Raw genomic sequence first — 115,343 nt, forward strand, 5'->3', positions numbered from 1 at the left:
TCGGCGCCTACGCCGACCTGCGCGACCTGCTCGCGGAGCTGTCCCGGGAGCGGTCCGTACGGGCCCTGGTCCTGGCCGGCGAGGGCCGCGGCTTCTGCTCCGGCGGCGACGTCGACGAGATCATCGGCGCCACCCTGGGCATGGACACCGCCCAGCTCCTGGACTTCAACCGCATGACCGGCCAGGTGGTCCGCGCCGTCCGGGAGTGCCCGTTCCCGGTGATCGCGGCACTGCACGGCGTGGCGGCGGGCGCCGGCGCGGTACTCGCCCTGGCCGCCGACTTCCGCGTGGCGGACCCCACGGCCCGCTTCGCCTTCCTCTTCACCCGTGTGGGCCTCTCCGGCGGCGACATGGGCGCGGCCTACCTCCTGCCCCGCGTCGTGGGCCTGGGCCACGCGACCCGCCTGCTGATGCTGGGCGACCCGGTCCGCGCGACCGAGGCGGAGCGCATCGGCCTGATCAGCGAACTGACGGAGGAGGGCCGGGCCCACCAGGCCTCCCAGCACCTGGCCCGCCGCCTGGCGGACGGCCCCGCCTTGGCCTACGCCCAGACGAAGGCCCTCCTCACGTCGGAACTGGACATGCCCCTGGCGGCCTCGATCGAACTGGACGCCTCCACCCAGGCCCTCCTCATGACAGGGGAGGACTACGCCGAGTTCCACGCGGCATTCACGGAAAAGCGCCCTCCCAAATGGAGCGGACGCTGATGGCAGCCCCGTCAGGGGCGCGGGGAACTGCGCGACCAGCCACAACGAACCCGCACTCACCCACGAAGCCTGGCCGCCCCCTACGCGTCGCAATCATCGGCGGCGGCCCCGGCGGCCTCTACGCCGCCACCCTCCTCAAACGCCTCGACCCCACCCGCGACATCACCGTCTGGGAACGCAACGCCCCCGACGACACCTTCGGCTTCGGAGTCGTCCTCTCCGACGAGACCCTCGGCGGCATCGAACACGCCGACCCCCGGGTCCACGAAGCCCTCCAGAGGGACTTCGTCCGCTGGGACGACATCGACATCGTCCACCGCGACACCCTGCACACCTCCGGAGGCCACGGCTTCGCCGCACTCGGCAGGAAGCGCCTGCTGGAGATCCTCCACACCCGCTGCCGGGAACTCGGCGTCGACCTCCGCTTCCGCACCGAGGCCCCGAAGGACCTCCCGCGCACCCACGACCTGGTCATCGCCGCCGACGGAGTCCACAGCACCACCCGCGAGACCTACGCCGACGCCTTCCGCCCCCACCTCACCCCCCACCGCTGCCGGTACATCTGGCTCGCCGCCGACTTCCCCTTCGACGCCTTCCGCTTCGAGATCGCCGAGACCGAGCACGGCGTGATGCAACTGCACGCCTACCCCTTCGCGTCCGACGCCTCCACCGTGATCATCGAGATGCGTGAGGAGGTCTGGCACGCGGCCGGCTTCGACGAGCTCGACGAGGCCGAGTCGATCGAACGCTGCGCCAAGATCTTCGCCCAGGCGCTCCGCGGCCGCCCCCTGAAGTCCAACAACTCCACGTGGACGACCTTCCGCACGGTCGTCAACGAGCGCTGGTCGCACGGCAACGTCGTCCTGCTCGGCGACGCGGCCCACACCGCCCACTTCTCCATCGGCTCCGGCACCAAGCTCGCCGTCGAGGACGCCCTGGCCCTGGCCGCCTGCCTGGAGGAGCGGGACACCCTGGAGGAGGCCCTGGCCGCCTACGAGGCGGAGCGGCGGCCGGTCGTCGCCTCCACGCAGCGCGCGGCCCGGGCCAGCCTGGAGTGGTTCGAGAACCTCGCCCTGTATCTCGACCAGCCGCCCCGCCAGTTCGCCTTCAATCTGCTCACCCGCAGCCGCCGCGTCACGCACGACAACCTCCGGCTGCGCGACCCGCGCTTCACCGAGGCCGTGGAGCACGAGTTCGGCTGCCCGCCCGGCACGCCGCCGATGTTCACCCCGTTCCGGCTGCGCGGCCTGACCCTGCGCAACCGGGTCGTCGTCTCGCCCATGGACATGTACTCGGCGGTCGACGGCGTCCCCGGTGACTTCCACCTCGTCCATCTGGGCGCGCGGGCGCTGGGCGGGGCCGGGCTGGTGATGACGGAGATGGTGTGCGTCAGCGAGGAGGGCCGGATCACGCCCGGCTGCGCCGGCCTCTACACTGGCCGGCAGGCCGAGGCCTGGCGGCGCGTCACCGACTTCGTGCACGCCCAGGCGCCCGGGACCGCGATCGGCGTGCAGCTCGGCCACAGCGGCCGCAAGGGCTCCACGAAGCGGATGTGGGAGGGCATGGACCAGTCGCTCCCGGAGGGCAACTGGCCGCTCGTGGCCGCGTCCGCGCTGCCCTACAAGCCGTACGGCCAGACCCCGCGCGAGCTGTCCCGCGCGGGGCTCACCGACATCCGCGAGCAGTTCGCGGCCGCCGCCCAGCGCGCCGCCCGGGCCGGCTTCGACCTGCTCGAACTGCACTGCGCCCACGGCTACCTGCTCTCCGGCTTCCTCTCCCCGCTGACCAACCGCCGCACCGACGCCTACGGCGGCTCGCTGGAGAAGCGGCTCCGCTTCCCGCTGGAGGTCTTCGACGCCGTGCGGAACGTGTGGCCGGGGGAGCGGCCCATGACCGTCCGGATCTCCGCGACCGACTGGGCGGAGGGCGGGACGAGCGCCGAGGACGCCGTCGAGATCGCCCGGGCCTTCGCCGCGCACGGGGCCGACGCGATCGACGTGTCGACGGGACAGGTCGTGGCGGACGAGCGGCCGGAGTTCGGGCGGTCGTACCAGACGCCGTTCGCCGACCGGATCCGGCACACCACCGGCGCCCCGGTGATCGCGGTCGGCGCGATCTCCTCCTGGGACGACGTCAACTCCCTGATCCTGGCGGGCCGTGCGGACCTGTGCGCCCTGGCCCGCCCGCACCTCTACGACCCGCACTGGACGCTGCACGCGGCGGCCGAACAGGGCTACACGGGCCCGGGCGCCGACTGGCCGGCCCCGTACCGCGCGGGCAGCCGCCGCCCTCAGACGGGCCGCACGGACGCGCCCAAGCCGCGCCTCACGCTGGGGGGTTGAGCCCGCTGGCCGAGCCGTTCACCCGGGGGAGCCGAGCAGCCCCACGAACTCGGCGCCCGCGTCCCGCAGCCGCTCGTGCAGCCCCCGGAACACCGCCGCCGAGCGGGCGCCCGGCCAGTCGCCGGGGAGCAGCTCGGAGGGCAGGCCGGGGTCGGCGTAGGGGAGGTGGCGCCAGGAGTCCAGGGCGAGGAGGTAGTCGCGGTAGGCCTCCTCGGGCGGGGTGTCCGCTCGCTTCTCCCAGTCGTGCAGCACGCGCTCGTGAGCGTCGAGGAACGCCTCGTGCTGCTTGGCGATGGCGGCCAGGTCCCACCAGCGGGCGACGGCGTCCGCGGTCGGCGCGAAGCCGAGGTGGTCACCGCGGAAGAGATCGACGTACGTGTCGAGCCGCAGCCGCCGCAGGGTGTGCCGGGTCTCCTCGTACAGCCGCGCCGGCGCGATCCACACGCCCGGCGCCGCCGTGCCGAAGCCGAGCCCGGCCAGCCGCGAGCGCAGCACGTGCCGCTTCTGCCGCTCGGACTCCGGCACGGAGAACACGGCGAGCACCCAGCCCTCGTCCCCGGGCGGGGCCGTGGCGTAGATGCGCCGGTCCCCGTCGTCGAGCAACTGCCGGGCGTCCGGTGAGAGTTCGTACCCGGCCGCGCCCTGTGCGGTGCGGGCGGGCACGAGCAGTCCGCGTCTCTTCAGCCGCGACACCGAGGAGCGCACGGACGGGGCGTCCACGCCGACCGCGGCGAGCAGCCGGATCAGTTCGGCGACGGGCACGGGGCCCGGGACGTATCGGCCGTACGCGCCGTAGAGCGTGACGATGAGAGACCGTGGTGCATGCTGGTCGGACACGTTGATCATCTTAGGTCGTACGGATCACTCCCGGTCGGTTGCGGTGCCGTCGTCCGGGTCCCCTCCGGCGCGCAGCCTGAACCGCTGGAGTTTGCCGGTGGCGGTGCGCGGCAGCGCGTCCAGGAAGACGATCTCGCGCGGGCACTTGTACGGGGCCAGCTCCGCCTTCACGAAGGAGCGCAGCGCCTCGGCGTCCCGCGCGGCGCCCTCCTTGAGGACGGTGAAGGCCACCACGACCTGCCCGCGTGCCGCGTCGGGTCGTCCCACGACCGCCGTCTCCACCACGTCCGGGTGCCGCAGCAGCGCGTCCTCGACCTCGGGCCCGGCGATGTTGTACCCGGCCGAGATGATCATGTCGTCGGCGCGGGCGACGTACCGGAAGTAGCCGTCGGGTTCGCGGACGTAGGTGTCGCCGGTGATGTTCCAGCCGCCGCGTACGTACTCCCGTTGCCGCGGGTCAGCGAGGTAGCGGCAGCCGACCGGGCCGCGTACCGCGAGCAGCCCCGGCTCCCCGTCGGGCAGCGGCTCGCCGTGCTCGTCCTGCACCCGCGCCTGCCAGCCCGGCACGGGAACGCCCGTGGTCCCGGGGCGGATCCGCTCGTCGGCCGCGGAGACGAAGATGTGCAGCAGCTCGGTGGCGCCGATGCCGTTGATGACGCGTACGCCCGTGCGCTCGTGCCAGGCCCGCCAGGTGGCCGCCGGCAGGTTCTCCCCGGCCGAGACGCAGCGGCGCAGCGACGACACGTCGTGCCCGTCGAGCTCGTCGAGCATCGCGCGGTACGCCGTCGGCGCCGTGAAGAGGACGGAGACCCGGTGCCGGGCGATGGCGGGCAGCAGCTGCTTCGGGCCGGCCTGTTCGAGCAGCAGGGCGCTCGCCCCGGCCCGCAGCGGGAAGACCACCAGGCCGCCCAGGCCGAAGGTGAAGCCCAGCGGGGGACTGCCCGTGAACACGTCGTCCGCGCACGGCCGCAGCACGTGCCGGGAGAAGGTGTCGGCGATCGCCAGCACGTCCCGGTGGAAGTGCATACAGCCCTTGGGGCGGCCGGTGGTGCCGGAGGTGAAGGCGATCAGTGCCACGTCGTCGGCCGCCGTGTCGACGGCCTCGTACGGCGTCGCGGGCGCCATGCGGTGGAACAGGTCGTCCGGGGCGTCACCGCCGTAGGTCGTGATCCGCAGGTCCGGCACCTCGGCCTTGGCGAGGTCGTCGACGGCCCGGACGTCGCACAGCGCGTGCCGGACCCGGGCGATCTCGCACATCGTGCTCAGCTCGTGCGGGCGCTGCTGGGCCAGCACCGTGACCGCGACGGCCCCCGCCTTCAGCACCGCGAGCCAGCAGGCCGCGAGCCACGGTGTGGTGGGGCCGCGCAGCAGCACGCGGTTGCCGGGGACGACGCCGAGTTCGCCGGTGAGCAGGTGCGCGACGCGGTCGACGCGGGCGCGCAGATCGGCGTACGTCCATGGCTCGCCGGTCTCGGTGAGGAACGCCGGGCGGTCGTCGGGCGGGCCGTCCAGCAGTTCGGCGGCGCAGTTGAGCCGTTCGGGGTAGCGCAGCTCCGGCAGGTCGAAGCGGAGTTCGGGCCATTGGTCCGGGGGTGGCAGATGATCGCGGGCGAAGCTGTCGACGTGGGCCGTGCTCCGTGGATGCATACGGTTCGCCCCCTCGGCGTGGTGGGCTCGCTCCTGGAGCGTATCGTGTTGGTGACGACAGTCAACGGTCCGCGATAGCCTCGGAGTGGTCCGGCCCGGGAGGCGGGGTGGCGGAGAAGGGACCGGCGATGACCGCATTCTCGCTCGAACCGGCACAACTCGCCTGGTGTGCCGAGCTGCGCACCCTGGCCGTCGAGCGGCTCCGCCCGCTGGCCGACAAGGGCGAACCGGGCCGGGTGAACCGCGCCCTGGTCGCCGAACTGGGCGGCCTCGGACTGCTCGGCCGACTGTTCACCTCCGGCGCCCTCGACCTGTGCCTGATGCGCGAGTCCCTCGCCTACGGCTGCACGGAGGCCGAGACGGCCCTCGCCCTCCAGGGCCTCGGCGCGCACCCCGTCCACGCCCACGGCACCGCGTCCCAACGCGCCCGCTGGCTGCCCCGGGTGGCCGACGGTACGGCGGTCGCGGCCTTCGCGCTGAGCGAGCCGGGCGCGGGATCGGACGCGGCGGCGCTGGCGTTGCGGGCGGACGGGGACGGCGCCACCGGCTGGCGGCTCACCGGCCAGAAGTGCTGGATCTCCAACGCCCCCGAGGCCGACTTCTACACCGTCTTCGCCCGGACCGCTCCCGGTGCGGGGGCACGCGGCGTCACCGCCTTCCTCGTGCCCGCCGACCGCCCGGGCCTGACCGGCACCGGCCTCGACATGCTCTCCCCGCACCCGATCGGCGCACTCGACTTCGACGCCGTTCCGGTGACGGCCGACGACGTGCTCGGCGAGGTGGACCGCGGCTTCCGCGTCGCCATGGGCACCCTCAACCTGTTCCGCCCGAGCGTCGGCGCCTTCGCGGTCGGCATGGCCCGGGCGGCCCTCGACGCGACCCTCGACCACACCGTCGGCCGGGACGCCTTCGGGGGCAAGCTGAAGGACCTTCAGGTCGTCTCCCACCAGGTCGCCGAGATGGCCCTGCGCACGGAGGCGGCCCGCCTGATGGTCTACGCGGCGGCGACGGCGTACGACGACGACGCCCCGGACGTGCCCCAGCGTGCCGCCATGGCGAAACTGCTCGCCACCGAGACCGCCCAGCACGTCGTCGACACGGCCGTCCAGCTGCACGGCGCCCGCGCGCTGCAACGCGGCCACCTGCTCGAACACCTCTACCGCGAGGTCCGCGCCCCGCGCGTCTACGAGGGGGCCAGCGAGGTGCAGCGCGGCATCATCGCCAAGGAGTTGTACGCAGCCCACGAGGAGGCCCGGTGACCACCGAGCGCGTCAATCCGCCCGAGCTGTCCCCGCCGACGGGCTTCTCCCACGCCGTCGTGGCCACCGGCTCCCGCGTGGTGTTCCTGGCGGGGCAGACCGCCCTCGACACCGACGGCAAGGTGGTCGGACGGACCCTGCCCGAGCAGTTCGAGAGGGCGCTGACGAACCTGCTGACCGCCCTCGCGGCGGCCGGCGGCGCACCCGCCGACCTCGCCCGCGTCACCGTCCACGCCACGGACGTCGGGGCGTACCGCGCGCACGCCCCGGAACTGGGCCGCCTGTGGCGGAGACTGGCGGGCCGGGACTACCCCGCCATGGCGGTCGTCGAGGTCGTCCGCCTGTGGGACGAGGAGGCGATGGTGGAACTGGACGGCTTCGCGGTGCTGCCGTGAGGCGACCCTCCGGTCAGGCCGCGACGGCCAGCTGCTCCGCCGTCACGCGGTGCGGCTCCACCACGCGTCCGTCCGGCAGCAGCTCACCGGTGTCGTCGAAGACGATCGCCCCGTCGCACAGCAGGCTCCAGCCCTGCTCGGGGTGGGCGGCGACGACGTGCGCGGCGCGGGAGTCGGTCGCGGGGCACAGGGTTTGGTGGGCACACATGGCGCACCTCCACGTCGGTAGGGCCATCCGTAGGTTCGTATGACTCTTACGGACAGACGATGCTCCCGACTCGAAGCTGATCGGAACGGCTCGGAGCAAAGCGTGACAGGCCCCGGACATTCCCAGGACGGTTCCACGACGGTCGGAGCGGATTCACCGCCGAAGGGGTGAGACCGGTTGCGTCGGCCCGGGAGCCCGGTTCGAGTGGAGGAGACATCTCACTCCTATCGGGAGGTTCCCCTGTGCGCCTTTGTCCCCTCCTCGGCGCCGCGACCGGCGCGGTGCTGCTCCTGCTGACCGGAGCCACCGCCGCACCCGCCACCGCCGCACCCGCCACCGCCGCGCCCGCTACCGCTGCGTCCGAGGACGTGACGGTCGAAGCGGTGGGCCGGATCGCCGCCGACGGCACCATCACCCTCTCCGGCACCTATACCTGTGTGGACGCCACCGGCCCCGTCTACATCGGCTCCTCCGTGAGACAGGGCGCCTCGACGACCAGTTACGGCATCGGTGGCACCCGGGCCGTGTGCGACGGCGCGCAGCACCGCTGGCAGAACACGGGCCGCGCCACGCCCGGCGCGATCGTGCCCGGCCCGGTCCATGTCCAGGCCACGGTCCTGGAGCTGCGCCTCGTCGGCATCCTGCCGCTGCCGCGCCTGCACGCCGTGAAGGACCAGGACATCACCCTGACCCGGAGCTGAGCGCGCGTCAGCGGACCGCGACGACCACGCAGCTGTCGCCGTACTGCCAGACCGGCCCGGCCGTGTCGAACCCCGCCTGCCGCAGCAGGCTCAGGTGGGTGGAGAGGGGGAGTGCCGCGGGGCGGCCGGTGCCGCCGGGCGCCGTGCGGCGACGGCGCTCGGCGAGGAGGTCGGCCAGCTCCGGGTCGCCGGCGACGGCCGTCCACCACGACCCCCAGTCCTCCTGCGCGAACACCCGCTGCCGGTCGGCCCGGCACCGTCCGACGTGGGTGGCGATGCCGGCCGGACCCGTGTCGTCCTGGGGGAGGTGGTCACCGTTGACGAGGACGCCGCCGGGCCGCAGCAGCGTGGCGAGCTGCCGGTAGACACGCAGGAGGGTGTCGCGGTCGAGGTAGTGCAGGGCCGTCGTGGAGACGGCCGCGTCCAGGGGCCGGTCCAGGTCCAGGGCCCAGGTCCAGCCGGGCGCCCCGATCTCCGCGTCGACATAGCGGGCCGCGTCCGGGTGATGCGTCCGGCCCAGCTCCAGCAGCAGCGGGTCCCGGTCCACGGCCACGACCTCCGCGCCCGGCAACCGCCGGACCAGCCGGGCCGCCAGGGAGCCGGGCCCGCAGCCCAGGTCGACGACCAGCGGCCGGGGTGTGCGCCCGGCCGTGACGTGCTCGACGACATCCGCGATCACCGTGAACCGCTCCTCGCGGTCGACGGCGTACCGCTGCTGCTGGAGCTCCCAGCGCTCCACCCACCGCTCCGCCGTCGCCAGACTCAGCCCCATCCGGTCGCGCCACCTCGCCGTACTCGAACCTGACTCTTCGGGCCCGAGCCTACAGGTGGAAACGGTTCCCATTACGCATAGTCGGCGCGGTCACGAGAGTGAGGCGAGAACCGACAGCAGCCGGTCGATCTCCTCAACGGTGTTGTACACATGCAGACTCACCCGCACCGAACCGGTCTTCTCGCCCGCGTCGCCCTGGCAGTGGTTGTCCGAGCGGACCATGAAGCCGTGGCTGAAGAGCACGAAGCCCAGATCGCCCGACTCCACGGCGCGGTGCCGCAGGGTCACGATGCCCTGGCGCCGCTGCACCGTCGAGTCCGCTGCCAGGCTGAGCGGGCAGCCGAGCACCTCGTAGGCCTCCAGGCGGCGCAGCCCGTCGGTGAGCCGGGCCGCCAGACCCGCCGTCCAGCGCTCGATCCGCTCGACACCTGCGGCCTCCAGCCAGTCCAGAGCCGCTTCCAGGGAGGCGATGCCCACGGTGTTCGGAGTGCCGCTCCACCCACCGGGCGCGAAGGCCGGTCCCCGTTCCTGCCGGGCCCACACCGCCCCGGAGCCGGGCAGGGCCAGCGCCTTGTGCCCGGAGAAGACGACGAAGTCGACGTCCAACTCGGCCACGGACACGGGCAGATGGCCGACACTCTGCGCCGCGTCCAGGCAGATGACCGCGTCCGGTCCGACGGCCCCGCGGATGCGGTGCACGTTCATGTCGCCGCCGTAGACGTGATGCACATGGGTCGCGGCGACGAACCGGGTACGCGGCCCAACCCGTTCGGCCAGCGCCCGGTGGTCGTAGTCCCCCGAACTCCGCTGGTACGGCATCGGCACCACCCGGACCCGCACGCCCGCACCGGCGAGCAGCCGCTGGGCTTCCAGCCAGGGCTCGATGTTGGCCCGGTGGTCGGCGTCCGGTACGACGATCTCGTCGCCGTCACGCAGGAACCCCGGCAGCCAGTCGCGGGCGATCGTACGCAGCCCCTCGGTCGCGCCGCTGGTGAAGTGCACGGCGGAGCGCCCGGGCCGGTCGTCCCCGAGGAACCGGGCGACCCGCTCACGGGTCCGCTCGACCAGCTCCGTGGTCCGGTTGGCCCAGGTGTAGGTGCCGCGCGCGGAGTTGGCGTTGCCGGTGGTGAGATACGTCTGCACGGCGTCCAGGACGGCCCGCGGCTTCTGCGCCGTCGCCGCGCTGTCCAGATATGCCAGCTCCGGGTGCCCGGTGATGATGGGGAACTGGGCGCGCAGCGCCTGCTGCCACTGATGGAGGCCGTCGCGGACGGCCGGTGCGGGCACGGCGGTCAGTCCCGCACCAGGGGCGCGCCCGCGTCCCGCCAGGCGATGACGCCGCCGGCCAGACTGCGCACGTCAGGGTGGCCCATCCGGGTCAGCAGCGCCGCGTACCGGGCGGACTGCTCGCCCACCGGGCAGGCCAGCAGCACGGGCCTGCGCCGGCTGAAGGGCAGCCCGCCCCGCAGGAGTTCGGCGAACACCTCGTCGACGATGTTGACCGACCCGTCGATGTGCAGCGCCGCGTACGCGAAGGGGCTGCGCAGGTCGACCACGAGCGGCCGGCCGGTGTCGATCCACCGCCGGGCTTCGGCCACGGTGACCGACGGCGCCCCGGCGACCTCGGCGTCCGTCAGGTCGGCCGGCGAGTTCCTCCGGGGCGGCCTGCCCAGCAGATCGGGCCGCCGCTGCCGGACGTAGCTCAGATAGCTCTCCACACGGTCGCAGACGATGAACACCGCGGTCCGGCGCTCGGCCGACTCCTCGTCCAGCGCCCGAAGATGGCGGACGGCCCCGAAGTAGGCGGCGCCACCGGTGGGCCCGCCCAGGATGCCGCAGCGGCGGTTCAGGGTCAGCATCCCCTCGATCGCCTCGTCGGAGGTCACCGACTCCATCGTGTCGTACGTCTCCGGGTCGAACAGGCCGACCTCCTGCACCTCGTCGAGGGTGCGGATCCCGGGGATGAAGTCGGACTTGGCCGCGACCAGACCGACCACCCGCACCGAGGGGTCCTCCTCGCGCAGCGCGCGGGCCACGCCCGTGGAGGAACCGGCCGTCCCCACACACGCCACGAACCAGTCCGGCACCCGGCCGTCCAGGTCCTTGACGATCTCCGGCCCGGTGCCGGTGAGGTGCGCCTCGGTGTTGCGCGGGTTGAAGTACTGGTCGGTGTGCAGATAGGTGCGGCCGGAGGCGGACAGGGTGCGGTGGAAGAGGGTCAGCGGATCGTCGGTCGCACTCGGGTCCAGGCACTCGCTCTGCCCCGGCAGCTCCTCGATCTCCGCGCCGAGCAGCAGCAGGAGGTCCTTGATCTCCGGGACCCGCATCCGGTTGGTGACGCTTCTGAAGCCCAGTCCGTGCATGCCGGCGACGACCGCCAGCGCCTTCGCCGTGTTGCCACTGGACAACTCCACGACCTGACTGCCGTGTTCCACCGCGTCGGCCAGCAGCGGGCCCGCCATGCTCCAGGCCGCACGGTCCTTGACCGAGCCCCACGGGTTGAGCATCTCCAGCTTGGCGAACAGGTCGATGTTCCGCAGCCCGTGCACGGCCGGGTCGATCCGCACCAGCGGCGTGTTGCCGATCGCCTCCGTGATGCTGTCGTACCTCACTGGGCTCCCCCCGAGGGCGTGGTCGGCCAGAACTGTTCGTCGAGGCACCAGCGCCACCCGTCGCCGTCCTGCCAGGCGGCGGCCTTGCGGGCGGCGGGCTGAAGCTGGGCACCGGTGGCGTGGAAGTCCATGGCGTACCCGGCGGTGTTGGCGAAGGCCAGCAGGTCGCCGGGGACCGGGCGGCGCGGCAGGAACACCGTACGGCGGGTGATCAGGTCCGTCTCCAGGCAGAGGCTGCCGAAGAGATGCACGGCGACGGGCCCCGGGCCGCCGGGTGGCGGGGCTTCGCCTCTGGGGACGACGACCGGGTCCATGAGCACTCCGTGGTCCTCCAGGGCGATGTCGTCCGCCTTCGCCGCCAGCCGTACGAGGAGTTCCCCGCCGGGCTCCTGGGCGCGGACCTCCAGCACCCGGGCCAGCGTCAGCCCGCACTGGTCCAGCAGCGCCCGGCCGGGCTCGGTGTGCAGGTCGTACAGGTGCTCCAGCAGCAGTGCGGCCAGCGGACGGCCGCCCAGGGATGCGGCGGGCTGGGCCAGCAGCTCGTCCAGGTAGGCCGCGCCGGCGACGGGTCGGTGGGCGGGGTAGAGGCCGAGCGTGCCGCGCAGGGTGCCGGCCTCGTCGCGCAGCCCGTAGCCGTGACCGCCCCACGCCAGGGGCGGGCGCCGGCCCAGCACGGCGGAGGTGAGCGCGCTCGTGTACGCCTCCCACTGCTCCCGTTCGGCGAGGTAGTTGACGCCGAACCCGCCGCCGACGTCCACGGCCCGGGGCCGTAACCCCCGGCTCCGGCACGCCTCCAGGGCGGCCAGGGACCCTTCGAGGGCGATCGCCTTCTCCGCGATCCCGGTGGTGTCCAGGTGGTAGCCCACGCCGGTCAGCTCGACCGCGTCACCGTGCCGCTCGACCGACTCCAGCAGGCTGTCCAACTCCCTCACGGGCGTACCGAACCGGCTGCGGCGGCTCAGCACCTTGACCCCCGACGCCTCGAACCCCGACAGCCGCGGCAGCACCCGCACCGGGGCGAGCCCGAACTTGCGGACCAGGGAGGCCAGTCGGTCCAGCTCGTCGGTCCCGTCCACGCTGACGGTCACGCCCGAACGGGCCGCGAGCCACAGGAACTCGGGGTTCTTCGGCCCCGTGGCCGTGATCCGGTCGGCGGTGAAACCGGCCCCGAGGGCGTGCTGCAACTCGCCCAGCGACGCGACGTCCACGCCCGCGTCCGTGGCGGCGAGGCGGCGCAGCAGCGCGCTGGACCGGTTGGCCTTGTGGGCGTAGAAGACCTGGCCCGACAGGTGGTGCGCGCGGTACACCGACCGGAACCGCTCCAGGTTCTCGGCGATCTGGTCCGGCACCACGACGTGCAGGGGTGAGCCGAGCGCGTCGGTGAGCGAGTGCAGCGTCCCGGCCGCCGCCAGGAGCGACCTGAGCCGTGGCTCCAGCCGGGGTTCCAGATACAAGGGCCGGCCGTCCATGCGTGCTCCCTCCCCTGAAGCCGCTGCGCCCGGCATCCGGGCACGTCCGACACTCCCCGCGTTTCGCCGTATAGCCCCTATCCATTCTTCGGTCGCTTTACGCCCTGTATCGCCCAGGGAAGGCCGCCCGGCGTTCAGTCCGTCCGGAAGCCGTCCCTGACCTGGTCGAAGACCGGACGGCACCGGCCGCCCCCGGGGCTGCCCGGGCCGGGAGCGAGCGGGAGCACGGGGCTCGCAGTGGCCGTACCCGCCCGCCCGGAGCCCGCGCCGGCTTCGCGCATGCGCCTCTCCCGCCCGGGGTACCCCGCACATCCATCCGGCCGTGTGCGTGCGGCCGGCTACGAGGAGGGACGGGACGTGGACTGGCACCCGCTACGGCTCACCACCCCCGTCAAACAGCACGTCTTCGGCGGGCGGGCCATCGCCGAGCGGCTGGGCCGCACCGGCCTGCCCGACGGCCCGGTGGCCGAGACGTGGGAGGTGAGCGACGTCGACGGCGACACCTCGACCGTCCTGGACGGCCCACTGGCCGGACGCACCCTGCGGCAGATCATGGTGGAGCACCCCGAGGAACTGCTGGGGCCACGCCTGAGCCCCGGCCCCCGCTTCCCGCTCCTCACCAAGTTCATCGACGGCAGCCACCCCCTCCCGGTGCACCTGCACGCCGACGACACCACCGCCCGGCGCCTGGAGGGCGAACCCCACGGCAAGACCGAGGCCTGGCACATCCTGGACGCGGACCCCGGAGCCACCGCCCTGGTCGGCACCCGGCCCGGCGTCGACCGCGAGACCCTGCACCGGGCGCTGCTCGCCCAGGACTTCGACGCGGTCATGCGCCGCCTGCCGGTCCGTGCCGGGCAGACGGTCTACGTCCCCGGCGGCACCCTGCACAGCTTCGGCCCCGGCACGCTCGTCCACGAGATCGAGCAGACCTCCGACATCCAGCGGCACGCCATGCGCACCCGCATGGAGGACGGCTCGCCGGTCCCCGACGAGGAGTGGCACAGCAACCTCGCCGCCCTGCTGGACCAATGGCACCCGGACCCCCGCCCCGAGTTCCACCCGGGCCTGGACATCCGCACGGACGACGGGGCGGTACGCACCGTGCTCTGCGCGGGCCCGTACTTCGCCCTGGAACGCTGGACCAGCGGCGCCACCCTGCGCCACTCCTTCTCCACCGTGCGGATCCTCACCAACGCCGGGGCCCCGGTGACCGTCACCTCCGGCGACCGGACCGTCCGGCTCGACCGCGCCCGCACCCTGCTCCTGCCCGCCGCGCTGGGCGAGATCCACGTCCAGGGCCCCGCGGACGTCCTGATCGGCTACGTCCCCGACCTGGACCGGGACATCCGCGCCCCGCTCCTCGCCGCCGGCCACGGCCCGGCCGCGATCGCCGCTCTCGGCGAGGGCCTCGGCCCTCGGTAGCGGTCAGCCGCCGGCCGGCTCCGCGCCCCCGTCGTAACCGTCGTACACGAGCAGCCCGTCCTCACGCAGCCGTACGCCGGGCGTCGGCGCATGGGCGTTGACGCGTCCGTCGTGCATGAGGTGGTCGGCCGGGACGCCGCGGGCGGCCACCGCGAAGTCGGCGATCAGCCGGCGGTGGCAGCGCCACCAGACCGCCTCGCTGCACATCACGGCCGTACGGGTCTCCGAGGCCTCGTGCAGCAGGCGGTCCATCGCGGTGACGAACTCGGGGGAGCGGGTGTGGGCGGCGTACCCACGGAAGGAGAGGTTGCGCCAGACGATGTCCGGGCTGTCCTCGGGCAGGGGCCGGAACCCGCCGAGGGCGGGTTCCCACCGGTAGGCGACACCGGCGGCGGGCAGCCAGTCGGCGAGCCGCTCCCGCAGCAGGTCGGGACTGCGGCGGCTGCCGGGAGCGGTCCGCACGTCCACGACGGCCACGACACCGGCCCGCCGCAGCAGCCCGGTGATCCGCTCCCGGTCGGCGGTGCTGTGCCCGAAGGTCAGCAGTCGTGCGTCCACGGGGTGCCGGTTCTCCCGTTCCGGTGGACGCACACGTGACGGGCGCCGGTCAGATGTCCCGGAAGATCTCGATCTGCGCGCCGATCGAGTTCAGCCGCTCGGCCAGGTCCTCGTACCCCCGGTTGATGACGTACACGTTGCGCAGCACCGACGTGCCCTCGGCCGCCATCATCGCCAGGAGGACGACGACCGCGGGGCGCAGGGCCGGCGGGCACATCATCTCGGCGGCGCGCCAGCGGGTGGGGCCCTCGACCAGGACGCGGTGGGGGTCCAGCAGCTGGAGCCGGCCGCCGAGACGGTTCAGGTCGGTCAGGTAGATGGCGCGGTTGTCGTAGACCCAGTCGTGGATGAGGGTCTTGCCCTGGGCCGCCGCCGCGATGGCCGCGAAGAACGGGACGTTGTCGATGTTCAGGCCCGGGAACGGCATGGGGTGGATCTTGTCGATGGGCGCCTGGAGCTTGGAGGGCCGGACGGTGAGGTCGACGAGCCGGGTGCGGCCGTTGTCGGCGAAGTACTCGGGCGTGCGGTCGTGGTCGAGGCCCATCTCCTCCAGGACCGCCAGCTCGATCTCCAGGAACTCGATCGGCACCCGGCGCACCGTCAGCTCCGACTCGGTCATGACGGCCGCCGCGACGAGGCTCATCGCCTCGACCGGGTCCTCGGAGGGGGAGTAGTCCACGTCCACGTCGATGGTCGGGACGCCGTGCACGGTGAGGGTGGTCGTGCCGATGCCGTCGACCTTGACGCCGAGGGCCTCCAGGAAGAAGCACAGGTCCTGGACCATGTAGTTGGAGGAGGCGTTGCGGATGACCGTGGTGCCGTCGTGCCGGGCGGCGGCGAGCAGCGCGTTCTCGGTCACCGTGTCGCCGCGCTCGGTCAGCACGATCGGACGGTCGGGCCGGACCGAGCGGTCCACCACGGCGTGGTACTGGCCCTCGGTCGCCGCGAGGTCGAGACCGAACCGGCGCAGCGCGATCATGTGCGGCTCGACCGTGCGGGTGCCGAGGTCGCAGCCGCCGGCGTACGGCAGCTTGAACTGGTCCATGCGGTGCAGCAGGGGACCGAGGAACATGATGATCGAGCGGGTGCGGCGGGCCGCGTCCGCGTCGATCGCCGCCAGGTCCAGCTCGGCCGGCGGCACGATCTCCAGGTCGACTCCGTCGTTGATCCACCGGGTGCGGACGCCGACGGAGCCGAGCACCTCCAGGAGGCGGTACACCTCCTCGATGCGAGCGACGCGGCGCAGCACCGTGCGCCCCTGGTTGAGCAGTGCGGCGCACAGCAGCGCCACGCACGCGTTCTTGCTCGTCTTCACGTCGATGGCACCGGACAGCCGGCGCCCGCCGACCACCCTCAGATGCATCGGACCGGCGTAGCCGAGGGACACGATCTCGCTGTCGAGGGCTTCCCCGATGCGCGCGATCATCTCAAGGCTGATGTTCTGGTTGCCGCGCTCGATCCGGTTCACCGCGCTCTGGCTGGTTCCGAGCGCCTCCGCCAGTTGCGACTGAGTCCAGCCCCGGTGCTGCCGAGCGTCACGGATGAGCCTGCCGATGCGTACGAGGTAGTCGTCTGCCATGTGGTTGATGTTATCTCAGATATGAGATGAGGCCCGACCGGGGGATCCGTTCGGGTGGCGGGACGTCGATCCGCTCCGGCGGCCTCAGTGCCGCTTGGCGGTGTGTGTGCGCCGCCAGCCGAAGGGTCCGGGCAGGTCCATCGAGGTCGTGCGGCGTCCCGTGCTGCTGCGGGTGTGTCGGGGGCCGTTCTTTCCGCCGCCGGTGGTGATGGACCAGGAGCGCTTGTTGATGTTCAGCCGCACCCCCGGAAGGATCCGGAAACTCTTGCGGAACGTGAGCGGCATGCCTGTCTCCTCTCCGTTGTCCGTCTCATGTGGACACCGGATTCGGATACCCGGGAAAAGGGCGCACATGACCCACGGCGGACTCCGGGGCATGACCAACCGGCCCGGGTGTATTAGAGTTATCTCGACATCGAGATATCTGCCGAGGAGCACCGCAGCCGCCACGCCCCGGTAAGGGTTACCTAACTTAGCCTTACCTTAGCGGATCGGTCGAGATGCCGTGGCGGCAGGATCGTGGTGGTACGCGCACATCAATGAAGGAGACTGTCGTGTCGGCGAACAGCTTCGACGCCCGCAGCACGCTGCAGGTGGGCGACGAGTCGTACGAGATCTTCCGGCTGGACAAGGTGGAGGGCTCGGCTCGCCTTCCGTACAGCCTCAAGGTCCTGCTGGAGAACCTGCTCCGCACCGAGGACGGCGCGAACATCACCGCCGACCACATCCGCGCCCTCGGCGGCTGGGACTCGCAGGCCCAGCCGTCCCAGGAGATCCAGTTCACGCCGGCCCGCGTGATCATGCAGGACTTCACCGGCGTTCCCTGCGTCGTGGACCTCGCGACCATGCGTGAGGCCGTGAAGGAGCTGGGCGGCGACCCGGCCAAGATCAACCCGCTGGCGCCGGCCGAGCTGGTCATCGACCACTCCGTCATCGCCGACAAGTTCGGCACGAACGACGCCTTCAAGCAGAACGTCGAGCTGGAGTACGGCCGCAACAAGGAGCGCTACCAGTTCCTGCGCTGGGGCCAGACCGCCTTCGACGAGTTCAAGGTCGTCCCGCCGGGCACCGGCATCGTCCACCAGGTGAACATCGAGCACCTGGCGCGCACGGTCATGGTCCGTAACGGCCAGGCCTACCCCGACACCCTCGTCGGCACCGACTCGCACACCACCATGGTCAACGGCCTCGGCGTCCTCGGCTGGGGCGTCGGCGGCATCGAGGCCGAGGCCGCCATGCTCGGCCAGCCGGTCTCCATGCTCATCCCGCGCGTCGTCGGCTTCAAGCTGACCGGTGAGCTGAAGCCGGGCACCACCGCCACCGACCTGGTCCTCACGATCACCGAGATGCTCCGCAAGCACGGTGTCGTCGGCAAGTTCGTCGAGTTCTACGGCGAGGGTGTGGCGGCCACGAGCCTCGCCAACCGCGCCACCATCGGCAACATGTCGCCCGAGTTCGGCTCCACCGCCGCGATCTTCCCGATCGACGACGAGACCCTGAACTACCTGCGTCTGACCGGCCGTTCCGAGCAGCAGGTCGCCCTCGTCGAGGCGTACGCCAAGGAGCAGGGCCTCTGGCTGGACCCGGCCGCCGAGCCCGACTTCTCCGAGAAGCTCGAGCTCGACCTGTCGACGGTCGTGCCCTCCATCGCCGGCCCGAAGCGCCCGCAGGACCGCATCGTTCTCGCCGAGGCCGCCCAGCAGTTCGCCAAGGACGTCCTCAACTACGTCGAGGCCCCCGCCGCGCAGCCCGCCGCCGCGGCCTCCCCGGTCGACGAGGCCAGTGCCGAGTCGTTCCCGGCCTCCGACGCCCCGGCTTACGGCAGCCAGGAGAACGGCGCCGGCGCGCCGCAGCACGCCGACGGCACCGGTGCCGCCGTCCCGTCCAACCCGGTCACCGTGACCGCCCCCGACGGCACGTCGTACGAGCTCGACCACGGTGCGGTGACGGTCGCGGCCATCACCTCCTGCACCAACACCTCCAACCCGTACGTCATGGTCGCCGCCGCCCTGGTGGCCAAGAAGGCGGTCGAGAAGGGCCTGACCCGCAAGCCGTGGGTCAAGACCACCCTCGCCCCGGGCTCCAAGGTCGTCACCGACTACTTCGAGAAGTCGGGCCTGACCCCGTACCTCGACAAGGTCGGCTTCAACCTCGTCGGCTACGGCTGCACCACCTGCATCGGCAACTCCGGCCCGCTGCCGGACGAGGTCTCCAAGGCCGTCAACGACCACGACCTCGCGGTCACCTCGGTCCTCTCCGGCAACCGGAACTTCGAGGGCCGGATCAACCCCGACGTCAAGATGAACTACCTGGCGTCCCCGCCGCTGGTCGTCGCGTACGCGATCGCCGGCTCCATGAAGGTGGACATCACCAAGGACGCCCTCGGTGTCGACCAGGACGGCAACCCGGTCTACCTGAAGGACATCTGGCCCTCCGAGGCCGAGGTGAACGACGTCGTCGCCAACGCCATCGGCGAGGACATGTTCTCCAAGTCCTACAGCGACGTCTTCGCCGGTGACGCCCAGTGGCAGGCGCTGCCGATCCCGACCGGCAACACCTTCGAGTGGGACGCCGAGTCGACCTACGTCCGCAAGCCCCCGTACTTCGACGGCATGGAGATGGAGCCGGCCCCGGTCGAGGACATCGCCGGCGCCCGTGTGCTCGCCAAGCTCGGCGACTCGGTCACCACCGACCACATCTCCCCGGCCGGTGCGATCAAGGCCGACACCCCGGCCGGCAAGTACCTCACGGAGCACGGCGTCGAGCGCCGCGACTTCAACAGCTACGGCTCGCGCCGCGGCAACCACGAGGTCATGATCCGCGGTACGTTCGCCAACATCCGCCTGCGCAACCAGATCGCGCCGGGCACCGAGGGCGGCTACACGCGTGACTTCACGCAGGACGGCGGCCCGGTCTCCTTCATCTACGACGCCTCGCAGAACTACCAGGCCGCCGGCATCCCGCTGGTCGTCCTGGCCGGCAAGGAGTACGGCTCCGGCTCGTCCCGCGACTGGGCCGCCAAGGGCACCGCGCTCCTCGGCGTCAAGGCCGTCATCGCCGAGTCCTACGAGCGCATCCACCGCTCGAACCTCATCGGCATGGGCGTCCTGCCGCTCCAGTTCCCGGAGGGCCAGTCGGCCGCGACGCTCGGCCTGACCGGCGAGGAGACCTTCTCCTTCTCGGGCGTCACCGAGCTCAACAACGGCACCACCCCGCGCACGGTGAAGGTCACCACCGACACCGGCGTCGAGTTCGACGCGGTCGTCCGCATCGACACCCCCGGCGAGGCGGACTACTACCGCAACGGCGGCATCATGCAGTACGTCCTGCGCAGCCTGATCCGCAAGTAAGCGGACCGCACGGCAGCACACGGCAGTTCGAGGGCCGCGTCCCCGGGAGACCGGGGGCGCGGCCCGCGCCGTGACAGGCGGCGGACCGCCGCCCCCGCCCGGGACCGGGCCGCCCTTCATCGCCAACGGCCGTGCCGCCACATCGGGGCCCTGGCGAGGGTGAGCCTCGGCGGGCACCGGCTGCCCGGCCCCTCGTCCTCCACGGGCGGCGCGGCGGGCGCGTGGGGCCGTCGCACCGTTTCCGCCGGGTCCGCCGGGTCCGCCGCGGCGGCCTCGGCAGTGTGCCGCCGCCGCTCGCCCCGGTTCACTGATGCATCACCCGGCCCCGCGTCGCCGAGTCTCTGCCGGCGCGGCCGCCGAGGTCAGGGGAGCCGCTCGGTTCCGGCCCCGCCCCGGTCGAGCCGGACACGGTCGAGCCGGTCGTGGCCGCGTGCGGCGGGCGCGCCGGTCGTCGGGGCCGCTGCCTCCCGGGCGGGAGGGGGAAGCGTCGTGACGGGCCGGGCGCTGGAAGTCTCTGCCTCGTGATGCACGCTCGGCCGGCGGAGGTCAGCCGCCGCGGTACTTCGCCGCTGCTGCCTGAGCGAGGTCCTGGGACTTGTCCAGGGCCTTGTCCACCGACTGCTGCCCCGCGATGGCCGCGGAGATCTGCTCCGAGACCGCCGTACCGAGCACGGCGAACTCGGGAATGCCCAGGAAGCCGATGCCGGTGTAGGGGCGCCTGGTGACGCCGGGGTTCTTCGGGTCGGCGGAGTCCGTGGCCGCCGTGTACTCCTGCCGGTACCAGGCCCCGGCCGCCTGCTGGTACTCGGGGTTGGCGTAGAGCGACTTGCGGTTCCCGGCGGGTGCCGAGGTCCAGCCCAGCTCCTGGCCTACCTGCTCCTGGTACTCCTTGGAGGAGGCCCAGGAGATGAACTTCCAGGCGGCGTCCTTGTTGTCGGAGGCCTGCTGGACGCCCCACGCCCAGGTCCACAGCCAGCCCGCCCGCTGGGTCCGGTCGTGCGGGGCCGGGACGTAGCCCACCTTGCCCTTGACGGTGGACCCGTCGGCCTCGATCGACGAGGCCAGCGACGTGGCGTCGTACATCATCGCGCACTTGCCCTCGACGAAGCTGTCCAGGATCTCCAGCACGCCCATCCGGTCGGCGCCGGGCTGGCCGTGGGAGCGGAGCAGGCCGACGTAGAAGCCGACGGCCTTCTTGAACTCGGGTGAGGTCAGGCGCGCGTTCCAGTTCATGTCGTACCAGGCGCCGCCGAAGGTGTTGACGACCGTGTTGATCGGGGCGAGGTTCTGGCCCCAGCCGGGCAGGCCGCGCAGGCAGATGCCGCTGGCGCCGTCCGCGCCGTCGACCCGGGCGGCGAGGTCGGCGACCTGCTCCCAGGTCGGGTTCGGCGGCATGGTCAGCCCGGCCCTGCGGAAGAGGTCCTTGCGGTACATCAGGAACGAGCCCTCGCCGTAGAACGGCTCGGCGTAGATCTTGCCGTCCTCCCCGGTCAGCGAGGACACCAGGTTGGGGAAGACGTCCTTCTGGTCGAAGGCCTTGTCCGCCTTCACATAGGGGTTCAGCGGGGCGAGCCAGCCGTTGTCCGAGTAGATGGGCACCTCGTAGGCGCTGACGCTGGCCACGTCGTAGGTGCCTGCCTGGGTGGCGAACTCGCGGTTCATGCGCTCCCGCGCCTCGTTCTCCGGGAGCAGGGTGTAGTCGACCTTGATGCCGGTCTCGTCGGTGAAGTGCTCCTTGGTGAGCTTCTTGAGCGTCTGCATCTGGGGCGCGTCCATGGCGAGCACGCTGAGATCGGCCTGATCGCCCCGGGACTCGTCCGAGCCGCCGCATCCCGCGAGTACCAGGCCTGCGGCCACTGTGGCGGCCACGGCCAGCCGGGCGGGACGGCTCCGTTTCATGGCACTCCGAGGGACGCGACATCGGTCCGTGGCCACACGCGTGGCCAGTACCCAGCTTTGCCATTCAGTTGGCATTTCACAAGCTAAAGGGCATATCACCCATATTGGGCCTGGTGGGCGCACCGTCCCTCAGGGACGGCCGCGCCGGGTCTCCGCGCGTCTGGTGAGCGCGTCGGCCGCGACGGCGGCCAGCAGCACCCCACCAGTGATCATGAACTGCACGGCGTCCTCCACCCCCAGCAGCCCCATGCCCGAGGCGATCGACTGGATGACCAGCACCCCGAGCAGCACGGACCAGGGCGAGCCACGTCCGCCGAACAGGCTCGTCCCGCCGATGACGGCCGCGGCGATCGCGTTGATCAGCAGCATCCCGGAGCCCGCGGCCCGGGCCGTCGTGGGGCTCGCCGAGGTGAGGCTGGAGGCCACGAAAAGGCCGCCGAACGCGGCCAGCGTCCCCGACACCATGAACATCTCGACCCGCACCCGCTCCACCCCGATGCCGGCCCGCCGCGCCGCCTCGACCCCGCCGCCGAGCGCGTACACACGCCGGCCGTAGCGGGTGCGGCGCAGCGCGTAGTCCGAGACGACGAGGACCGCCAGGAAGATCAGCAGTGCGAGCGGCAGCCCCTGGAAGCGGTTCAGGGTGTAGGCGGCGGCGAAGGCGACCAGTGCGAGGAGACCGGTGCGCGTCCAGATCTCGGCCGTCTGCCGGTACGGCATCCCGGCGGCCCGGTGGCGGCTGCGCTTGCGGTGGGCGGCCAGGAAGTACCCGGCGGTGCCGAGCGCCGCCACCGCGTACGCCGCCGCGGCGTCCTCGAAGTGCCGGCTGGTCAGGGAGGCGACCAGGCCCTCCTCGTCGATGTTGATCGTGCCGCTCGCGCCCAGCAGGTAGAGCGTCAGGCCGTTCCAGATCAGCAGCCCCGCGAGCGTCACGACGAACGCGGGCACGCCGAGCCAGGCGAAGAAGAACCCGTGGAAGGCACCCACGGCCGTGCCGACGGCCACCGCGACGAGCACCGCGATCCACTCCGGCCACCCCTGGTTCACGTTCAGCACGGCGAACGCGGCCCCGGCCAGCCCGCTGACGGAGCCGACCGACAGATCGATCTCCCGGATCAGGAGCACGAACACGATGCCGACGGCCACCAGGCCGGTCCCGACGATCTCCACGCTGAGGTTGGACAGGTTGCGCGGGGAGAGGAACTTGTCGTCCAGCGCCTGGAAGACGATCCAGATCACGATCAGTCCGGCGATCACCACGAGCGGCCCGCGCTCGCCGCCCTGGACACTGCCGCGGACCTCCAGGGCGTAGGCGCGCAGACCGGCGGACCAGCCGCGGGTGCTCGGCCGACCGTCGGCCGTGACCGGCACGGCGCCGCGGTCCGTCCCGGCCGGTTCGCCGTCCCGCTGCGACCCGCCCCGGCTCACGGCCAGGCCTCCTCGTCGCCCTTCGAGCGATGCGCCACGGCGTTGTCCGCCGCCCCGGTGACGGCGGAGATGATCTGCTCCTGTGTCACCGTGCTCACGTCGAACAAGCCGTTGTTGCGGCCCAGCCGCAGCACGGCGACCCGGTCCGCCACGGCCTTGATGTCGCCCATGTTGTGACTGATGAGGATGATCGCCATACCGTGGTCGCGCACCTCCTCGATGAGGTCGAGCAGATGGCTCGTCTGCTCGACCCCCAGAGCGGCGGTGGGCTCGTCGAGCAGCAGGACCTTGGGCGCGCCCATGAGCGAGCGGGAGATCGCGACGGCCTGCCGCTGCCCGGCGGACAGCGCCGCGACCGGCATCCGCACGTCGGGGATACGGATCGACAGCGCGCGCATCAGGTCGCGGGCGCGGCGCTCCATCTCCACCTCGTCGAGGACCCCCACCCGGTCGATCTCACGGCCGAGGAAGAGATTGCCGACGACGTCCAGGTTGTCGCACATGGCGAGGTCCTGGTAGACGGTCGCGATGCCCAGGGCGTGCGCGTCGTGCGGGCGTTTGATCTGCACGAGCCGTCCCTCCCACTCGATGGCGCCCCGGTCGGCGGGGCTGACACCGGAGATCGCCTTCACGAGCGTGGACTTGCCGGCGCCGTTGTCGCCCGCCAGGGCCACCACCTCACCGGCCCGGATCTGGAGGTCGACGTCCACGAGCGCCTGCACACCGCCGAACCGCTTGGAGATGCCGCGCAACGCCAGTACGGGTGGATGGGCCACGGGGGACCACCTCCCTCATCGGGTCAGCCCGATCCGGTCACAGGCGGGCCGGAGCTTCGGGGTGCAGATCTGGTCGATGGTGTAGACGCCGTCCCGGACGAGCGTCCGGCCGATGTCGTCCCGCGTGACGGGGAGCGGGTTCAGCAGCACCGCGGGGACGTCCTTGGTGGTGGGACTGTCCACGGTCGTCGTGACGAGGGCGCCCAGGTCGTTGCCGCGGGCCAGGGCGACCGCCATCGCGGCGGCCGCGTCGGTCTCCTTCCGGAAGGGCTTGTAGACGGTCATGTGCTGCTCGCCCTCGACGATGCGCCGCACGGCGTCGAGATCCGCGTCCTGGCCGGTGACCGGGGGGAGTGGCGTGATGCGCGCGCTCTCGAGCGCCGAGATCACGCCCGAGGCGATCGAGTCGTTGGCCGCCAGCACCCCGTCGATCCGGTTCGGGCCGAGGTCGCTGATCGCGGAGGACATGTGGTCGTGCGCGTTCTCCGCGCGCCACCCCAGCGTGGTGTACGACTTGAGAATCCGCACCTTGTCCTGGAGGACGGACCGGGACCCGCCCTCGTACCAGGCGGCGTTGGGGCTGGACGGGTCGCCGTTCATCATCACGACGCCCCCGCCGTCGGCCCTGGCCCCCATGCCCTCGAGCAGCGCCTCGCCCTGAAGCCGGCCGACCTGAGCGCCGTCGAAACTGACGAAACCCGAGATCGGGCCCTCGGCGAGCCGGTCGTAGGCGACGACCGGGATGCCCGCGCGGTCCGCCGCCCGGACCGAGGAGCGCAGGGCCTTGGGGTCGACGACGTCCAGGAGCAGTACCGAGACGCCCCTGGTGATCATGGAGTTCATCTGCTGCCGCTGGCTTCCCGCGTCGTTCTCGGCGTTGGCGTACATCACCGTGCACTCGGGGCACAGCTCCTTCACCCGCTTCTCGATCAGGGGCTTGTCCGACTGCTCCCAGCGCGGCACCGCACGGCTGGGCAGCAGCAGCCCGACGGTCACACCGTTCTCGCTCCCGCCGCCGTCCTCGGTGCACCCCGCCAGGGTCAGGGCGAGGACGCCCGCGAGCAGCCCGGCGGCCACACGCCACCCGTGCTTTTTCATCCCGCCCCTCCCTGCTCCGCCCGGCCCCTGCCCCGGTCCTGGTCCCGGCCTCGGTCCTGGTCCCGGCCTCGGCTCCGGTCCGGGTCCCGGCTCCTGCCGCGGCTGCGGCCCATGCCCCAGCCGCGGTCCCGGTTCCAGCCGATGCCCCAGCTCCGCTCCTTGCCCGGCGGCCGTTCCCCGCCCGCCTCGATCCACGGCCCGGCTCCCGGCTCCTCCGACTCCGACGGAGGCCGCCGGTTCCCTTCCGGACGGGACACGACGATCTCGCTCCAGACCTGCTTGCCGCCGCCGACCGGGACCGAGCCCCAGGCCGTCGACATCGCCTCGACGAGGAAGAGCCCCCGGCCGCCCGTCGACTCCCAGTCCACGACCACCGGTTTGGCCGGGGCACGCGGCGAGGAGTCGGTCACGGTCACCCGCACCCGGTCCGCCGCCAGGGTCAGTTCCACGCGGACCGCGCCCTGCGTGTGCACGAGTGCGTTGGTGACCAGCTCCGACACCACGAGCAGGATGGTGTCGGCCTCGGCCACGACGTCCCAGGAACGCAGCGTCCGCGCGCTGAACCGGCGGGCGTGCATGACCGCGTCCGGCAGCCGCCACACCACCCAGCCCGCCCGCACCGGCCGGACCCGCATCCCGTCGTAGCGCAGCAGCAGCAACGCCACGTCGTCCTCCCGGCGCCCGGCATCGCCGAGCAGGGCGTCGGCCATCCGCCCCGGGTCGGAGGGGTCGGCCGCGGCCAGTGCCTCACGCACGAGCCGCATCCCCTCGTCCACCTGAAGATCCGCCGACTCGACCAGGCCGTCCGTCACCAGCGCGAGCACCGTGCCCGGGGCCAGCGCCAGCGCCGTCAGCGGGAACTCCGCGTCCGCGAGGACACCCAGGGGAAGACCGCCCTCGACCGCGACCTCCTCCGTCCCGCCGTCGGGATGACGCACCAGCGGGGACAGATGCCCGGCCCGCACGAACAGCGCGTTGCCCTCCTCCATGTCCAGCTCCACGTAGCAGCACGTGGCGAACAGGTCGGTCTCCATGCCGACGAGCAGCCGGTTGGCGTGCGCGACGACCACGTCCGGCGGGTGGCCCTCGACGGCGTAGGCCCGGACGGCGGTGCGCATCTGGCCCATGATCGTCGCGGCCCCGGCGCTGTGCCCCTGCACGTCCCCGATGACCAGGGCCACCCTGCCCTCCGACAGCGCGATCACGTCGTACCAGTCGCCGCCCACCTGGAGCCCGCGCCGGGCGGGCAGATAGCGGGCCACGGCGGTGCCCCCGGGCAGCCGGGGCAGACGGCGCGGCAGCAGGCTGCGCTGGAGCATCGTCGCGAGCTCCTGCTCGGCGTCGTAGGCGTGCGCCCGTTTCAGGGCCTGCCCCACGAGCCCGGCGGTCGCGGTCAGCAGCGCGCGCTCCTCGGGAGCGAACTCGTGCGGCGCGTCCCAGCCGACCAGGCACACCCCGGCCATCCTGCTCTTCGCGGGCAGCGGCAGGACCGCGAGACCGCCGGGGCCGATCCCGGCGAGCCCGGGCTCCAGCTCGCTACCCGCCGGCCACAGGCTCATCCGCCCGTCCCGCAGCGCCGCCTGGAGCGTGGGCAGCGCGGAGACCGGCGCGTCGGGCCACTCCGAACGCCACTCGGAGCGCCACAGGTCCGGCCAGGCCCCGGCACCCGGCGGATCGAGCACGGTGACCGCCAGCCGGTCCTCCAGCAGTTCGGCCAGTGCCACCCGGTCGGCGGCCAGTGGTTCGCGCAGCGCGGCCACCACCACGCGGCTGACGTCCCGGACCGTCACGGCGTCGTCGAGCGCGGCCGTCAGCCACTGGATCCGGGCCACGTCGCTGGCGCTCCGGCGCAGCACCGGAGCGGCGGTCACCGCGCCCAGCACCCGCTGCGGAGCGCCCTCGGGACCTTTCAGCACGCGGCAGCTCAGCCGCAACCAGCACAGTTCGCCGGTGGGCCGGCGGATGCGGAACTCCAGCTCCCGGCGCCCCGGGGCCTGTGCGGACGGTTCGATGACCGACATCAGGGCGGGGACGTCCTCCGGCACGCTGCAGGAGAGCAGGGTGTCGGTCTTGCCGTCGAAGCCGCCCTCGGGGATGCCGACCAGTTCGAGCAGGGCCGCGTCGGTCTCGACCAGCCCGGTGCCGGGCGTCAGGGCGAAGGAGCCGACCCCCAGGGCACGCAGGGCGGAATCCAGCAGGGGCGCGGGGGCCGACCGGTCGGCCTCGCCCCGCAGTCGCTCGGCCACGGCGTCGGCGTACCGCTCCAGGAACTCCCGCTGCTCGGCCCCGAACCCCTCCCCGGCCTCTCCGACCACGACCAGACACCCCAGCCACCCACCCGCCGCCCCCAGCGGCAGGGCCCCGAGCGGGGAGCCGGAGGCACCGGCACCGGGCAGGCCGCCGAGCACGGCACCCCCCAGCCACAGGGCCCGCCCGCTGCGGAAGGCGTCGGCCACGGCCCACCCGCACCCCCCTGCCCCGGGCTCGGCGCCGGGGGAGGGCGCGACCGAGGCGCCCGGCTCCGGCGCCGCCACCGGGGAGTCCAGGGCCGCCCCCGGGACCACACCAGGCAGCGCGTAGACGCCGGGCTCGGCCACCCCGGCCGATTCCACCAACCGAAGCTCCGCACCGTCCTCGCTCCGCACGTACACCGCCGCCAGCGTCACCCCGGCGAACGCCAGCACCCGCTCCCTCGCGGCGGCCTCCGGCGCGGGAGGACGAGACGGACCGGGGACGGTCGCCCGGGTATCGCCGTACTGGGGCATCTCCGCATCCACCTCCCGTCCATGCCGCGGCCACCGGCAGGTGGGAGTCCCCGGAACTCGAACGACGACGCGGCGGTCCCACGCCGCACCTGAGCGGCAGGGCACCCTCACAACAGAATCGCACACCTGGATAACACCGACATATGAGACGTACCGGTCTGCCGGGCTCAGCGCATCCGGCCGTTCCCGGCGGACGCCCGACGGCACGTGCCCCGCCCCGGCCGACGTGGCGTCGCATGGCCCACACGGAGATCGAGATCACGGCGGAGCGGATCCGGGACCGGCTGCGCGACCAGCACCCCGACCTGGCCGATCGCCCAGGAGACGACCCGGCCGTCCGCCTCCCCCCTGTGCGCCGCCCGACGCGGACGTACTGCTCCGCAAGGAACACACCTGGGGCCCGCCGCCCCGGGAGGCCCGGCGCCGCCTCGTGGCGACGGCCGGCGAGGGCTTCGCCCACGGGGCGCCCGCGCCCGCATGAGAGTCCAGCGTGCCGGCGTGCCGACGGGCCCGGTGACCCGACCTCCCGGTCACCGGGCCCGCCTCGTCCACCGGGTCAGCCCACCCGGCAGGGCAGGCTCGTCGTACTGTCACCCCCGGAACCGGAGACGACGTAGCCGAACGTCGTGCTTCTGCCCGGTTCGAGGGAGCCGTTCCAGCCGGCGTTGTGGACCATCACCGCCTGGCCGGTGTACGTCGCGTTGCCGCTCCACAGGCTCTCGACCTTCTGACCGGCCGGGAGCGTCCAGTCGACCATCCAGCCGAGCATCGGCACGTTGCCGGTGTTGGTGACGGTCACCTCGGACTGGTAGCCGCCGTTCCAGGTGCCGGTCGTCTTCCTCGTGGCCGTGCAGGTGCCGGGCACCGGCTCGGACGGGTTGCCCGGCTCCTTGATGCCGGTCACCTCGCCGTTGCCGCCGTCGAAGACGACGTCGGAGCAGGAGTAGAAGGTCTCCTGGCTGTCGGAGCGCTGCCAGACCATGTAGACGATGTGGCGGCCCGACTTGCCGGCGGGGAGCTTGCCGGTCCAGGAGTAGTTGGCCTCGACCGTGCCCGGCGAGCCGTTCAGCGGCGGGTGGTCGACGCTCAGGAACGGCCGCTCCTCCATGTCGTTCCAGGTGAGCGGCTTGGTCGGGTCGAAGCCGTCCTTCGTGATGTAGACGTAGAACCAACCCGGGTGCGCCGCCCAGGCGTTGTACGAGAAGTCGACCGTCGCCCCCGAGGTGAGGTGGGTGAGCGGCCAGTCCGTGCTGGGCTTGTTGAACCCGGTGAAGTTGGGGTTGCCGCCGCTGCACAGCTCGCCGTCCGGCACGAAGCCCCGGGTGCGGCCGCCGCCGTCCGAGCGGAGGACCGAGAACCAGTTGTAGAACGGGGTGGTCCCGCTGACCTGCTGCGCGGACTTGCACGCCGGGTTGACCGGCTTGATCTCACCGGTGTCGGTCAGACCGTCCTGCCAGCACAGGAACGTACGGCTGCCCGGCTTCATGGGCGTGCCGTGCGCCTCCGCCTCACCACCGGCGGTCATGACCAGGCCGAGGGCCGGCACGGTCACCACCAGGGCCAGCAGGACCAGGAAGAGGGCTCTGGCCCGGGAGGGGAGCGCCGATCGGGGCAGCGTCGATCCGCCCGACGTATTTGTCAGGATCATGACAGCATCATCCGTTCGTGGGGTGACGGGCCTGCGGATGCGTGTGCACGGATGCGCGGGGCGGGAGCGGCTCGAGGGCGGGTTCCGGTCCACCGACATGGGAGCGCTCCCACCCCGCTTGTTGCGGAAGTTAGCGCCGGGCGGGCCACTTGTAAACGGCTGCGGCAGAGCGACGGGTGGTCAGACCCCGTCGCACGGGAGTCCGCGCAGCACACGTCCGGCCGCCTGCCGCAGGGCCGCGACGAGGGGCGTGCCCCGGCGGCTCGGCAGCCACCCGAGCACGGCCGTCCAGGGTTCGAGATCGGTGACGTCGACGTACGACACGCCACGGCGCGGGTAGAGCCACCGGGTCGCGCCGGGCGGGAACTGGATCCCCTGCCCCATGGCGATCAGCGGCAGGGCGCTCTCGTAGTCGACGATCGCGTGCCGGCTGAACCGCACCGGGCCGCCGTCCGGTCGCGGGCCGGCGGACCAGAAGTCACGGAACGCCCTCGGGACCTGCTCCGACCAGCCGATGCGGGGCTCGTCGGCGAGGTCCGCGAGCGTCAGCCTGTCCCGGGCGGCGAGGGGGTGGCCGTCGGCGATCGCCACGCACCGCGGGCCGCCGGCCAGCGTCAGGGTCTGGACGCCGTCAGGCACGGGCAGGAACAGGAACGCCGCGTCGACGTCCCCGCGCAGGACCGCCGGGCCGGCGTCGAAGCCCATCCGTACGACGTCGACCTCCACGTGCGGCCAAACCTCCCGGAGTTCGTCCAGCACGGCCGGGACCGGGTCCATCGACGTGATCGCCTCCAGGGAGCCGATCACGATCCGGCCCGCCGTCGCGTCGGCCTGCGCCGCGGCCTCACGGCGCAGTTCGTCGGCAGCCTCCACCACGGTCCGTGCCCGCCCCACGAGCGCCTCGCCCGCCGCGCTGAGCGCGACCCGGCGTGTCGTGCGGTCCACCAGGGGGACGCCCAGCCGCTCCTCCAGAGCGGTGATGTGCCGTGAGAACGTCGGCTGCGCCATGAACGCACGCCGCGCCGCCCGCCCGAAGTGCAACTCCTCGGCGAGGAGCAGGAACAACTGCAACTGCTGGATGCTGGGATACCTCACGTCGCGACGAGGCTACCAACGCAACGCCCCTGGAAGGGGCGCGGGGCTGGGTCGATGTGCGGCTCCGCCGCGTGGGCGCGACCGGCCCAGACGGACCGGCACCCGTCACCGCACCCGCGTCCCTACGGCGCAAGCACCCCCGCCACCCAGTCGAGTTGACGGCGAACATGCACCGCATCCCCACCCTCATGCCCGTTGAACGGATACGCGTGGATCTCCCGGCGCGGGTCCGCCCCGGCCAAATCCCCGTACCGATTGAACGCCGCATACACCCCACTCGGCGGACACACGACATCCCGCAACCCCACCCCGAAATGAGCCGGTGCCTGCGCACGACGGGCGAAGGACACCCCCTCGACGTAGGACAGCGTGCGCCAGGCGTCCCGCTCGGCCCCCCGATGGACGGACAGATACGCGGCGATCTCCCCGTACGGCCCCGCGTCCGTCAGGTCGAGCGCCCGCCGGATCCCGCACAGTAACGGGGCAGTGACGAGCACACCCGCCAGATCGGGCACGAGTCCGGCCACGGCGAGGGCCACTCCACCCCCCTGACTGTTCCCGACCGCGACGGTCCGCCCGGCATCCACCCCGGGCAGCCCCCGCACCGCCGAAACCGCCCGTACCGCATCGGTGATCAGCCGCCGGTAGTGGTACTCCTCGGGTGCCAGCAACCCGCGCACCGCCGGCCCGGGCCCGCCAGGGGCACTGGCGTGCGGGTCGGGCGTCTCACCACCGCACCCGTACTGGTCGCCCTGCCCCCGGTTGTCCATGAGCAGATGCGCGTACCCGGCGTTGACCCACGTCAGGCGCTCGTGCGGGAGCCCGCGCCCCCGGCCGTACCCGGCGAACTCCACGACGGCGGGCAGGGGTTCACCACCCTCGGCAGGGCGACTGAACCACGCCCGCACCGGGTCGCCCGCGAAGCCCCGGAAGGTCACGTCCCAGGTCCGGGTCAGCCGCAGCCCCGTCTCCACCGGCCGCACCGACACCAGGGGGTCCGCCCGCCCGGCCTCCTTCAGGGTGTTCAGCCAGAACGCGTCGAAGTCGGCGGGCTCCTCGACGTCCGGGCGATGGCGCTCCAGTTCTGTCAGCGGCAGGTCGAACGCGGGCACGACGGCACCTCGCAGGAGTCGGTGGCCATCCAGAAACTTGCGATGGACAACGGGCGGCAGGTCCCTGGGGTCTACCCAGCTTCGACGGGAATCCAACGCCGCGCGGGCGCCCCGTACGACCGTCGCGACACCCATTGACAGCGCTTTCTGGTAGCCATAGGTTGCCGCGAAGTTACCGGTAAGAGCTCGAAAGTTTCGGTTCCGCGTCCCATGCCCACGGGAGGCCCGAGCATGAGCACATCCACCACGTCGGCCCCGCCGGGCACCCAGGATCCGCCTCCGGCCAGAGCCGCACCCCGCCGCGGCAGACGGGCGCCCGCCCGGACCGGATGGCGCCGGGCACTGCGCCGCGACTGGCAGTTGTACTCCCTGGCGGTCCTGCCGCTGCTGTTCTTCCTGGTCTTCCGCTACCTGCCGATGATCGGCAACGTGATCGCCTTCCGGCGCTTCGAGCCGGGCGGTTCGATGTTCGGCGAGGAGTGGGTGGGGCTGCGCTATGTGCAGATGTTCCTCAACGACCCCACCTTCTGGCAGGTGTTCCGCAACACCCTGTGGATCGGCGGGCTCACGCTGCTGTTCTGCTTCCCGATCCCGATCGTGCTGGCACTGCTGCTCAACGAGGTGCGCCGGCGCTCCCTGAAGCGGTTCGTGCAGTCGGTGTCGTACCTGCCGCACTTCCTGTCGATCGTGATCGTCGCGGGCATCACGATGCAGATGCTCGCCAGTGACGGCCCCGTCAACCACGTCCTCGGCCGGCTCGGCCACGAGCCGATCCGCTTCATCCAGGAGCCCGAGTGGTTCCGCACCATCTACGTCGGCTCGGAGATCTGGCAGACCGCGGGCTGGGGCACGATCCTCTACCTCGCCGCGCTCACCACGATCGACGAGGACCTGTACGAGGCCGCGCGCATCGACGGCGCCAACCGCTGGCAGCAGATCTGGCACGTCACCCTGCCCGGCATCCGGCCCACCATGATGACCCTGCTGATCCTCAACGTCGGCACGTTCATGGCGGTCGGCTTCGAGAAGGTGCTGCTGCTGTACAACCCGCTGACGTACCCGACCGCCGACGTGATCTCGACGTACGTGTACCGCTCGGGTGTCGAGTCCAACAGCTTCAGTTACGCCGCCGCCATCGGCCTGTTCGAGGCGATCATCGGCCTGGTCCTCATCACGTCCGCCAACCAGCTCTCGCGTCGCGCAGTGGGGACGAGCCTGTGGTGAAGCCGAGCCGTTCCTACCGGGTCTTCCAGGGCGTCAACGGGGTGGTCCTCACCCTGGTCGTACTCGTGACGCTGTACCCCTTCGTCAACATCCTGGCGCGGTCCTTCAGCGGGGAGCGGCAGATCCGGGCGGGCGAGGTGACCCTGCTGCCCAAGGGGTTCAACCTCACCACCTACAAGATCGTCTTCCAGGACTCGATGTTCTGGCGGAACTACGGCAACACCGTGCTGTACACGGTGGTGGCGACGGCCGTGGCGATGGTGCTGACGACCTGTTACGCCTACGTGCTGTCGAAGAAGAACCTCAAGGGCCGCGGTGTCCTCGTCGGCGTCGCCGTGTTCACCATGTTCTTCACCGGCGGCCTGATCCCGAACTACATCCTCGTCACCAGCCTCGGACTGAAGAACAGCGTCTGGGCGATCGCCCTGCCGAACGCCATCAGCGTCTTCAACCTGCTGGTGATGAAGGCGTTCTTCGAGAACCTGCCGACGGAGCTGGAGGAGGCCGCGCAGATCGACGGCCTGAGCACGTACGGCACCCTGCTCAGGATCGTGCTGCCGCTGTCCAAGGCGGTCATGGCGACGATGGTCCTCTTCTACTCCGTGTCCTTCTGGAACTCCTGGTTCAGCGCGTTCCTCTACATGGACCGGACGGACTTGATGCCGGTCACGGTCTACCTCCGCAACCTCATCCAGGGCGCCACCGGCGGCGGCAACGCGGGCGCCGGCGCCGAGCAGCTCAGCCAGGTCGGCGCGAACATCCAGTCGGTGACCATCGTCCTCACCGCCCTGCCGATCCTCTGCGTGTACCCGTTCGTCCAGCGCTACTTCGTCTCGGGCGTGATGCTCGGCGCGGTCAAGGGCTGACGCCGCCTCCCCCCACTCGCTGACGGAACAAAGGAGTCTCCGTGAAGAACGCAGGACAGCTGTCGCGGCGCCAGATACTCGCCGCCGCCGGGTTCGTCGGCCTCGCCACCCTCACCGGTTGCGGCAGCGGGGACGAGGGCGGGGACGGGAAGGACCTGTCCAAGAAGCAGAACGGGGCGATGAAGAACTACCGGGCCGGGCAGCAGTTCAAGGCCGCCGAGCCGCTGTCGTTCTCGGTACTGCACAACAACAACCCGGTCTACCCGATGAAGAACGGCTGGCTGTTCTGGAAGGAGCTCACCAAGCGCACCGGGGTGACCCTCAAGCCGGTCGACGTCCCGCTGGCCGACTACGAGAAGAAGCGCAGTGTGCTCATCGGGGCCGGAGACGCCCCGTTCCTGATCCCCAAGACGTACCACCCCTCCGAGGTCGCCTTCGTGTCGTCCGGCGCGATCCTGCCGGTCAGCGAGTACGTCGAGCTCATGCCCAACTTCCGCGACAAGGTGCGCAAGTGGAAGCTGGAGCCCGAGCTCGACTCCATCCGCCAGTCCGACGGCAAGTACTACCTGCTGCCCGGCCTGCACGAGAAGGCCAAGGCCGGCTACTCGCTGTCCTTCCGCACGGACGTCCTCGACAAGCACGGCCTCACCCTGCCCACCAGCTGGGACGAGGTGTACGACGTCCTCAAGGCGCTCAAGGAGGAGTACCCCGGCAAGTACCCCTTCACCGACCGCTGGAGCACCAACACCCCGTTCCCCTGCGGCGCCCTGTTCAGCTACCTCGGCCAGGCCTTCGGCGTCAGAGCCGGCTGGACCTACGACAACATCAGCTTCGACCACAAGGCGCAGAAGTACGTCTTCACCGGCGCCCAGGACGCCTACCGCCAGATGGTCGAGTACCTGCGGAAACTGGTCGCCGAGAAGCTGATGGACCCCGAGAGCTTCAGCCAGACCGACGACCAGGCCGTGCAGAAGCTCCTCGCCGAGAAGTCCTACGCCATGAGCGCCAACCCCCAGGTGCTGGTGCAGGAGTACCGGTATAACCTCGAGAAGCAGGTCAAGGGCGCGAAGATCGAGATGGTCCCGGTGCCGCTCGGGCCCGCCGGTCCCGTGGTGCTGGGCGGCAGCCGGCTGGAGAACGGCGTGATGGTCTCCAGCAAGGCGCTGAAGAGCGACAGCTTCGTCGCCATGATGCAGTTCGTGGACTGGCTCTGGTACTCGGACGAGGGCCAGAAGCTGGCCCGCTGGGGCGTCGAGGGCGTCACCTACACCCGCTCCGCGGGCCAGTACCGGCCGAAGCCCGGCATCAGCCTCATGGGGTCCGACCCGGACGCGCCGAAGGACATGCAGAAGGACTTCGGCTTCTACAACGGTGTCTTCGCCTACGGCGGCAGCTGGGAGCTCGTCTCCTCGATGTTCAGCCCGGACGAGAAGAAGTTCCAGGACGCGATGGCCCGGCGCAGGCAGCTGCCCATCGACCCGGCACACCCGCTCCAGTCCTTCGAGCAGGAACAGGCGACCCTCTGGGACACCCCGCTCAAGGACACCGTCATCCAGAACACCCTCCGGTTCGTCCTCGGCAAGCGTCCGCTGTCCGAGTGGGACGCCTATGTCGCCGAGCTGAAGTCGAAGAACATGCAGCAGCTCGTCGACCTGCACAACAAGGCGTACGAGCGCTTCAAGAAGGAGAACGGGTGATCCGCAGAGCACCGGACCGGGGGACGGAATGAGCACCGTACGGACGACCGGCTTCGGCACCGGAGCCCTCTCCCGCGCCTCCGCCCTGATCCACACCCTCCTGACCGTCGAGGCCCTGCTGCTCCTCGCCGCCTCCCCGGGCCTGGCCGGACTGCTCCTGCTCGGCCCCGACCCGGCCAACGTCCCGCTTGCGGCCCTGTGCCTGCTGCCCCTCGGACCGGCCCTGTCCGCCGCCCTCTACGCCCTGCGGCACCGCAGCCGCGACCTCACCGAACTGCACCCGGCCCGGGCCTTCCTGCGCGGCTGGCGGCTCAACGCCGTAGCGGCGCTGAAACTGTGGACACCCCTGCTCGCCTGGCTGACGGTGATCGCCTTCACCCTCACCCACTTCTCGGCCACGGGCCTGCCCGGCTGGTGGGCGCTGCTGCTCGCGGCGATTGGGGCGGGCTCCCTCCTCTGGGGCGCGCACGCCCTCGTCCTCACCTCGCTGTTCGCCTTCCGCACCCGGGACACCGCCCGCCTCGCCGCGTACTTCCTGTTCCGGCACGGCCGCGCCACCCTCGCCGCCGCCTCCCTGCTGGTCCTGACGGCAGCGCTGACGGCCCTGCTGACCGAGGCCCTGCCCGCCCTGCTGGCCGCCCCGCTACTGCTGTCCCTGCTGCACGGCGGCCGCTCGGTGATCACCGAGACCCAGGAGGAGTTCACCGCATGACCGCGCCCCGCACGCCGAAGATCCCGTACGGCGGTGACTACAACCCCGAGCAGTGGCCCGAGGACGTCTGGGACGACGACCACCGGCTGTTCGCCCGGGCCGGCATCGACACGCTCACCGTCGGCGTCTTCACCTGGTCCCTCACCCAGCCGGCCCCGGCCACCTACGACTTCACCGTGCTGGACCGCGTCCTCGACCGCGCCGCTGCCGAGGGCCGCCGGGTCTGCCTCGCCACCGGCACCGCCGCCCTCCCGCCCTGGCTCGCCAAACGGCACCCCGAGGTCAACCGCACCGACTTCGAGGGCCGCCGCCACCGCTACGGCCAGCGCCACAACTTCTGCCCCAGCTCACCGGCGTACCGGCGGCACGCCCGGGACATGGCCCGTCGTCTCGCCGAACGGTACGCGCAGCACCCGGCCCTGCTCGCCTGGCACATCAACAACGAGTACGGCGGCGCCTGTTACTGCGACCTGTGCGCCGAGGCGTTCCGGGAGTGGCTCCGGGACCGGCACGGCACCCTCGACGCCCTCAACGACGCCTGGTGGACCACCTTCTGGTCGCACCGCTACACCGACTGGGACCAGATCGAGCCGCCGAGCGCCCTCACCGAGCACTGGCGGGGCCCCGACCACACCGCCTTCCAGGGCATCACCCTCGACTGGTTCCGCTTCACCACCGACGCCCTCCTCGGCTGCTTCCTGGCCGAGAAGGAGGTGATCCGCGCCCACGACCCGGACACGCCCGTCACCACCAACTTCATGGGCACTTTTCGCCCCCTCGACTACCACCGCTGGGCGCCCCACCTCGACTTCGCCTCCTGGGACAGCTACCCGCCCCTGGACGCCCCGCCGACCCGGCCCGCCCTCGCCCACGACCTGATGCGCGGCCTGAAGGACGGCGCCCCCTTCTGGCTGATGGAGCAGACGCCGTCCACCACCGCCTGCCGGGACGTCAACCCGCTCCGGCGCCCCGGCGAACTCCGCCTCGCCACCTTCCAGGCGATCGCCCACGGCGCGGACGCCGCCCTCTACTTCCAGATGCGCGCCTCCCGGGGCGCCTGCGAGAAGTACCACGGGGCGGTCATCGGTCACGCGGGACGCGACGACACCCGCGTCTTCCGCGAAGTGGCGGACCTCGGCGCCGAAGTGGAGCGCCTCGGTGCGGTCACCCTGGGCGCCCGCACCCCGGCCCGCACCGCTCTCCTCTTCGACTGGGACAGCTGGTGGGCCCTGGAGATCTCCGACGGCCCGTCCCGGCTGGTGAAGTACCCGGACGTGGTCCACGCCTACTACCGGGCCGCCCGCGCGGCCGGCGCCGACGTGGACGTGGTCCCGCAGACGGCCGACCTGACGTCGTACGACGTGGTCCTCGCGCCCGCCCTGTACATGGTCAAGGGCGACCTCGCCACCCGCCTCGAAGCGGTGGCGAGGCGCGGCGGCACGGTCCTCACCACCTTCCTCTCCGGCCGTGTCGACGAGCACGACCGCGCCGTCCCCACCGACGTCCCCGGCCCCCTCGCGCCCCTCATGGGCGTCCGCGTCGACGAATGGGACGCCCGGCCGCCGGAGTTCACCCAGATCGTCCCCGAGCTGGGGACCGAGGCGCGGCTCGTCTTCGACATCGTGCTGCCGCGCGGCGCCGAAACGGTCGCCACCTACGGCACCGACTTCTACGCGGGCACCCCCGCCGTGACCCGCAACCGGTTCGGCGACGGCGAGGGCTGGTACGTGGCCACCGCCCTCGACCAGCCGGGCGTCGACCAGGTCGTACACCGGATCCTGGCCCGCCACGACCTGCTCGGCCCCTACGCCGGCCACCCGGCGGTGGAGACCGCGACCAGGGTCGCCCCCGACGGCACCCGCCTGCTCTTCCTCCTCAACCACGCCCCCGAACCGGCCCACCTGACCGCCCACGCCATCGCCACCGACCTGCTCACCGGAAAGCGGGTGGACCAGGGCGAACCCCTGGTCCTCGACCCCCTGGGCGTAGCGGTCCTTCAGTAGATGCGCCGCCCCCGCTCGTCCGGCACCCCCGACTTGCGGAAGAAGTAGCTGTTGATCTGGTCGCGCCACTCGCGGGCACTGCGGAGCTGCTCCTCGTACCGCTCCGCCACCCGCGCGTGACGCCCCTGCCCGACCAGGTCCGCGAGGCCCGCCCACACCCGGCGGGCCTCCTCGACCTCCTGAACACCCTCGAAGTGCGTGTCGTAGATGTGCTGGATCACGGTCTTCCCGCTCTTCAGCACATGCCCGTAGGGCACGTGGTGGAAGAACAGCAGCAGCTCGTCGGGGCAGGTGTCCCGGGACTCGTACAGCTCGGACCACGGCTTGGCGTACTGCCCGGCGTACCCGGTGCCGGTGGCCGCACTGCGGTCGACCCCGACGCCGTCCCGGTCGGCGAAGTGGTAGGTCCCCCACGGGCTGTACTCGTAGCCGTCGACGCTCGGCCCGTAGTGGTGGCCCGGCTGCACCATCCATCCCACGCCGAGGGGAGCGGTGTACTTCTCGTACGTCCGCCACGAGCCGTCGAGCACCGCGTGCAGCCCGTCGGCCAGCGGCGCCGGGGCGTCCGGGAACGTGAGTGCGATCCACTCGTCCAGCACCGCGCGGGGTTCGGCGTCCGGCCGCCACGCCAGCCGCCCGAAGGTGTACAGGTTCGCCTGGGCCAGCGGATGCCCCGTCCAGAACGGGTCGTCCCCGGCGTTCGACACGGCCACGAGTCCGCCGCGCGCCAACTCACCTACGCAGAGGTCCTGTTCGGGCCGGAACCGCAGCACCTCGCTCCACATCGGCCCCAGCCAGCAGACGTGCCGCTGCTGGCCCGTGTACTCCTGGGTGGCCTGCACCTCCACCGCCGGCCGGGTGCTCGGCATCGCCCCGATCAGCGGTGAGACCGGCTCCCGCACCTGGAAGTCCATCGGCCCGTGCTTCACCTGGAGCACCGCGTTGGCGGCGAACTCCCCGTCCAGCGGCACGAAGTGGTCGTACGCGGCCCGGGCCCGGTCCGTGGTGCGGTCCCGCCAGTCCTGGCGGTGGTCGTAGACGAACGCCCGCCAGTGGACCGTGCCGCCGTGCGGCTCCAGCGCGGCGGCCAGCAGGTTCGCGCCGTCCGCGTGACTGCGGCCGTACGCGAACGGCCCCGGCTGCCCCTCCGAGTCGGCCTTCACCACGTACCCGCCGAAGTCGGGTATCGCCTCGTACACCCGCCGGGTCGCCCCGGCCCACCAGTCCCGCACCGACACGTCCAGCGGATCGGCCGTGGGCAGCCCACCGAGCACGATCGGCGCGGCGAAGGACACCGACAGGTGGGTGCGGACGCCGTAGGGCCGCAACGCGTCGGCCAGGTCGGCCACTTCACCGATCCGGTCGGTCAGCAGACGGGCCTCGGCCGCGTGCACGTTGACGTTGTTCACGCAGACCGCGTTGACCCCGCACGCCGCGAGCAGCCTGCCGTACGTCCGCACGCGGCCGAGTTCGCCCCGCGCCCTCCCGTCCTCCCAGAACAGCGAGCCACCCGCGTACCCCCGCTCCACCTGGCCCATGACCGGGTGCACGGCCACGTTGTCCCAGTGGTCGAGCATCCGCAGCGCGTGCGCCGGGCGATGTGTCTCCGGCGCCCAGTCACCCCGGAACGCCGCCTCCCCGAGGCGTACGACGTGGAACAGCCCGTACAGCAGCCCGCGTCCGCCGGAGGCGGTGACGGTCGTCGTGCCGCCCGAGCGCGCGACCGCGAAGCCCTCCTCTCCGAGACCGTCCGCCCCCAGGCCGAGGACCAGGTCGTACGGGCCGTCCGAAGCGGCCCGCACGACCCGGCCCCCGAACCGCCGGCAGGCCTCCGCCACCTCCCCGTGCACCGTCTCCACCAGCGGATCCGACCCTCGGATCAGCGTCCGTCGGCCACCGACCGCCCGGAAGGCGGCGGACGGCAGCCAGGCCGGGTCGACACCCTCGGGCGGGACGGGCACGGGAAGCGACATGAGACCACCAACTCCCTTGCTCAGGAGAGCAGTTCGACCTCCGCCAGGCTGCCCTCACCGTCGAGGACCAGGCGGTACCTCTCGTACGTACCCGGTGACCTCACGCTGAACGCGCGTGTCTGCCTGTCCCAGGCGAAGGACTCCCCGGAGCGCCGGTCCAGCGTCCGCCAGGTCGTGCCGTCGGACGAGCCCTGGAGCGTCCAGCCGGCCGGTGCCTTCGTCCGGTCGGACGACGACGTCAGCGTGTACTGGACGGCCTTGGCGCGCTCGCGGACCGGAAGGTCCACCGAGGTCGCGGCCGCGTCCGTCGCCGAGGTGTCGTCGAAGAGGGCGCCCTCGCCCTTCAGCACGTCCGCGCGGGGTGTCGGCACCTCGTCGTCCCGGGTGATCGACACGGGTGCGGCGTGCTCCCCCGTGCCCCAGGCCGACGGCCGCGAGCCCATGTCGAACTCCAGGACACCGCCCTCGGCGACCACGGAGTGGGGGAGCGAGGTCTTCGTCCACGAGCGGCCGTCGACCTTCAGCCCCTGCACGTACACGTTCTGCGCGCTGTTCCGCGGAGCCTTCACCACCAGCTCCCGCCCGTTCTCCAGATGCACGGTCACCTTCTTGAACAGCGGCGAGCCGATCGCGTACTCGCCGCCGCCCATCACCAGCGGGTAGAAGCCGAGCGCGGAGAACAGGAACCAGGCCGACTGCTCACCGTTGTCCTCGTCCCCGTGGTAGCCCTGGCCGATCTCACTGCCCGTGTACAGGCGCGACAGCACCTCGCGGACCTTCTCCTGGGCCTTCCAGGGCTGCCCGGCCGCGTCGTACATGTAGATGGCGTGGTGCGCGACCTGGTTGGAGTGCCCGTACATGCCCATCCGCACGTCCCGCGCCTCCGTCATCTCGTGGATGACGCCCCCGTAGGAGCCGACGAACTCCGGGGAGGCCGTCTCAGGTGTGGAGAAGTAGTCGTCGAGCTTGTCGGCGAGACCCTTCCGGCCGCCGTACAGGTTCGCCAGGCCTCGACTGTCTTGTGGGGCGGTAAACGCGTATCCGTATCCATTTGTCTCGGTGTAGTCGTGCCCCCAGACCCGAGGGTCGTACTTCGACGACTCGACCCGCCAGTCGCCCTTCGCGTCCCGGCCCTGGAAGAACCCGGCCTTCGTGTCGAAGAGGTTCACGTAGCCCCGGGCGCGGTTCAGGAAGTACTCCGACTCCTCCTTGTAGCGCCGCTCGCCGGTCTCCTCGTAGAGCTTGCGGCCCATCCGGGAGATGCCGTAGTCGTTGAGGTAGCCCTCCAGCGCCCAGGACAGGCCCTCGTGCGTCTCGGTGCTCGTGTAGCCGAGGAACGGGGAGGTGGCCATGCCCTTGCGGCCGACGCCCGAGCTCGGGGGCACCACCGTGGCGTTCTTCACGGCCGCGTCGTAGGCCGCCTTCGCGTCGAAGTCCACGCCCTTGACGTACGCGTCCGCGAACGCCACGTCCGAGGACGTGCCCGTCATGAGGTCCGCGTAGCCGGGGGAGGACCAGCGCGAGGTCCAGCCGCCGTCCTTGTACTGCTGCACGAACCCGTCGACCAGCTCGCCCGCCCGGGACGGGGTCAGGAACGAGTAGGCCGGCCAGGTCGTCCGGTAGGTGTCCCAGAAGCCGTTGTTGACGTACACCCGGCCGTCGACGATCTTCGCGCCGGTGTGCGTCGGGGTGTCCGGGCTCGGCATGGGGGAGAACGGCGAGGCGTACCGGTCCTTCCCGTCGACCTGCTCGAAACCGGAGTTCGGGTACAGGTACAGCCGGTACAGGCTGGAGTACAGCGTCGTCAGCTGGTCGGGGGTCGCGCCCTCGACCTCGACCTTGCCGAGCAGCCGGTCCCACTGCCGCTGGGCACCCTTCTTCACCGCCTCGAAGGACCTGCCCTCAGGGATCTCCTGGCGGAGGTTGTCCTTGGCCTGGTCGACGCTGATGAGCGAGGTCGCGAGGCGCAGGGTGACGGTCCGGTCGTCGGCCTTGAAGCGGAGGTAGCCCTTCACACCGGACGAGGAGCCCTCGGTGACCGGCTGGTCGAACTCCCCGTACACGAACAGCCGGGTCGCGCCCGTCGAGAGACCGGACTTCACGTCCGAGTAGCCGGTGACGGTCCCGTTCTCCTGGTCGAGGGTCAGGCCCGCCTGGTCGGTGACGTTGTCGAAGAGGACGCTCGCGTCGTCGCCGGGGTAGGTGAAGCGCAGGGCGGCCGCGTGGTCGGTCGGTGCCATCTCGGCCTTCAGCCCGTTCTCGAACCGCACCCCGTAGTAGTACGGCCGCGCGGTCTCGTTCTCGTGCCGGAAGGCCAGCTCCCGGGCCTCCCGGCCGAGGTCCGGAGCGCCGGCGGCGATGGACGGCATGACCTGGAAGGTCTGCCTGTCGCCCATCCAGGGGCTGGGCTCGTGGCTCGCGCTGAACGCCTGGATCGTCGGCAGATTGTCCGCGTTGTTCGCGCGTGCGTAGTCGTACAGCCAGCTCAGCGAGCCCGCGTTGGTCACCGGTGTCCAGAAGTTGAAGCCGTGCGGCACCGCCGTCGCCGGGAAGTTGTTGCCCCGCGAGAAGCCGCCGCTGGAGTTGGTGCCGCGTGTGGTGACCGCGTAGTCGGACAGATGCGCCTTCGGCCGCTCGGGGGCGACGGACTCGATGGTCACGTCGTCCAGCCAGCCCCGGAACCTCGCCGGGCCCTTCGGGGAGTCGTACGCCACCAGGATCCGGTCCACGGTCTTCCCGGCCGCGACCGACCCGATCCGCGCCGCCACGTTGTTCCACTGGTTGACGTAGAGCACCTTCGCGGCGCCCTGTCCCCGTGGGGTCAGCGGGAACCCGTGCCGGTCGGTGGCCCCCAGGTCGCTCAGGTAGGTGCCGTCGGTGAAGGCGAGGTCGACGGAGACGTTCGTGGCGTCGTAGTCGAGGTCGCCGTCCGCCATCGACGGGAAGACCCGATAGGAGAGCCGGGTGTCCCGGCCGACGGCCACGTTCACGTCGAAGACCTTGTTGTACGAGTACGCGCGTCCCTCGGTGGTGTGCCGGCCGGCGTAGCGCAGGGCCCGCTTCCCGGTGAACCCGGCACCCGCCTTGGCGGTGGGGGAGCCGCTCGGACCGCGGTCGACCAGGGAGAGCATGTCCCGCGGCACCGGCCCGTCATTGCCTCCGGTGGAGAACTGCACGTCGGCGAGCTGGAGGAGGTCGCCGCCCTTGTTCCCCGTGATGTCGAGCCGGAAGTGCCGGTACTCGGCGGGTCCCGCGAGGTCGTACGTCCTGGTCTGGAACCGCTCGGAGAAGGACTCGCCGGAACGGGTGTCGAGGGTCTTCCACTCCTTGCCGTCGGTGGAGCCCTTCAGGGTCCAGTCCTTCGGGTCGCGCTCGTCGTGGTCATTGGCCGACGTCAGGGCATATCGCACCAGTTTGACTGGTTTGTCCAGGTCGAACTCGACCCAGCCGGTGGGCTCGAAGGTGAGCCACTTGGTGCTCGGCTCGCCGTCGACGAGGTTCTCCTTCACCTCACCGCCGCCCGTGTTCTCGGCGCCGGCCCGGACATCGGTGACCTGGTCGGTGACATTGCCCGGTATGCCGCTGCTGTAACCGCCGTCGACCCCCGACGCCCGCTTGCCGCCTTCGGGGGTGGTGTCGACGGTGTTCGACCAGTCCGGAAGCGGGTCGTCCGCCTCGAAGGAGGACGTGAACCTCCGATCGGCGGCCTCGGGAGCTCCGGGCCGTGCGACCGCCACGCCCTGTGAGCTCAGGGCCAAAGCGAAGGCGGTCGTCGACACGACCGCCGAACCCCATCTGTGCCGAGCTTTCCGCTGCATCAACGGGTACCCTCCCTGCGCAGTGGACAACGTTGTCAACTTCGACGCGCAAGGACCAGTAGTTGCCCAAGTGGCGAGGGGTGTCAAGGGTGTTGGTTGTGGGATCCGCGGGCGGTGACCGGGATTTTTCCGCCGGGCGCCCCGCGGACCGCTCGTCTTTCCGTGAGGTCTCAACTCGGATAAGACCCGTGGCCAACCTTGTGTTCGATCTTGATCCGCTGGCGGGAAGTGGACTATACCTGTCGGGCGCTTCACACGATCCGCACGTCACCACCCGCACTTTCCTGCACGACCCAGCGTGACCCGACCGCGGTGCCGGGAGGATCCGGTTCACCGCCTGAGTCCTGGAGAAGGCGAGGACTTGAGCATGGGATCCACTTCCGCCGAGAACCACGGCACCGAGGGTGTCGGCCGCCGCGATCTGATCAAGAGGTCCGCCGCGCTCGGACTGATCTCCGTACCGACGTTTGGCTTCCTGTCCGCCTGCGCGAGCAGCGGGGGCGACGACACCGGCGGCAAGGCCAAGGCCGGCAAGAAGACGGCGAAGAACCCGCTCGGTGTCAACGACACCGCGGGCATGGAATTCGTCCTGTTCGACGGCGGCTTCGGCAAGGAGTACGCCGAGGACGCGGTGAAGATCTACCAGAAGAACTTCCCCGAGGTGAAGGTGAAGTTCTCCGCCACCCAGAAGATCCAGTCCACCCTCCAGCCCCGCTTCAACCAGGGCACCCCACCGGACCTCATCGACAACTCCGGCGCCGAGCAGATGGACATGGGCGTCCTGGTCGGCAAGAACCAGCTCGCCGACCTCACCCCGCTGCTGGACGCGCCCTCCTACGACGACCCGAACAAGAAGGTCCGCGACACGCTGCGCCCCGGCATCGTCGAGATGGGCCAGTTCGACGGCGAGAAGGTCTGGATCTTCTACTACGCCTACACGGTCTACGGCGTCTGGTACTCGCAGAAGGCCCTCGACTCGCTCGACGAGCAGTACCCCGAGACCTGGGACCAGATGCTCGCGGTCTGCGCCAAGGCCAAGAAGAAGGGCATGGCGGGCTGGACGTACGCGGGCAAGTACCCGTACTACCTCCCCTTCTCGCTCTACCCGATGATCGGCAAGGTGGGCGGCCGCGAGGTCCTCGACGCCATCGACAACCTGGAGCCGAACGCCTGGAAGCACCCGGCGGTCAAGGCCTGTTTCGAGGCCTACTACGAGCTCTACAAGAAGGGCTACGTCCTCAAGGGCACCCCGGGCCTGGACCACATCCAGTCGCAGACCGCGTGGGCCCAGGGCAAGGCGCTGTTCATCCCGAACGGATCCTGGGTGGAGAACGAGTCGGCCAACGTCATCCCGAAGGACTTCGGCCTGTCCGTCTCCGCGCCCACCGGACTCGACTCCTCCGACAAGCTGCCCTTCGGCACCATCTGGGCCTCCGGCGGCGAGCCCTTCATCGTCCCGTCCAAGGCCAAGAACGCCGCGGGCGGCATGGAGCAGCTGCGCATCATGCTCAGCGAGGCCTCGTCGAAGAACTTCACCAGCAAGGTCAAGTCCCTCACCGCCTACAACGGCGGCACCGACGGCATCACCCTCACCCCGGGACTGAAGTCCGGTGTCGCGGCGCTGGAGAAGGCCGGCCAGAACGTGGTGAACCCCCGTCTGCAGGACTGGTACGTGCAGTTGCAGAAGGAGAAGATCGGCGTGTCCGGCCTGGGCGAGATGATGGCCGGCCGCCTCACCCCGGCCGAGGCCGTCAAGAAGATCCAGGGCTTCGCCGACGAGGCCGCCAAGGACGACTCCATCAAGCACTACAAGCACCAGTAACGGCACCGGAAACTCATTTCCGCAACGGCACCGGAGTGGCGATGCAGCACGGCAAGTACCGGTTCATCGTGGGCTTCCTCGCGCTGCCCCTGGGACTGTACGCGCTCTTCGTGGTCTGGCCGTTCATCCAGTCCATCTACTACTCGTTCACGGACTGGACCGGCCTGAGCCCCGAATTCAAGATGGTCGGGTTCGACAACTACAGCCGGCTGCTCGACGACGAGATCTTCTGGAAGTCGTTGCAGCACAGCCTGTTGTTCGCGCTCCTGCTGCCGGTGGTGACGATCAGCCTGGCGCTGTTCTTCGCCTTCATGATCAATGTGGGGGGCAGAAAGAGGAGGAACGGCCCGGTCGTCTCCGGTGTCCGGGGCTCCTCCTTCTACAAGATCGTCTATTTCTTCCCGCAGGTGCTCTCCATCGCCATCGTCGCGCTGCTGTTCGCGTTCGCGTACAACCCGGACAGCGGCGCGATCAACTCGGTCCTGCGCGGGATCGGACTCGACAACGTCCAGCCGCTGTGGCTGGGCGACCCCGACCTCGCGCTGTGGGCCGTGATGGGGGTGCTCGTCTGGTCCACCGTCGGCTTCTTCGTGGTCCTCTTCTCCGCCGGCATGGCCTCCATCCCGGCGGAGATGTACGAGGCGGCGCTGCTGGACGGGGCGGGCCGCGCCACGACCTTCTTCCGCATCACCCTGCCGCTGCTGTGGGACACCGTGCAGTCCGGCTGGGTCTACATGGGCATCCTCGCCCTGGGCGCCGAGTCGTTCGCGGTCGTGCAGATCATGACGACCGGGCCGGGCGGTCCCGACTACTCGACCACCGTCATGGTCCTGTACGTGTACCAGAAGGCGTTCCGTGACGGGCAGGCCGCCTACGCCACCACCATCGGTGTCGCCCTGCTCGTCGTCACGCTGGCCTTCGCCGCCGTGGTGATGCGGCTGGGCCGTCGCGAGCGGCTGGAGTTCTGATCAGATGAAGACGACGCAGACCCCCGCGCCCCTGCCGGCCGAGTCCGGCGCCCCCGTCACCAAGACGGACGCCCCACCGGTCCCGCCCCCGAAGGAGAAGAAGGAGGGCACGGTCCTCAACGCCTTCTCCCACGGCATCCTCGTCATCTGGGCGATCATGGTGGTCATGCCGCTGCTGTGGGCGGTGATGACGTCCTTCAAGGACGACCGGTCCATCTTCTCCTCGCCCTGGTCACTGCCGGACACGCTGCACTTCGACAACTGGTCGCGGGCGTGGACCGAGGCCAACATGAGCGACTACTTCCTCAACACCGTGCTGGTGGTGGGAGGCTCGCTCATCGGCACCCTGGTGCTCGGCTCGATGGCGGCGTACGTGCTCGCCCGCTTCGACTTCCCGGGCAACCGGTTCATCTACTTCCTCTTCATCGGCGGCATGAGCTTCCCGATCATGCTGGCACTGGTCCCGCTGTTCTACGTCGTGAACAACATGGGCCTGCTGAACACCATCCACGGGCTGATCCTGGTCTACATCGCCTACTCGCTGCCGTTCACGGTGTTCTTCCTGACGGCGTTCTTCCGGACCCTGCCCACCTCGGTGGCGGAGGCGGCCTTCGTCGACGGTGCCTCGCACAGCCGGACGTTCTTCCAGATCATGCTGCCGATGGCCAAGCCCGGTCTGGTCAGCGTCGGCATCTTCAACTTCCTGGGCCAGTGGAACCAGTACATGCTGCCCACGGTTCTCAACACCGACCCGGACAAGCGCGTCCTCACCCAGGGGCTCGTGCAGCTGGCCGTGAGCCAGGGCTACAAGGGTGACTGGTCCGGGCTCTTCGCCGGCCTGGTGATGGCGATGCTGCCGGTCCTCGCCGCGTACATCGTCTTCCAGCGGCAGGTGGTGCAGGGGCTGACGGCCGGCGCCCTGAAGTAACCCTGCGCAAGCGTTCGCGCACACGCCGCTCCCGACCGCGGGGGTGGCGTGCACACGTGTGTCCATGGACCCGGAAACCGTTCAACCTCTTGACGGGAGGCGACCCGAACGGCTCGACTTAGAGTTCACTAGTTGGACATGGACGGGGCCTCGTCGAAGCGGCCCCGCGCGCAGGAGGTCGTCGTGGAGACTCCGGGGTCGCAGTCGTCGCTGCACCGAGCCAACCTGGAGCGGGTCGTACGTGCCGTGCGCCTGGCGGGCTCCCTCACCCAGGCCGAGATCGCCCGGACGACCGGGCTGTCCGCGGCGACAGTATCCAACATCGTGCGGGAGTTGAAAGAGGGCGGCACCGTCGAGGTCACACCCACCTCGGCGGGCGGGCGCCGGGCCCGCAGCGTCTCGCTGAGCGGGGACGCCGGGATCGTCATCGGAGTCGACTTCGGCCACACCCACCTGCGGGTCGCGGTGGGGAACCTCGCCCACCAGGTGCTCGCCGAGGAGTCCGAGCCGCTGGACGTGGACGCCTCCGCGGCGCAGGGGTTCGACCGGGCGGAGCAGTTGGTCAGCCGGCTGATCGAGGCGACCGGAGTCGACCGGTCCAAGATCGCCGGGGTCGGCCTCGGTGTGCCCGGCCCGATCGACGTCGAGTCCGGCACCCTCGGCTCGACCGCGATCCTGCCCGGCTGGACCGGCACCAAGCCCGCCGAGGAGCTGCGGGGGCGGCTCGGCGTCCCGGTGCACGTGGACAACGACGCCAACCTCGGCGCCCTCGGCGAGATGGTCTGGGGCAGCGGCCGGGGGGTGCGGGACCTGGCGTACATCAAGGTCGCCAGCGGTGTCGGCGCCGGTCTGGTGATCAGCGGCAAGATCTACCGCGGTCCGGGCGGTACGGCCGGGGAGATCGGCCACATCACACTCGACGAGGCCGGCCCGGTCTGCCGTTGCGGCAACCGCGGCTGCCTGGAGACCTTCGCGGCCGCGCGTTACGTGCTCCCGCTCCTGCAGTCCAGCCACGGCACCGACCTGACGATGGAAGGCGTCGTACGGCTCGCGCGGGACGGCGACCCGGGCTGCCGCCGGGTGATCGCCGACGTCGGCCGCCACATCGGCAGCGGAGTGGCCAATCTCTGCAACCTGCTGAACCCGAGCCGCGTGGTCCTCGGCGGCGATCTCGCCGAGGCGGGTGAGCTGGTGCTCGGGCCGATCCGGGAGTCCGTCGGCCGTTACGCCATCCCCAGCGCGGCACGCCATCTGTCCGTGCTCCCCGGTGCGCTCGGCGGCCGTGCGGAGGTCCTCGGAGCGCTCGCCCTCGCCCTCAGCGAGATGGGCGATTCGACCCTTTTGGACGGAACTGCCCCTGGGATGTTGCAGACAGCGACGCCTGCCTTCACTTAGAGAACGGATGGCACCGTTGCCATCTCGTTAAGGATTTACTTCTTGACGTCGCACGTGTGGCCGAGTTGACTTCCAGCCACCTCGGCCGCAATGTCGCGGCCTCGTCAGGGAGGTTTCTGAAGTGAACACGCGTATGCGTCGCGCCGCTGTTGCGATGGCCGCCGGTGCGATGGCCGTTTCGCTTGCTGCCTGTGGCAGCGCCAAGGAGTCCGGCGACAAGGCCGGCTCCTCCGGGTCGCCCAAGAAGGGCGACGACATCAAGGTCGGTCTCCTCCTTCCGGAGAACGCGACCGCGCGGTACGAGAAGTTCGACCGGGTGCTCATCGAGAAGAAGGTCAAGGAACTCACCGGCGGCAAGGGCGAGGTCGTCTACGCCAACGCCAAGCAGGACGCCAGCACGCAGAACCAGCAGGTCGACACGATGGTGACCAACAAGGTCGACGTGCTGATCGTGGACGCGGTGGACTCCAAGGCCATCGCCGGCTCGGTGAAGAAGGCCAAGGACGCGGGCATCCCCGTCGTCGCCTACGACCGCCTCGCCGAGGGCCCGATCGACGCCTACACCTCGTTCGACAACGTCACCGTCGGCAAGACCCAGGGCGAGGCCCTGCTGAAGGCCCTGGGCTCCAAGGCCAAGAGCGGCCAGATCGTCATGATGAACGGCTCGTCCACCGACCCCAACGCCGCCCAGTTCAAGAAGGGCGCCCACGCCGTTCTCGACGGCAAGGTGAAGGTCGGCCGCGAGTACGACACCAAGGAGTGGAAGCCGGAGAACGCCAACGCCAACATGGAGGGCGCCATCTCCGCCCTCGGCAAGGACAAGATCGTCGGCGTCTACTCCGCCAACGACGGCATGGCGGGCGGCATCATCACGGCCCTGAAGGCGGCCGGCATCGCCGACATACCCGTCACCGGCCAGGACGCCGAACTCTCCGGTGTGCAGCGCATCGTGACCGGTGAGCAGTACATGAGCGTCTACAAGCCCTACCCGCAGGAGGCGGACGTCGCGGCCGAGATGGCCGTCGCCCTCGCCCAGGGCAAGTCGCTCGACTCCATCGCCAAGGACAAGGTCGACAGCCCGACCACCAAGGCCATCCCCTCCGTGCTCGTCCCGGTCGTCTCGCTGACCAAGGACAACATCAAGGACACCGTCATCAAGGACGGCATCTACACCGTCGCTGAGATCTGCACGGGCAAGTACAAGGCCGCCTGCGACAAGGCCGGCCTCAAGTAGGCAGCCGTCAGGTCCCGCCGGAGACACGGGAGTCCGCATACGGACTCCCGTGACTCCCGCAGCGGACCGGCTGCCACGAGTTTCCACGAGTTCCTCCGGCGCCCCGCCACAACAGCCCCGCAAGCTCCGCGGGGCGCCGGAGTGATCACTCTTCCCACACTTCTGCACAACCTCCCGCCGGGTCAGGCGGCGAAGGAGATGGTTCACGTGTCCGCTACGCCCGTGCTGGCGTTGCGCGGGGTCTCCAAGCGGTTCGGTGCCGTACAGGCGCTCACCGACGTAGAGCTTGAGGTCCACGCCGGTGAGGTGGTCGCCCTGGTCGGCGACAACGGCGCCGGAAAGTCCACGCTGGTCAAGACGATCGCCGGCGTGCACCCCATCGATGAGGGCGTCATCGAGTGGGACGGCACATCCGTCCAGATCAACAAGCCGCACGACGCCCAGAACCTGGGCATCGCGACCGTCTACCAGGACCTCGCGCTGTGCGACAACATCGACGTCGTCGGCAACCTCTACCTCGGCCGGGAGATCCGCAAGCGCGGCGTCCTGGACGAGGTGGAGATGGAGCGCCGCTCCCGCGAGCTCCTCGACACGCTGTCGATCCGCATTCCCAGCGTGCGTATCCCGATCGCCTCGCTCTCCGGCGGCCAGCGCCAGACCGTGGCCATCGCCCGTTCCATGCTCGGCGAGCCCAAGCTGGTCATCCTCGACGAGCCCACCGCCGCCCTCGGTGTGGAGCAGACCGCACAGGTCCTCGACCTCGTCGAGCGGCTGCGGGAGCGCGGCCACGCCGTGATCCTCATCAGCCACAACATGGCCGACGTCAAGGCCGTCGCGGACAAGGTCGCCGTGCTGCGCCTCGGCCGCAACAACGGCGTCTTCGAGGTCAAGTCGACCTCGCAGGAAGAGATCATCTCCGCCATCACGGGCGCCACGGACAACGCCGTGACCCGTCGTGCGGCGCGCACCAATGGGGAGATCAAGAAGTGAGCATCGACAAGACCTCCGCGGCCCCGGACACGCCCGGGGACCACGTCGTGGCGAACCCCGAGGCGGCCAAGGCCGCCGTCACGGTCGTCGACCCCCGGCTGCTGGTGCGCGAGCAGGGCTTCGCGGGATACGTCACCGAGTTCAAGCGGAAGATGAAGTCCGGTGACCTGGGCTCCATTCCGGTGGTCGTCGGCCTGGCCGTCATCTGGATCATCTTCCAGAGCCTGAACTCCAACTTCCTCACCGCGGGCAACCTGTCCGACATGTCCGTCGCCATGGTCGGTACGGGCATGATCGCCGTCGGCATCGTCTTCGTGCTGCTGCTCGGCGAGATCGACCTGTCGGTCGGTTCGGTCAGCGGTGTCGCCGGGGCCGGCTTCGCCGTGCTGAACGTCACCAACGGCATGAACGAGTGGCTCGCCTTCGTGCTGGCCATCGTCACCGGCACGGTCGCCGGCGCGCTGCACGGCTTCTTCTTCGCGAAGATCGGTGTCCCCGCGTTCGCCGTCACGCTGGCCGGACTGCTCTTCTGGAACGGCTTCATGCTCCAGGTGCTGGGCGACAACGGCACCATCAACCTCGACCCGGACGGGGTCGTGGCCCAGCTGACCAGCTACTACTTCTCGGACGTCGCCGCGGCGTACGGGCTGGCCGTCGTCGTGACCGTCGGGTACTTCCTCAGCTCCTTCCTCGGCAACCGGCGGCGGGAGGCCGCGGGGGTTCCGTCGCGGCCGCTGAGCGAGACCATCGTGCGCACCGCGCTGCTGGCGGTCCTCGCGTTCGCCGTCGCCATCGTCTTCAACCAGTACAAGGGCCTGCCGCTGGCCGTGGTGATCTTCATCATCGTGCTGCTGGTCACGGACTTCGTGCTGCGGCGCACGGCGTACGGGCGGAAGGTGTTCGCGCTCGGCGGCAGCGTCGAGGCGTCCCGGCGGGCCGGTATCAACGTGGAGCTGGTGCGGATCTCGGTGTTCGCGATCTCCGGGACCTTCGCCGCGGTGGGCGGTCTGTTCATCGCGTCGAAGATCGCCGCGGCGAACCAGGGTGCCGGTGGTGGTGACCTGCTGATGAACGCGATCGCCGCGGCGGTGATCGGTGGGACGTCGCTGTTCGGTGGGCGCGGGCGTACGTGGAACGCGCTGCTCGGTGTGCTGGTGATCGTGTCCATTCAGTACGGGCTCGCCCTCGAGGGCATTGCCTCGCCGGTGCAGTACATGATCACCGGTGGTGTGCTGTTGGCCACGGTGGTGATCGACGCGGTGACGCGTAAGACGCAGAAGACTGCGGGGCGGGCGTAGCAGTCCGGCTGCGGGCCGTGGGGGCTGGTCGCGCAGTTCCCCGCGCCCCTTACGGCGATGCAGTACTGCGCCTTTGAAAAACTGTGCCCGGTGCCCTCGAGGGTGCCGGGCACAGTCGTGTCGTAGGTGGGGTGCGAGGTGGGTACAGCCGAATGCGTGATGTACGACGCACGGCCTCGGCGCGGTCCCCGAAGGCGGAACATTAGACTCGACACGCCCGGCAACAGCTCGATCAGCTCTACTGCAAGGAGGCACGGGTGCCGCTGCTGACCCGTATCAGGGGACCGCGCGATCTGGACCGGCTCAGCCCGGAGGAGCTGAACCAGCTGGCGGAGGAGATCCGGACCTTCCTTGTCGAAGCGGTCTCCAAGACCGGCGGTCACCTCGGCCCCAACCTCGGCGTGGTGGAGCTCACCATCGCCCTGCACCGGGTCTTCGACTCGCCCAAGGACAAGGTGCTCTGGGACACCGGCCACCAGTCCTACGTGCACAAGCTCCTCACCGGCCGTCAGGACTTCTCCAAGCTGAAGATGAAGGGCGGCCTGTCCGGCTACCCCTCGCAGGCCGAGTCCGAGCACGACGTCATCGAGAACTCGCACGCCTCGACCGTCCTCGGCTGGGCCGACGGCCTCGCCAAGGCGAACCAGCTGCGCGAACGGGACGACCATGTCGTCGCCGTCATCGGTGACGGGGCGCTGACCGGCGGTATGGCCTGGGAGGCGCTGAACAACATCGCCGAGGCCAAGGACCGCCCCCTCGTCATCGTCGTCAACGACAACGAGCGGTCCTACGCGCCCACCATCGGCGGTCTCGCCAACCACCTCGCGACGCTGCGCACGACCGACGGCTACGAGCGCTTCCTCAGCCGCACCAAGGAGATCCTCGACCGCACGCCGGTCGTCGGCAAGCCCCTCTACGAGACCCTGCACGGGGCCAAGAAGGGCCTGAAGGACTTCATCGCCCCGCAGGGCATGTTCGAGGACCTCGGCCTCAAGTACGTCGGGCCGATCGACGGGCACGACATCGAGGCGCTGGAGTCGGCGCTCGCCCGGGCCAAGCGGTTCGGCGGGCCGGTCATCGTGCACTGCCTCACCGAGAAGGGCCGCGGCTACCAGCCCGCCCTCCAGGACGAGGCCGACCGCTTCCACGCCGTCGGCAAGATCCACCCCGACACGGGCCTGCCGATCGCCTCCTCCGGCGCCGACTGGACCTCCGTCTTCGGCGAGGAGATGGTCAAGCTCGGCGAGGAGCGCGACGACGTCGTCGCCATCACGGCCGCCATGCTCCAGCCCGTGGGCCTGGAGAAGTTCGCCAAGCGGTTCCCCGACCGGGTCTACGACGTCGGCATCGCCGAGCAGCACGGCGCGGTGTCGGCGGCGGGCCTGGCGACGGGCGGCGTGCACCCGGTGTTCGCGGTGTACGCCACCTTCCTCAACCGCGCCTTCGACCAGGTACTGATGGACGTGGCGCTGCACAAGTGCGGGGTCACCTTCGTCCTGGACCGGGCCGGTGTCACGGGCACCGACGGCGCCTCACACAACGGCATGTGGGACATGTCGATCCTCCAGGTCGTGCCCGGGCTGCGGCTCGCCGCGCCGCGCGACGCCGACCAGGTCCGGGCGCAGCTGCGGGAGGCCGTCGCCGTCGACGACGCGCCGACCGTGGTCCGCTTCTCCAAGGGCGCCGTCGGCCCCGCCGTGCCCGCCGTGGGCCGCGTCGGCGGCATGGACGTGCTGCGCGAGCCCGGCACCGACCGGCCGGACGTGCTGCTGGTCTCCGTCGGCGCGCTCGCGCCGATGTGCCTGGAGATCGCAGGTCTGCTCGACCGTCAGGGCATCTCCACCACCGTCGTCGACCCGCGCTGGGTCAAGCCCGTCGACGAGGCGATGGCCCCGCTCGCCGAGCGGCACCGCGTGGTCGTCACCGTCGAGGACAACAGCCGTGTCGGCGGTGTCGGCTCGGCGATCGCGCAGGCCCTGCGCGACGCGGGCGTCGACGTCCCGCTGCGCGACTTCGGCATCCCGCCGCGCTTCCTCGACCACGCCTCGCGCGCCGAGGTCATGGCCGAGATCGGCCTCACCGCGCCGGACATCGCCCGCCAGGTGACCGGGCTGGTCGCCAAGCTGGACGGACGGTACGAGCGCAGCGCCGCGGACGCCGTGGACTCGGTGGAGAGCGCGCGCGACTGACGCGGAGGCACGAACTCTGATGGGCCGGTTCTCCCCACCGTGAGGGTGGTGGAACCGGCCCATTGGCGTGAATCGGTCCGTGCCGGGGCATACGGATGGTGCCACCTCTCGATCATGTCGAGGACGACAAGCGTGGGAGGTACCCCGTGAGCAGCACCCTCTTCCGGACGAAGAAGGTCGAGCAGTCCATCCTCGACACCGAGGAGCCAGAACACGCGCTCAAGAAGTCCTTGTCCGCGCTGGATCTGACCGTCTTCGGCGTCGGTGTGATCATCGGCACCGGTATCTTCGTGCTCACCGGCACGGTCGCGAAGGACAACGCCGGGCCCGCGGTGGCCCTGGCGTTCGTCGCGGCCGGCGTCGCCTGTGCGCTGGCCGCGCTCTGTTACGCGGAGTTCGCGTCCACGGTTCCGGTCGCCGGGTCCGCCTACACGTTCTCCTACGCCTCTCTGGGCGAGCTGCCCGCCTGGATCATCGGCTGGGACCTCGTCCTGGAATTCGCCCTGGGGACGGCGGTGGTGGCCGTCGGCTGGTCCGGCTACATCCAGTCGCTCATGGACAACGCGGGCTGGGTCATGCCGGCGAGCCTGGGCAGCCGGGAGGGCTCCGACGTCTTCGGCTTCGACATCCTCGCCGCCGCGCTCGTCCTCGTCCTCACCGGCATCCTCGTGCTCGGCATGAAGCTGTCGGCCCGGATCACGTCGATCGTCGTCGCCATCAAGGTGACGGTCGTCCTCGTCGTGATCATCGCGGGCGCGTTCCTCATCGACAGCAGCAACTACGACCCGTTCATCCCGAAGGAGAAGCCCGTGGAGGCCGGGAGCAGTCTCCAGGCCCCACTCATCCAGTTGATGTTCGGCTGGGCGCCCTCCAACTTCGGTGTGATGGGCATCTTCACCGCGGCCTCGGTCGTGTTCTTCGCCTTCATCGGCTTCGACGTCGTGGCCACGGCCGCGGAGGAGACCCGGAACCCGCAGCGCGACATGCCGCGCGGCATCCTCGGCTCCCTCGTGATCTGCACGACGCTGTACGTCCTCGTGTCGATCGTCGTCACCGGCATGGAGCACTACAGCAAGCTGGACGTCGACGCGCCGCTCGCCGAAGCCTTCAAGGCGACCGGGCATCCGTGGTACGCGGGGTTCATCAGCTTCGGCGCCGCGGTCGGCCTCACGACGGTGTGCATGATCCTGCTCCTCGGCCAGACGCGGGTGTTCTTCGCGATGAGCCGGGACGGGCTGCTGCCGCGGTTCTTCTCCCACGTCCACCCGCGGTTCAAGACCCCGCACCGGCCGACCATCCTGCTCGGCGTGATCATCGCGATCGTCGCCGGGTTCACTCCGCTGACGGAACTCGCCGCCCTGGTGAACATCGGCACGCTGTTCGCCTTCGTGGTGGTCGCCATCGGCGTGATCATCCTCCGCCGGACCCGCCCCGACCTGCCCCGGTCCTTCCGCACCCCGTGGGTGCCGGTCATCCCGATCCTCTCGGTGTGCGCCTCGCTGTGGCTGATGATCAACCTGCCCGCCGAGACGTGGGTGCGGTTCGCCATCTGGATGGTCGTCGGCTTCGTCGTCTACTTCCTCTACGGCCGCACGCACAGCCGCCTCGCCCTACAGGAGGCGGGTAAGGAGCAGCCGACGGCCGGTGGGGGTACGCCGTAGCCGCTGGTGGGTGGGTCGGGGCCGCGCCGGGGGGTGTCCGTCCTCGGAACGGCGCGACCAGGTCACCCACCGACTGACTGGCATCACACGCGCCGCCCACTGCGGGCGAACACCCCCCGACACGTCCCCTTGCGCACGTACCTAGCTGCGGGCAGTCGTGCCGCTGGGGCGGCACGGGTGGGCGCAGCGGCACCTCGCTCCGCCGAGTTGCGCAACGGCCCGGCTCCAGCGACAACGCCGAGCACCTAGGGCCGCACCGTCCGCGGCCCCGCCACCTCCGCCCCCAGCTCCCCGACCCGCCTCCGCAGCTCCCGGTCCGCCGTCACCACCAGCACCGCACGCTCCCCGGCCGCCGCGACGACCTCCACGATGTGATCGTCCCCACTGCCCGGCGCCGACGACACCCGCACCCCGGGCACGGACTCCACACCCCGCGCCGCCCCCTCGACGACCAACACGATCTCCACCGGGCCGGAGACGGCGGGAACCCCCTGCGACGCCAACCGGTCCCGCAACCGCTCCGCCGCCCCCCGCCGGTCCCGCCACCACCCGTCCGGAACCGACCCGACGACGTTCGCGGCGTCGACGACGACAAGCAGAGGCAGGTGGTCGTTCATATGGCCAGGGTCGCACGGGACCTGACCGCCCGGCAGGGGAGGGCCGCGCGCCCGGCCGTCCGGCCCGCATAAAGTGAACAGGTGAACGGCGACTGGCTCCTCCGCGGCCGCGACGGCCGCCTCACCGTCTATCTGCCCTCCGGCGATGCCGTCCTGTGCCGTGCGGAACGCGGCCCCGCCGGCCCCTGGGAAGACGCTCCCCGCACCGTCGGCGGCAGCCAGAAGCTGCACCCGGGCGCGGCGGTCGGACAGGGCGCCGACGGGTACGCCCACCTGGCCGCCTGGCGGCCCACCGTGCCGGGGGAGTCCGGGCTCGTGCACTCCACGCACTTCCGGCCGGGGCTCGCTCCCCTGGACTGGGTTCCGATCGGGCACCCGGACCAGAAGGGCGACCGGACGGGGCCGCCGGCCGTCGCCGTGGACGGCGCGGGGCGCGGCTATGTCTTCGTCCGGAACAAGGGCGGCGGGGTGAGCCTGCGCAACCAGAAGGTGAAGGGCGGCTGGGGAGGGTGGCTGGACCTCGAAGGGCATGACGTCCAGGGGGAGTTGGCCGCCGTGACGGGGGAGTCGGGGTTCGTGGAGGTGTACGCCTCAGTGCCCGGCGGGATCCTGCACTGGCGGCAGGAGGGGGACGGGAAGAAGCCGGTGCGGACCGAAGGCGTCGACGTGCCTGTCCGTCCGGGGACCCTGCGCGCGCTCGCCACGTCCGCCGAGCACACCACCCTGTTCTTCACCGACGCCTCGGGGGACCTGTGCGCCTGGCGCCCCGGCGAGAAGCCGGTCACCCTCCTCGCCTCCGCGGGGCCGGGCCCGGTGTCCGCCGTGCGGTGTGAGATCGAGGGGCACGACTGCACCGTGCTCGCCCAGCGGTCGGCGAGCGGGCGGGTCGCCTTCGCCGCCTATCCGACCGAGCAGGAGTCCGCCGGCGCCTGGTGGACCGAGTCCGGGCCCCCGTTGCCCTCCGACGCCATGGTGTCGCTGGCGCTCGACGAGGACGGTGAGGTCGTCGCGGCCTCCCTCGTGCCCTCGACCGGCACACTGCTCCTCACCCGCCGCAAGGACGAGCCGGGGCTCGCGCTGGAGGCCTGGCGGGAGATCTGACTCTCCCGTTCCACTTGAGGCTCCTGTCGCTCCAGACACATGAGACGTGTCAAGGGTTGTGCCGATGTGTGGGTGACAAGGCACACCTGGGGTGAACATGGTCAAAAAGTGAAGGTCTTGTTAACCTCCTCGGACTTGTTCGATTTGCTCGGGGGGCCGGTTGCTGCTGCGTCTGGCCGACGCCGTGGCAACGGGGTTGGGGAATGATGTCGTGAGCAGATCCTCCACGGTGGATCTTGTCGTTGTCGGACTCGGTTACGTGGGGCTGCCGCTGGCGAGGTCCGCCGCTGCCGCGGGCCTGAAGGTGGTCGGCCTCGACCGCAGCCGACGGGTGGTCGACGGGCTGAACACCGGCCGTTCGCATGTGGACGACATCAGCGACGCCGATGTGCGCGGCATGCTGGAGCAGGGTTTCGAGGCCACCGACCGCGCTGACGTCATCGCCGGCGCCGGCGCCGTCGTGGTGTGCGTGCCGACTCCGCTGACCGACCACGGTGCCCCGGACCTCGGCGCGGTGCACGCCGCCGTCGACGACATCGCCGCCCACCTCCGGGCCGGCACGCTCGTGGTGCTGGAGTCGACGACGTACCCGGGGACCACCGACGAGGTCGTCAGGCCGCGGCTGGAGGCCGGTGGGCTGCGCGTCGGGGCCGACTTCCACCTCGCGTTCTCCCCGGAGCGCATCGACCCGGGCAACGCCTCCTTCGGCCTGGAGAACACGCCCAAGGTCGTCGGCGGCATCACGGCCGACTGCACCAAGGCCGCCCGCGCCCTCTACGAGCGGTTCGTCAACCGGGTCGTCGAGGCCAAGGGCACCCGCGAGGCCGAGATGGCCAAGCTGCTCGAGAACACGTACCGGCACGTCAACATCGCCCTCGTCAACGAGATGTCGATGTTCTGCCGGGAGATCGGCGTCGACCTGTGGGACGCCATCCGGTGTGCTTCCACGAAGCCGTTCGGGTTCGCGCCGTTCTACCCCGGCCCGGGCGTCGGCGGGCACTGCATTCCGATCGACCCCAACTACCTCTCGTACAAGGTGCGTTCGCTGGGCATCCCGTTCCGGTTCGTGGAGCTGGCGCAGGAGATCAACCAGCGGATGCCCGTGCACGTGGTGAACCGGGCCGCCGATCTGCTCAACGACCAGGGCAAGGCCGTGCGCGGGTCCCGGGTGCTGCTGCTCGGCGTGACCTACAAGCCGGACATCTCCGACCAGCGGGAGAGCCCCGCCCTGGCCGTCGCGGAGAACCTCCTCGCGCGCGGTGCCGAACTCGTCTACTTCGACCCCCGGGTCGAGGACTGGCACGTCGGCGGGGCGCCCGTCGAGCGTGCGGACGACTACCTCGCCGCCGCCGAGGCCGCCGACCTCACCATCCTGCTCCAGCCGCATCGCGAGATCGACCTGGGCGAGCTCGCCGACCGCGCCCGGGCGCTCTTCGACACCCGGGGCAAGGCCGCCGATCACCCGCGGGTGGTCAAGCTGTGACCTCCGAGGACACGTACATACCCGGGGCCGTCGAAGCGGGCGGCCGCCGCGCACACCGCAAGCGACGGCACCTGAAGGTCTCGTACTTCGTCTTCCTGGGCCTGGCCGCGCTGATCGCCACCCGGCTCGACGCCGGGTCCCTGCACCTGTACTCGCTGGGTGCGATGGGCCTGCTGTCCCTGAAGATGTTCGGCGCCCTCTTCTACCGTCCGGCCAAGGCCGGGCGGGAGGAGCTGGAGTACCTCGAGAACGCCTGGGTCACCGCGGTCATCCCGATCTACAACGAGGACCCGGTGATGTTCGAGCAGGGCATGCGCAGCCTCCTCGCGCAGAGCCGCCTGCCGAACGAGATCCACATCATCGACGACGCGAGCGCCAACGACTCGGGCATCAAGGCGGCGAAGAAGCTGCGCCGCGAGTTCGAGGCCAAGGGCGTCAAGTACACCGTGAGCGTGCAGCCCGAGAACAAGGGCAAGCGCGAGGCGCTGGCGCTGGGCTTCGAGGCCGCCCCGTACTCCGACATCTTCCTGTGCGTCGACTCGGACACCGTCCTGTCCCGGGACACCGTCCGCGAGCTGCTGCTCCCACTGGCCGACGAGAAGATCATGGCCTCCACCGGCATGGTCCTGGCGCTCAACCACGACAGCAACATCTTCACCCGCCTCCAGGACCTGCGCTACGGCAACTCGTTCCTCTTCGAGCGGGCCGCCTACTCGCGGCTGAAGTCGGTCCTGTGCTGCTGCGGCGCGCTCTCCGCGTACCGCGGCACGCTGGTGCGCAAGTACCTGCCGGACTTCCTCAACCAGCAGTTCCTGGGCAAGCCGGCCGTCTTCGGTGACGACCGCCGCATGACCAACTACTGCCTGATGGAGGGCCAGGTCGTCTTCCAGGAGACGGCCGTCGGCTACACCGCCGTCCCCGAGAAGCTGCCGCACTTCCTGCGCCAGCAGGTCCGCTGGAACAAGTCCTTCTTCCGCGAGTCGCTGTGGGCCTTCCGGCACCAGAAGAAGTACCGGCCCGCCTTCTGGCTGACCTGCATGGAACTCGCGCTGTGGCTGGTCTTCGGCACGGCGATGTTCTACTCGATGGTCATCCTGCCCATCATGAAGCCCGCCCAGTTCGTCAACCACATCGGTGACTACCTCATCTTCATGGTGCTGATGGGGTACCTCCGCAACGTGCGGTACCTCGACTTCCCGCGCCGCGGCATGGGCTTCGTCAAGCGGTTCGGCATGTTCCTGCTCGCGCCGCTCTACGGCGTGATCCAGCTGACCCTGCTGACCCCGCTGCGCTTCTACGCCCTGTTCACCCTGCACAAGGGCTCCTGGGGCACCCGCCAGGGCGGTGTCGAGGTGTCCGTGGCCGGTGATCACGAGAACGACGTGACGGAGATCTTCGAGGAAGAGGACCCGTACTCCGACAAGAAGGTCACCGAGACGCTCCAGTTGATGCGTCTGGAGGGCGTGGCCCTGCGCACCCGGCCCCGCCCGGAGGGCGGTATCCCGTCCCAGCCGCAGCCGATCCCCGGCTACGACGAGGAGCAGCACGCGGGCGTTCCGCAGCAGCGGGTGAGCTGGGGGGCGCCGGCACCGGCCGGGCAGCAGCAGTGGCAGGGCGGGTACGAGGGCCATCCCGACCCGTACCAGCAGCAGTACCCGCAGCAGGGCGCCTACCCGTACCAGGACCCCTCCTGGCAGCAGGGGAACGGTCAGGGCGGCTGGTAGGGCCGCGGGAGAGCAGAGCAGAGCAGAGCAGAGGGGCGGCCGGGGGGCCGCCCCTCTCTCATGTGCACGGGCCCGATGCGCAGGGGCCTCAGGTGTACGAGGCCATCGCCTCCTCGACCGTCAGCACCGGGATGTCCCGGTCGTCGATCGCCTTCATCAGCGTCTCCAGGCCCGCCTTGCCGATCTCGGTGCTCGTGGCCGGGGCGCCCTCGGTGACCTTGTGCAGGCAGAGGATCAGCCAGTCACCGCTGTTCACGCACCGGTCGAGCCGGCCGCCCGCGCCCGTCAGCTTCGACAGGGCCGTACCGCCGATGCCGTCGCCGTCGTTGATGCCGGTCAGCGCCTTCAGGCGGTAGGGCATCGCCGGGGCGAACGACTCGATGGTCTCGGAGATGATCGACCGGGCCGTGGTGAAGTGCCGGCTCGCGATCTGGTCGACCGGGACACCGTCGGTCGTCTTCTGGAACGCGCCGTGCGGATAGGCGAAGTGCTCACTGGTGAAGCCGTTGGACACCAGCCACTCGCGCAGCTTCCGGAAGTCGTCGTCGGCCTGCTCCGCGGTCAGCTTGGGGTAGCTGGCGGTGTGCACGGCGTTCGCGTACGAGTGGCCCGCCATCTCCCAGCCGGAGAAGTCCTGCATGGAACGCATCTGGCTCAGCGTCAGGAAGCTGCCGGTGCCGATGGCGTCGGCGATGTTGTAGACCGTGCCGGGGAAGCCGAAGCGGTCCATGACCGGGCGGGCCAGGTCGTGGATCGACTTGTGGGAGTCGTCGAAGGTGATGGAGACGACGCCCTTGGGGAAGACCGAGACCGTGTCCGGTATCAGTTCCACGGCCTGGAGCCGGTAGGTCACCGGGCCGCCCGCGTCGTCGTACACGGCGAACGACATGTCGGTGAAGCCGGTCTTCGTGGACGGCTTGCCGTCGGCGCCGATGGAGTACGTGCCGGCCGCCGCGTTGACGTCCGCCCACTGGAGGTGGACCGTCACCCACTCCCCGGACTGGACGTAGTTGGCCGAGGTCTTGGAGTGGACGTGGTGGGTCCAGGCGAAGTGGTTCGCCAGGGAGCCGCTGCCCAGGTAGAAGACGAGCTTGGACAGGTTCGTCACGTCATCGACGCGGAAGACCAGCCGGATCATCTTGCCGGTCATGCTCATCGCGGGCATGCCGGTCTTGCGGACGTAGGACTGCTTGCCGGTGCCGCCCGTGGTCACCCGGACCGACTGGGTGCCGCGGACGAAGACGGACTTGTCGTTCGCCTCGGCGGACGCGGTGCCCGCGCCCCCGGGCGTCCAGCCGTGGCCGGACTGGAACTGCTGGGACCACGTGGCCCGGCGGTACTTGGGGCGGCGCCCCGAGGGGGCGTAGAGGGGAGGCGTGGTGAGGCCACCGATGCCTCCTGCTGCCGGGGCGGCGGCGGGCTGCGCCACCACCTTGCCCAGCCACGCGCCGCCGCCGGCCATGGCGACGCCTCCTGTACCGCCCATCAGCAGAGCGGAGCGCCTGCTCACCACCGGCTTGTCCTCCGTAGCCTCCGCAGCGTGCCTGTGGGCGCCGGACCGCCTGTTCCTCACCGGGACTCCCGAACCGTGTCGAAGTAGTTCATGCCCTCGTCGGTGAAGCCGTCGACAGCGGACTGCACTTGCTTCGCCGACAGGGTGTCGTTCGCGTTGTAGTAGAGCCAGTCCACCTTCATGTCCCAGGCGCGCTCGCCCTTGAACGGCAGATCGATGAACCAGTGGTTGAAGTTCACGGACATGTTCGCGCGCGGGGCGTACTTGCCGTTGCTGAGGAAGAGCTTCTTGCCGTCGAGCCAGTAGGCGACGACGCCGTCCTTCACCCGGATCAGCACGGTGTGCCAGGTGTCGAGGCTCTTGTTGGTGGTCTTGTACACCCGGTCGTTCGTCTTGTGGTCGAACCAGGTCACCGTGTCGAGCTTGGGGCCGGGCCGGCCCCATCCGCCGTTCGGCATGTACTCGTTGTCCAGCTCGCTGTACTTCGAGCCCGTGCCGCCGATGGTGTAGAAGGTCTGGTTGACGTGGTCGCCGGAGTCTCCGGTGGCCGGCCCGTCGCTGAAGTGGATCCGGGCCGCGTAGGTGCCGTCGCGGAACTTGCTCGCGGCCGTGCCGAGGCTCGCCTGCTTCGTCCCGGCCTCGGTGCCGTCCGTGCTGGCGCGCAGGTTGAGCACCTGGCCGTCGGCGTGGGAGCCCTCGGCGGTGGGGAAGCTGACGCCGCTCGCGGACCAGGTGTTCTCGACGCCCGGGCCGCCCTTGCTGGTGCGGACCAGCCAGCCGTGCTTGAACAGGGCCGGGTCCTTGGCGCCCTGGTAGGTGAAGTCGTCGAACAGCACCCCGGCCGGCGGGGCCGCCAGCGGTGCGGGCGCGTCGGCCTTCGCCGAGGCCTTCTTCTCGTCGCTCGCCTTGGTGCCGTCCGGCTCCTCGCCCCAGGCGAGGACGCCCCGCTTGTAGGCGGTGACCTTCTCCGCCTCCTTGTAGGACGTCATCTCGGCGTCGAAGGAGCGGTCGTCGGACTGCTTCAGCTCCTTGTGGTCGGTGCGGAACAGCTGGACGTCGATGCCCTTGCTGTTGGCACCGGGCTTCAGCTCGCCCGCGCCCTTGGTGAACCTGAGCTCCAGGTAGTGGTCGGCGGTGTCGGTGGCCTTGTCCATGGCGACGATCCGCCCGGCGACGTTCGAGCAGCCGAAGACGACGTTGACGCAGTTGAAGGCGTACGACGCGGAGTCATCGGCGGTGAACCAGTACCGGAGCGTCACATCGCTCAACGGCAGTGCCTTGTCCGTGTCGTTGAAGACCTCCAGGGACGGCTTGGCCACCGCGGAAGTCGCCGGAGTGTCCGTGCGATAACGGACCTTCAGCTCGGGCGGGTCCGGGTTCGCCGCCTTCCACACGGGATACAGCGCCGTGCCGCCGGCGGCGACCACCGCCACGAGGAGCAGGAGCCTGATCTTGGGCCAGACCCGGCGTCGGGGTGTTCGGCGACGAGGGGACGCCACGCAGGACTCCTTCGAGGACACCCGGCGGTCTCCGGTGGAGACCGTCAGAGTCAGGCAAATAATGGTCGGATTGTGTGAGGATCCTATCTGTGACGGCATGCAAAAAGGGGGGCGGGTGCACGGATTGTTACCGTACGCCCCACCCCCCTCAGGGGTAACGCGTTACGCCGGGACGCTCGCGACGCCCGGAGCCAGGAACCTCTTGCCGTTCACGCGCTCGGAGACACCCTCGCGGTCCAGGTACGGCGTGATGCCGCCCAGGTGGAAGGGCCAGCCGGCGCCCGTGATGAGGCACAGGTCGATGTCCTGCGCCTCGGCGACGACGCCCTCGTCGAGCATGATGCCGATCTCCTGCGCCACCGCGTCGAGCACGCGGTCGCGGACCTGCTCCTCCGTCAGGACGGTGTCGCCCTGCTTCAGCAGCGCGGCGACCTCGGGGTCGAGCTCGGGCTTGCCGCTGTCGTAGACGTAGAAGCCGCGCTTGCCCGCCTTGACGACGGCCGCGAGGTTGGGGGAGACGGTGAAGCGGTCCGGGAAGGCCCGGTTGAGGGTCTCCGAGACGTGCAGACCGATCGCCGGGCCGACCAGCTCCAGCAGGACCAGCGGGGACATCGGCAGACCGAGCGGCTCGACGGCCTTCTCGGCGACCTCGACCGGGGTGCCCTCGTCGATGACGTTCTGGATCTCGCCCATGAAGCGGGTCAGGATGCGGTTCACGACGAACGCCGGGGCGTCCTTGGTGAGGACCGCGGTCTTCTTCAGCTTCTTGGCGACGCCGAACGCCGTCGCCAGGGAGGCGTCGTCGGTCTTCTCACCGCGGACGATCTCCAGCAGCGGCAGGACCGCGACCGGGTTGAAGAAGTGGAAGCCGACGACCCGCTCGGGGTGCTTCAGCTTCGAGGCCATCTCCGAGACGGAGAGGGAGGAGGTGTTCGTCGCGAAGATGGCGTGCGCCGGGGCGACCGCCTCGACCTCCGCGAACACCTTCTGCTTGACGCCCATCTCCTCGAACACGGCCTCGATGACGAAGTCCGCGTCCGCGAAGCCCTCGGCCTTGTCCAGCACACCGGACACCAGCGCCTTGAGGCGGTTGGCCTTGTCCTGGTTGATCCGGCCCTTGCCGAGCAGCTTGTCGATCTCGGCGTGGACGTAGCCCACGCCCTTGTCGACGCGCTCCTGGTCGATGTCGGTCAGCACGACCGGCACCTCCAGGCGGCGCAGGAACAGCAGCGCGAGCTGGCTGGCCATCAGACCGGCGCCGACGACACCGACCTTGGTGACCGGGCGGGCCAGGGACTTGTCCGGGGCGCCGGCCGGGCGCTTGCCGCGCTTCTGCACCAGGTTGAAGGCGTAGATGCCGGCGCGCAGTTCGCCGCCCATGATGAGGTCGGCGAGGGCCTTGTCCTCGGCGTCGTAGCCCTGCTGGAGGTCGCCGTTCTTGGCGGCGGCGATGATGTCCAGGGCGCGGTAGGCGGCCGGGGCCGCCCCGTGCACCTTGGAGTCCGCGATGAAGCGGCCCTTGGCGACGGCCTGGTCCCAGGCCTCGCCGCGGTCGATCACCGGGCGCTCGATCTCCAGCTCGCCCTTGAGGACGGCCGCCGTCCAGATCAGCGACTGCTCCAGGAAGTCCGCGCCCTCGAAGATCGCGTCGGCGATCCCGAGCTCGAAGACCTGCTTGCCCTTGAGCTGCTTGTTCTGGTTGAGGCTGTTCTCGATGATCACCGAGACGGCCTTCTCGGGGCCGATCAGGTTCGGCAGCAGCGTGCAACCGCCCCAGCCCGGGACCAGGCCCAGGAACACCTCGGGCAGCGAGAACGCCGGCAGGGCCGCGGAGACGGTGCGGTAGGTGCAGTGCAGACCGACCTCGACACCGCCGCCCATCGCGGCGCCGTTGTAGTACGCGAAGGTCGGCACGGCCAGCTTGGAGAGCCGCTTGAAGACCTCGTGGCCGCCCTTGCCGATGGCGAGCGCGTGCTCGTACTCCTTGAGGATCTCCACGCCCTTGAGGTCGGCGCCGACCGCGAAGATGAACGGCTTGCCGGTGATGCCGACACCGATGATCTCGCCGTCCGCCGCCTCCTTCTCGACCTGGTCGATGGCGGTGTTCAGGTTCGCCAGCGAGGCCGGGCCGAAGGTGGTCGGCTTGGTGTGGTCGTGGCCGTTGTCCAGGGTGATCAGGGCGAAGCGCCCAGCACCGAGGGGGAGGTCGAAGTGGCGTACGTGCGCACTCGTGACGACCTCGTCCGGGAACAGCTCGGAAGCCTGCTTCAGAAGCTCGGCGGTGGTGCTCACTTGTCCCCCTCGAAGTGCGGGTTCTCCCAGATGACCGTCGCGCCCATGCCGAAGCCGACACACATGGTGGTCAGGCCGTAGCGGACGTGCGGCTGCTCCTCGAACTGGCGGGCCAGCTGCGTCATCAGACGGACGCCCGAGGAGGCCAGCGGGTGACCGAAGGCGATGGCGCCGCCGTACTGGTTGACGCGCTCGTCGTCGTCGGCGATGCCGTAGTGGTCGAGGAAGGCCAGGACCTGGACGGCGAAGGCCTCGTTGATCTCGAACAGGCCGATGTCGGAGATCGACAGACCGGCCTGGGCCAGCGCCTTCTCCGTCGCCGGGATCGGGCCGTAGCCCATGACCTCCGGCTCCACGCCCGCGAAGGAGTAGGCGACCAGGCGCATCTTCACAGGGAGGTCGTGCTCGCGCGCGAACTCCTCGGAGGCGATGACCGAGGCGGTGGCGCCGTCGTTCAGACCGGCCGCGTTACCGGCGGTGACCCGGCCGTGCACACGGAACGGGGTCTTCAGGCCGGAGAGGTTCTCCAGGGTCGTGCCCGGGCGCATCGGCTCGTCGGCGGTGACCAGACCCCAGCCCGTCTCACCGGCCTCGGGGGAGGTGCGGCGTACCGAGATCGGCACCAGGTCGGCCTGGATCTTGCCGTTGGCGTACGCCTTGGCGGCCTTCTCCTGGGAGCGCACGGCGTACTCGTCGGCGCGCAGCTTGGTGATCTGCGGGTACCTGTCGTGCAGGTTCTCCGCGGTCATGCCCATGAACAGGGCCGACTCGTCGACCAGCTTCTCGCTCACGAACCGCGGGTTCGGGTCGACGCCCTCACCCATGGGGTGACGCCCCATGTGCTCGACACCGCCGGCGATGGCGACGTCGTACGCGCCGAAGGCGACGGAGCCGGCCACCGTGGTGACGGCGGTCAGGGCGCCGGCGCACATGCGGTCGATCGAGTAGCCGGGGACCGACTGGGGGAGACCGGCCAGGATCCCGGCCGTGCGGCCGATGGTCAGGCCCTGGTCACCGATCTGCGTGGTCGCGGCGATGGCGACCTCGTCGATCTTCTTCGGGTCGAGTCCGGGGTTGCGGCGCAGCAGCTCCCGGATCGCCTTCACGACGAGGTCGTCGGCACGGGTCTCGTGGTAGATGCCCTTCGGGCCCGCCTTGCCGAACGGGGTGCGGACGCCGTCGACGAAGACGACGTCCCTGACGGTACGAGGCACGATGGCTCTCCTCCAGGGTCCGGAACTGCATTGCTGCTGCGATGCGCTGAGCGCGCGCTCAGGCCCATGCTACTTATGGGTAACGTAGCTGCACAGTCCTGACAGGCGGAGCGGTGAAGGTCACATCCGAGGCACTCACCGAGGCGGCGCCGTGGACCCCCGAGGCGTCAGCACCGGAGTGGGCACGGGATGGGACCCGGCCTCACCCCCGGTGACCACCGAGAACAACGTCCGAGCCACCTCCGCCCCGAACCCGTGCACGTCATGACTCATCGCGGACAAGGTCGGATGCGTCAGCCGGCAGAGCTGCGAGTCGTCCCACGCCAGCAGGGACACATCCTCCGGCACCCGCAACCCCATCTCCGCCGCCACCGACAGCCCCGCCACCGCCATGACGTCGTTGTCGTACACGATCGCGGTCGGCCGGTCCGGTGCCGCCGCGGTCAGCAGCGACCGCGTCGCCCGCGCTCCCGCGTCCCCCGAGAAGTCCGTCGCCACCTGCCACGCCCCGGCCAGCTCCAGCGCCCCCGCCGCCTCGTCGAACGCCGCCGTCCGGATCGCCGTGTGCCCGAGGGCCGCCGCCCCGCCGACCCGGGCGATCCGCCGGTGCCCGAGCGCGGCCAGGTAGCGCACCGCTTCCGTCACGGCCGTGGCGTCGTCGGTCCACACGGAGGGGAGACCCCCGGTCAGCGAGGGATGCCCGACGGCGACCACCGGCAGCCCGAGCCCCTCCACCAGGCCCACCCGGGGATCGCCGGCCTGGAAGTCGACGAGGATCGACCCGCCGACCTGCCGCCCCCGCCACCACGCCTCCTGGACCCGCAGCTCCTCGTCCATGTTCCGGACGAGCCGCAGCAGCAGGGAGCAGGAGTGCTCGGCCAGGACGCTCTCCACGCCCGAGACGAACTCCATGTACCAGGGTTCGAGCCCGAGCATCCGCGCCGGGCGGCACACCGCGAGCCCCACCACGTCCACGCGGGACCCGGCCAGCGTCCGGGCCGTGAGGTTCGGCGCCCAGCCCAGCTCCCGCGCGGCCCGGAAGATCCGGTCCCGGGTCGCCTCCGACAGCCCGGGCTTGTGGTTGAAGGCGAGCGACACGGCACCCTTGGACACACCGGCGCGCGCGGCGACATCCCTGATGGTGACGCGGGGGGTCGGCGTAGCCGTCATCGGGTGGGCTCCACGCAGTACAGGGCCGAACGAGCGCTCCGGACGTCCGGAGTCTTCCAGCCGCGCACCCCGATGGTCACCTCTTCGCCCGGCAGCAGCGTGACCAGCCCCCGGTCGGCCCGCGCCCCCGGATCGAGCCGGTCGGCCTGGAGCAGCAGGTCCCGGACCAGGGTACGGGCGGTCACGGTGATGCCGTCAGGGACGAGCGCGACGTCGAACCGCGGGACGGGGTAGGGAATGTCCCGGTCGGCCCCAGGAAAGTACACCGCCCGCACCCCACCAGCACCCACGCCCGCATCCGCCACCAGGAACTCCTCCGGCCCGACCGGCGTCAGCTCGTGGGGGACGTCGAGTCGTGTCACGTTTCGTCGCGCGGCCGTCAGTCGCACGGTCGCCTGTGCCAGTAGCTCGCCCGCGACGGACATCCGTCGCAGGGTCAGCGTGCCCCTCCACTCCTGCGCCCCCTGGTTCACGGCGGCCAGCACCAGTCCGCCGTCCCCTGCCTGGAGGGTCAGCAGCCGGTCCGCGTACAGCCGTTTCAGCTCGTGGTACAGCGGCTTCTCCCGGCCGTCCCCGTCGATCGCCGCCCAGGACGTCACCGGCCAGCAGTCGTTGAGCTGCCAGACGACCGTGCCCGCGCACACCGGCCAGTGCGCGCGCCAGTGCTCGATCCCGGCCGCGACCGCCCGCGCCTGGTTGAGCTGCGTGAGGTAGTGCCAGCGGTCGAAGTCCCCGTCCGGCACGGCGAAGTGCCGTGCCAGCCCCCGCTCCAGCTTGCCGTTGCCGTCGTCGGCCTTCTGGTGGTGCAGCATGCCGGGGGAGTCCGGCGCGAGTTCCTCCCCGGGCAGCGCTCGCCGCAGCGTGGCGTACGCGGGCGGCGCCTGCCAGCCGAACTCGGCGACGAACCGGGGCACGCTCAGCCGGTAGTCGGCGTAGTCCTCCCGGTTCCACACCTCCCACGAGTGGTGGGTGCCGTGTGCCGGGTCGTTCGGGTGGTGCCGCCAGGACCCGGACCAGGGGCTGCCCGCCGTGTACGGCCGGGTCGGGTCCGACTCGGCCACCACACGCGGCAGCACACCCAGGTAGTACCCCTCGCCCCAGGAGTCCCCGGCCAGAGCCGGCTCCCATCCCCAGTCGCGGAAGCCCCACAGGTTCTCGTTGTTGCCGTTCCACAGCACCAGCGACGGATGGGGCATCAGCCGTACGACGTTCTCCCGCGCCTCGGCCTCCACCTCACCGCGCAGCGGCTGCTCCTCCGGGTAGGCCGCGCACGCGAACGGGAAGTCCTGCCAGACCAGCAGCCCGAGCTCGTCGCAGGCGTCGTAGAAGTCCTCGCTCTCGTAGATCCCGCCGCCCCAGACGCGTACGAGGTCCACGCCCGCGGCGGCGGCCTGCTCCAGCCGCTCCCGGTAGCGCGCGCGGGTGATCCGGGACGGGAAGACGTCGTCGGGGATCCAGTTGACCCCGCGTGCGAAGAGCCGCTCGCCGTTGACGACGAGGGTGAAGCCGGTGCCGTGCGCGTCGGATCGCCGGTCCAGCTCCACGGTCCGGAAGCCGATCCGCCGCCGCCACACGTCCAGCGCGTCGTCCCCGTGCAGCAGCCGCAACTCCACGTCGTACAGCGGCTGTTCGCCGTACCCGCGCGGCCACCACAACCGCGCGTCCGGCACCCGGAGCCGCACCACGCCGCCCGACCCGTCGACCGCAGCCCGTGCCCGCACCCCGCCCACCGTCGCCTCCACGGTGAGCGGCGCCTCCACCCGGGTCCGCTCGACGTCGACGGCCAGCTCGACGACGCCCACGCCCTCGTCGACGGTGACCAGCGGCCGCACCCGGGCGATCCGGGCCGTCGACCAGCGCTCCAGCCGCACCGGCCGCCAGATCCCCGCCGTCACCAGCGTCGGCCCCCAGTCCCAGCCGAAGGAGCAGGCCATCTTGCGCAGGTACTGGTAGGGCTCGGCGTACGCGGCGGGCCGCTCGCCCAGCCGCCCCCGCACGGCCTCGGCCTCGGCGTACGCCGAGACGAACCGCACGGACAGCCGCCCCGACAGGCCCGTCACGTCGAACCGGTACGAGCGGTGCATGTTCCGCACCGTCCCCAGCGGCTGCCCGTCCAGGGAGATCTCGGCGACGGTGTCGAGCCCGTCGAAGACCAGGTCAGTCTGCTCGTGCGCGACCGACGCGGACGAGCCCCCGAGCTCCCGCTCGTACGTCCAGTCGCGGCGCCCCACCCACGCCACCTCGGTCTCGTCGCGGCCGAGGAAGGGGTCCGGGATCACCCCGGCCGCCATCAGGTCGGTGTGCACGCAGCCCGGCACCGAGGCCGGCAGCGTGTCCGACTCGTGCCGCAGGATCCATCCGTCGCCGAGCGGTGTGGCCTCCAGCATGCGCACTCCCTTAACCGGTTCAGTGAAGAGTCGTGTGTGGCTTTCGCATCGTTGGCGGGAATGGGACTTTACCGGTTGAGAAAGCGCTGTCAGAGTGCCGAACCAGCCATACCGCACGTGCTCTTCCGTCCCGAGTTCCTCTCCGCGAACGGAGCTGATGCACATGAACCGCCGTACCGTCCTCGCCCTCGCCGTGGGCGCCGCCCTGCTGGCCTCCGGCTGCACGGGCACCGGAGGCTCCTCCCAGGGCGCGGATGCCGAGGCGCCCGACGACCCCGCCGAGGTCAGCGGAACCATCACCGTCCTCACCCACCGGACCGACCTCGTGCAGGACGGGACGATGAAGAAGTACGCCGCCGAGTTCAGCAAGACCTACCCGAAGGTGAAGGTCGAGTTCGACGGCATCACCGACTACGAGGGCGAAGTCAAGATCCGTATGAACACGGAGAACTACGGCGACGTCCTCATGATCCCGGGGGTGATCGAGAAGAAGGACTACCCCAGGTTCTTCGCCTCGCTGGGCAGCCAGGCCGAGCGGAGCAAGAAGTACCGCTTCACCGACTACACCACGGTCGAGGGCAAGGTCTACGGCCAGAGCCCGCTCGGCGCGGTCCCGGGGTTCGTCTACAACAAGAAGGTGTGGCGGGAGGCCGGCGTCACCGACTGGCCGAAGACCCCGGTCGAGTTCCTCGCCGACCTCAAGGCGATCAAGTCCAGGACCGACGCGATCCCGTACTACACCAACTTCAAGGACATGTGGCCGCTCACCCAGTGGACGCAGGTCAACGGCTCGGTCAGCTGCGACGAACAGGCCACCACCAAGCTCGCCGAGGGCGACCCATGGGCCGAGGGCGCCGACGTCCGGACTGCCGACACACTGCTCTACGACATCGTGCGCGAAGGGCTCGTCGAGAAGGACCCGACGACCACCAACTGGGAGGCCTCCAAGCCCAAGCTGGCCAAGGGGGAGATCGCCACGATGTGGCTCGGCTCCTGGGCCGTCATCCAGATGCGGGGCGCGGCGGAGCAGGCCGGCGCGGACCCCGGCGACATCGGCTTCATGCCCTTCCCGGCCCAGAAGAACGGCACCTTCTGCGCGGTGGCGCTGCCCGACTACAACCAGGCCGTCAACATCCACTCCGAGCACAAGGCCGCCGCCCGTGCCTGGATCGACTGGTTCACCGACAAGTCCGGCTACGCGACGGACAACCTGGCGCTGTCCCCGCTCAAGTCCGCCCCGCTGCCCGAGGTCCTGAAGCCGTACGAGCAGGCCGGGGTGAAGATCCTCGACCTCGACGACGCCAAGGGCGCCGAGGTGAAGACCATCGACAACCAGTCGGAGGTCGGCATCAACAAGCCCGACTACCGCCAGGACCTGGTCGACCTCGCCCGCGGCGCCACCAAGGGCAGCCTGGACGACTTCCTGGACGGCCTCGCGAAGAAGTGGACCAGCACCCAGCAGTCCCTGGGGTCCTGATGACGGACACGACCGAGAAAGCGGCCCGGGAGTCGGTGTCCGGGCCGCCCGCGGCCGGACCGGCCCCCGCCCCGCGCCCCGTGCGGTGGCGCGGGGCCACCCCCTGGCTCTTCCTGCTCGCCCCGCTCACGCTGCTGATCGTCTTCACGTACGCCCCGATCGCCAACATGGTCGCGTACAGCTTCACCGACTGGGACGGCGTGAGCCCCGAGCTGCACTACACCGGCGCCGAGAACTACGCCGAACTCTTCACCCGCTCCGACCTGTTCGAGGTCTTCTGGGTCAGCGGCTACTATCTGGCGGCCTCGGTCTTCCAGATCGTCGCCGCGCTCTACTTCGCCACGATCCTCAGCTTCAACGTCCGCTTCCGGAACTTCTTCAAGGGCGTGCTGTTCTTCCCGTACCTGATCAACGGGGTGGCGATCGGTTTCGTCTTCCTCTACTTCTTCCAGGACGGCGGCACCCTCGACTCGGTCCTCGGCCTCCTCGGCATCGAGACGGACCGCGCCTGGCTCGGCTCCCCGGCGTCGGCGAACACCTCCCTCGCCGCCGTCTCGGTCTGGCGCTACCTGGGCCTGAACTTCGTCCTCTTCCTGGGCGCGATCCAGTCCATCCCCGGGGAGCTCTACGAGGCGGCCGAGCTGGACGGCGCGAACCGCTGGCACCAGTTCCGCCACGTCATCGCGCCCGGCATCAAACCGGTGCTGTCCCTGACGGTGATCCTCTCGGTCTCCGGCTCGCTCTCGGTCTTCGAGATCCCGTACATCATGACCGGCGGGGCGACCGGCACCGAGACCTTCGTGATCCAGACCGTGAAGCTGGCCTTCCAGTTCAACAAGACGGGGCTCGCCTCGGCGGCCGCGATCGTGCTGCTGCTGATCGTCCTGGCGGTGACCTGGGTCCAGCGGCGCCTCGTCCCCGACGAGAAGGTGGACCTCGCATGACGCGCCGCGCGGTGGCCCGAACGCTGGTGTACCTGTCCCTGATCGCCGCGACGGTGGTGGTCCTGCTCCCGCTGGCGGCCGTACTCCTGACGTCCCTGAAGTCCGAGCGGGAGATGGCGGACGACAGCGGCGCCCTCGCCCTCCCCGACGACCCGCTCAACTTCCACAACTACGCGACGGCCTTCCAGGACGGCCGGATGCTGTCGGCGTTCGCCAACACGGCGGTCATCCTGCTCTTCGCCATCGGCGGCACGGTCCTGATCGGCTCGATGACGGCGTACGCGATCGACCGCTTCACCTTCCGCTTCAGGAAGCTGGTCGTGGCCCTGTTCCTGATCGCCGCGCTGGTCCCCGGTGTCACGACCCAGGTGGCGACCTTCCAGATCGTGAACAGCTTCGGCATGTTCGACAGCCTGTGGGCGCCGATCGCCCTCTACATGGGCACGGACATCGTCTCGATCTACATCTTCCTGCAGTTCGTACGGTCCATCCCGACCTCGCTGGACGAGGCGGCCCGCCTGGACGGCGCCAACGCCTTCACGATCTACCGCAGGATCATCTTCCCGCTGCTGAAGCCGGCTATCGCGACGGTGGTGATCGTCAAGGGCATCACCACCTACAACGACTTCTACATCCCGTTCCTCTACCTGCCCTCCGAGGATCTTGGCGTGATCTCGACGTCCCTGTTCCGCTTCAAGGGCCCCTTCGGCGCCCACTGGGAGACCATCTCGGCAGGAGCGATCCTCGTGATCGCCCCGACCCTGATCGTCTTCCTGTTCCTCCAGCGCTTCATCTACAACGGCTTCACGCGAGGGGCCACGAAGTAAGCGCCCTTCTTGTCAGGGGCGCGGGACTGTGCCGATACGCGGCTCCGCCGCGTGGGCGCGATCCACCACGACACACCCGCGGCCGCCGTACGACGAGAGGCTCTGCGGCGGCTAGGCCTCCTTCGCGGCCAGAGCCTCCACCAGAACCGGCGTGACCTGCTCGACCTGCCACTGACGCGCGCCATGCCCGGCCAGCGCGGCGGCCACGGACTCGGCGTCGACAACCGCCGGCGGCTCCCAGCAGACCCGCCGCACCGTGTCCGGCGTGATCAGGTTCTCCTGCGGCATGTTGAGCTCCTCGGCCAACGCCGAGACTCCGGCCCGAGCCGCCGACAACCGCGCCGCGGCCGCCGGGTCCTTGTCGGCCCAGGAGCGGGGCGGCGGCGGCCCCGCGACAGGCTGCCCCGGCTGCGGCAACTGCGCCTCGCTCAGCCCCTTCGCCCGGTCCACCGCCGCCTGCCACTGCTCCAGCTGCCGCTTGCCCATCCGGTGTCCGTACCCGTTCAGCGCGGCCAGCGCGTGCACGTTGGCCGGAAGGGCCAGCGCGGCCTCCACGATCGCCGCGTCCCCGAGCACCTTGCCGGGGGAGACGTCCCGCCGCTGTGCGATCCGGTCACGGGTCTGCCACAGCTCCCGTACGACGGCCAGCTGCCGTCGCCGGCGCACCTTGTGCATCCCGGACGTACGCCGCCAGGGGTCCTTGCGCGGCTCCGGCGGCGGGGCGGAGGCGATCGCGTCGAACTCCTGGCGGGCCCAGTCCAGCTTGCCCTGCCGGTCCAGCTCCTTCTCCAGCGCGTCGCGGAGGTCGACGAGCAGCTCGACGTCCAGCGCCGCGTACCGCAGCCAGGGCTCGGGCAGCGGGCGGGTGGACCAGTCGACGGCGGAGTGTCCCTTCTCCAGGACGTAACCGAGGACGCCCTCGACCATCGCGCCGAGGCCGACCCGGGGGAACCCGGCGAGCCGCCCGGCGAGCTCGGTGTCGAACAGCCGCGTCGGCACCATGCCTATCTCGCGCAGGCAGGGCAGGTCCTGGGTGGCGGCGTGCAGCACCCACTCGACGCCGGACAGGGCCTCGCCGAGGGCGGAGAGGTCGGGGCAGGCCACGGGGTCGATCAGCGCGGTTCCGGCGCCCTCGCGGCGCAGCTGCACCAGGTAGGCGCGCTGCCCGTAGCGGTAGCCGGACGCCCGCTCGGCGTCGACGGCGACCGGGCCGGTGCCCGCCGCGAAGGCGGCGATCACCCGGGCCAGGGCGGTCTCGTCCGCGATCACGGGCGGAATGCCCTCACGCGGCTCCAGCAAAGGGATCGGCGCCTCCGTAGCAGAAGTTTTGCCGTCGTCCGGAGGGGCGCCTCCGGTGGTTCGCAGTGAGCTGTCTGCTGCGGTCTCGTGGGCGTCGGTCACATGTCAAGGGTATCCGTGTATGGACAGCGCCCGCCGACGGAACGTTCCGTCGACGGGCACCCGGGGGTCGCAAACCAGTCAGGTCGGGGAAACATCGGGTTCGCGAGCCGGGCGGGCGGGGACGGGATTCACGGTCCGATGCCGTTCAGGTGAGTGAATGATCACGAAGGGTCATCGGAAAGAGGGTCAGTGAATGATCCCGGTCCGCAGTGCGACCGCGACCATCCCGGCCCGGTCGCCCGTGCCGAGCTTGCGGGCGATGCGGGCGAGGTGGCTCTTCACGGTGAGGGCGGACAGGCCCATGGAGACGCCGATCGCCTTGTTCGACTGGCCCTCGGCGACCAGGCGCAGCACCTCGACCTCGCGGCCGGACAGCTCGCGGTAACCGCCCGGGTGGCTCGGGGCGCCCGGGGGGCGGCGGTGCAGACGGGCGGCGGCGGCGCCGATGGGGGCGGCGCCCGGGCGGGTGGGGAGCCCGACGTTGGTGCGCGTGCCGGTGACGACGTAGCCCTTCACACCGCCGGCGAGGGCGTTGCGCACGGCGCCGATGTCGTCGGCGGCGGAGAGGGCGAGCCCGTTGGGCCAGCCCGCGGCGCGGGTCTCCGACAGCAGGGTGAGGCCGGAGCCGTCGGGCAGGTGGACGTCGGCGACGCAGATGTCGCGGGGGTTGCCGATGCGGGGACGAGCCTCCGCGATGGACGAGGCCTCGATGACATCGCGTACACCGAGCGCCCACAGGTGGCGGGTGACGGTGGAGCGAACACGCGGGTCGGCCACGACCACCATGGCGGTGGGCTTGTTCGGGCGGTAGGCGACCAGGCTTGCGGGCTGCTCGAGGAGAACGGACACCAGGCCTCCTGGGGTGCGGGACGGGGCCGGCTCGTGGGGGTGAAGCCGGGACGAACCGTGCTTTCAAGGTCACAGTCGTCTTCGGCACCCAGTCCGTCCGCCTTTAGAGAATGATCACGAATCGGTGATAACAATCCGTGCAATTCGGACACGCGGTCGATCATTCGAAGGTCGAACGGTTTCGCTCTGCGTCGCTACGCGGTCGAAAGTGGCCGTATCGACAAAGTGATTCGGCCAAGAGAGGGACGCAGGTGTGATCGTCGACAGGGCATGGTTGACCGCCCCGTACAGGTTCGATCAGTACGGGGTCGGAACGGGTTCGATCAGCGGGACTGGGGCCCTCGCCGCTGCGGCAGCGTCACCACCGACGCGTCCCCGGGCCCGGCCGGCGGCAGGCCCGCGACCTGGGCGAGGAGGTCGCACCAGGACGCCAGGTGCGCGGCCGTGTCCGGAACCCCGCCCAGGCCCTCGCGCGGCGTCCACGACGCCCGGATCTCGATCTGCGAGGCGGCGGGGCGCGCGGACAGCCCGCCGAAGTAGTGGGAGCTCGCACGCGTGACGGTGCCGCTCGGCTCCCCGTACGTCAGCCCGCGCGCCTGGAGCGCGCCGGTCAGCCAGGACCAGCACACCTCCGGCAGCAGCGGATCCGCGGCCATCTCCGACTCCAGCTCCGCCCGCACCAGCGTCACCAGCCGGAACGTGCCCCGCCACGCGTCGTGCCCGGCCGGGTCGTGCAGCAGCACCAGCCGGCCGTCGGCCAGGTCCTGGTCGCCGTCGACGACCGCGGCCTCCAGCGCGTAGGAGTACGGGGCGAGCCGCTTCGGCGGGGGCGTCGGCTCGACCTCGATCTGGGGCCGCAGCCGCGCCGCCCTGAGCGCCTCGACGGCGGCCCGGAAGGGCAGCGGGGAGGTGTCCGCCTCCCGCCGGTCTTTCTCGGTGTCCTTCGCTTCGTCCATTCCGCCAGCGCCGTCCGACAGTCGTCCCTGAGCCGCAGCCATGCGGGAAGATTACGGGGACCGGAGCCCGGGTGCCGGGCTAGACACCCCGCGCCTCTCCAGGGGCTGAATCACGCCCATGCGCGGCGTGCGAAACTTGCCCCGTGAGTGCCAACGACGCCCCCCGGGCCCAGCAGCCGTCCGCCCCGTACGACTCCGCCTTCCTCAAGGCCTGCCGGCGCGAGCCCGTTCCCCACACGCCCGTGTGGTTCATGCGGCAGGCCGGGCGCTCACTGCCGGAGTACCGCAAGGTGCGCGAGGGCATTCCGATGCTCGAGTCCTGCATGCGGCCCGAACTGGTCACCGAGATCACCCTCCAGCCGGTGCGCCGGCACAACGTGGACGCGGCGATCTACTTCAGCGACATCGTCGTCCCGCTCAAGGCCATCGGCGTCGACCTCGACATCAAGCCCGGCGTCGGCCCGGTCGTCGAGCACCCGATCCGCACCCGCGAGGACCTCGCCCAACTGCGCGACCTGACCCCCGAGGACGTCTCCTACGTCACCGAGGCCATCGGCCTGCTCACCCGCGAGCTCGGCGCCACGCCCCTCATCGGCTTCGCCGGCGCCCCCTTCACCCTCGCCAGCTACCTCGTCGAGGGCGGCCCGTCCCGCACGTACGAGAACGCCAAGGCGATGATGTACGGCGACCCCGAGCTCTGGGCCGACCTGCTCGACCGCCTCGCCGGCATCACGGCCGCCTTCCTGAAGGTGCAGATCGAGGCGGGCGCCTCGGCGGTCCAGCTGTTCGACTCCTGGGCGGGCGCCCTGGCCCCCGTCGACTACCGGCGCTCGGTGCTGCCGGCGTCGGCGAAGGTGTTCGACGCCGTGGCCGGCTACGGCGTGCCGCGCATCCACTTCGGCGTCGGCACCGGCGAGCTGCTCCCGCTCATGGGCGAGGCCGGGGCGGACGTCGTCGGCGTCGACTGGCGCGTCCCCATGGACGAGGCCGCGCGCCGCGTCGGCCCCGGCAAGGCGCTCCAGGGCAACCTCGACCCGACCGTGCTGTTCGCCCCGACGGAGGCCGTCGAGGCCAAGACCCGGGAGGTCCTGGACGCGGCGGCGGGCCTGGAGGGCCACGTCTTCAACCTCGGCCACGGCGTCATGCCGAGCACGGACCCGGACGCGCTGACGCGGCTGGTGGAGTACGTCCACACGCACACCGCCCGCTGACGGACCCGCGAGCCGCGGGCCCTACCAGCCCGGTCGCGCCCGCCTGCCGAAGAGGATGCCGCGCGGCTCCGGTGGCGGTGGCGTGCCGGGCCGCAACGGCCAGGCGATCAGCATGCCGGCGACAAAGCCCGCGACGTGTGCCGCGTACGCCACCGTCCCGGCGTCGGAGACGCCCTCGCCGGAGGAGTACACCGCCTGGAGGACGAACCAGAAGCCCAGCACGATCCAGGCCGGCAGCCGCAGCGGCAGGAAGATCAGGAACGGCACCAGGACCCACACCCGGGCCTTCGGGTAGAGCACCAGATAGGCGCCCAGCACCCCGGCGATCGCCCCCGACGCGCCGATCAGGGGGGCGCCCGAGCCGGCGTTGAGGAGCGCGAAGCCGTACCCCGCCGCGTAACCGCAGACGACGTAGAAGAGCAGGAACCGGAGGTGGCCCATCCGGTCCTCGATGTTGTTGCCGAAGATCCACAGGAACAGCATGTTGCCCAGCAGGTGCAGCCAACTCCCGTGCAGGAACATCGCCGTCAGGACGCTGAGTTCCGGGGACTTGTCGTAGGGCGGCGGGCCGACGACACAGCCGGCTCCCTGCGCGCCGACTCCGACGTCGCCCGTGGGCACCAGCCGTGGCAGCTGATGGTGGATCAGCTCCCGTGGCACCGCCGCGTAGTGGTCCAGGAAGGCCTGGAGGTGGCACAGCTGGGCCAGGCTGCTGTCGCCCGTCAGGGAGCCGGCCATGCCGGGGGTGCGCAGGAACACGACGATGTTGGCGGTGAGCAGGGCGTACGTCACCCAGGGGGTGCGTCGCACGGGGTTCACGTCATGGACGGGGATGACCACACCACACGTGTGCCCGAAGAAGCGCCGATGAATCGGCGGGATGTGGCTGAACGCAGCCGTGCGGGTGTGCGTATGTGTCGGCAACCGCCCGCGGCGCGGGGAAGGCGGGTCGCGGGGCCGACGTGAGGAACAGGCGATGAACGACCGAGTTACTCCCGCGATGCACGCGCTGCCCGACGGTGAGGCGGAGCTCACGCTGGTGGTGCGGCTGCCCTGGGAGGACGTGGCGCGCCTCGGCCAGGAGGCCGGGCGGCTGGCCTCCCAGATGCGGCGGCCCGTGACGCTGGATGAGGCGGTGAGTCACCGGTTGCGTTCGTCGCGGGTGGCCGCGCATGCGAAGCCGGCGGGGGAGCAGCCGCCGGCGGTGACGGCTGCTTCGGCGTCGGTTTCGTCCTTGCCGTCCCGGCCTCCGGCGGAGCAGGCGCGGCAGGCCATTGACCGGATCAACGGGACGGCTGGGACTGCGTAGGGGTTTCGCCGTGGGGGCGCGGGGGGCGCTGCCGGGCGCGGGCTCGTTGTGGTTGCCCGCGCAGTTCCCCGCGCCCCTGAGGCAATGACCGCACCGTCCCTTACACCGAACTGCGGACCTTCGCCGCCGCCTTGCGGGCTGCTACCAGGACGGGGTCCCAGACCGGGGAGAAGGGTGGGGCGTAGCCCAGGTCCAGGGCCGTCATCTGTTCCGCCGTCATGCCCGCCGTGAGGGCGACCGCCGCGATGTCGACCCGTTTGCCCGCGCCCTCCCTGCCGACGATCTGGACGCCGAGGAGGCGGCCCGTGCGGTGCTCGGCGAGCATCTTGACCGTCATGGGGGAGGAGTTCGGGTAGTAGCCCGCGCGGCTGGTCGACTCGATGGTGACCGCCTCGAAGCGCAGGCCCACACGGTGGGCGTCCTTCTCGCGCAGTCCCGTGCGGGCGATCTCCAGGTCGCAGACCTTGCTGACCGCGGTGCCCACCACGCCCGGGAACGTGGCGTAGCCGCCTCCGGCGTTGGTGCCGATGACCTGGCCGTGTTTGTTGGCGTGCGTGCCGAGCGCGATGTGCCGTTCCTGGCCGGAGACCAGGTCGAGGACCTCGACGCAGTCGCCGCCGGCCCAGATGTCCTCGTGGCCGCGGACCCGCATCGAGCGGTCGGTGAGGAGGCCGTCGTGCGTGCCCAGCGGGAGTCCGGCCGCCTTCGCGAGCGCCGTCTCGGGGCGGACGCCGATGCCGAGCACGACGACGTCCGCCGGGAACTCCCGGTCCCGCGTGGCCACCGCGCGTACCCGGCCGTCGTCACCCGTCAGGACCTCGGTGACCTCGGCGTCGTCGACCATCCTGATGCCCAGGCCCTCCATGGCCTCGTGCACCAGGCGGCCCATGTCGGGGTCGAGCGTCGACATGGGCTCGCTGCCCCGGTTGACGACCGTCACCTCGTAGCCGCGGTTGATGAGCGCCTCGGCCATCTCCACACCGATGTACCCGGCCCCGACGACCACCGCGCGGCGGCCACGCGTGCGTTCCAGCGTGTCGAGCAGCGCCTGGCCGTCGTCCAGGGTCTGCACACCGTGCACCCCGGGAGCGTCGATGCCGGGGATGTCGGGGCGGATCGGCCGGGCACCGGTCGCGATCACGAGCTTGTCGTACGACGTCCAGGACTCGGCGCCGGAATCGACGTCGCGCGCGCGGACCCGCTGCCCGTCGACGTCGAGTTCCATGACCTCGGTACGCAGCCGCAGATCGATGTCCCGCGCGCGATGCTCCTCGGGCGTGCGGGCGACGAGCTTGTCCCGGTCCGGGACGTCGCCGCCCACCCAGTACGGGATCCCGCACGCCGAGTACGACGTGAAGGTGCCGCGTTCGAACGCCACGATCTCCAGCTCGTCGGGCTTCCTCAGACGGCGTGCCTGCGACGCCGCGGACATCCCCGCGGCGTCGCCGCCGATCACGACCAGTCGCTCCCGTGTACCCCGCGTACGGCTCATGCTCATGCGAACACGCTACGGGAGCACGGCATTTCAGTCCTGCTCGCCCGGGGTGCGCGGCCCCTGGGACTCAGGCGCCGGCCGGGCCGTCGGCAGCGGGCCGAGCGTGCTCGTCGCGGGCGCGGGCCGCGGGCGGCGGGGGAGGCGAGGGCGTACGACGCGCAGCCAGATCAGCGTGATCAGGGCGGCCACCGCCGCGAACGGCAGGAGCGCGCCGACTGCCACCGCGAGCCAGCGCAGCATCGTCACGAACGCGCCCCAGCCGCCCGCCAGCGCGTCCACGAACCCCGGGTCGTCGTCCTTCTCGGCCTTCTTCACCGGTGTCTCGGACAGCGTGAGGGTGATGGTGGCCAGGCTCGTGCGGTCCTTCAGGGACGCCTGGCGCGCGAGCAGCGCCTCCAGGTCGGCCTGGCGAGTGCTCAGTTCGCCCTCCAGGGTCACCACGTCGCTGATCCTCGAGGCCCGCTCCATCAGCTCGCGGATCCGGGCCACGCTCGCCCGCTGCGACTTGATCCGGCTCTCCACGTCCACGACCTGGTCGGTGACGTCCTCCGCCTTCGCGTTGCGGTCGAGGAGCTTGCCCGCGCCCTCCAGCCCGGTGAGGACCTCGTCGTACTTCTCCACGGGCACCCGCAGCACGACCCGGGTCCGCTCGTGGCCCTCCTCGTCCCGGGTGGTGGTCTCGTCCCCGACGTACCCGCCCGCGCTCTCGGTGCCGGCGCGGGCCTGGGTGAGGGCCTCCGGGACGTCCTTGACCTGCACGGTCAGCGAGGCCGTGCGGATGATGTGGGTCGCGGTGAGCTTCGGCGGCGCGGTCGCCCCGGCTCCGCCTCCCGCGCCGCCGGGGGCGGCCTCGCGTGCGCCCGCCTTGCCGTCCGCCTGAGGGCCGGCGCCCGCGTTGTCGGCGGCGGCACTGCCGCCGGACGCGTCGTCCCCGGCGCTGCACCCGGTGAGCGCGAGGGCCGCGGCCAGCAGGAGTGCGGCCAGGGCCGGGACCGGGCGGCGTACGGAACGTCGTACGGGTCGTGGTGTGCGCATACGGGCATCCCCCGAGGGTCGATGGGACAGGCGTCGGAAACTGCCGACGCTACTTCGACGCCCGGACGGCACCGGACGTTTGGCCCGGGACGGTCCCGATGCGGTCACGGTCGGGACTCGTGACGGACACCGGGCGCGCGGGAGCGCTGTCGGCGAAGTCTGAGAGGCTGGTGGCATGCGCGAAGTTCAAGACCGTGCGAGCACGGGGCACGTCGTCGTCATCGGGGCCGGCATCGCGGGTCTGGCCGCCGCGCACCGGCTGCTGGAACGCGGGACGCGGGTGACGGTGCTGGAGGCCTCGGACCGGGTCGGCGGCAAGCTGCTGCCCGGGGAGATCGCGGGCGCGCGGGTGGACCTCGGAGCCGAGTCGCTGCTGGCCCGGCGCCCCGAGGCGGTGGCACTGGCGCGGGAGGTGGGCCTCGCCGACCGCCTCCAGCCGCCTGCCACGGCGACGGCCTCGCTCTGGACGCGCGGCGCGCTGCGCCCCATGCCCCAAGGCCACGTGATGGGCGTCCCCGGCACCGCCGCCGCCCTGTCCGGCGTGCTGTCCGACGAGGGCCTCGCCCGCATCGAGCGGGACGCCGAGCTGCCCCGCACGGAGGTCGGTGACGACGTGGCCGTCGGGGAGTACGTGGCGGAGCGCCTCGGCCGCGAGGTCGTCGACCGCCTGGTGGACCCCCTGCTGGGCGGCGTGTACGCGGGCGACGCCTACCGCATCTCGATGCGCTCGGCCGTCCCGCAGCTCTTCGAGGCCGCCCGGGCCCACACCTCCCTGATGGAAGGGGTCCGCGAGATCCAGGCGAAGGCGGCCGCCGCCCGGCAGACCGGCCCGGTGTTCATGGGCATCCAGGGCGGTGTGGGCACCCTGCCCCTCGCGGTCGCCGAGTCGGTCCGGGCCCGCGGCGGCGAGATCCTGACGGGGACGCCGGTGACGGAGCTGCGCCGCACCCCGGCGGACGGCGGGTGGCGCATCGTCTCCGGTGTGCACGTGTGGCACGCCGACGCGGTGATCGTCGCCGTCCCCGCCCCGGCCGCCGCCGCCCTGCTGCGCACCGACAGCCCCGGGGCCGCCGCCGAGCTCGGCGCCGTCGAGTACGCCTCCATGGCGCTGGTCACCCTCGCCTACCGCCGCGCCGAAGCGGCCCTCCCCGAGGGCAGCGGCTTCCTCGTGCCGCCGGTCGACGGGCGCACCATCAAGGCAGCCACCTTCGCCTCGCAGAAATGGGGCTGGATCGCCGACGAGGACCCTGACCTGCTCGTCCTGCGCACCTCCGTCGGGCGGTACGGCGAGACGGAGATCCTGCGGCGCGACGACGCCGAGCTCGTGGACGTCTCCCGGCACGACCTGAGGGCGGCGACCGGCCTGGACGCCGCGCCCGTCGCGTCCCTCGTCACCCGCTGGGACGACGGCCTGCCCCAGTACCCCGTCGGCCACCACGCGCGCGTGGCCCGCGTCCGCGAGCTCGTCGCCGGGCTCCCGGGGCTCGCCGTGTGCGGTGCCCCGTACGACGGCGTCGGCGTCCCGGCGTGCATCGCGAGCGCGTACGCGGCCGTGGACCAGATCCACGGTGACCTGCGGGGTGTGCAGGAGCTCACCGCCCACCCGGTGCAGAGCCTGCACGGCGGAGCGGGAGAATGAGGAGCATGAGTGACGACGCCTCCACCACGCCCTCCGGCACCGCGCCCGACCGTCTCCCGAACAAGGGCAAGCTGGCCAAGGACCTCAACGAGGTCATCCGCTACACGCTCTGGTCCGTCTTCAAGCTGAAGGACGTGCTCCCCGAGGACCGCGCCGGGTACGCCGACGAGGTCCAGGAGCTGTTCGACCAGCTCGCCGCCAAGGACGTCACGATCCGCGGCACCTACGACGTCTCGGGCCTGCGCGCCGACGCCGACCTGATGATCTGGTGGCACGCGGAGACCAGCGACGCGCTGCAGGAGGCGTACAACCTCTTCCGCCGCACGAAGCTGGGCCGGGCGCTCACGCCGGTGTGGTCGAACATGGCGCTGCACCGCCCCGCCGAGTTCAACCGCTCGCACATCCCGGCGTTCCTCGCCGACGAGACGCCCCGCAATTACGTGAGCGTCTACCCCTTCGTGCGCTCCTACGACTGGTACCTGCTGCCCGACGAGGACCGCCGCCGCATGCTCGCCGACCACGGCAAGATGGCCCGCGGCTACCCGGACGTGCGCGCCAACACCGTCGCCTCGTTCTCCCTCGGCGACTACGAGTGGCTCCTCGCCTTCGAGGCCGACGAGCTGTACCGCATCGTCGACCTCATGCGTCACCTGCGCGCCTCCGAGGCCCGTATGCACGTCCGCGAGGAGGTGCCGTTCTTCACGGGCCGCCGCAAGGAGATCGCCGAGCTGGTCGCGGGCCTGGCCTGATCAGCGGCGCGGCCGTCCGGCCCCGGGCTCGCCCGGGGCCTCGCGACGTGGCTTCGCCCGCGCGTCCGGCTTCGGTTCCGGACGCGGGGCGCAGTCCGTGCGCCTCCCCGGTAGCCGCCCCGTCAGCAGGTACGCCTCCAGGTGGCCGTTGACGCAGGCGTTCGGGCCGCCCGCCAGGCCGTGCGCGCCGGCGTCCCGCTCGGTCACCAGGACCGAGCCCGCGAGGCGGCGGTGCAGTTCCAGGGCGCCCTCGTACGGCGTGGCGGCGTCCCGTTCCGCGGCCAGGATCAGCGTCGGGGGCAGTGCGCCCGGCCGGGCGCCCACGTCGAGGGGCCGCTGCCGTGGTGCCCGCCAGTAGGCGCACGGCAGGTTCGTCCACACGTTGTCCCAGGTCTCGAACGGCGCCACGCGCGCGAGCCGGGAGTTGTCCCGGTCCCACACCTCCCAGTCCGTCGGCCAGGGCGCGTCGTTGCATTCGACGGCCACGTAGACCGCGCGGGAGTTCTCCGCCTCGGCGGCTGCCTCCGGATCCCGGGCCGCCTGCTCGACCAGCGGCCGGGGATCACCCTTGAGGTACGCCGACAGCGCCCGCGCGCTGTGCGGCCACTGCTCGTCGTAGTACCCGGCCCGCAGGAACGCCCCCTGCAACTGCCCCGGCCCGACCTTCCCGCCCGCCGGCCGGGCCGCCAGCCGCGCGCTCGCCCGCGCGTAGCTGCGCCGCACGTCCCGCGCCGTCCCGCCCAGCCCGTACACGTCATGGTGCCGGGCGATCCACTCCCGGACGTCCTGCCAGCGGCGCTCGAACGCCGCCGACTGGGCGAGGTTGTTGCGGTACCAGACCCGCGCCGGGGCGGGGTGGACCACCGAGTCGAACACCATCCGCCGTACGTGCCGGGGGAACAGCGTCGCGTACAGGGCCCCGAAGTACGTGCCGTACGAGGTGCCCAGGAAGGTCAGCCGGTCCTCGCCGAGCGCGGCGCGCAGCACGTCGAGGTCGCGGGCGTTGTTCAGCGAGTGGTAGTGCCGCAGCGCGCCGCCGGCCCGCTCGGCGCAGCCGCGCGCGTACGCCTTCGCCTCGGCGACGCGTGCCTTCTTGAACGACTCCGAGGGGTGCGCGGGCGACTGCGTGGGCCCCTTGAAGAAGTGCTTCGGGTTCTCGCAGGACAGCGGCGCGGAACGGCCGACCCCGCGCGGGGCGTAGCCGACGAGGTCGTACGCGGCCGCGATCCGCTTCCACTCGGGGAGCCGCCCGGCCAGCGGGAAGGACAGGCCGGACGCGCCCGGCCCGCCCGGGTTGTAGACCAGGGCGCCCTGGCGGCGGACCTTGTGCCCGCTGTCGTGCGGGTCCTTGTGCGTGGCCCGGGTCCGGCTGACGGCGAGTTCGATCTGCCGGCCGTCCGGCCGGGCGTAATCGAGCGGGACGGTCACGGTGCCGCACCGCATGCCGCCCGGCAGGTCTCGTGCGTCGGGACACGGGCCGAAGTCGACGCCCGCCGCCCTCGCCCGCGCCGCGGCCACGGCGGTGCCGCGCAGCTCGGCCGCCTCCCGCTCCCCGGTGACCGGCGTCGTGGTGACCGGCGCCGTGGTGAGGGCGCTCAGCAGCAAGGACCCCGCGGCCGAGTAGAGGAGGGCGGCTTTCATCAGGTATCCCTTCGGTGCACCGTGGCGACAAAAGGGATGCTTGGCCGGGTGGTAGGGGAAGGCAAGCACCGGCCGCCGGTGTCGGCGCCAATGCCCCTGTGCGCCCCCGGTCCGTCAGTCGTGAGCCTGGGGCCTGCCGTTCGGGTCACGCCGCAGACGCGGGGCCTGGCCCTGGCGGTGCGCGAAGGCGGCGCGCAGGTCCGGTTCGCCGATCGCGTGGACGCCGCGCACGGCCACGGACGTGAGGAACGTACGGTCGTCGGCCGTGCCGTCCGCGTTCCGGGTCAGTGCGCCGAGCAGCCGCTGACCGGCCGGGGACGCCCAGCGCGAGTACGGGTGGACCTCGACCCGGGCGATGGCGAGGCAGCTCAGGGTCAGGGCCAGCGGCAGCGCGAACCACAGGGCGACCAGATGACGCGGCATGTCCGGCGGAGCGGGCGTCAGCAGCGCCGCGACGCCCAGGCCGAGCACGGCAACGGCGGCCACCCGCACCTGACGGACGGCCACCGCGACCGTCGTACGGGCACTGTCGGGCACCGCGAGCCCCGCGCGCACCAGCCGGTCGGCGATCCCGCGCACCGCGTCCGCCGTCGCGGCGGTGGCCCGCACCGGGGCGATCCGGCACTGTCCCTCGGGGCCGATGGCTCCTATGACCGACCGCTCCATCTCGTCCCGCCCGAGCGGATCGACGACCGTCGCCCAGCCGGTGTGGGCCAGCAGCAGACGGCGCTGGCGGGCCATGGCCACGAGGGTCACGTCCGCGACCCGCCGGGGGCCGCCGGAGAGGAACGCGGCCTCGTACAGGGTCAGTTCATGGACCCGGCCGGCGTCCGCGTCGACGGCCGCTGCGCGTACGGCGGCCAGGCACAGACGCGTGCACGCCGTGCCCGCCACGGCCCAGGCCGCCAGCAGGAAAAGGACCCAGAGCATATGTTGTTTGTATGTGACACGGTCGTGAAAACACCATGCCCCGTTCACGATCCGGACGGAGTGTTGTCGGTATGTGACGTTCCGCTTCAGTACGAGGTCTACGTCAACTGTCGTCCGCGAGGGGCGAGGCGGGCGAGGCGGGCGACTAGCCCACCCGGGTCCTCTGCGCCGTCCGGACGCCCTCGCGGCGGTGTGCCCCGTGGCCGCCGACCGTCCGATGGGCCATCTTGCTGACCGTCGAGCCGATCGGCACCGGCCGGATGCGAAGGAGGCCCCGCGGTGGGCGAGCTGTACATCGACGGCGAGTGGACCCGGGCGGCGGCCGGCGGCAGGCGGGAGGTGGTCAACCCCTATGACGCCTCCGTCGTCACCACCGTCGACGAGGCCGACACCACCGACGTGGACCGCGCCGTGCGCGCCGCCCGGCGTGCCTTCGACGAGGAGGACTGGGCGTACGCCCCCACCCGCCGCCGGGCCGATCTGCTGCTGCGCGTCCACGACCTGCTGCTGCGCGACCAGGAGGACATCGCCCGCACCGAGACGCTCGACACCGGCAAGACACTGGCCGAGGCCCGTATCGACGTGGAGGACGTGGCGAACGCCTTCCGCTACTTCGCCGAACTCGCGGGCAAGGACGGCGGCCGGGTCGTGGACGTCGGCCCCGACGTCCTCAGCCGCGTCGTCTACCAGCCGGTCGGCGTCTGCGCGCTCATCGCCCCCTGGAACTACCCGCTGCTCCAGGCCTCCTGGAAGGTCGCCCCGGCCCTGGCCGCCGGCAACACCTTCGTCCTCAAACCCAGCGAGATCACACCGCTCACCACCATCGCCATGATCCGGCTCATCGAGGAGGCCGGCGCACCGCCCGGCGTCGCCAACCTGGTCCTGGGCTCCGGGGCGACCGTCGGCGCCGCCCTGACCAGCCACCCCGAGGTCGACCTGGTGTCCTTCACCGGCGGCCTGAACACCGGACGGTCCATCATGGCCAGCGCCGCCCAGGGGCCGCGGAACATCGCGCTGGAACTGGGCGGCAAGAACCCCAACATCGTCTTCGCCGACGCCGACTTCGACGCCGCCGTGGACTACGCGCTGGACGCCGCCTTCCTGCACTCCGGGCAGGTCTGCTCGGCCGGCTCGCGCCTGCTGGTCCAGGACGCGCTGCACGACCGGTTCGTCGAGGCGTACGCCCGCCGCGCCGAGGCGATCCGGCTCGGCAACGGCATGGAGGAGGGCACCGAGAGCGGACCGCTCAGCTCCGCCGAACACCGCGAGAAGGTCGAGCGCTACATCGCCATCGGCCAGGAGGAGGGCGCCCGCCTCGTCACCGGCGGCACCCGCCCCGACGACCCCGCCCTCAGCCGCGGCTTCTTCCTGCTGCCGACGATCTTCGCCGACTGCGACCGGTCCATGCGGATCGTCCAGGAGGAGATCTTCGGCCCGGTGGTCACCGTCGAGCGCTTCCACACCGAGGACGAGGCGGTGCGCCTCGCCAACGACACCCGCTACGGCCTGGCCGGCGGCGTGTGGACCTCCGACGCGAGCCGCGCCCAGCGCGTCGCCCAGCGGCTGCGGCACGGCACCGTGTGGATCAACGACTTCCACCCCTACGTGCCGCAGGCCGAGTGGGGCGGCTTCGGCCGCTCCGGCGTCGGGCGCGAGCTGGGCCCCACCGGGCTGCGGGAGTACCAGGAAGCCAAGCACATCTACCAGAACCTGGCCCCCGCCCCCTCGGGCTGGTTCAAGGGCTGACCCTCCCGCGCACACCGCCCGCCCGTGACGCACCGAACGACAAAGAAAGCAGGGCACCGCATGGCCCCCACCCCCGCGCACGGCGCCGAGTCCGCCTACGACTACGTCATCGTCGGCGGCGGCACCGCCGGCTGCGTGCTCGCCGCCCGGCTGAGCGAGGACCCCGACTGCCGCGTCTGCGTCATCGAGGGCGGCCCCAGCGACGTCGGCGACGAGCGCATCCTGCGCCTGCGCAACTGGATCAACCTGCTCGGCTCCGAGTTCGACTACGGCTACACCACGGTCGAGCAGCCGCGCGGCAACTCGCACATCCTGCACTCACGGGCCCGCGTGCTCGGCGGCTGCTCCTCGCACAACACACTGATCAGCTTCCTGCCGCTGCCGCAGGACCTCGACGACTGGGTGGAGAGGGGCTGCTCCGGCTGGGACCCGGCGACGATCCTCCCCTACCGCGACCGGCTGAAGACCCAGATCGTCCCGGTGGCCGAGGCCGACCGCAACCCCATCGCCAAGGACTTCGTCACCGCCGCCTCCCGCGCCCTCGGCGTCCCCGTCATCGACGACTTCAACGCCGAGCCCTTCGCCGAGGGCACCGGCTTCTTCTCGCTGGCCTACCAGCCGGAGGGCAACCTGCGCTCCTCCGCCTCCGTCGCGTACCTGCACCCGGTGCTGGACCGGCCCAACCTCACACTCCTGCTGGAGACCTGGGCGCACCGGCTGCTCACCGACGACTCGGGACGGCTGACCCGCGTCGCCGTCCGGGGTGCCGACGGCGAGCCCGCCACCGTGCGCGCCGAGCGCGAACTGGTGCTGTGCGCCGGTGCCATCGACACCCCGCGGCTGCTGATGCTCTCCGGCATCGGCCCGGCCGACGACCTGCGCGCCCTCGGCATCGACGTACGGGCCGACCTGCCCGGCGTGGGCGGGAACCTGCTGGACCACCCCGAGTCCGTGATCGTCTGGGAGACCGACGGCCCGCTGCCGCCCAACTCCGCGATGGACTCCGACGCGGGCCTGTTCCTCCGCCGCGACAAGGGGCAGCCCCGCCCGGACCTGATGTTCCACTTCTACCAGGTGCCGTTCACCGTCAACACCGAACGCCTCGGCTACCCGGTGCCCGCGCACGGGGTGTGCATGACGCCGAACGTGCCGCGTGCCCGCTCCACCGGCCGCATGTGGCTGCGCAGCGCCGACCCCGCCCAGCACCCCGCCCTGGACTTCCGGTACTTCACCGACCCGGAGGGCCACGACGAGCGCACCATCGTGGACGGTCTGAAGATCGCCCGCGAGGTGGCCGCCACCGCCCCGCTGCGCGACTGGCTCGTCCGCGAGGTCGCCCCCGGCCCCGACGTCGTCTCCGACACCGACCTGTCGGAGTACGGGCGCCGCGCCGCGCACACCGTCTACCACCCGGCGGGCACCTGCCGCATGGGCGCTCCGGACGACCCGATGGCCGTGTGCGACCCCGAGTTGCGGCTGCGCGGCGTCGAGGGTGTGCGGATCGTCGACGCGTCGGTGTTCCCGGCCATGCCCACCATCAACCCGATGGTGACCGTGCTGCTCGCCGCCGAACGCGCCGCCGACCTGATCACCGGCCGACCCGGCCCCGCCCAGCAGGAGGCCGGGCAGTGACGAGTCCGCAGCCTCCCGCACCGGCGTCCGGCGGCCCCGGAGGGGAGCCCGGCTCGGAGTTCCGCAAGGACATGGGCCCCTGGGCCAACTTCGCCCTCGGCTTCACCTACCTCTCCCCGGTGGTCAGCACCTACACCCTCTTCGGCACCGCGCTCGCCGAGGGCGGACCGCCGATGATCTGGGCATTCGTGCTGGCGGGGTGCGGCCAGTTCCTCGTCGCGCTGATCTTCGGCGAGGTCGTGGCGCAGTACCCCATCGCCGGCGGCGTCTACCCCTGGGCCCGGCGGCTGTGGGGCAAACGCTGGGCGTGGATGACCGGCTGGATCTACATGTGGGCGCTGCTGGTGACCATCACCGCCGTCGCCTACGGTGCCGGCCCCTACATCGCCATCCTGTTCGGCTTCGACCCCACCGTGCACACCACCGTGCTGTGCACCGCGGTGCTCATCGCCATCGCCGTCCTCATCAACTACGCCGGTACCAAGGCACTGTCGGCGGCGGCCATCATCGGTTTCACCGGCGAGCTCATCGGCGCCCTCGTCGTCGGCATCTACCTGCTCTCCACCCACCGCCACCACAACATCGGCGTCATCTTCGACACCTACGGCACCGAGGGCAACGGCTCCTACCTGCCGGTGTTCCTCGGAGCCGCCATCATCGGCTTCTACCAGTACTACGGGTTCGAGGCCTGCGGCGACACCGCCGAGGAGGTCGCCCACCCGGGCCGCGTCATCCCCCGCGCGATGCGCCGCACCATCTACATCGGCGGCGCGGCGGCCACGTTCACCTGCATGTCGCTGCTGCTGTCGGTCACGGACTACAACGCGGTCATCTCCGGCGAGGATGCCGACCCGGTGGTGACCGTGCTGTACGACGCCATGGGCACGGGCGGGGCGCGGGCGGTGATGGCCGTGGTGCTGATCTCCTTCCTGTCCTGCACGATCAGCCTCCAGGCCGCGGCCGGGCGGCTCATCTACTCCTACGCCCGCGACGAGATGATCGTCGGGCACGGGCTGCTGCGGCGGTTCTCCCACGCCCGTGCGGTGCCCGGCTACGCGCTGCTGGTGGCCGCGGTGGTGCCGATGCTCATCGCGTTCGCCTCGCTGGCCTCCGAGGACGCCCTCACCAACATCGTCTCGTTCGCGATCCTCGGCATCTACGCCTCGTTCCAGATGGTGGTCCTGGCGGCGCTGCGCGCCCGGCTCAAGGGCTGGCGTCCGGCGGGGGAGTTCACCCTGGGCCGCTGGGGACTCCTCGTGAACGCCGGCGCGCTGGCCTACGGCATCTTCGCCATCATCAACATCTGCTGGGCCCGCACCCCCGAGAAGCCCTGGTGGGAGAACTGGATCGTCCTGCTGAGCGGAGCCGTGGTGCTGGGGGCCGGGCTGCTCTACATGTTCACCACACACCACTACGGCCGCGGTGACGCCCCGGCGGGGGACGCGGTGCCGAAGGAACGGCAGACGAAGGTGTGACGACCGGCCCGCGGACAGGACCTAGCGGCGCAGCAGCACCCTGCGCGTGGCGCGGGCCAGTCGGTGGGCCGGGCGGTGGGATCGCGGTGTGGGTCCCGACCGCTCCAGCCACCACTCCCGCAATTCCCGCCGCGCCGCGCTGTCCTCCGGCCGGCCCGCGGACAGCAGGTGCTCGGCGAAGGTGAGGGCGTCGCGCCGGTAGCCGTCGGTCATCGGCCGGGTCTGGGCGTAGGCCAGGAAGGCCGTGCGGTACCCCGCCCCGAGGATCACCGGCAGTTCGGGCGCGACCTTGGCCACGACATCGGCCCGCTTGGCCGCGAGCGCCCGCGCCTGGACGCCGACCCGGGCCCGGTCGAACCCCTCGGGCACGGGCGTCCCGGCGACCAGCGCGGACAGCAGGGCGGCCTGCGCGAGGCCGAGCCGCTGCCGAGCCGCTTCACCGTCACCGGGCCGGGGAAGGCCGCAGGCGCCCCGTGTCGCCCCGACCTCCCCGCCCGGCCGCCCGGCGCCGCCCCGAGCGAGCAGCCCGCTCGCGACGCCTCGGGTCTCTTCGAGCCACCCGGCCCCGGCTCCGGGCCGCAGCCCTTCGTGTCGCGCGGCGCTGTTTCCGGTCGGCGTCTCTTCATGCCGCACGCCGTCGGCTCTGGGCGGCAGTCCTTCGTGTCGCGCGCTGTTTCCGGTCGGCGTCTCTTCATGCCGCACGCCGTCGGCCCCGGACCGCAGCCCCTCGTGCCGCGCGGCACTGATTCCGGGCCGCGCCTGCTCGTGCCGCGTGGCACTGGCTGCGGGCCGCGTCTGGTAGCGCCGCGTGGCAGTGGCTGCGGGCCGCATCTGCTCGCGTCGTGTGGGACCGGCTGCGGGCCGCGCCTTCTCGTTCCGCTCGACAGCTCCCTCCGGCGCGCACCTGCCGGACTTCCGCCCCGCGACCGCCGCGGGTTCGCCTCGCCCGCCCGGCGCCGCATCCCCGACGACGTCACCGGTCAGCGCGGCATCGACAGCCCCCGTTTCCGCCCGCCGCACGGCGGCGACCGCGTCGCCCGCCGAGCGGAGTTCCGTCTTCACACGCTCCACGGCTCCCGCGTCCAACGCCCGCCGGATCGCGCCCAGTTCGCCCTCCAGCTCCGCCGGCTCGGGGAAGTTCTCGTCGCGTTCCAGCAGCACCCCCGGCGGGGACACCCGGGACGCGAGGTCCGTCAGGATGTCGAGGACCGGGCGCGGGACCGGGTGGGCGTGGCTGTCGTGCCAGACGCCGTCGCGTTCGAAGCCGCCCGCCACGTGGACGTAGGCGATGGCCTCCAGGGGCAGCTCGGCGAGGGCCTTCACCGGGTCCTCGCCGCGGTTGACGTGGTTGGTGTGCAGGTTGGCCACGTCGATGAGGAGCCGCACGCCCGTACGGTCGGCCAGTTCGTACAGGAACTGGCCCTCCGTCATCTCCTCACCCGGCCACGAGATCAGCGCGGCGATGTTCTCCACCGCCAGCGGCACCGGCAGCGCCTCCTGTGCGATGCGCACGTTCTCGCACAGCACGTCGAGGGCGTCCCGGGTCCGGGGGACGGGCAGCAGATGGCCCGCCTCCAGACCCGGGGACGCCGTCAGCGCGCCGCCCGCCCGTACGAACGCGATGTGCTCGGTGACCAGCGGTGACCCCAGCGCCTCGACCCGCTCGGCCAGCGCAGCCAGCCGGCTCTCGGCGGGCCGGTCCGCACCCCCGAGGCCGAGCGAGACGCCGTGCGGCACCACGGTGACGCCGCGCTCGCGCAGCCGCCGCAGCGACTCGGGCAGGTGCCCGGGGCAGACGTTCTCGGCCACGGTCTCGACCCAGTCGATCCCCGGCATGCGCTCCACGGCGTCCGCGATCTCCGGTCGCCACCCGATGCCCGTCCCCAGTCGCTCCATCGTCCCCCTCCTCCGCACGGCCCGGTCCTCGAACGTGAGGGGGGTATGGCCCAGCCGCCGGCCCCCGAACCCCCTCCCGCCCTCCTTCAGAGCAACATTTGAGGTTCGGCCGCCCCGCTCCCCGCCCCACCGACGGAGGCACAAGGGTCGCGCCACCCCCTGATACGTCGTAGACCGGACCTATGCCCGAAGGCAGCGAGCAGCCGCAGCGTCCCGCGCGTGAGCGGCGACCGGGGTCCGGGGAGGTCAGTGTCCGCCGGCTGCGGATCGGGGCCGCGGCCCTGCTCGTGGCCGGTGGCACGGCCTACTTCCTGTTGCCGCTCGAAGGGCTCGGCGCCGACCGCCCCTGGCTGGGCTGGCCCCTGTTCGTGCTGTGCCTGACGCTCGTCGCCGCGCTGCTGCTGCGTCATGTGCGCGATGTCGTGCTGGAGAAGCCGCAGGCCCGGTCGGGCCTCATGATCTCGCTGCTGATGTGCCTGGCCGTGCTGGTCTTCGCGTCCGGCTACTACGCCCTCGCCCAGCGCCCGGGCCAGTTCGTCGGACTGCACACCCGGGTGGACGCGCTGTACTTCACCGTCGTCACGCTCGCGACCGTCGGCTACGGGGACATCACCCCGAGCGGGCAGGAGGCCCGTATGGTGACCGTCCTGCAGATCCTGTACACCTTCGTCTTCCTCACCGCGGCGGCCACCGCGCTGACCCGACGGCTGCACACGGTGGTCGCCGACCGCGACCGGCGTCCGCCGCCGGACTGACCCGGGCGGCGCTACACCGTGGGGGAGGAGCGGTAGTTGAACACCGACCACAGGACGAACAGACCGGTCACGATCATGATGATCGACCAGAACGGCTGGTACGGCAGCCAGACGAAGTTCGCGATCAGCGCCAGCCCGACGACGAACGCGCCCGCGACCCGCGCCCAGGTGGCGCCGGAGAACAGGCCGAACCCGGCCGCCGCCACGAGCACGCCGACGACCAGGTGGATCCAGCCCCACGCGGTCAGGTCGAAGGTGAAGACGTAATCGCCGAAGCTCGTGTACACCTCGTCGTTCGCGATCGCCGCGATGCCCTGGAGCACCCCGAAGAGGCCGTAGACGACCATCAGGGTCCCGCCGAGAGCGAGGCCCCCGGCCGCCCGGGGATCGCCGGTGCCGCCGGGCGTCCGGTCGGGGGCGGGTGGAGCGGGGGGAGGGGGCGCTGCGCCGGTCATGGCTGCCTCCTGGGTCGGGTCGACTGGTAACCCCACTGGAGCACCCGCCCGCGCCCGGCGCGCCCGCGGCTGCTCCGAACGGGTGGAGGGGCAGGCCGCGGCTCCCTCAGGGACTACCGCAGGCCGCCGCCCTACGGCCGCCCCTCGCGCGCGAGGGCGCGGACCCGGTCGACCCCCTCCACCGCGAAGGTCTCGCCGGGGGCGATCTCCGTGAACCCCGCGTCCCGGACCACCGGCAGTCCGCTGTGCGTCAGTTCCGGCCAGCGGGCCGGGTCGGCCGTCCGTACGGCGAGCGGGAAGCCCGCGTCGTGCCAGGCGGCCCGCTCCTCGTCGGTCAGTTCCCACCAGGCCAGTTGGGCGGCGTGGCCCGCCTGGGCCATGGCCTTGCCGGCCGTCATGCCGAGGTCGGGGTTCACCCACAGCACCGGCGCGACCGGGTCCGGGGACGACGGCGGCTCCGGGTCGTCCAGTTCCGTGCCGGAGACCTGGAGCCGGGCCAGGTCCTTGGGCCAGCCGTCCAGCGGGACCGGTGGGAAGACCCGCACCTCGGCCGACTTGCCGGTGACCGTGATGCCGGGCAGCGCCTCGGCCCGCCGCCACTCGGCGCCGCGCGCCCGCCGCACCACCTTGCGGATCCGGGCGTCCTGCCACTCCCGCACGGCCTGCGCCCACTCGCCCTCGCCGACCGACCGCTCGTCGCTCAGCATCGTCAGCACGGCCAGCGCGGCCGTCTCCAGCGCGTCCGTGCGCGCCGGCGGGGCCGCCCGCTCGATCCGCACGACCAGCGGCAGCACGAACTGCGGTGCGGCGTCGCGGGCCGAGGGCTCGGAACGGAAGGGACTGTCGCTCACGGGCGTCGGGTCTTCGCTCACGAATCCCAGTGTGCCAGCCGGAAGATCGTGCAGGATGGCCGCATGCGACCCGACCTGTACCTTCAGAACGCGGGCCGCCGTTACGGCCTGCGCGGCCCCTGGGTGTTACGCGGTGTCGACCTGACGGTGGCACCGGGCCGGCTCGTCCGTGTCGAGGGCGCCAACGGCAGCGGCAAGTCGACCCTTCTGCGGCTGCTCGCCGGCATCGACGCCCCCAGCGAGGGCCGCGTCACCGGCCGCCCGCGTACGGCATACGTCCCGGAGCGGTTCCCGCCGGCCCTGCCCTTCACCGCCGCCGGCTACCTCACCCACCTCGGCACGGTGCACGGCCTGACCCGCGCCGCCGCCGCCCGGGCCGCCGGCGAGTGGCTGGAGCGCCTCGGCGCCGCCGCCTACGCCGGTACACCCATGGCACGGCTGTCGAAGGGCAGCAGCCAGAAGGTCGCGGTCGCGCAGGCTCTGCTGGGCGAGCCGGAGCTGCTGGTGCTGGACGAGGCGTGGACCGGTCTGGACACCGAAGCGCGCGCCGAGTTGGAGCGGGCCGTGGCGGAGCGCACGACGGCCGGCGGCTCCGTGGTGTTCGTCGACCACGACCCACGCCGCCTCGCCGGCCTGCCCGACGCGACCTACGCCGTGCGGGACGGGAGCCTCGTGGAGCGGGCGTCCGCCGAGCCGGTCCCGTCCGGCCCACAGGTCACCATCGAGGTGCAGGGTCCGCCGGACGGACGGCTGCCCGCGCAGGTGCACGCGTCGGTCTCGTCGGCCGAGGAGACCTCACCGGGCCGCTATCGACTGGCCGTCCCCGCCCCGCACTCCGACGTCGTGCTCCGCGCCCTGCTCACGGCCCGCCCGCCCTGGCACGTGGCGAGCGTGGTCCAGCGGGAAGACACCCCCGGGAGCCGCCCGTGACCGCCCTGCTGCGCTATCACGCCGCGCTGCTGCTGCGCTCCCAGCGCTGGCTGCCGCCGTTCCTGCTGTACGCCGCCTTCCTCGCCATCAGTATCCAGGCCGGTCAGCCGGTGCTCGACTCCCTCGGCTACGCCGCCGCCGCGCTGCTGCCCGTCGCGGCGTGGCTGGCGCGGATCTGCGTCACCGGCGAACCGGAAGCCGCGCGCGGCTGTGTGGCGGCGGCCGTCGGGCCCGGGCGTGCCCATGTGGCCTGCCTGCTGGTGGCGCTGGCCGGCGCGGCGGCGCTCGGCACGGTCACGACCCTCCTCGTCACACTGCTCAGCGATCCGGTCGCCTCCGACCACCGCACCCGGGTGCCGCTCGCCCCCGCCTGCGGGGCCGGACTGCTCGCCGCCCTGGTGTGCGCCCTGCTCGGCACGGCCGTCGGCGCCCTCACCAGCCGGCCTCTGCTGCGGTCGCCGGGCCGTGCCGTCCTGGCCCTGCTGCTCGCGGCGCTGCTGTCCCTCGTGGCCACCGGCTCACCCGCGCAGGCGGCGGTGCAGGGCCTGGTGACCGGTTCGCGGAAGGGCGCCGTGCCGCTCCCGCTGCTGCCCTTGGCGGCCGCGGTCCTGGTGACGGCCGCGGCGCTGGCCCTGTCCGGTGCGCTCGCCTCCCGCAGATCACCCTGAGCAGGCGGTGCGCTGGGCCTCCTGCCACTCGCAGACCGGGCAGAGCGTGATGCCCTTGTACGACTCGGGGTACTCCGTCGGCTCGCGGCACAGCACGCACTCGGCGTACGGCGGCCCCTCCGCCCTGGGCGGCCTGGTCGTGTCGATCAGGCAGTAGTCGTCCTCACTCATATGTTCAGCGTAGGCCGGTCAGGGTCGCGCGCCGACGGCCCCGATCAGCTCCGACACCTTCACGAACCTGAACCCCTTGCGGCGCAGTCCGGGCACGATGGCGCGCACCGCCCGCTCGGTCGCCGGGGCCGCGCTGCGGGTGCAGTGCAGCACGACCACCGACCCCGGCCGCACCCCGTCCAGCACCTGCCGGACGACCACGTCCGGGTCCGGTTCGAACGCGTCGCCGCCGACCACGTCCCACTGCACCGCGGTCACCCCGGTCGGGGTCAGGGCCTTCAGCGCCCGCCGGTCGTAACAGCCGCCGGGAAAGCGGAAGTAGGGCATGGGTTCGGGTACGCCGACCCTCCGGAAGACCGCGTACGCCCGCTCCACGTCCGACCGCATCCGGGCCCCGGGCACGGTCGGCAGGCCGTAGCAGTCCGGTGTGTACGCGTAGTGGCTGTAGGAGTGGTTGGCGACCTCGAAGAGCGGGTCCCTGCCGATGGAGCGGGCCTGGTCCGGGTACTCCTCCGCCCACCGCCCGGTCATGAACACGGTGGCGGGCACCTTCAGCGTGCGCAGGGTCGAGATCAGCCGCGGATGGTCGAACCGCTCACCGGCGGCCGCCCGCGCCCCCTGCCCGGCGGTCATGTCGGCGTCGAAGGTGAGCGCGACGGTCCTGCCGCGGGTGCGGGAACCGTGTGTGAAGACGGGGGTCAGGCCGGCGGCGCCGGGCGCCAGAGTAGGGGGTCTGGACGAGGGCGCGGACGCCGGCGTGGGCGTGACCCGCGGGGGCTCGGCGGTCCCGCAGGCCGCGAGGGCGGCGCCGAGGGCGCACATCGCGGTGGCACGGCGGAGAAGGGTGATCACCGTATGAAGATATGAGCGGGATCATCCCGTTATGCGTGCCGCGTGCGGGTGTCACCCGGCCGTCAGATGTCCCGCTGCTCCAGTGGCTTGGTCGCCGGCCCCTGGATCACCTTGCCGTCCGTGTCGAAGCGGGAGCCGTGGCAGGGGCACTCCCAGGCGCGTTCGGCGCCGTTGAAGGAGACCAGGCAGCCCAGATGGGTGCAGCGGGCGGAGACGGCGTGCAGAGCGCCGTCGTCGTCCCGGTAGACCGCGAGCCGGTGACCGTCGGCGCGGACCACGGCACCCTCGCCGGGCGGCAGGGACTCCACCGGCGGCGACGGCCGGAGCCGGTCGCCCACGAAGTGGCCGGCGACCTTGGCCTGCGTCTTGAGGAACGACGGTGCCTCACGCACGGCGGGCCGCACCCGGCGCGGGTCGTACAGCCCGCTCCACGCGCACTCCTCGCCCGTGATCTGCGCGGTCAGCAGGCGGCCCGCCATGATGCCGCCGGTCATGCCCCAGCCGGCGAAGCCGGTGGCCACATAGGCGTGCCGGGCACCCGGGTGCAGCGGGCCGACCATCGGCACGGTGTCCGTCGGGTCGTTGTCCTGCGTGGCCCAGCGGTGGGTGACGTCCAGGTCGGGGAAGTGGTCGAGGGCCCAGGCGGTGAGACGTTCGAAACTGGTCCGCGGGTCGCCGGTGCCGGGAGTGAAGTGCTCGCCGGTGACCACGAGCAGGCGCCGGTCCCCCTCGAAGGGCGCGGTGCGTACCGAGCGGGTGCCTTCCTCGGGCGTGATGAACATGCCGTCCGGGTCCTGGTCCGCCGGGATCGTCCCGGCGACGACCAGCTCGCGGCGCGGGGACAGCCGGGCGAACAGCAGGGCCCGGTCGAAGATCGGGTAGTGCGTCGCGACGACGACGTCCCGGGCCCGGACCGTCGCCCCGGTCGTGGTCGACAGCCGGCACGGCTCGCCCTCGTCCATGCCGAGGACGGTGGTGTCCTCGTAGATCCGCCCGCCGTGCCCGGCCAGGTCGGCGGCGAGGGCCAGCAGGTACTTGCGCGGGTGGAACTGCGCCTGACCGGTGACCCGGACCGCGCCCGCCACCGGGAAGGGCAGCCCGGTCTCCGTCACGAACGAGGCGGGCAGCCCGGCCTCGGCGGCCGCCCGTGCCTCGGCGCGCAGTTCCTCCACCCGGCCCGCGTCGCGGGCGTACGTGTAGGCGCTGCGGGTCTCCCACTCGCAGTCGATGCCCAGTTCCTCGACGATCGCCGCCGCGTGGTCGAGCGCCTCGGACTGGGAGCGCGCGTACAACTGCGCGCCCTCGGGACCGCGGGTGCGCCGCAGCTTGTCGTAGACGAGCGAGTGCAGAGCGGTGACCTTGGCGGTGGTGCGCCCGGTGACTCCGGCCGCGACCCGCCCGGCCTCCAGCACCGCCACGCTGCGCCCGGCCCGTGCGAGTTCCCACGCCGTGCTCAGTCCGGCGATACCGGCGCCGATCACCGCCACGTCGACGTCCAGGTCCTCCGTCAGCGCCGGGTGGTGGCCGTCCGGTGCCGTGTCGAGCCAGTACGAGCTGCTGACCTGCTGTTTCTCGCTCATGGGCCACCGAGTACCCCGGTCCGCCCGCTTCACTGTCCGGCTTGTGTCGCTTTACAGAAGGGCCCGGCAGGACTAACGTACAACCAAATGGTTGTAGATGAAGTGAGCGACGAGACGGTGGACCGGCTGTTCCACGCCCTGGCCGACACCACGCGCCGGGACATACTGCGCCGCTGCGTGCGCGCGGAACTGTCGGTGTCGCGGCTGGCCGAGGGCTATCCGATGAGCTTCGCGGCGGTACAGAAACACGTCGCGGTGCTGGAGCGGGCCGGTCTCGTCACCAAGCAGCGCAGCGGACGGGAGCAGCTCGTGCGCACCGACCCCGAAGCGGTGGGCCGCGCACGCCAGGCCCTCGACGAGCTGGAGTCGGCATGGCGCGGGCGTGTGGACCGGATGGCCCGACTGCTCGCGGAGGACCCGGAAACCGAAGAGAACGACCCCACGGAAGGACCCGAGCGATGAGCGTCACCAGTGTCGACAAGGACCTCGACACCCTCACCCTCACCCTGATCGCCGACTTCACCGCCCCCGTCGAACGGGTGTGGCGGCTGTGGGCCGACCCCCGGCAGCTGGAGCGCTGGTGGGGCCCGCCGAGCTACCCGGCGACCGTGGAGGAGCACGACCTGACCCCCGGCGGCGAGGTCACCTACTTCATGACCGGCCCGGAGGGTGACCGGCACCGCGGCTGGTGGCGGATCTCCTCCGTCACCCCGCCGACGTCGCTGGAGTTCACCGACGGCTTCGCCGACGACGACGGCAAGCCCAAGGACGACATGCCGACCATGTCCGTGCGGGTGCGGCTCACCGGTCACGACGGCGGCACCCGTATGGAGATGCGCTCCCTCTTCGACTCCCGTGAGCAGATGGAGCAGTTGGTCGCCATGGGCATGGAGGAAGGCCTGCGGCAGGCCGTCGGTCAGATCGACGCCCTGCTCGCCGCCTGACGGCAGGCCGCCTCAGGGCTGCCGCAGCAGCCGCTCCCGGCACTCGGCCACGTCGAAGTCCGCCTCCGGATACCGCGGATCCAGCTCCCGCAGATGTTCCAGGAGCAGCGTGCTCACCGCCCAGTTGCGGTACCACTTGTGGTCGGCGGGAACGAGGTACCAGGGCGCGTACGGGGGTTCCGCAGCGCTCCAGGGCCATCTCGTAGGCCTTCCGGTAGGCGGGCCACAGGGCGCGGTCGTCGATGTCTGACGCGGCGAACTTCCAGCGCTTCTCGGGTTTGTCGAGGCGCCGGAGCAGCCGTCGGCGCTGCTCGTCGTAGGAGATGTGCAGGAAGCACGTGATGACGGTGACCCCGTTGTCGGCGAGGGACCGCTCGAAGGCGTTGATCCGCTCGTAGCGGCTGTCGATCACGACGCGCGGGGCGAGGTCCCGGACGCGGGCGATCAGGACGTCCTCGATGGGGGCACCGCCCGCTCGAGCGAAGTCGAGAGTGGGGGAGCGAGCGGTCGAAGATGCCCGGTTCGCCGGGGAGCGGCAGCGCCTTTCTCCACGCGCCACAGGAAGGAGTGGGCGCGCTCCTCGGCGGTCGGCGCCTTGAACGCCGTGATCCGGCAGCCGGACGGGTTGAGCAGGCCGATGACGTGCTTGACCGTGCCGCCCTTGCCGCTGGTGTCCATGCCCTGCAGAACCAGCAGCACCCGGCGCCGGTCGCCCGCCGTGCTCGCCGCCCACAGCCGCTCCTGGAGGGCGGCGAGGTCCTCGCCGACCCGGGCCGTGGCGGCCTTGCCCGCCGTCTTGGCGCCCGGGCCGCCGGGGGTGGCGCCGGAGGAGTGGCGGGACAGGTCGACCGGCTCACCGACGGGGAGGCGCAGCCGCTTCCGCAGCGAGGGCGATCGTTCGTCCCTGTTCTTCTTCGCCACGGGCCTCCCCTTCCGGTCCTCGTGCCTCGATCGTCCGCCGGGGCGCCGGGTTCCGCGCCCGCCGCCCCGGCCGGAAGCGGGCCGCGGCTACCGGCGCCAGGGGCCCGTCACCGCGAACGTGGTGCCGGGGTTGTAGCAGTTGACGTACATCGTGTCGCCGTCGGGGGAGAAGGTCACACCGGCGAACTCGCCCCACTCCGGGTTCTCCGCGGTGCCGATGTTCTGCCGGCCCCGGGCCATCGCGTACACCTCGCCGCGCCGGGTCACCCCGAAGACGTGCTGGGCGCCCTCGCCGTCCTCGCAGACCATCAGGCCGCCGCTGGGAGCCAGGCAGATGTTGTCCGGCGACTCACCCGGCAGCTGGAGATCGGTGTCCGGGCCGAACACGATCACCAGGGTCAGCCTGCGGTGGTCGGGGTCGTAGCGCCAGACCTGCCCGTAGTGGTCGGCCGCCGAACCGGCCGACCGGTGCGCGAAGGACGACACGAAGTACACCGACCGGCCGCCCCAGTAGCAGCCCTCCAGCTTCTGGGCGTGCGTGATGCCACCGCGGCCGAAGTCCTGGAACCGGATGGGCGTCCCCGCGGCCAGCGGATCCGGGACGTCCACCCACTCGACGCGGTCGAACTCGGCGCCGATCTCCTGGATCGTCGAGAGGTCCGGCACGCCGGGCACCCGCATCGCCTGGAGCCGTCCGCCCGCGCGCAGCGAACCTCTGCCGCCCAGCGGCCTCTCGGGCAAAAAGCGGTAGAAGAGGCCGAACGGCTTCTCGAAGGCGTCCTCCGTCTCGTACACCACGCCCCGCCGTGGGTCGACGGCGATCGCCTCGTGCTGGAAGCGGCCCATCGCGGTCAGCGGTACGGCACCGGTGCGGTGCGGGTCGACGGGGTCGACCTCGAAGATGAAGCCGTGGTCCTTGGTGTAACCGTTGGTGCCGGCCTTGTCCTCGGTCTCCTCGCAGGTCAGCCAGGTGCCCCAGGGCGTGGGCCCGCCCGCGCAGTTCACGGCGGTGCCGGCGATCGCGACGCGCTCCGAGAGCACGCGGTTGCGGGAGTCCAGCGTCAGCGCCGTACAGCCCCCCTTGCCGGCCGGGTCGTAGGTGAGGCCTTCCACGGTCGGGACCGGGATCTTGCCGTCGGCGCGGTTCTCGTGGTTGCGGACCAGGTGGACACGGCCGGCCCGGCCGCCGAAGGCCGACATGCCGTCGTGGTTGGAGGGGACCTTGCCCTCACCGGACCGGAGCTCGTCGCCCTGCCGGGAGAGGACCCGGTAGCGGAATCCCTCCGGCAGGTCGAGCAGGCCCTTCGGGTCGGGGACGAGCGGACCGTAGCCCTCGTGGCCGAGGGGCTGCGCCGCGGCCGTGCCGGCGAAGAGTTCTGACAGGGCGCCGGAGAACGCGATCCCGGCGCCCACGGCGCCCGTCCCGGCGAGCACTTGACGTCGTGTGGCGATACGACCGGTCGTGGTCATGGGGAAACCTTCCTGCTGGCGGACAGGAACAGTGATCCCGCTGTGTCTATCACCTGGTGCGGGTCACGGGAACCACGCGCGTAGCGCGCGTCACTGCTCGACCGCGCGCCGCAGGTCCTCCATGGCCCGTTCCGTCTTGTCGACCGTGGTGTCCTCCGCCGGTGGCGGCCGGTCCTCTTCACGGCCCCGCTCCAGGAACCGCAGGAGCTCCACCGGGATGGGCAGCACCAGCGTCGAGTTCTTCTCCGCCGCCACGGCCATCACGGTCTGCAGCAGCCGGAGCTGGAGCGCCGAGGGCGTGTCCGCCATCTGGTGGGCGGCCTGGGCCAGTTTCTTCGAGGCCTGGTACTCGGCGTCGGCGTTGATCAGACGGGCGCGCCGCTCGCGATCGGCCTCGGCCTGACGGGCCATGGAACGCTTCATCGTGTCGGGCAGGGACACGTCCTTGATCTCGACGCGGTCGATGGTCACGCCCCACTCCACAGCCGGGCTGTCGATCATCAGCTCCAGTCCCTGGTTGAGCTTCTCCCGGTTGGACAGGAGGTCGTCCAGCTCGCTCTTGCCGATGATCGAACGCAGCGAGGTCTGCGCCATCTGGGAGACGGCGAAGCGGTAGTCCTCGACGTTGACCACCGCGGCACCTGGGTCCACGACCTTGAAGTACACGACCGCGTCGACCCGCACGGTCACGTTGTCGCGGGTGATGCCCTCCTGGGCGGGCACCGGCATCGTGACGATCTGCATGTTGACCTTGCGCATCCGGTCCACCGCGGGGACGATCATGGTGAACCCGGGGCGGCGTACCTCACCGTGCAGCCGGCCGAGCCGGAAGACGACCCCGCGCTCGTACTGCTTGACGACTCGTGCCGCCGCGCCCAGATAGACCAGACCCGCGGCTCCGGCGGCCAGTACCGCCGCGACCACCTCTTGGAGCATGACGACCTCCCCGTTCAGAGGTCCCGTTTCGTCTGTTCCTGTAACGATATGCCTGGATTCGGGATCGGGGCCATGCCTTCGGGACCGGAACGGCTCCCGGACAGGGGAAAGCCCGGGGCGCACATGTTCCGCGCGCCCCGGGCCGATGTCGCCGTGTTCCGGTCGGCCGCTAGGAGGCCGTGACCTTCTCGGCTTCCGCCGGGGCCTCCGGCTCCGTCACCTTCACCGGCTCGGTGCCCGTCGCGCTGTGCCGCTCGGCCCAGTTCTCCAGAGCCGTACGGCAGGCGTGGTCGAGGTGGTGCAGACCCTTCAGGTCCAGCTCGACCGGGCGGTCCTGCGGCAGGCTCTCCAGGCTGTCCAGGATCTTCGGCAGCCGCAGGAACGTGGCGTTGCCGGACAGGTACGCCTGGATCGGGCCGGCACCCTTGTCGATGATCTCGAGCCTGATGTGCGAGGCCTCCCAGGCGGTCTTGACGACCGACAGGGCCAGACCGATGAGCACGCCCTCGAACATGTTCACCGCGACGATCGACACGGCGGTGGCGACGAGGATCAGCGCCTCGCCCTTGTGAGCGCGCCACAGAGCGCTGATCTGGCGGAACGGGATCAGCTTCCAGCCGGCGTGCACCAGGATGCCGGCCAGGGCGGGAACCGGGATCAGGGCCAGGGCCCACGGCATCGCGGCGGCGAACAGCAGCAGCCACACGCCGTGCAGCACCCGGGACGCCTTGGTCTTGGCGCCCGCGCTGACGTTGGCGGAGCTGCGCACGATGACCGCGGTCATCGGCAGGGCGCCGAGCAGACCGCACAGGGTGTTGCCCGCGCCCTGGGCGATCATCTCCTTGTTGTACTCGGTGCGCGGACCGTCGTGCAGCCGGTCCACGGCCGCCGCACTGAACAGGCTCTCCGCGGAGGCGATCAGCGCGAAGGCGATGATGGTGCCCCAGATGGCCGGGCTCGCCAGCTCGCCGAAGGCCTCGGCCCCGGGCGGCTGGATCACACCGAGCAGACCCTCGACCTGAACGGTGGCGACCGGCAGGCTGAAGGCGAGCGTGGCGACCGTGGCCAGGACGACCGCCGCGAGGGCGCCGGGTACGGTCTGAACCGCCTTCGGCAGCTTCTTCCACAGCACGATGACGGCGATGGTGCCCGCGCCGATCGCGAGGGAGGCCAGGGCGCTGGTGCTGCCGAGCGCGTCCGTGAACGCCCCCGGCAGGCCCGCGATCTTGCCGAGGCCGGACTCCGGGGCCTTCAGGCCCGCCGCCGCGTAGATCTGACCGGCGATGATCACCAGTCCGATGCCGCAGAGCATGCCCTCGACGACGGAGACGGATATCGCCCGGAACCAGCGGCCTATCCCGAGGAAGCCCATGGCGAGCTGGAGCAGCCCGGCGAACAGCACGATCACGCCGAGCGTGGCCACTCCGAACTCGCTGACGGCCTCGAAGACCAGCACGGTGAGGCCGGCGGCGGGCCCCGACACCTGAAGGCTGCTGCCGCGCATCAGCCCGGTGACGAGCCCGCCCACGATGCCGGTGATGAGGCCGAGCTCCGCGGGAACCCCGGAGGCGACCGCCACACCGACGCACAGCGGCACCGCCACCAGGAAGACGACGATCGAGGCGAGGAAGTCCTGCTTCAGATAAGGAAACTTGCTCATGGTCTCCCTCACAGCTTCTCGAAGGAGTCGGTGTCCGCGCGGTGTTCCCGCACGGTGCCTGTGTGCACCTCGTAGTACCAGGCGTGCAGCCCGAGTCGGCCTTCCGACAGCCGGCGTTCGATGCACGGGTACGACCGCAGGCGCAGCACCTGGGTGAGGGCGTGGTTCTGTACGGCTTCGGCGACCGTCGGGTCGGCCGGATCCTCGCACTTGGGCTGATCGGCGGCGTGCGCGAGCCAGTCGCGCACCGCCGGTACGGCGGCTAGGTCGTCGCCCCGCACCACCGCGCCGACGGCGCCGCAGTGCGAGTGGCCGCAGACCACGATGTCCTTGACACCCAGCACCTCCACGGCGTACTCGATGGTCGCCGCCTCGGAGGTGGGGTGCTCCAGAGCGTACGGGGGAACGACGTTGCCCGCGGTGCGCAGCTCGAAGAGCTCGCCGGGCCGGGCACCCGTGATCAGGGCCGGTACGACCCTGGAGTCGGAGCAGGTGATGAACAGGACGTCGGGGGACTGGCCCTCGGCGAGGCGGGCGAACTCCTCAGGGCGCTGTCCGAACATGCGGGCGTTGTCGATGAGGGGCTGCATGAGTGTGTGATCCTCCTGGCGCGCGTGGGGGCGCGTCGGACGGGCATGACAGAGGTGGGGGTTGAGCTGCTCTGTTGCTCAGCAGCGGAAGACCTGGAGCGCTGCCGGTGTGTGCGACGCCGAGGATCTCGACGTGCGTTGGTGCGCGTCGCCGGGTGCGGACCGGTCCGGTGCTGTCGGCGGGATGTGCCGCAGCGGAGTCCGCTCGGGTGCCGAGGGCGCCTGGTCGGTGTGCTGGAACCGGTCGCGGGTCCGCAGGGGGCCGGTCGGGCTCCCGTGGTGTTCGGCGCGGCAGCCGGTCGTCTCGTCGCGCAGAGCTTTCCCGGAGGCCTTGAGTCCGGGGCGCGAAAAGGTGCCGGAGGGTTCAATTCCGGGCTGAGCCTTGGCCTCGGCTTTACGGGGTGTGTGCGCGGATGCGAAGGACGCCGTGGGAGCGAAGAACTGAAGGGCGAGCAGGACGGCGGCGAGGATCGATACCACGGTCCGTGCCGTCGTACCTCGGTACATGCGCCCCCCTTCAGGTGACTCACACGTCTAGCACTGACCAACACTTGGTCAATGGCTGGTCAAGAAACACGTTAACCCTGCAAAGTCGTTTGCAGGGTTAACTTAACGTTTCAAGCTGAAGAGAGCCTGAAAACCGTGGGTGGGCTGGCGTGAACCAGCCCTTGTCGCACGGCAGTCGGCGAGATATCGGGTTGTGGGTTACCGGGAGGTCGCGAGTCGTCCCGCGTCGCGGGCCAGGGCGGTGAGCCGAGAGATGGCCCGGAAGTACTTCTTGCGGTAGCCGCCGTTCAGCATCTCCTCGCTGAACAGCTGGTCGAAGGGCACGCCCGAGGCCATCACGGGCACCTCGCGGTCGTAGAGCCGGTCCGCGAGGACGACGAGCCGGAGAGCCGTCGACTGGTCGGGAACCGGCCGCACCCCGGTGAGGCACACCGCCTCGATTCCGTCGGTCAGTGCGCCGTACCGGCTGGGGTGGACGCGGGCGAGGTGGTCCAGGAGGGGCGAGAACGCGTCGAGGGAGGCGCCCTCAGTGGCGTGGGCGGCCTTGGTCACCTGTTCGTCGGAGTACGGCGGGGGCGCCTCGGGCAGGCCGCGGTGGCGGTAGTCCTCGCCGTCGATGCGCAGCGGGCGGAAGTGGGCCGACAGGCCCTGGATCTCGCGCAGGAAGTCGGCGGCGGCGAACCGGCCCTCACCGAGCTTGCCGGGCAGCGTGTTGGAGGTGGCGGCCAGTGCGACGCCCGCGTCGACGAGCTTGCCGAGCAGGGTGGAGACCAGGACGGTGTCGCCGGGGTCGTCGAGCTCGAACTCGTCGATGCACAGCAGGCGGTGGCCGGACAGGGTCTGGACGGTCTTCTGGAACCCGAGGGCACCCACCAGGTTGGTCAGCTCCACGAAGGTGCCGAACGCCTTGAGCTCGGGCTCGGCCGGGGTGGCGTGCCACAGCGAGGCCAGCAGATGCGTCTTGCCGACGCCGTAGCCGCCGTCGAGGTAGACACCGCGCGGGCCGGCCGGGGCCTTCTTCGGCGCCTTGCCGAATCCGAACAGCCGCCGCTTGCCGGAACCGCCCGTTCCCGGACCGAGTCCGGCCGCGAAGCTCTCCAGGACCCGGACGGCCTCCGTCTGGCTGGGCTGGTTCGGGTCCGGGATGTACGTGCTGAAGCGCACCGAGTCGAACCGCGGCGGCGGCACCATCTCGGCGACCAGCCGATCCGCGGGGACATGCGGCTCACGCGCGCACAGGGAGAGGGGGGCCGCGTCGGTTATCGGGCCGGTACCGGAGGGGGCGGGGGAGGAGGACACGGTTCACCATGCTAGAGCCTGTCCGGCGGGCCACGCCGTGCCGGACCCCGCGACCACGGCTCGGCCCGCCGGACACGCTCGCAGACGCGTGGAACACTGCACGGCATGCGACGTCTGTTCCCTGTGACCGATGAAACAGCAGCTCCGGAACCCGGTGAGGGGGAGTGGGGCCTGGAGGAGCTGGCCGCCGCGTACGCGTATCCCGAGCCGGGCCCCGGGGGCCCGCGGCCGTGGCTGCGCGCCAACATGGTGGCCACGCTGGACGGGGCCGCCCAGCACGACGGCCGTTCGCAGCCCATCTCCAGCGCGGCCGACATGCGGATCTTCGGCACGCTGCGGGCGCTGGCGGACGTCGTGGTCGTCGGCGCGGAGACCGTGCGCCAGGAGGGGTACCGCCCGGCACGCGCGCGGGCCGAGTTCGCCGCCTCGCGCGAGGCGGCCGGGCAGGCCCCCGCACCCGCGATCGCGGTGGTCACCGCCGGCCTCGACCTGGACTTCTCGCTCCCGCTGTTCACCTCGCCCCTGGTGCCCACCCTGATCCTCACGGGAGCCTCGGCCGCCCCGGACCGCGTCGCCGCCGCCGAGAAGGCCGGCGCACGGGTGCTGACCGCCGGGGACGGCATCGGCGTGGATCCGGCCCGTGCCGTCCAGGCACTCGCCGGTCTCGGCCACACCCGGCTGCTGACCGAGGGCGGCCCCCGGCTGCTGGGACAGCTGGTGGCGGCCGGTGTGCTCGACGAGCTCTGCCTGACCGTCTCCCCGATGCTCACCGCCGGCGACGCGCAGCGCATCGCCGGGGGGCCCGCCGTCGCCGTGCCGCGCCGCTTCCGGCTGGTGTCGATGCTGGAGGAGGACGGCTTCCTGTTCACCAGGTACGGACGGTCCTGACGTACTGAACCGCCGGGTACGGGGTACAAGGTGCCGACGGCCGGGAGGTCCGGCCTGCCGGTACGTCCGGAAACGGGGACGATGGTCGCCGTCCGTCCGTTCATTGACGGAATATGCCGTTCCGTTTGATTTCCGGGGGGCACACTGGATCCGGCAGTACCCGTGCCGACACGGGGCAGGATGGTTTCCGCAGGGCCCGGCACGGCCCACGGTGGAGTGGGGCCGCAGGCCCCCGGAGGAGAAGGGGCGCCTGGTGTTCACAAGCGTATTGATGATCGAGAAGGCCCTGACGTCCGCCGACGTGGAGTTCGTCACCACCTTGCACGGGGAGGAAAGGGTCTCCTTCCAGGTGCTGCTCCAGCCGCGCGGCGAGCAGGCGGACCGGTTGCTGCGGGCCATCGACGACGTGGCGCTCGGCGAGCTCGACGAGGCCGTGCGGGAGGGGGAGACCCCGGAGGGGCAGGAGGCGCTGAGCGTGGGGCAAAGGGCCCTTGAGGTCTCTCTCGCGGCGCTGCGGGCGTCCGGGAGCGCGGCGGAAGGGCGGCTGATCGAGGACCATCCGCTGGACGCGCTGAGGTCCCTGGTGGCGGAGGTCGGGGCGGACGAGGTCATCGTGCTGACCGATCCCCACTACGTGGAGGAGTTCTTCCACCGGGACTGGGCGTCCCGGGCGCGGCACAAGGTGGGCGTGCCGGTGTTGAAGCTGTTCTCGCACAGCAAGGCGTAGGGGAGGGTTTTTCTGTTTCGCCGGGTGCCGGTCGTTCGTGGCTGATCGCGCCCACGCGGCGGAGCCGCACATCGGTACAGCCCCGCGCCCCTGGGTTGGCCACAGCGCTCTCCGCTCCTGAAATAGGCTGGGGGCGCTCATCGTCGTCGCTCGCCCTTGGAGATCTGCATGGCACCCGGCCTTCCCCTCGCCATGGAACGACCGCACTTCATCGGTATCGGTGGGGCCGGGATGTCGGGGATCGCGAAGATCCTCGCGCAGCGCGGGGCCGTCGTGGCGGGCAGCGACGCCAAGGAGTCGGCGACGGCCGAGGCGCTGCGGGCCCTGGGTGCGACCGTGCACATCGGGCACGCCGCCGAGCACCTGGCGGACGACGCCAGCTGCGTCGTCGTGTCGTCGGCGATCCGGCAGGACAACCCCGAGCTGGCCCGCGCGGCCGAGCTGGGCATCCCCGTGGTGCACCGCTCCGACGCGCTCGCCGCCCTGATGACGGGCCTGCGCCCGATCGCGGTCGCCGGTACGCACGGCAAGACGACCACCACCTCGATGCTGGCGGTGTCGCTGAGCGCGCTGGGCCTGAACCCGTCGTACGCGATCGGCGGCGACCTGGACGCGCCCGGCTCCAACGCGCTGCACGGCGAGGGCGAGATCTTCGTCGCCGAGGCGGACGAATCGGACCGCAGCTTCCACAAGTACGCGCCCGAGGTCGCGATCGTCCTCAACGTCGAGCTCGACCACCACGCCAACTACGCCTCGATGGACGAGATCTACGAGTCGTTCGAGACCTTCGTGGACCGTGTCACCCCGGGCGGCACCCTGGTGATCGCCGCCGACCACGAGGGCGCGCGGGAGCTGACGCGCCGGGTCGCGGGACGGGATGTGCGGGTGGTGACGTACGGCGAGTCGCAGGACGCGGGCGTCCGCGTCCTCTCGGTCGTGCCGCAGGGCCTGAAGAGCGAGGTCACCGTGGTGCTGGACGGCAAGGAGCTGACCTTCACGGTCTCCGTCCCCGGCCGGCACTACGCGCACAACGCGGTGGCCGCGCTCGCGGCCGGTGTCGCGCTCGGCATCCCCGCCGAGGAGCTGGCCCCGGCGCTGGCGGCGTACACGGGAGTGAAGCGGCGGCTCCAGCTGAAGGGCGAGGCCGCGGGCGTGCAGGTGATCGACTCCTACGCGCACCACCCCACCGAGATGACCGCCGACCTGGAGGCCATGCGCGCGGCGGCGGGCGACTCCCGCATCCTGGTCGTCTTCCAGCCGCACCTCTTCTCGCGGACGCAGGAGCTGGGCAAGGAGATGGGGCAGGCGCTCTCCCTGGCGGACGCGTCGGTCGTGCTGGACATCTACCCGGCCCGCGAGGACCCGATCCCCGGTGTGACCAGCGAGCTGATCATCGACGCCGCCCGGGCGGCCGGCGCGGACGTGACGCCGGTGCACGACAAGGCGGACGTCCCCGCGGTGGTCGCGGGAATGGCGAAGGCGGGGGATCTCGTTCTCACCATGGGAGCGGGCGACGTCACCGACCTCGGCCCGCACATCCTGGACCGTCTGTCGAACTGAGGGGCTGGAAGCTCATGGCGTACGACGTCGAGAAGCCGGACGAGCAGTGGCGCGCGGAGCTGAGCCCGGGCGAGTACGCGGTGCTGCGCCAGGCGGCCACGGAGCCCGCCTTCACCGGTGAGTACACGGACACCAAGACCCAGGGGGTCTACTCCTGCCGTGCCTGCGGCGCGGACCTGTTCACCTCGGGGACCAAGTTCGAGTCCCACTGCGGCTGGCCGTCCTTCTTCGACCCGAAGGACACCGACGCGGTGGAGCTGATCGAGGACCGGTCCCACGGCATGGTGCGGACCGAGGTGCGGTGCGCGCGCTGCGGCTCGCACCTCGGGCACGTCTTCGAGGGCGAGGGGTATCCGACGCCCACGGACCAGCGGTACTGCATCAACTCCATCGCGCTGCGGCTGACCCCCGAGCAGGGCTGAGGCGGCGGCGCTCAGCCGATCCGGCACTCCTTCTCGGTGAGGCGGTCCGTGTCCCCCGCGGTGCGGCTGCACACCACGCGGGTCGTGGAGGAGCCGTCACGGGCGCGGCGGACCTCCTTGAGGACGATGCTGTGCCCGGCGCGGTCGCCGTACAGCGGGGCGCGGGTGAAGTCGATGGTGCCGGTGGCCATGCCCTCGATCTTGACGTTGCGCAGGTTCACCCAGGTCGAGGCGCGGCTCTGCGGCCGGTCGTCGCGGGTGGCCGCCCAGAACAGGGCGCGGGTCGCGTCATGTGCCAGGGCGGTCTGGCCGCTGGCCAGGGCCGGGCTGTCGAAGCGCAGACGGTGGTCCTTCAGCCCCGGCAGGTACTTCGCCGCGTCCAGGTAGAAGCCGGTCCTGGTGGCGGCCGTCTGCAGCTCGGCCAGGGCCGCGTGGTACAGCGTGACCTTCGGTGCGAGGGACTGTCCGCCGCCGGCGAAGTCCGCCTTGGACAGGTCGTCGCCGGTGAGGATGGCCAGCGGCTTGCCGGCGCAGCCCGGCTGGGTGCCCAGCTGGGTCATCAGGGGATCGACGTCCTCCACCCGGCCCGCGAAGTAGATCACGGACGGGACCCTGCCGACCGTGCAGATCTCCTGGGCGTGCGCGCGGAGTGCGGGCTTGCCCCCGCTGAGGGTGTAGCGGCGCTGATCGAGCAGGGTGAAGCCGTGTCGCCGCAGCATCCGCTGGCCGTAGCGCGCCTGTTCGTCGGTGTACAGGTCATCGGTCTTCGCCGTGTCGCGGGCGAGGACGAGGGCGTACTGCCGGCGGCCCGGCGTGCGCAACTGGGCGGCGATCAGGCCGAGCTGCCGGGTCTGCCACTCGTCCGTGGCGGCCAGGCTGAACCAGTTGGCGAACTCGCGGGGCAGATAGGTGGCGGAGTTCGTGCCGGAGACGATGGGCAGACCGGCCTCCATCAGGGTGCGTGTCGTCGCCCTGCTCGACTTCAGGTCGCGGCCGGTTCCGACGACCCCCACGACGGTCGGGTCGTGGGCGGCGTACGCGGCGATCTGCTCGGCCATCACCTTCTGGCGGCCCAGGTCCACGCCGCCGTTGGCGATCAGGACGCGCAGCTTCACGCTGGAGTTCTCGTTGATGACGGCCTGCGCCAGGTACACACCCGCCAGTTCCTCGGCGCCCTTCACCAGTGAGGAGCCGGACGCCGGGTCGGCGCTGAGCGGCCCGGCGTAGACGACGGTGACGTACTTGCCCGAGTGGTGGGCGACGACGTCCGCGTTCTGTCTCGCGACACGTTCCTCCAGATCGTCCACCGTCCAGGGCGGCTCGTCGTCGGCCGTCAGCGTCCTGACCTCGGCGCCGGGCTCGGGCACGGGCAGCCAGTCGGCGAAGCGGACGTCGTCCGTCGCAATGCCGATGCACTCGGTGCCCCCGTCGGGCGTCAGCTCACGCCGGGAGTCCCGGTTGGCCGTCAGCACGGACGCCGAGCAGTACCGGTCGCGCAGGGCATCGGCCCGCATCACGGTGCCGACGGCCAGCAGGGCGATCACCAGGACCAGGGTGTGCAGGGCCCACACCAGCCGGGCGAGTGTCGGCCGGGCGGAGGCCCGCAGATGGCGACGGTGCTCCTCGATGGGGACGAGCTGGTCGTGCGGCAGCGGGACCCTCATCACCCAGGGCAGGACGGACCGCTCCCGGCTGGGCGACTGCTCGGCGCGCAGGTTGTGCGCCCACTCCCGGTACCAGGTGCGCAGCCGATCGCCGAACTTGGGCGGTGCGGTCTCCGGGGCGGGCGTCGTCTGGACCACGCTGCGCTCCAGGCGCGGCACGTCGTGCGAGCGCACCGCGGCGACCACGAGCAGCGGGTCGAGCTCGCTGCGCCGGCTGCGTACGTCGCTGACGGCCCGGATCAGTTCGATGCCGCCGTTGCGGCCGTCCGCGTGCGGCAGGAACAGCATCGGCGGGCGCGGCCGTTTGAAGCCGCGCAGGTCCCAGCTCCAGCGGCGGTGGTTGTCCCGCAGGTCCTCCCGCAACGCCAGCACGCACAGCTGGAGATGGAAGTCGCCGCCCGCCTCGAGCGCTTCCGCCACGTCGTACGCCCGGGCCGCGATCGCCTTCCAGGAGCGCACCGGCCGCAGCAGCGAGACCTCGGTGGGTTCCTCCTGGTCCGCCGCCCTGAGGAAGGTCGTCGTCATGAACCAGCGGCTCTCCCGGCGCAGCCACAGGAAGATCGGCGCCCGCCCCGGCAGGGCGTAGTTGAGGACCGTCAGCAGGAACAGGAAGACGAGACCGGCGCCCACCGCCACGTACCACTCGCTGCGTGCCAGCAGCGCGGCGAGCACGGTCACGAGGCTCGCCGGGAGAATGTGCGCCATGTCGAACAGCGGCAGTCCCGACCGCCAGCGGGCGGTGTTCTTCGGCCGCCAGCGCTGCTGTGCCAGCTGGTTGAGCAGCCGCTGCCGCGGGTCCTGCGCGGCCTCGGGGCTGCCCG

General features: G+C 71.4%; 92 protein-coding genes and 1 pseudogene (2 of these 93 only partly in view). 43 read left to right on the forward strand and 50 right to left on the reverse strand.

The features are described from left to right. Together ABEA82_RS24010 and ABEA82_RS24015 are read left to right on the forward strand one after the other, a co-directional pair. Positions 1-707, forward strand: the 3' portion of a protein-coding gene (locus tag ABEA82_RS24010; protein ID WP_345663684.1) for an enoyl-CoA hydratase family protein. The gene continues 121 nt to the left of window position 1, outside the view; the window shows 707 of its 828 coding nt (coding positions 122-828); its start codon lies beyond the left edge, outside the window; the stop codon is at positions 705-707. Next, positions 707-3,049 (forward strand): bifunctional salicylyl-CoA 5-hydroxylase/oxidoreductase, encoded by a 2,343-nt coding sequence (locus ABEA82_RS24015; RefSeq protein ID WP_345663685.1) that lies wholly within the window; start codon positions 707-709, stop codon positions 3,047-3,049. Before ABEA82_RS24010 ends, ABEA82_RS24015 begins: the two co-directional genes overlap by 1 nt. Positions 3,050-3,067: 18 nt before the next feature. On the opposite strand, the gene ABEA82_RS24020 is transcribed toward ABEA82_RS24015, so the two are convergent. After that, on the reverse strand, positions 3,068-3,895 hold the full coding sequence (locus tag ABEA82_RS24020; RefSeq protein WP_345663686.1) for a PaaX family transcriptional regulator: 828 nt from the start codon (positions 3,893-3,895) through the stop codon (positions 3,068-3,070). Positions 3,896-3,910: 15 nt separating this feature from the next. Continuing rightward, positions 3,911-5,533 carry an AMP-binding protein gene (locus ABEA82_RS24025; protein ID WP_345663687.1) on the reverse strand — a complete coding sequence of 541 codons (1,623 nt, stop codon included), beginning with the start codon at positions 5,531-5,533 and terminating at the stop codon, positions 3,911-3,913. 128 nt (positions 5,534-5,661) lie between these two features. Between ABEA82_RS24025 and ABEA82_RS24030 the strand changes: the two genes are divergently transcribed. Together ABEA82_RS24030 and ABEA82_RS24035 are read left to right on the forward strand one after the other, a co-directional pair. Further along, complete coding sequence (locus ABEA82_RS24030; protein WP_345663688.1) at positions 5,662-6,792, forward strand: acyl-CoA dehydrogenase family protein; 1,131 nt, start codon at positions 5,662-5,664, stop codon at positions 6,790-6,792. After that, entirely contained in the window at positions 6,789-7,187 is a 399-nt protein-coding gene (locus ABEA82_RS24035) for a RidA family protein (RefSeq protein WP_345663689.1), read from the forward strand. The genes ABEA82_RS24030 and ABEA82_RS24035 overlap by 4 nt, the downstream gene beginning before the upstream one ends. A 13-nt stretch (positions 7,188-7,200) precedes the next feature. Here ABEA82_RS24035 and ABEA82_RS24040 read toward each other — a convergent pair whose 3' ends face one another. Further along, positions 7,201-7,395 (reverse strand): DUF5999 family protein, encoded by a 195-nt coding sequence (locus ABEA82_RS24040; protein ID WP_345663690.1) that lies wholly within the window; start codon positions 7,393-7,395, stop codon positions 7,201-7,203. Positions 7,396-7,637: 242 nt separating this feature from the next. On the opposite strand from ABEA82_RS24040, the gene ABEA82_RS24045 reads away from it, so the two are divergent. Next, entirely contained in the window at positions 7,638-8,096 is a 459-nt protein-coding gene (locus tag ABEA82_RS24045) for a DUF6299 family protein (RefSeq protein WP_345663691.1), read from the forward strand. 7 nt (positions 8,097-8,103) lie between these two features. Here the strand turns inward: ABEA82_RS24045 and ABEA82_RS24050 are convergent, their stop codons facing one another. The 5 genes from ABEA82_RS24050 to ABEA82_RS24070 all read right to left on the reverse strand — a co-directional run bounded on the left by ABEA82_RS24050 (position 8,104) and on the right by ABEA82_RS24070 (position 13,230). After that, entirely contained in the window at positions 8,104-8,868 is a 765-nt protein-coding gene (locus tag ABEA82_RS24050) for a class I SAM-dependent methyltransferase (protein ID WP_345663692.1), read from the reverse strand. A gap of 90 nt (positions 8,869-8,958) precedes the next feature. Next, positions 8,959-10,164, reverse strand: coding sequence for an aminotransferase class V-fold PLP-dependent enzyme (locus ABEA82_RS24055; protein ID WP_345663905.1), 1,206 nt, complete (start codon positions 10,162-10,164; stop codon positions 8,959-8,961). Continuing rightward, entirely contained in the window at positions 10,161-11,480 is a 1,320-nt protein-coding gene (locus ABEA82_RS24060) for a pyridoxal-phosphate dependent enzyme (protein WP_345663693.1), read from the reverse strand. Before ABEA82_RS24060 ends, ABEA82_RS24055 begins: the two co-directional genes overlap by 4 nt. Continuing rightward, positions 11,477-12,949 carry an alanine racemase gene (locus ABEA82_RS24065; protein ID WP_345663694.1) on the reverse strand — a complete coding sequence of 491 codons (1,473 nt, stop codon included), beginning with the start codon at positions 12,947-12,949 and terminating at the stop codon, positions 11,477-11,479. The genes ABEA82_RS24060 and ABEA82_RS24065 overlap by 4 nt, the downstream gene beginning before the upstream one ends. A 134-nt stretch (positions 12,950-13,083) precedes the next feature. Then, positions 13,084-13,230 (reverse strand): hypothetical protein, encoded by a 147-nt coding sequence (locus tag ABEA82_RS24070; RefSeq protein ID WP_345663695.1) that lies wholly within the window; start codon positions 13,228-13,230, stop codon positions 13,084-13,086. 76 nt (positions 13,231-13,306) lie between these two features. On the opposite strand from ABEA82_RS24070, the gene ABEA82_RS24075 reads away from it, so the two are divergent. Further along, a complete protein-coding gene (locus ABEA82_RS24075; RefSeq protein ID WP_345663696.1) occupies positions 13,307-14,374 on the forward strand; it encodes a type I phosphomannose isomerase catalytic subunit in 1,068 nt (355 codons plus the stop codon). A gap of 3 nt (positions 14,375-14,377) precedes the next feature. Here the strand turns inward: ABEA82_RS24075 and ABEA82_RS24080 are convergent, their stop codons facing one another. From ABEA82_RS24080 to ABEA82_RS24090, 3 genes are all read right to left on the reverse strand, one after another. Further along, positions 14,378-14,932 carry a DUF488 domain-containing protein gene (locus ABEA82_RS24080; protein ID WP_345663697.1) on the reverse strand — a complete coding sequence of 185 codons (555 nt, stop codon included), beginning with the start codon at positions 14,930-14,932 and terminating at the stop codon, positions 14,378-14,380. A 49-nt stretch (positions 14,933-14,981) separates the two neighbouring features. Then, positions 14,982-16,511, reverse strand: coding sequence for a helix-turn-helix domain-containing protein (locus ABEA82_RS24085; protein ID WP_345663698.1), 1,530 nt, complete (start codon positions 16,509-16,511; stop codon positions 14,982-14,984). 84 nt (positions 16,512-16,595) lie between these two features. Then, positions 16,596-16,796 (reverse strand): DUF4236 domain-containing protein, encoded by a 201-nt coding sequence (locus ABEA82_RS24090; RefSeq protein ID WP_345663699.1) that lies wholly within the window; start codon positions 16,794-16,796, stop codon positions 16,596-16,598. A 269-nt stretch (positions 16,797-17,065) separates the two neighbouring features. On the opposite strand from ABEA82_RS24090, the gene ABEA82_RS24095 reads away from it, so the two are divergent. Continuing rightward, positions 17,066-19,861 carry an aconitate hydratase gene (locus tag ABEA82_RS24095; protein ID WP_345663700.1) on the forward strand — a complete coding sequence of 932 codons (2,796 nt, stop codon included), beginning with the start codon at positions 17,066-17,068 and terminating at the stop codon, positions 19,859-19,861. A gap of 546 nt (positions 19,862-20,407) precedes the next feature. On the opposite strand, the gene ABEA82_RS24100 is transcribed toward ABEA82_RS24095, so the two are convergent. The 8 genes from ABEA82_RS24100 to ABEA82_RS24135 form a co-directional block, all read right to left on the reverse strand. Further along, positions 20,408-21,760 carry an ABC transporter substrate-binding protein gene (locus tag ABEA82_RS24100; protein WP_345663701.1) on the reverse strand — a complete coding sequence of 451 codons (1,353 nt, stop codon included), beginning with the start codon at positions 21,758-21,760 and terminating at the stop codon, positions 20,408-20,410. A gap of 129 nt (positions 21,761-21,889) precedes the next feature. After that, entirely contained in the window at positions 21,890-23,188 is a 1,299-nt protein-coding gene (locus ABEA82_RS24105; protein WP_345663702.1) for a sugar ABC transporter permease, read from the reverse strand. Further along, positions 23,185-23,964, reverse strand: coding sequence for an ATP-binding cassette domain-containing protein (locus ABEA82_RS24110; RefSeq protein WP_345663703.1), 780 nt, complete (start codon positions 23,962-23,964; stop codon positions 23,185-23,187). Before ABEA82_RS24110 ends, ABEA82_RS24105 begins: the two co-directional genes overlap by 4 nt. 15 nt (positions 23,965-23,979) lie before the next feature. After that, positions 23,980-25,062 (reverse strand): sugar ABC transporter substrate-binding protein, encoded by a 1,083-nt coding sequence (locus ABEA82_RS24115; RefSeq protein WP_345663704.1) that lies wholly within the window; start codon positions 25,060-25,062, stop codon positions 23,980-23,982. Further along, entirely contained in the window at positions 25,059-27,827 is a 2,769-nt protein-coding gene (locus ABEA82_RS24120) for a SpoIIE family protein phosphatase (RefSeq protein WP_345663705.1), read from the reverse strand. The genes ABEA82_RS24115 and ABEA82_RS24120 overlap by 4 nt, the downstream gene beginning before the upstream one ends. Positions 27,828-28,383: 556 nt before the next feature. Next, positions 28,384-29,475: a lytic polysaccharide monooxygenase auxiliary activity family 9 protein gene (locus ABEA82_RS24125; RefSeq protein WP_345663706.1), complete on the reverse strand. Its 1,092-nt coding sequence runs from the start codon at positions 29,473-29,475 to the stop codon at positions 28,384-28,386. Between the two features lie 180 nt (positions 29,476-29,655). Beyond that, positions 29,656-30,570 carry a LysR family transcriptional regulator gene (locus ABEA82_RS24130; RefSeq protein WP_345663707.1) on the reverse strand — a complete coding sequence of 305 codons (915 nt, stop codon included), beginning with the start codon at positions 30,568-30,570 and terminating at the stop codon, positions 29,656-29,658. A gap of 122 nt (positions 30,571-30,692) precedes the next feature. Further along, positions 30,693-31,682 carry an acetylxylan esterase gene (locus tag ABEA82_RS24135; RefSeq protein WP_345663708.1) on the reverse strand — a complete coding sequence of 330 codons (990 nt, stop codon included), beginning with the start codon at positions 31,680-31,682 and terminating at the stop codon, positions 30,693-30,695. Positions 31,683-31,913: 231 nt separating this feature from the next. Between ABEA82_RS24135 and ABEA82_RS24140 the strand changes: the two genes are divergently transcribed. From ABEA82_RS24140 to ABEA82_RS24160, 5 genes are read left to right on the forward strand one after another with little or no spacing between them, the layout of a single operon-like run. Next, complete coding sequence (locus tag ABEA82_RS24140; RefSeq protein WP_345663709.1) at positions 31,914-32,906, forward strand: ABC transporter permease; 993 nt, start codon at positions 31,914-31,916, stop codon at positions 32,904-32,906. Further along, positions 32,900-33,772 carry a carbohydrate ABC transporter permease gene (locus ABEA82_RS24145; protein WP_345663710.1) on the forward strand — a complete coding sequence of 291 codons (873 nt, stop codon included), beginning with the start codon at positions 32,900-32,902 and terminating at the stop codon, positions 33,770-33,772. Before ABEA82_RS24140 ends, ABEA82_RS24145 begins: the two co-directional genes overlap by 7 nt. 41 nt (positions 33,773-33,813) lie before the next feature. Beyond that, a complete protein-coding gene (locus tag ABEA82_RS24150; protein WP_345663711.1) occupies positions 33,814-35,469 on the forward strand; it encodes an ABC transporter substrate-binding protein in 1,656 nt (551 codons plus the stop codon). Positions 35,470-35,497: 28 nt separating this feature from the next. Further along, positions 35,498-36,181 carry a hypothetical protein gene (locus ABEA82_RS24155; RefSeq protein ID WP_345663712.1) on the forward strand — a complete coding sequence of 228 codons (684 nt, stop codon included), beginning with the start codon at positions 35,498-35,500 and terminating at the stop codon, positions 36,179-36,181. Beyond that, positions 36,178-38,184, forward strand: a complete 2,007-nt coding sequence (locus ABEA82_RS24160; protein WP_345663713.1) for a beta-galactosidase — start codon at positions 36,178-36,180, stop codon at positions 38,182-38,184. The genes ABEA82_RS24155 and ABEA82_RS24160 overlap by 4 nt, the downstream gene beginning before the upstream one ends. Here ABEA82_RS24160 and ABEA82_RS24165 read toward each other — a convergent pair. Continuing rightward, the gene (locus tag ABEA82_RS24165) at positions 38,178-40,157 is read right to left on the reverse strand and encodes an alpha-glucuronidase (protein WP_345663714.1); all 1,980 of its coding nucleotides are present in this window, start codon (positions 40,155-40,157) and stop codon (positions 38,178-38,180) included. The genes ABEA82_RS24160 and ABEA82_RS24165 overlap by 7 nt on opposite strands. A 20-nt stretch (positions 40,158-40,177) precedes the next feature. Continuing rightward, complete coding sequence (locus ABEA82_RS24170; protein WP_345663715.1) at positions 40,178-43,975, reverse strand: GH92 family glycosyl hydrolase; 3,798 nt, start codon at positions 43,973-43,975, stop codon at positions 40,178-40,180. A 367-nt stretch (positions 43,976-44,342) separates the two neighbouring features. Between ABEA82_RS24170 and ngcE the strand changes: the two genes are divergently transcribed. From ngcE to ABEA82_RS24215, 9 genes are all read left to right on the forward strand, one after another. Then, positions 44,343-45,797, forward strand: a complete 1,455-nt coding sequence (gene ngcE, locus ABEA82_RS24175) for an N-acetylglucosamine/diacetylchitobiose ABC transporter substrate-binding protein (RefSeq protein WP_345663716.1) — start codon at positions 44,343-44,345, stop codon at positions 45,795-45,797. 41 nt (positions 45,798-45,838) lie between these two features. Next, positions 45,839-46,765, forward strand: coding sequence for a carbohydrate ABC transporter permease (locus ABEA82_RS24180; protein ID WP_345663717.1), 927 nt, complete (start codon positions 45,839-45,841; stop codon positions 46,763-46,765). 4 nt (positions 46,766-46,769) lie between these two features. Next, entirely contained in the window at positions 46,770-47,693 is a 924-nt protein-coding gene (locus ABEA82_RS24185) for a carbohydrate ABC transporter permease (protein WP_345663718.1), read from the forward strand. A 183-nt stretch (positions 47,694-47,876) separates the two neighbouring features. After that, entirely contained in the window at positions 47,877-49,088 is a 1,212-nt protein-coding gene (locus ABEA82_RS24190) for an ROK family transcriptional regulator (RefSeq protein WP_345663906.1), read from the forward strand. Positions 49,089-49,221: 133 nt separating this feature from the next. Then, complete coding sequence (locus ABEA82_RS24195) at positions 49,222-50,322, forward strand: ABC transporter substrate-binding protein (RefSeq protein ID WP_039933950.1); 1,101 nt, start codon at positions 49,222-49,224, stop codon at positions 50,320-50,322. Between the two features lie 198 nt (positions 50,323-50,520). Then, entirely contained in the window at positions 50,521-51,312 is a 792-nt protein-coding gene (locus tag ABEA82_RS24200) for an ATP-binding cassette domain-containing protein (RefSeq protein ID WP_345663719.1), read from the forward strand. Further along, complete coding sequence (locus ABEA82_RS24205; protein ID WP_345663720.1) at positions 51,309-52,610, forward strand: sugar ABC transporter permease; 1,302 nt, start codon at positions 51,309-51,311, stop codon at positions 52,608-52,610. The genes ABEA82_RS24200 and ABEA82_RS24205 overlap by 4 nt, the downstream gene beginning before the upstream one ends. 257 nt (positions 52,611-52,867) lie before the next feature. Continuing rightward, positions 52,868-54,799 carry a 1-deoxy-D-xylulose-5-phosphate synthase gene (gene dxs / locus ABEA82_RS24210; RefSeq protein WP_345663721.1) on the forward strand — a complete coding sequence of 644 codons (1,932 nt, stop codon included), beginning with the start codon at positions 52,868-52,870 and terminating at the stop codon, positions 54,797-54,799. A gap of 146 nt (positions 54,800-54,945) precedes the next feature. Further along, positions 54,946-56,460 (forward strand): amino acid permease, encoded by a 1,515-nt coding sequence (locus ABEA82_RS24215; protein WP_345663722.1) that lies wholly within the window; start codon positions 54,946-54,948, stop codon positions 56,458-56,460. A 245-nt stretch (positions 56,461-56,705) separates the two neighbouring features. Here ABEA82_RS24215 and ABEA82_RS24220 read toward each other — a convergent pair whose 3' ends face one another. Continuing rightward, positions 56,706-57,077, reverse strand: coding sequence for a PIN domain-containing protein (locus ABEA82_RS24220; protein WP_345663723.1), 372 nt, complete (start codon positions 57,075-57,077; stop codon positions 56,706-56,708). Positions 57,078-57,158: 81 nt separating this feature from the next. On the opposite strand from ABEA82_RS24220, the gene ABEA82_RS24225 reads away from it, so the two are divergent. The 3 genes from ABEA82_RS24225 (at position 57,159) to ABEA82_RS24235 (ending at position 61,385) form a co-directional block, all read left to right on the forward strand. Beyond that, a complete protein-coding gene (locus ABEA82_RS24225; protein ID WP_345663724.1) occupies positions 57,159-58,178 on the forward strand; it encodes a PLL family lectin in 1,020 nt (339 codons plus the stop codon). Positions 58,179-58,389: 211 nt separating this feature from the next. Beyond that, a complete protein-coding gene (locus ABEA82_RS24230; RefSeq protein WP_345663725.1) occupies positions 58,390-59,661 on the forward strand; it encodes a nucleotide sugar dehydrogenase in 1,272 nt (423 codons plus the stop codon). Next, positions 59,658-61,385 (forward strand): glycosyltransferase, encoded by a 1,728-nt coding sequence (locus tag ABEA82_RS24235; RefSeq protein ID WP_345663726.1) that lies wholly within the window; start codon positions 59,658-59,660, stop codon positions 61,383-61,385. Before ABEA82_RS24230 ends, ABEA82_RS24235 begins: the two co-directional genes overlap by 4 nt. A gap of 88 nt (positions 61,386-61,473) precedes the next feature. On the opposite strand, the gene ABEA82_RS24240 is transcribed toward ABEA82_RS24235, so the two are convergent. From ABEA82_RS24240 to ABEA82_RS24265, 6 genes are all read right to left on the reverse strand, one after another. Beyond that, positions 61,474-62,895: a polysaccharide deacetylase family protein gene (locus ABEA82_RS24240; RefSeq protein WP_345663727.1), complete on the reverse strand. Its 1,422-nt coding sequence runs from the start codon at positions 62,893-62,895 to the stop codon at positions 61,474-61,476. A gap of 59 nt (positions 62,896-62,954) precedes the next feature. Further along, the gene (locus ABEA82_RS24245; RefSeq protein ID WP_345663728.1) at positions 62,955-64,397 is read right to left on the reverse strand and encodes a cellulose binding domain-containing protein; all 1,443 of its coding nucleotides are present in this window, start codon (positions 64,395-64,397) and stop codon (positions 62,955-62,957) included. Positions 64,398-64,559: 162 nt separating this feature from the next. Then, positions 64,560-66,689 (reverse strand): 3-hydroxyacyl-CoA dehydrogenase NAD-binding domain-containing protein, encoded by a 2,130-nt coding sequence (locus tag ABEA82_RS24250; RefSeq protein WP_345663729.1) that lies wholly within the window; start codon positions 66,687-66,689, stop codon positions 64,560-64,562. Continuing rightward, the gene (locus tag ABEA82_RS24255; protein WP_345663730.1) at positions 66,686-67,903 is read right to left on the reverse strand and encodes a thiolase family protein; all 1,218 of its coding nucleotides are present in this window, start codon (positions 67,901-67,903) and stop codon (positions 66,686-66,688) included. Before ABEA82_RS24255 ends, ABEA82_RS24250 begins: the two co-directional genes overlap by 4 nt. Positions 67,904-68,038: 135 nt before the next feature. Then, a complete protein-coding gene (locus ABEA82_RS24260) occupies positions 68,039-69,073 on the reverse strand; it encodes a LacI family DNA-binding transcriptional regulator (RefSeq protein WP_345663731.1) in 1,035 nt (344 codons plus the stop codon). Further along, on the reverse strand, positions 69,070-71,460 hold the full coding sequence (locus ABEA82_RS24265) for a glycoside hydrolase family 2 protein (RefSeq protein ID WP_345663732.1): 2,391 nt from the start codon (positions 71,458-71,460) through the stop codon (positions 69,070-69,072). The genes ABEA82_RS24260 and ABEA82_RS24265 overlap by 4 nt, the downstream gene beginning before the upstream one ends. Positions 71,461-71,623: 163 nt before the next feature. Between ABEA82_RS24265 and ABEA82_RS24270 the strand changes: the two genes are divergently transcribed. Genes ABEA82_RS24270 through ABEA82_RS24280 form a run of 3 tightly spaced genes read left to right on the forward strand, consistent with a single transcriptional unit; the run spans position 71,624 to position 74,708 of the window. Next, positions 71,624-72,937, forward strand: coding sequence for an ABC transporter substrate-binding protein (locus ABEA82_RS24270; protein ID WP_345663733.1), 1,314 nt, complete (start codon positions 71,624-71,626; stop codon positions 72,935-72,937). Beyond that, the gene (locus ABEA82_RS24275; protein ID WP_345663734.1) at positions 72,937-73,881 is read left to right on the forward strand and encodes a carbohydrate ABC transporter permease; all 945 of its coding nucleotides are present in this window, start codon (positions 72,937-72,939) and stop codon (positions 73,879-73,881) included. Before ABEA82_RS24270 ends, ABEA82_RS24275 begins: the two co-directional genes overlap by 1 nt. Beyond that, a complete protein-coding gene (locus ABEA82_RS24280; protein WP_345663735.1) occupies positions 73,878-74,708 on the forward strand; it encodes a carbohydrate ABC transporter permease in 831 nt (276 codons plus the stop codon). Before ABEA82_RS24275 ends, ABEA82_RS24280 begins: the two co-directional genes overlap by 4 nt. Before the next feature lie 111 nt (positions 74,709-74,819). Here the strand turns inward: ABEA82_RS24280 and ABEA82_RS24285 are convergent, their stop codons facing one another. From ABEA82_RS24285 to ABEA82_RS24295, 3 genes are all read right to left on the reverse strand, one after another. After that, on the reverse strand, positions 74,820-76,109 hold the full coding sequence (locus tag ABEA82_RS24285) for a ribonuclease D (protein ID WP_345663736.1): 1,290 nt from the start codon (positions 76,107-76,109) through the stop codon (positions 74,820-74,822). 186 nt (positions 76,110-76,295) lie between these two features. After that, positions 76,296-76,958, reverse strand: a complete 663-nt coding sequence (locus tag ABEA82_RS24290) for a response regulator transcription factor (RefSeq protein WP_003993737.1) — start codon at positions 76,956-76,958, stop codon at positions 76,296-76,298. 323 nt (positions 76,959-77,281) lie between these two features. Beyond that, positions 77,282-77,956 carry a DUF3000 domain-containing protein gene (locus ABEA82_RS24295; protein ID WP_345663737.1) on the reverse strand — a complete coding sequence of 225 codons (675 nt, stop codon included), beginning with the start codon at positions 77,954-77,956 and terminating at the stop codon, positions 77,282-77,284. A gap of 101 nt (positions 77,957-78,057) precedes the next feature. Here ABEA82_RS24295 and hemE point away from each other — a divergent pair, with 101 nt between their 5' ends. Next, positions 78,058-79,125 carry a uroporphyrinogen decarboxylase gene (gene hemE, locus ABEA82_RS24300; RefSeq protein ID WP_345663738.1) on the forward strand — a complete coding sequence of 356 codons (1,068 nt, stop codon included), beginning with the start codon at positions 78,058-78,060 and terminating at the stop codon, positions 79,123-79,125. A gap of 21 nt (positions 79,126-79,146) precedes the next feature. On the opposite strand, the gene ABEA82_RS24305 is transcribed toward hemE, so the two are convergent. Beyond that, positions 79,147-79,965: a rhomboid family intramembrane serine protease gene (locus ABEA82_RS24305; protein WP_345663739.1), complete on the reverse strand. Its 819-nt coding sequence runs from the start codon at positions 79,963-79,965 to the stop codon at positions 79,147-79,149. A 136-nt stretch (positions 79,966-80,101) separates the two neighbouring features. Between ABEA82_RS24305 and ABEA82_RS24310 the strand changes: the two genes are divergently transcribed. Continuing rightward, positions 80,102-80,434, forward strand: a complete 333-nt coding sequence (locus ABEA82_RS24310) for a hypothetical protein (RefSeq protein WP_003993741.1) — start codon at positions 80,102-80,104, stop codon at positions 80,432-80,434. A 100-nt stretch (positions 80,435-80,534) separates the two neighbouring features. On the opposite strand, the gene ABEA82_RS24315 is transcribed toward ABEA82_RS24310, so the two are convergent. Together ABEA82_RS24315 and ABEA82_RS24320 are read right to left on the reverse strand one after the other, a co-directional pair. After that, on the reverse strand, positions 80,535-81,932 hold the full coding sequence (locus ABEA82_RS24315; protein ID WP_345663740.1) for an FAD-dependent oxidoreductase: 1,398 nt from the start codon (positions 81,930-81,932) through the stop codon (positions 80,535-80,537). A 27-nt stretch (positions 81,933-81,959) separates the two neighbouring features. Continuing rightward, on the reverse strand, positions 81,960-82,964 hold the full coding sequence (locus ABEA82_RS24320; protein WP_345663741.1) for a DUF4349 domain-containing protein: 1,005 nt from the start codon (positions 82,962-82,964) through the stop codon (positions 81,960-81,962). A 175-nt stretch (positions 82,965-83,139) separates the two neighbouring features. On the opposite strand from ABEA82_RS24320, the gene hemG reads away from it, so the two are divergent. Continuing rightward, entirely contained in the window at positions 83,140-84,603 is a 1,464-nt protein-coding gene (hemG, locus tag ABEA82_RS24325; protein WP_345663742.1) for a protoporphyrinogen oxidase, read from the forward strand. 5 nt (positions 84,604-84,608) lie between these two features. Further along, positions 84,609-85,352, forward strand: coding sequence for a hydrogen peroxide-dependent heme synthase (hemQ, locus tag ABEA82_RS24330; protein WP_345663743.1), 744 nt, complete (start codon positions 84,609-84,611; stop codon positions 85,350-85,352). On the opposite strand, the gene ABEA82_RS24335 is transcribed toward hemQ, so the two are convergent. Both ABEA82_RS24335 and ABEA82_RS24340 read right to left on the reverse strand, forming a co-directional pair. Further along, positions 85,353-86,993 carry an alpha/beta hydrolase gene (locus ABEA82_RS24335; RefSeq protein WP_345663744.1) on the reverse strand — a complete coding sequence of 547 codons (1,641 nt, stop codon included), beginning with the start codon at positions 86,991-86,993 and terminating at the stop codon, positions 85,353-85,355. A gap of 114 nt (positions 86,994-87,107) precedes the next feature. Beyond that, entirely contained in the window at positions 87,108-87,923 is an 816-nt protein-coding gene (locus ABEA82_RS24340; RefSeq protein WP_345663745.1) for a TIGR04222 domain-containing membrane protein, read from the reverse strand. Positions 87,924-88,202: 279 nt separating this feature from the next. Here ABEA82_RS24340 and ABEA82_RS24345 point away from each other — a divergent pair, with 279 nt between their 5' ends. Genes ABEA82_RS24345 through ABEA82_RS24355 form a run of 3 tightly spaced genes read left to right on the forward strand, consistent with a single transcriptional unit; the run spans position 88,203 to position 92,776 of the window. Continuing rightward, complete coding sequence (locus tag ABEA82_RS24345) at positions 88,203-89,669, forward strand: aldehyde dehydrogenase family protein (protein ID WP_345663746.1); 1,467 nt, start codon at positions 88,203-88,205, stop codon at positions 89,667-89,669. Positions 89,670-89,729: 60 nt separating this feature from the next. Then, positions 89,730-91,301 (forward strand): GMC family oxidoreductase, encoded by a 1,572-nt coding sequence (locus tag ABEA82_RS24350; RefSeq protein WP_345663747.1) that lies wholly within the window; start codon positions 89,730-89,732, stop codon positions 91,299-91,301. Beyond that, a complete protein-coding gene (locus ABEA82_RS24355; protein WP_345663748.1) occupies positions 91,298-92,776 on the forward strand; it encodes an APC family permease in 1,479 nt (492 codons plus the stop codon). The genes ABEA82_RS24350 and ABEA82_RS24355 overlap by 4 nt, the downstream gene beginning before the upstream one ends. Positions 92,777-92,797: 21 nt before the next feature. Here the strand turns inward: ABEA82_RS24355 and ABEA82_RS24360 are convergent, their stop codons facing one another. Continuing rightward, on the reverse strand, positions 92,798-94,672 hold the full coding sequence (locus ABEA82_RS24360; protein ID WP_345663749.1) for an MbnB/TglH/ChrH family RiPP precursor modification enzyme: 1,875 nt from the start codon (positions 94,670-94,672) through the stop codon (positions 92,798-92,800). A gap of 182 nt (positions 94,673-94,854) precedes the next feature. On the opposite strand from ABEA82_RS24360, the gene ABEA82_RS24365 reads away from it, so the two are divergent. Continuing rightward, positions 94,855-95,427 carry a potassium channel family protein gene (locus ABEA82_RS24365; RefSeq protein ID WP_345663750.1) on the forward strand — a complete coding sequence of 191 codons (573 nt, stop codon included), beginning with the start codon at positions 94,855-94,857 and terminating at the stop codon, positions 95,425-95,427. A gap of 11 nt (positions 95,428-95,438) precedes the next feature. Here ABEA82_RS24365 and ABEA82_RS24370 read toward each other — a convergent pair whose 3' ends face one another. Continuing rightward, entirely contained in the window at positions 95,439-95,882 is a 444-nt protein-coding gene (locus ABEA82_RS24370; protein WP_345663751.1) for a DUF7144 family membrane protein, read from the reverse strand. A 131-nt stretch (positions 95,883-96,013) separates the two neighbouring features. Next, positions 96,014-96,754 carry a peptidyl-tRNA hydrolase gene (locus ABEA82_RS24375; RefSeq protein WP_345663752.1) on the reverse strand — a complete coding sequence of 247 codons (741 nt, stop codon included), beginning with the start codon at positions 96,752-96,754 and terminating at the stop codon, positions 96,014-96,016. 42 nt (positions 96,755-96,796) lie between these two features. Between ABEA82_RS24375 and ABEA82_RS24380 the strand changes: the two genes are divergently transcribed. Next, on the forward strand, positions 96,797-97,663 hold the full coding sequence (locus tag ABEA82_RS24380; protein WP_345663753.1) for an ABC transporter ATP-binding protein: 867 nt from the start codon (positions 96,797-96,799) through the stop codon (positions 97,661-97,663). Beyond that, positions 97,660-98,331, forward strand: a complete 672-nt coding sequence (locus tag ABEA82_RS24385; protein ID WP_345663754.1) for an ABC transporter — start codon at positions 97,660-97,662, stop codon at positions 98,329-98,331. Before ABEA82_RS24380 ends, ABEA82_RS24385 begins: the two co-directional genes overlap by 4 nt. Here the strand turns inward: ABEA82_RS24385 and ABEA82_RS24390 are convergent. From ABEA82_RS24390 to ABEA82_RS24400, 3 genes are all read right to left on the reverse strand, one after another. Then, positions 98,323-98,502, reverse strand: a complete 180-nt coding sequence (locus tag ABEA82_RS24390) for a hypothetical protein (RefSeq protein ID WP_345663755.1) — start codon at positions 98,500-98,502, stop codon at positions 98,323-98,325. The two genes, ABEA82_RS24385 and ABEA82_RS24390, sit on opposite strands and share 9 nt — an antisense overlap. 18 nt (positions 98,503-98,520) lie before the next feature. Next, positions 98,521-99,354 carry a polysaccharide deacetylase family protein gene (locus tag ABEA82_RS24395; protein ID WP_345663756.1) on the reverse strand — a complete coding sequence of 278 codons (834 nt, stop codon included), beginning with the start codon at positions 99,352-99,354 and terminating at the stop codon, positions 98,521-98,523. 62 nt (positions 99,355-99,416) lie between these two features. After that, the gene (locus tag ABEA82_RS24400) at positions 99,417-100,934 is read right to left on the reverse strand and encodes an FAD-dependent oxidoreductase (protein ID WP_345663757.1); all 1,518 of its coding nucleotides are present in this window, start codon (positions 100,932-100,934) and stop codon (positions 99,417-99,419) included. A gap of 87 nt (positions 100,935-101,021) precedes the next feature. Here ABEA82_RS24400 and ABEA82_RS24405 point away from each other — a divergent pair, with 87 nt between their 5' ends. Both ABEA82_RS24405 and ABEA82_RS24410 read left to right on the forward strand, forming a co-directional pair. Then, a complete protein-coding gene (locus ABEA82_RS24405) occupies positions 101,022-101,396 on the forward strand; it encodes an ArsR/SmtB family transcription factor (RefSeq protein WP_345663758.1) in 375 nt (124 codons plus the stop codon). Continuing rightward, positions 101,393-101,878, forward strand: a complete 486-nt coding sequence (locus ABEA82_RS24410; RefSeq protein ID WP_345663759.1) for an SRPBCC family protein — start codon at positions 101,393-101,395, stop codon at positions 101,876-101,878. Before ABEA82_RS24405 ends, ABEA82_RS24410 begins: the two co-directional genes overlap by 4 nt. Positions 101,879-101,890: 12 nt before the next feature. On the opposite strand, the pseudogene ABEA82_RS24415 reads toward ABEA82_RS24410, so the two are convergent. From ABEA82_RS24415 to zapE, 7 genes and pseudogenes are all read right to left on the reverse strand, one after another. Beyond that, positions 101,891-102,799: pseudogene (locus ABEA82_RS24415) on the reverse strand (PPK2 family polyphosphate kinase). 87 nt (positions 102,800-102,886) lie between these two features. Continuing rightward, on the reverse strand, positions 102,887-104,269 hold the full coding sequence (locus tag ABEA82_RS24420) for a PhoX family protein (protein ID WP_345663760.1): 1,383 nt from the start codon (positions 104,267-104,269) through the stop codon (positions 102,887-102,889). 90 nt (positions 104,270-104,359) lie between these two features. After that, the gene (locus tag ABEA82_RS24425; protein ID WP_345663761.1) at positions 104,360-105,205 is read right to left on the reverse strand and encodes a slipin family protein; all 846 of its coding nucleotides are present in this window, start codon (positions 105,203-105,205) and stop codon (positions 104,360-104,362) included. Between the two features lie 169 nt (positions 105,206-105,374). After that, complete coding sequence (locus ABEA82_RS24430) at positions 105,375-106,865, reverse strand: SulP family inorganic anion transporter (protein ID WP_345663762.1); 1,491 nt, start codon at positions 106,863-106,865, stop codon at positions 105,375-105,377. Between the two features lie 8 nt (positions 106,866-106,873). Then, positions 106,874-107,455: a carbonic anhydrase gene (locus tag ABEA82_RS24435; protein WP_345663763.1), complete on the reverse strand. Its 582-nt coding sequence runs from the start codon at positions 107,453-107,455 to the stop codon at positions 106,874-106,876. 78 nt (positions 107,456-107,533) lie between these two features. Further along, positions 107,534-107,962, reverse strand: coding sequence for a hypothetical protein (locus ABEA82_RS24440; protein WP_345663764.1), 429 nt, complete (start codon positions 107,960-107,962; stop codon positions 107,534-107,536). 198 nt (positions 107,963-108,160) lie between these two features. After that, the gene (zapE, locus tag ABEA82_RS24445; RefSeq protein ID WP_345663765.1) at positions 108,161-109,261 is read right to left on the reverse strand and encodes a cell division protein ZapE; all 1,101 of its coding nucleotides are present in this window, start codon (positions 109,259-109,261) and stop codon (positions 108,161-108,163) included. 105 nt (positions 109,262-109,366) lie between these two features. Between zapE and ABEA82_RS24450 the strand changes: the two genes are divergently transcribed. The 4 genes from ABEA82_RS24450 (at position 109,367) to msrB (ending at position 112,858) form a co-directional block, all read left to right on the forward strand. Further along, the gene (locus ABEA82_RS24450) at positions 109,367-110,149 is read left to right on the forward strand and encodes a pyrimidine reductase family protein (protein WP_345663766.1); all 783 of its coding nucleotides are present in this window, start codon (positions 109,367-109,369) and stop codon (positions 110,147-110,149) included. Between the two features lie 253 nt (positions 110,150-110,402). Further along, a complete protein-coding gene (locus ABEA82_RS24455; RefSeq protein ID WP_345663767.1) occupies positions 110,403-110,876 on the forward strand; it encodes an indole-3-glycerol phosphate synthase in 474 nt (157 codons plus the stop codon). 168 nt (positions 110,877-111,044) lie between these two features. After that, positions 111,045-112,436, forward strand: a complete 1,392-nt coding sequence (gene murC, locus ABEA82_RS24460) for a UDP-N-acetylmuramate--L-alanine ligase (RefSeq protein WP_345663768.1) — start codon at positions 111,045-111,047, stop codon at positions 112,434-112,436. Between the two features lie 14 nt (positions 112,437-112,450). Continuing rightward, positions 112,451-112,858, forward strand: coding sequence for a peptide-methionine (R)-S-oxide reductase MsrB (gene msrB / locus ABEA82_RS24465; protein WP_345663769.1), 408 nt, complete (start codon positions 112,451-112,453; stop codon positions 112,856-112,858). 11 nt (positions 112,859-112,869) lie between these two features. Here the strand turns inward: msrB and ABEA82_RS24470 are convergent, their stop codons facing one another. Continuing rightward, on the reverse strand, positions 112,870-115,343 hold the 3' portion of the coding sequence (locus ABEA82_RS24470) for an ABC transporter substrate-binding protein (RefSeq protein WP_345663907.1). 436 nt of this gene lie beyond the right edge of the window; the window shows 2,474 of its 2,910 coding nt (coding positions 437-2,910); the start codon falls outside the window, past its right edge; it ends in the stop codon at positions 112,870-112,872.

It is taken from the genome of Streptomyces venetus (assembly GCF_039540295.1).
Classification (GTDB): domain Bacteria; phylum Actinomycetota; class Actinomycetes; order Streptomycetales; family Streptomycetaceae; genus Streptomyces; species Streptomyces venetus.

Bases quoted from the DNA above. Each gene is read 5' to 3' on its own strand.
- ABEA82_RS24440 (WP_345663764.1), bottom strand. From the start codon at position 107,962: ATGTACCGAGGTACGACGGCACGGACCGTGGTATCGATCCTCGCCGCC.
- ABEA82_RS24195 (WP_039933950.1), top strand. From the start codon at position 49,222: ATGCGTCGCGCCGCTGTTGCGATGGCCGCCGGTGCGATGGCCGTTTCG.
- ABEA82_RS24015 (WP_345663685.1), top strand. From the start codon at position 707: ATGGCAGCCCCGTCAGGGGCGCGGGGAACTGCGCGACCAGCCACAACG.
- ABEA82_RS24270 (WP_345663733.1), top strand. From the start codon at position 71,624: ATGAACCGCCGTACCGTCCTCGCCCTCGCCGTGGGCGCCGCCCTGCTG.
- ABEA82_RS24085 (WP_345663698.1), bottom strand. From the start codon at position 16,511: ATGGCAGACGACTACCTCGTACGCATCGGCAGGCTCATCCGTGACGCT.
- ABEA82_RS24140 (WP_345663709.1), top strand. From the start codon at position 31,914: ATGAGCACATCCACCACGTCGGCCCCGCCGGGCACCCAGGATCCGCCT.
- ABEA82_RS24260 (WP_345663731.1), bottom strand. From the start codon at position 69,073: ATGACGGCTACGCCGACCCCCCGCGTCACCATCAGGGATGTCGCCGCG.
- ABEA82_RS24155 (WP_345663712.1), top strand. From the start codon at position 35,498: ATGAGCACCGTACGGACGACCGGCTTCGGCACCGGAGCCCTCTCCCGC.
- ABEA82_RS24435 (WP_345663763.1), bottom strand. From the start codon at position 107,455: ATGCAGCCCCTCATCGACAACGCCCGCATGTTCGGACAGCGCCCTGAG.
- ABEA82_RS24170 (WP_345663715.1), bottom strand. From the start codon at position 43,975: ATGCAGCGGAAAGCTCGGCACAGATGGGGTTCGGCGGTCGTGTCGACG.
- ABEA82_RS24065 (WP_345663694.1), bottom strand. From the start codon at position 12,949: ATGGACGGCCGGCCCTTGTATCTGGAACCCCGGCTGGAGCCACGGCTC.
- ABEA82_RS24100 (WP_345663701.1), bottom strand. From the start codon at position 21,760: ATGAAACGGAGCCGTCCCGCCCGGCTGGCCGTGGCCGCCACAGTGGCC.
- ABEA82_RS24405 (WP_345663758.1), top strand. From the start codon at position 101,022: ATGGTTGTAGATGAAGTGAGCGACGAGACGGTGGACCGGCTGTTCCAC.
- ABEA82_RS24410 (WP_345663759.1), top strand. From the start codon at position 101,393: ATGAGCGTCACCAGTGTCGACAAGGACCTCGACACCCTCACCCTCACC.
- ABEA82_RS24180 (WP_345663717.1), top strand. From the start codon at position 45,839: ATGCAGCACGGCAAGTACCGGTTCATCGTGGGCTTCCTCGCGCTGCCC.
- ABEA82_RS24025 (WP_345663687.1), bottom strand. From the start codon at position 5,533: ATGCATCCACGGAGCACGGCCCACGTCGACAGCTTCGCCCGCGATCAT.
- ABEA82_RS24050 (WP_345663692.1), bottom strand. From the start codon at position 8,868: ATGGGGCTGAGTCTGGCGACGGCGGAGCGGTGGGTGGAGCGCTGGGAG.
- ABEA82_RS24185 (WP_345663718.1), top strand. From the start codon at position 46,770: ATGAAGACGACGCAGACCCCCGCGCCCCTGCCGGCCGAGTCCGGCGCC.
- ABEA82_RS24365 (WP_345663750.1), top strand. From the start codon at position 94,855: ATGCCCGAAGGCAGCGAGCAGCCGCAGCGTCCCGCGCGTGAGCGGCGA.
- ABEA82_RS24420 (WP_345663760.1), bottom strand. From the start codon at position 104,269: ATGACCACGACCGGTCGTATCGCCACACGACGTCAAGTGCTCGCCGGG.
- ABEA82_RS24320 (WP_345663741.1), bottom strand. From the start codon at position 82,964: ATGCGCACACCACGACCCGTACGACGTTCCGTACGCCGCCCGGTCCCG.
- ABEA82_RS24295 (WP_345663737.1), bottom strand. From the start codon at position 77,956: ATGGCTGCGGCTCAGGGACGACTGTCGGACGGCGCTGGCGGAATGGAC.
- ABEA82_RS24390 (WP_345663755.1), bottom strand. From the start codon at position 98,502: ATGAGTGAGGACGACTACTGCCTGATCGACACGACCAGGCCGCCCAGG.
- ABEA82_RS24115 (WP_345663704.1), bottom strand. From the start codon at position 25,062: ATGAAAAAGCACGGGTGGCGTGTGGCCGCCGGGCTGCTCGCGGGCGTC.
- ABEA82_RS24265 (WP_345663732.1), bottom strand. From the start codon at position 71,460: ATGCTGGAGGCCACACCGCTCGGCGACGGATGGATCCTGCGGCACGAG.
- hemG (WP_345663742.1), top strand. From the start codon at position 83,140: ATGCGCGAAGTTCAAGACCGTGCGAGCACGGGGCACGTCGTCGTCATC.
- ABEA82_RS24040 (WP_345663690.1), bottom strand. From the start codon at position 7,395: ATGTGTGCCCACCAAACCCTGTGCCCCGCGACCGACTCCCGCGCCGCG.
- ABEA82_RS24450 (WP_345663766.1), top strand. From the start codon at position 109,367: ATGCGACGTCTGTTCCCTGTGACCGATGAAACAGCAGCTCCGGAACCC.
- ABEA82_RS24275 (WP_345663734.1), top strand. From the start codon at position 72,937: ATGACGGACACGACCGAGAAAGCGGCCCGGGAGTCGGTGTCCGGGCCG.
- ABEA82_RS24030 (WP_345663688.1), top strand. From the start codon at position 5,662: ATGACCGCATTCTCGCTCGAACCGGCACAACTCGCCTGGTGTGCCGAG.
- ABEA82_RS24335 (WP_345663744.1), bottom strand. From the start codon at position 86,993: ATGAAAGCCGCCCTCCTCTACTCGGCCGCGGGGTCCTTGCTGCTGAGC.
- ABEA82_RS24370 (WP_345663751.1), bottom strand. From the start codon at position 95,882: ATGACCGGCGCAGCGCCCCCTCCCCCCGCTCCACCCGCCCCCGACCGG.
- ABEA82_RS24070 (WP_345663695.1), bottom strand. From the start codon at position 13,230: ATGCGCGAAGCCGGCGCGGGCTCCGGGCGGGCGGGTACGGCCACTGCG.
- ABEA82_RS24120 (WP_345663705.1), bottom strand. From the start codon at position 27,827: ATGCCCCAGTACGGCGATACCCGGGCGACCGTCCCCGGTCCGTCTCGT.
- ABEA82_RS24360 (WP_345663749.1), bottom strand. From the start codon at position 94,672: ATGGAGCGACTGGGGACGGGCATCGGGTGGCGACCGGAGATCGCGGAC.
- hemQ (WP_345663743.1), top strand. From the start codon at position 84,609: ATGAGTGACGACGCCTCCACCACGCCCTCCGGCACCGCGCCCGACCGT.
- msrB (WP_345663769.1), top strand. From the start codon at position 112,451: ATGGCGTACGACGTCGAGAAGCCGGACGAGCAGTGGCGCGCGGAGCTG.
- murC (WP_345663768.1), top strand. From the start codon at position 111,045: ATGGCACCCGGCCTTCCCCTCGCCATGGAACGACCGCACTTCATCGGT.
- ABEA82_RS24280 (WP_345663735.1), top strand. From the start codon at position 73,878: ATGACGCGCCGCGCGGTGGCCCGAACGCTGGTGTACCTGTCCCTGATC.
- ABEA82_RS24350 (WP_345663747.1), top strand. From the start codon at position 89,730: ATGGCCCCCACCCCCGCGCACGGCGCCGAGTCCGCCTACGACTACGTC.
- ABEA82_RS24310 (WP_003993741.1), top strand. From the start codon at position 80,102: ATGAACGACCGAGTTACTCCCGCGATGCACGCGCTGCCCGACGGTGAG.
- ABEA82_RS24165 (WP_345663714.1), bottom strand. From the start codon at position 40,157: ATGTCGCTTCCCGTGCCCGTCCCGCCCGAGGGTGTCGACCCGGCCTGG.
- ABEA82_RS24380 (WP_345663753.1), top strand. From the start codon at position 96,797: ATGCGACCCGACCTGTACCTTCAGAACGCGGGCCGCCGTTACGGCCTG.
- ABEA82_RS24220 (WP_345663723.1), bottom strand. From the start codon at position 57,077: ATGAACGACCACCTGCCTCTGCTTGTCGTCGTCGACGCCGCGAACGTC.
- ABEA82_RS24425 (WP_345663761.1), bottom strand. From the start codon at position 105,205: ATGCTCCAAGAGGTGGTCGCGGCGGTACTGGCCGCCGGAGCCGCGGGT.
- ABEA82_RS24200 (WP_345663719.1), top strand. From the start codon at position 50,521: ATGGTTCACGTGTCCGCTACGCCCGTGCTGGCGTTGCGCGGGGTCTCC.
- ABEA82_RS24315 (WP_345663740.1), bottom strand. From the start codon at position 81,932: ATGAGCATGAGCCGTACGCGGGGTACACGGGAGCGACTGGTCGTGATC.
- ABEA82_RS24125 (WP_345663706.1), bottom strand. From the start codon at position 29,475: ATGATCCTGACAAATACGTCGGGCGGATCGACGCTGCCCCGATCGGCG.
- ABEA82_RS24020 (WP_345663686.1), bottom strand. From the start codon at position 3,895: ATGATCAACGTGTCCGACCAGCATGCACCACGGTCTCTCATCGTCACG.
- ABEA82_RS24090 (WP_345663699.1), bottom strand. From the start codon at position 16,796: ATGCCGCTCACGTTCCGCAAGAGTTTCCGGATCCTTCCGGGGGTGCGG.
- ABEA82_RS24160 (WP_345663713.1), top strand. From the start codon at position 36,178: ATGACCGCGCCCCGCACGCCGAAGATCCCGTACGGCGGTGACTACAAC.
- ABEA82_RS24400 (WP_345663757.1), bottom strand. From the start codon at position 100,934: ATGAGCGAGAAACAGCAGGTCAGCAGCTCGTACTGGCTCGACACGGCA.
- ABEA82_RS24430 (WP_345663762.1), bottom strand. From the start codon at position 106,865: ATGAGCAAGTTTCCTTATCTGAAGCAGGACTTCCTCGCCTCGATCGTC.
- ABEA82_RS24340 (WP_345663745.1), bottom strand. From the start codon at position 87,923: ATGCTCTGGGTCCTTTTCCTGCTGGCGGCCTGGGCCGTGGCGGGCACG.
- ngcE (WP_345663716.1), top strand. From the start codon at position 44,343: ATGGGATCCACTTCCGCCGAGAACCACGGCACCGAGGGTGTCGGCCGC.